This is a genomic window from Sporosarcina obsidiansis, from assembly GCF_009651005.1.
Classification (GTDB): Bacteria; Bacillota; Bacilli; order Bacillales_A; family Planococcaceae; genus Sporosarcina; species Sporosarcina obsidiansis.
The window spans coordinates 1-90,217 of the sequence record NZ_WHVW01000013.1 but is presented as its reverse complement, the minus strand read 5'-3'; the positions used below and the strand labels follow the sequence as shown (position 1 = coordinate 90,217).

At 40.8% G+C, this 90,217-nt stretch carries 109 protein-coding genes; 80 read left to right on the top strand and 29 right to left on the bottom strand.

Annotation, left to right across the window (positions count from 1 at the left end):
* The 37 genes from GD002_RS17800 to GD002_RS18055 form a co-directional block, all read left to right on the top strand.
* Nucleotides 1–523 (top strand): hypothetical protein (locus GD002_RS17800; protein WP_194841579.1); only part of this gene is annotated, 523 nt, incomplete at its 5' end.
* A 154-nt stretch (nt 524–677) separates the two neighbouring features.
* On the top strand, nt 678–1,079 hold the full coding sequence (locus GD002_RS11725) for a hypothetical protein (protein ID WP_153732552.1): 402 nt from the start codon (nt 678–680) through the stop codon (nt 1,077–1,079).
* A 99-nt stretch (nt 1,080–1,178) separates the two neighbouring features.
* Nucleotides 1,179–1,370, top strand: coding sequence for a hypothetical protein (locus tag GD002_RS11720; RefSeq protein WP_153732551.1), 192 nt, complete (start codon nt 1,179–1,181; stop codon nt 1,368–1,370).
* A 14-nt stretch (nt 1,371–1,384) separates the two neighbouring features.
* Nucleotides 1,385–1,885: a sigma-70 family RNA polymerase sigma factor gene (locus tag GD002_RS11715; protein ID WP_153732550.1), complete on the top strand. Its 501-nt coding sequence runs from the start codon at nt 1,385–1,387 to the stop codon at nt 1,883–1,885.
* A gap of 159 nt (nt 1,886–2,044) precedes the next feature.
* Nucleotides 2,045–2,443 (top strand): hypothetical protein, encoded by a 399-nt coding sequence (locus GD002_RS11710; RefSeq protein WP_153732549.1) that lies wholly within the window; start codon nt 2,045–2,047, stop codon nt 2,441–2,443.
* Between the two features lie 162 nt (nt 2,444–2,605).
* Nucleotides 2,606–3,259, top strand: a complete 654-nt coding sequence (locus tag GD002_RS11705) for a DUF4760 domain-containing protein (protein WP_153732548.1) — start codon at nt 2,606–2,608, stop codon at nt 3,257–3,259.
* 20 nt (nt 3,260–3,279) lie between these two features.
* Complete coding sequence (locus GD002_RS11700) at nt 3,280–3,432, top strand: hypothetical protein (RefSeq protein ID WP_153732547.1); 153 nt, start codon at nt 3,280–3,282, stop codon at nt 3,430–3,432.
* 117 nt (nt 3,433–3,549) lie between these two features.
* Nucleotides 3,550–3,987, top strand: coding sequence for a DUF3908 family protein (locus GD002_RS11695; protein ID WP_194841578.1), 438 nt, complete (start codon nt 3,550–3,552; stop codon nt 3,985–3,987).
* 178 nt (nt 3,988–4,165) lie between these two features.
* A complete protein-coding gene (locus tag GD002_RS11690) occupies nt 4,166–4,351 on the top strand; it encodes a hypothetical protein (protein WP_153732545.1) in 186 nt (61 codons plus the stop codon).
* A gap of 123 nt (nt 4,352–4,474) precedes the next feature.
* Nucleotides 4,475–4,723, top strand: coding sequence for a hypothetical protein (locus GD002_RS11685; protein ID WP_153732544.1), 249 nt, complete (start codon nt 4,475–4,477; stop codon nt 4,721–4,723).
* 62 nt (nt 4,724–4,785) lie between these two features.
* Nucleotides 4,786–5,577, top strand: coding sequence for a phage terminase small subunit (terS, locus tag GD002_RS11680; protein ID WP_153732543.1), 792 nt, complete (start codon nt 4,786–4,788; stop codon nt 5,575–5,577).
* A gap of 8 nt (nt 5,578–5,585) precedes the next feature.
* A complete protein-coding gene (locus GD002_RS11675; RefSeq protein ID WP_228548363.1) occupies nt 5,586–6,887 on the top strand; it encodes a PBSX family phage terminase large subunit in 1,302 nt (433 codons plus the stop codon).
* Nucleotides 6,888–6,890: 3 nt separating this feature from the next.
* Nucleotides 6,891–8,420, top strand: coding sequence for a phage portal protein (locus tag GD002_RS11670; RefSeq protein ID WP_153732541.1), 1,530 nt, complete (start codon nt 6,891–6,893; stop codon nt 8,418–8,420).
* On the top strand, nt 8,417–9,334 hold the full coding sequence (locus GD002_RS11665; RefSeq protein WP_153732540.1) for a phage minor head protein: 918 nt from the start codon (nt 8,417–8,419) through the stop codon (nt 9,332–9,334). Before GD002_RS11670 ends, GD002_RS11665 begins: the two co-directional genes overlap by 4 nt.
* A 128-nt stretch (nt 9,335–9,462) precedes the next feature.
* Entirely contained in the window at nt 9,463–10,584 is a 1,122-nt protein-coding gene (locus tag GD002_RS11660; RefSeq protein WP_153732539.1) for an XkdF-like putative serine protease domain-containing protein, read from the top strand.
* Between the two features lie 27 nt (nt 10,585–10,611).
* Nucleotides 10,612–11,562 carry a phage major capsid family protein gene (locus GD002_RS11655; protein WP_153732538.1) on the top strand — a complete coding sequence of 317 codons (951 nt, stop codon included), beginning with the start codon at nt 10,612–10,614 and terminating at the stop codon, nt 11,560–11,562.
* Nucleotides 11,563–11,578: 16 nt separating this feature from the next.
* Nucleotides 11,579–11,776: a hypothetical protein gene (locus GD002_RS11650; protein ID WP_153732537.1), complete on the top strand. Its 198-nt coding sequence runs from the start codon at nt 11,579–11,581 to the stop codon at nt 11,774–11,776.
* A 6-nt stretch (nt 11,777–11,782) separates the two neighbouring features.
* On the top strand, nt 11,783–12,160 hold the full coding sequence (gene yqbG / locus GD002_RS11645) for a protein YqbG (protein ID WP_153732536.1): 378 nt from the start codon (nt 11,783–11,785) through the stop codon (nt 12,158–12,160).
* Entirely contained in the window at nt 12,157–12,510 is a 354-nt protein-coding gene (locus tag GD002_RS11640) for a DUF3599 family protein (RefSeq protein ID WP_153732535.1), read from the top strand. The genes yqbG and GD002_RS11640 overlap by 4 nt, the downstream gene beginning before the upstream one ends.
* Nucleotides 12,507–13,007, top strand: a complete 501-nt coding sequence (locus tag GD002_RS11635; protein ID WP_153732534.1) for an HK97 gp10 family phage protein — start codon at nt 12,507–12,509, stop codon at nt 13,005–13,007. Before GD002_RS11640 ends, GD002_RS11635 begins: the two co-directional genes overlap by 4 nt.
* A gap of 35 nt (nt 13,008–13,042) precedes the next feature.
* A complete protein-coding gene (locus GD002_RS11630; protein WP_228548360.1) occupies nt 13,043–13,459 on the top strand; it encodes a phage portal protein in 417 nt (138 codons plus the stop codon).
* A complete protein-coding gene (locus tag GD002_RS11625) occupies nt 13,456–13,722 on the top strand; it encodes a hypothetical protein (RefSeq protein ID WP_153732532.1) in 267 nt (88 codons plus the stop codon). The genes GD002_RS11630 and GD002_RS11625 overlap by 4 nt, the downstream gene beginning before the upstream one ends.
* On the top strand, nt 13,719–15,113 hold the full coding sequence (locus tag GD002_RS11620; RefSeq protein WP_153732531.1) for a phage tail sheath family protein: 1,395 nt from the start codon (nt 13,719–13,721) through the stop codon (nt 15,111–15,113). The genes GD002_RS11625 and GD002_RS11620 overlap by 4 nt, the downstream gene beginning before the upstream one ends.
* Nucleotides 15,114–15,165: 52 nt before the next feature.
* Nucleotides 15,166–15,606, top strand: coding sequence for a phage tail tube protein (locus GD002_RS11615; RefSeq protein WP_153732557.1), 441 nt, complete (start codon nt 15,166–15,168; stop codon nt 15,604–15,606).
* A 57-nt stretch (nt 15,607–15,663) separates the two neighbouring features.
* Nucleotides 15,664–16,161, top strand: coding sequence for a phage tail assembly chaperone (locus GD002_RS11610; protein WP_153732530.1), 498 nt, complete (start codon nt 15,664–15,666; stop codon nt 16,159–16,161).
* A gap of 200 nt (nt 16,162–16,361) precedes the next feature.
* On the top strand, nt 16,362–20,021 hold the full coding sequence (locus tag GD002_RS11605; RefSeq protein WP_153732529.1) for a hypothetical protein: 3,660 nt from the start codon (nt 16,362–16,364) through the stop codon (nt 20,019–20,021).
* The gene (locus GD002_RS11600; protein ID WP_153732528.1) at nt 20,014–20,685 is read left to right on the top strand and encodes a LysM peptidoglycan-binding domain-containing protein; all 672 of its coding nucleotides are present in this window, start codon (nt 20,014–20,016) and stop codon (nt 20,683–20,685) included. The genes GD002_RS11605 and GD002_RS11600 overlap by 8 nt, the downstream gene beginning before the upstream one ends.
* Nucleotides 20,682–21,659: an XkdQ/YqbQ family protein gene (locus GD002_RS11595; RefSeq protein ID WP_153732527.1), complete on the top strand. Its 978-nt coding sequence runs from the start codon at nt 20,682–20,684 to the stop codon at nt 21,657–21,659. The genes GD002_RS11600 and GD002_RS11595 overlap by 4 nt, the downstream gene beginning before the upstream one ends.
* On the top strand, nt 21,660–22,094 hold the full coding sequence (locus GD002_RS11590; RefSeq protein ID WP_153732526.1) for a DUF2577 family protein: 435 nt from the start codon (nt 21,660–21,662) through the stop codon (nt 22,092–22,094). It abuts the gene before it with no gap.
* Between the two features lie 6 nt (nt 22,095–22,100).
* Nucleotides 22,101–22,526: a DUF2634 domain-containing protein gene (locus GD002_RS11585; protein WP_228548359.1), complete on the top strand. Its 426-nt coding sequence runs from the start codon at nt 22,101–22,103 to the stop codon at nt 22,524–22,526.
* Nucleotides 22,526–23,572, top strand: a complete 1,047-nt coding sequence (locus GD002_RS11580; RefSeq protein WP_153732524.1) for a baseplate J/gp47 family protein — start codon at nt 22,526–22,528, stop codon at nt 23,570–23,572. The genes GD002_RS11585 and GD002_RS11580 overlap by 1 nt, the downstream gene beginning before the upstream one ends.
* Entirely contained in the window at nt 23,565–24,221 is a 657-nt protein-coding gene (locus GD002_RS11575; RefSeq protein ID WP_153732523.1) for a putative phage tail protein, read from the top strand. Before GD002_RS11580 ends, GD002_RS11575 begins: the two co-directional genes overlap by 8 nt.
* Entirely contained in the window at nt 24,222–24,527 is a 306-nt protein-coding gene (locus GD002_RS11570) for a hypothetical protein (RefSeq protein WP_153732522.1), read from the top strand.
* On the top strand, nt 24,520–25,182 hold the full coding sequence (locus GD002_RS11565; protein ID WP_153732521.1) for a hypothetical protein: 663 nt from the start codon (nt 24,520–24,522) through the stop codon (nt 25,180–25,182). The genes GD002_RS11570 and GD002_RS11565 overlap by 8 nt, the downstream gene beginning before the upstream one ends.
* 168 nt (nt 25,183–25,350) lie before the next feature.
* A complete protein-coding gene (locus tag GD002_RS11560; RefSeq protein ID WP_153732520.1) occupies nt 25,351–26,673 on the top strand; it encodes a hypothetical protein in 1,323 nt (440 codons plus the stop codon).
* Nucleotides 26,670–26,858 (top strand): hypothetical protein, encoded by a 189-nt coding sequence (locus tag GD002_RS11555; RefSeq protein ID WP_153732519.1) that lies wholly within the window; start codon nt 26,670–26,672, stop codon nt 26,856–26,858. The genes GD002_RS11560 and GD002_RS11555 overlap by 4 nt, the downstream gene beginning before the upstream one ends.
* Nucleotides 26,858–26,992, top strand: coding sequence for a CD1375 family protein (locus tag GD002_RS18055; protein WP_255425161.1), 135 nt, complete (start codon nt 26,858–26,860; stop codon nt 26,990–26,992). The genes GD002_RS11555 and GD002_RS18055 overlap by 1 nt, the downstream gene beginning before the upstream one ends.
* Before the next feature lie 43 nt (nt 26,993–27,035).
* On the opposite strand, the gene GD002_RS11550 is transcribed toward GD002_RS18055, so the two are convergent.
* A complete protein-coding gene (locus GD002_RS11550; RefSeq protein WP_153732518.1) occupies nt 27,036–27,635 on the bottom strand; it encodes a hypothetical protein in 600 nt (199 codons plus the stop codon).
* Nucleotides 27,636–27,795: 160 nt separating this feature from the next.
* Between GD002_RS11550 and GD002_RS18180 the strand changes: the two genes are divergently transcribed.
* The 13 genes from GD002_RS18180 to GD002_RS11485 all read left to right on the top strand — a co-directional run bounded on the left by GD002_RS18180 (nt 27,796) and on the right by GD002_RS11485 (nt 38,131).
* Nucleotides 27,796–28,467: an SH3 domain-containing protein gene (locus GD002_RS18180; RefSeq protein ID WP_228548358.1), complete on the top strand. Its 672-nt coding sequence runs from the start codon at nt 27,796–27,798 to the stop codon at nt 28,465–28,467.
* 179 nt (nt 28,468–28,646) lie between these two features.
* Nucleotides 28,647–29,225, top strand: coding sequence for a hypothetical protein (locus GD002_RS11540; RefSeq protein ID WP_153732516.1), 579 nt, complete (start codon nt 28,647–28,649; stop codon nt 29,223–29,225).
* 85 nt (nt 29,226–29,310) lie between these two features.
* On the top strand, nt 29,311–29,664 hold the full coding sequence (locus GD002_RS11535; RefSeq protein WP_153732515.1) for a hypothetical protein: 354 nt from the start codon (nt 29,311–29,313) through the stop codon (nt 29,662–29,664).
* Between the two features lie 3 nt (nt 29,665–29,667).
* Nucleotides 29,668–29,934: a holin gene (locus tag GD002_RS11530; RefSeq protein ID WP_153732514.1), complete on the top strand. Its 267-nt coding sequence runs from the start codon at nt 29,668–29,670 to the stop codon at nt 29,932–29,934.
* A 1-nt stretch (nt 29,935) separates the two neighbouring features.
* The gene (locus GD002_RS11525) at nt 29,936–30,757 is read left to right on the top strand and encodes a peptidoglycan DD-metalloendopeptidase family protein (protein WP_194841577.1); all 822 of its coding nucleotides are present in this window, start codon (nt 29,936–29,938) and stop codon (nt 30,755–30,757) included.
* 262 nt (nt 30,758–31,019) lie between these two features.
* Nucleotides 31,020–33,362 carry a hypothetical protein gene (locus GD002_RS11520; protein WP_153732512.1) on the top strand — a complete coding sequence of 781 codons (2,343 nt, stop codon included), beginning with the start codon at nt 31,020–31,022 and terminating at the stop codon, nt 33,360–33,362.
* Nucleotides 33,363–34,089: 727 nt separating this feature from the next.
* Nucleotides 34,090–34,311 carry a transcriptional regulator gene (locus tag GD002_RS11515; RefSeq protein ID WP_153732511.1) on the top strand — a complete coding sequence of 74 codons (222 nt, stop codon included), beginning with the start codon at nt 34,090–34,092 and terminating at the stop codon, nt 34,309–34,311.
* Nucleotides 34,312–34,671 (top strand): hypothetical protein, encoded by a 360-nt coding sequence (locus tag GD002_RS11510; protein WP_153732510.1) that lies wholly within the window; start codon nt 34,312–34,314, stop codon nt 34,669–34,671. It abuts the gene before it with no gap.
* A 77-nt stretch (nt 34,672–34,748) separates the two neighbouring features.
* On the top strand, nt 34,749–34,937 hold the full coding sequence (locus GD002_RS11505; RefSeq protein WP_153732509.1) for a hypothetical protein: 189 nt from the start codon (nt 34,749–34,751) through the stop codon (nt 34,935–34,937).
* A 92-nt stretch (nt 34,938–35,029) separates the two neighbouring features.
* Nucleotides 35,030–36,094 carry an MBL fold metallo-hydrolase gene (locus tag GD002_RS18105; RefSeq protein WP_304625001.1) on the top strand — a complete coding sequence of 355 codons (1,065 nt, stop codon included), beginning with the start codon at nt 35,030–35,032 and terminating at the stop codon, nt 36,092–36,094.
* Nucleotides 36,091–36,327, top strand: coding sequence for a DUF3006 domain-containing protein (locus GD002_RS11495; protein WP_153732508.1), 237 nt, complete (start codon nt 36,091–36,093; stop codon nt 36,325–36,327). Before GD002_RS18105 ends, GD002_RS11495 begins: the two co-directional genes overlap by 4 nt.
* A 366-nt stretch (nt 36,328–36,693) precedes the next feature.
* Nucleotides 36,694–37,635 (top strand): thymidylate synthase, encoded by a 942-nt coding sequence (locus GD002_RS11490; protein WP_153732507.1) that lies wholly within the window; start codon nt 36,694–36,696, stop codon nt 37,633–37,635.
* Between the two features lie 13 nt (nt 37,636–37,648).
* On the top strand, nt 37,649–38,131 hold the full coding sequence (locus GD002_RS11485; protein ID WP_153732506.1) for a dihydrofolate reductase: 483 nt from the start codon (nt 37,649–37,651) through the stop codon (nt 38,129–38,131).
* A gap of 8 nt (nt 38,132–38,139) precedes the next feature.
* Here GD002_RS11485 and trhA read toward each other — a convergent pair whose 3' ends face one another.
* Entirely contained in the window at nt 38,140–38,775 is a 636-nt protein-coding gene (gene trhA, locus GD002_RS11480; protein WP_153732505.1) for a PAQR family membrane homeostasis protein TrhA, read from the bottom strand.
* 82 nt (nt 38,776–38,857) lie between these two features.
* Here trhA and GD002_RS11475 point away from each other — a divergent pair, with 82 nt between their 5' ends.
* From GD002_RS11475 to GD002_RS11430, 10 genes are all read left to right on the top strand, one after another.
* Nucleotides 38,858–39,709 (top strand): DegV family protein, encoded by an 852-nt coding sequence (locus tag GD002_RS11475; protein WP_153732504.1) that lies wholly within the window; start codon nt 38,858–38,860, stop codon nt 39,707–39,709.
* 17 nt (nt 39,710–39,726) lie between these two features.
* Nucleotides 39,727–40,530 carry an SGNH/GDSL hydrolase family protein gene (locus GD002_RS11470; RefSeq protein ID WP_153732503.1) on the top strand — a complete coding sequence of 268 codons (804 nt, stop codon included), beginning with the start codon at nt 39,727–39,729 and terminating at the stop codon, nt 40,528–40,530.
* Between the two features lie 13 nt (nt 40,531–40,543).
* Nucleotides 40,544–41,119, top strand: coding sequence for a YpmS family protein (locus tag GD002_RS11465; protein WP_153732502.1), 576 nt, complete (start codon nt 40,544–40,546; stop codon nt 41,117–41,119).
* Nucleotides 41,120–41,132: 13 nt separating this feature from the next.
* The gene (gene msrA / locus GD002_RS11460) at nt 41,133–41,672 is read left to right on the top strand and encodes a peptide-methionine (S)-S-oxide reductase MsrA (RefSeq protein WP_153732501.1); all 540 of its coding nucleotides are present in this window, start codon (nt 41,133–41,135) and stop codon (nt 41,670–41,672) included.
* On the top strand, nt 41,662–42,087 hold the full coding sequence (msrB, locus tag GD002_RS11455) for a peptide-methionine (R)-S-oxide reductase MsrB (protein ID WP_153732500.1): 426 nt from the start codon (nt 41,662–41,664) through the stop codon (nt 42,085–42,087). The genes msrA and msrB overlap by 11 nt, the downstream gene beginning before the upstream one ends.
* A gap of 15 nt (nt 42,088–42,102) precedes the next feature.
* Nucleotides 42,103–42,327, top strand: coding sequence for a YozE family protein (locus GD002_RS11450; protein WP_153732499.1), 225 nt, complete (start codon nt 42,103–42,105; stop codon nt 42,325–42,327).
* Nucleotides 42,328–42,405: 78 nt separating this feature from the next.
* Nucleotides 42,406–43,110, top strand: coding sequence for a purine-nucleoside phosphorylase (gene deoD / locus GD002_RS11445; RefSeq protein ID WP_153732498.1), 705 nt, complete (start codon nt 42,406–42,408; stop codon nt 43,108–43,110).
* Between the two features lie 128 nt (nt 43,111–43,238).
* Complete coding sequence (locus GD002_RS11440; RefSeq protein ID WP_153732497.1) at nt 43,239–44,738, top strand: lmo1851 family serine protease; 1,500 nt, start codon at nt 43,239–43,241, stop codon at nt 44,736–44,738.
* An 84-nt stretch (nt 44,739–44,822) separates the two neighbouring features.
* Nucleotides 44,823–45,725, top strand: a complete 903-nt coding sequence (locus tag GD002_RS11435) for a CobW family GTP-binding protein (protein WP_153732496.1) — start codon at nt 44,823–44,825, stop codon at nt 45,723–45,725.
* Nucleotides 45,726–45,904: 179 nt separating this feature from the next.
* The gene (locus GD002_RS11430; protein ID WP_153732495.1) at nt 45,905–46,792 is read left to right on the top strand and encodes a CAP domain-containing protein; all 888 of its coding nucleotides are present in this window, start codon (nt 45,905–45,907) and stop codon (nt 46,790–46,792) included.
* A 92-nt stretch (nt 46,793–46,884) separates the two neighbouring features.
* On the opposite strand, the gene GD002_RS11425 is transcribed toward GD002_RS11430, so the two are convergent.
* On the bottom strand, nt 46,885–48,252 hold the full coding sequence (locus GD002_RS11425; RefSeq protein ID WP_153732494.1) for an MATE family efflux transporter: 1,368 nt from the start codon (nt 48,250–48,252) through the stop codon (nt 46,885–46,887).
* A gap of 100 nt (nt 48,253–48,352) precedes the next feature.
* On the opposite strand from GD002_RS11425, the gene GD002_RS11420 reads away from it, so the two are divergent.
* The 4 genes from GD002_RS11420 (at nt 48,353) to GD002_RS11405 (ending at nt 54,023) form a co-directional block, all read left to right on the top strand.
* Entirely contained in the window at nt 48,353–49,429 is a 1,077-nt protein-coding gene (locus GD002_RS11420; protein ID WP_153732493.1) for an undecaprenyldiphospho-muramoylpentapeptide beta-N-acetylglucosaminyltransferase, read from the top strand.
* Nucleotides 49,430–49,611: 182 nt separating this feature from the next.
* Nucleotides 49,612–52,422, top strand: a complete 2,811-nt coding sequence (locus tag GD002_RS11415) for a 2-oxoglutarate dehydrogenase E1 component (protein ID WP_153732492.1) — start codon at nt 49,612–49,614, stop codon at nt 52,420–52,422.
* Between the two features lie 98 nt (nt 52,423–52,520).
* Nucleotides 52,521–53,747, top strand: coding sequence for a 2-oxoglutarate dehydrogenase complex dihydrolipoyllysine-residue succinyltransferase (odhB, locus tag GD002_RS11410; RefSeq protein WP_153732491.1), 1,227 nt, complete (start codon nt 52,521–52,523; stop codon nt 53,745–53,747).
* Between the two features lie 75 nt (nt 53,748–53,822).
* A complete protein-coding gene (locus GD002_RS11405; protein ID WP_153732490.1) occupies nt 53,823–54,023 on the top strand; it encodes a DUF6501 family protein in 201 nt (66 codons plus the stop codon).
* A 465-nt stretch (nt 54,024–54,488) separates the two neighbouring features.
* Here the strand turns inward: GD002_RS11405 and GD002_RS11400 are convergent, their stop codons facing one another.
* Both GD002_RS11400 and GD002_RS11395 read right to left on the bottom strand, forming a co-directional pair.
* Complete coding sequence (locus GD002_RS11400; protein ID WP_153732489.1) at nt 54,489–55,679, bottom strand: toxic anion resistance protein; 1,191 nt, start codon at nt 55,677–55,679, stop codon at nt 54,489–54,491.
* Nucleotides 55,669–56,328 (bottom strand): 5-bromo-4-chloroindolyl phosphate hydrolysis family protein, encoded by a 660-nt coding sequence (locus GD002_RS11395; protein WP_153732488.1) that lies wholly within the window; start codon nt 56,326–56,328, stop codon nt 55,669–55,671. Before GD002_RS11395 ends, GD002_RS11400 begins: the two co-directional genes overlap by 11 nt.
* A 254-nt stretch (nt 56,329–56,582) precedes the next feature.
* Here GD002_RS11395 and GD002_RS11390 point away from each other — a divergent pair, with 254 nt between their 5' ends.
* Nucleotides 56,583–56,876 carry a DUF1033 family protein gene (locus tag GD002_RS11390; RefSeq protein WP_153732487.1) on the top strand — a complete coding sequence of 98 codons (294 nt, stop codon included), beginning with the start codon at nt 56,583–56,585 and terminating at the stop codon, nt 56,874–56,876.
* A gap of 209 nt (nt 56,877–57,085) precedes the next feature.
* The gene (locus tag GD002_RS11385; protein WP_009496637.1) at nt 57,086–57,286 is read left to right on the top strand and encodes a cold-shock protein; all 201 of its coding nucleotides are present in this window, start codon (nt 57,086–57,088) and stop codon (nt 57,284–57,286) included.
* Nucleotides 57,287–57,385: 99 nt separating this feature from the next.
* On the opposite strand, the gene GD002_RS11380 is transcribed toward GD002_RS11385, so the two are convergent.
* Both GD002_RS11380 and GD002_RS11375 read right to left on the bottom strand, forming a co-directional pair.
* On the bottom strand, nt 57,386–58,057 hold the full coding sequence (locus GD002_RS11380) for a hypothetical protein (protein WP_153732486.1): 672 nt from the start codon (nt 58,055–58,057) through the stop codon (nt 57,386–57,388).
* A 102-nt stretch (nt 58,058–58,159) separates the two neighbouring features.
* A complete protein-coding gene (locus GD002_RS11375; RefSeq protein ID WP_153732485.1) occupies nt 58,160–59,758 on the bottom strand; it encodes an ABC-F family ATP-binding cassette domain-containing protein in 1,599 nt (532 codons plus the stop codon).
* 147 nt (nt 59,759–59,905) lie between these two features.
* On the opposite strand from GD002_RS11375, the gene GD002_RS11370 reads away from it, so the two are divergent.
* From GD002_RS11370 to GD002_RS11360, 3 genes are all read left to right on the top strand, one after another.
* Nucleotides 59,906–61,084, top strand: a complete 1,179-nt coding sequence (locus tag GD002_RS11370) for an MFS transporter (protein WP_153732484.1) — start codon at nt 59,906–59,908, stop codon at nt 61,082–61,084.
* Between the two features lie 76 nt (nt 61,085–61,160).
* Nucleotides 61,161–62,117 (top strand): LCP family protein, encoded by a 957-nt coding sequence (locus GD002_RS11365; protein ID WP_194841576.1) that lies wholly within the window; start codon nt 61,161–61,163, stop codon nt 62,115–62,117.
* A gap of 26 nt (nt 62,118–62,143) precedes the next feature.
* The gene (locus tag GD002_RS11360; RefSeq protein WP_153732483.1) at nt 62,144–63,373 is read left to right on the top strand and encodes an AI-2E family transporter; all 1,230 of its coding nucleotides are present in this window, start codon (nt 62,144–62,146) and stop codon (nt 63,371–63,373) included.
* Between the two features lie 30 nt (nt 63,374–63,403).
* Here the strand turns inward: GD002_RS11360 and GD002_RS11355 are convergent, their stop codons facing one another.
* Entirely contained in the window at nt 63,404–64,360 is a 957-nt protein-coding gene (locus GD002_RS11355; protein ID WP_153732482.1) for a substrate-binding domain-containing protein, read from the bottom strand.
* 157 nt (nt 64,361–64,517) lie between these two features.
* Here GD002_RS11355 and modA point away from each other — a divergent pair, with 157 nt between their 5' ends.
* From modA to GD002_RS11330, 5 genes are all read left to right on the top strand, one after another.
* On the top strand, nt 64,518–65,336 hold the full coding sequence (modA, locus tag GD002_RS11350) for a molybdate ABC transporter substrate-binding protein (protein ID WP_228548357.1): 819 nt from the start codon (nt 64,518–64,520) through the stop codon (nt 65,334–65,336).
* 29 nt (nt 65,337–65,365) lie between these two features.
* Complete coding sequence (gene modB, locus GD002_RS11345) at nt 65,366–66,040, top strand: molybdate ABC transporter permease subunit (RefSeq protein WP_194841580.1); 675 nt, start codon at nt 65,366–65,368, stop codon at nt 66,038–66,040.
* A gap of 18 nt (nt 66,041–66,058) precedes the next feature.
* Entirely contained in the window at nt 66,059–66,727 is a 669-nt protein-coding gene (locus tag GD002_RS11340; protein ID WP_153732480.1) for an ATP-binding cassette domain-containing protein, read from the top strand.
* A gap of 166 nt (nt 66,728–66,893) precedes the next feature.
* Nucleotides 66,894–67,928 carry a type 2 isopentenyl-diphosphate Delta-isomerase gene (gene fni, locus GD002_RS11335; RefSeq protein WP_153732479.1) on the top strand — a complete coding sequence of 345 codons (1,035 nt, stop codon included), beginning with the start codon at nt 66,894–66,896 and terminating at the stop codon, nt 67,926–67,928.
* Nucleotides 67,929–67,967: 39 nt separating this feature from the next.
* The gene (locus tag GD002_RS11330) at nt 67,968–68,342 is read left to right on the top strand and encodes an rRNA methyltransferase (protein ID WP_153732478.1); all 375 of its coding nucleotides are present in this window, start codon (nt 67,968–67,970) and stop codon (nt 68,340–68,342) included.
* A 572-nt stretch (nt 68,343–68,914) separates the two neighbouring features.
* On the opposite strand, the gene GD002_RS11325 is transcribed toward GD002_RS11330, so the two are convergent.
* The 8 genes from GD002_RS11325 to GD002_RS11295 all read right to left on the bottom strand — a co-directional run bounded on the left by GD002_RS11325 (nt 68,915) and on the right by GD002_RS11295 (nt 73,344).
* Nucleotides 68,915–69,133 carry a hypothetical protein gene (locus GD002_RS11325; RefSeq protein ID WP_153732477.1) on the bottom strand — a complete coding sequence of 73 codons (219 nt, stop codon included), beginning with the start codon at nt 69,131–69,133 and terminating at the stop codon, nt 68,915–68,917.
* Nucleotides 69,134–69,276: 143 nt separating this feature from the next.
* Complete coding sequence (locus GD002_RS11320; protein WP_255425160.1) at nt 69,277–69,519, bottom strand: DUF4181 domain-containing protein; 243 nt, start codon at nt 69,517–69,519, stop codon at nt 69,277–69,279.
* Nucleotides 69,520–69,924: 405 nt separating this feature from the next.
* Nucleotides 69,925–70,608, bottom strand: coding sequence for a M15 family metallopeptidase (locus GD002_RS11315; protein ID WP_153732476.1), 684 nt, complete (start codon nt 70,606–70,608; stop codon nt 69,925–69,927).
* Between the two features lie 343 nt (nt 70,609–70,951).
* Entirely contained in the window at nt 70,952–71,335 is a 384-nt protein-coding gene (locus GD002_RS11310; RefSeq protein ID WP_153732475.1) for a hypothetical protein, read from the bottom strand.
* Between the two features lie 21 nt (nt 71,336–71,356).
* Entirely contained in the window at nt 71,357–71,734 is a 378-nt protein-coding gene (locus tag GD002_RS11305; RefSeq protein ID WP_153732474.1) for a hypothetical protein, read from the bottom strand.
* A gap of 223 nt (nt 71,735–71,957) precedes the next feature.
* Entirely contained in the window at nt 71,958–72,080 is a 123-nt protein-coding gene (locus GD002_RS18050; RefSeq protein ID WP_255425159.1) for a hypothetical protein, read from the bottom strand.
* Between the two features lie 41 nt (nt 72,081–72,121).
* The gene (locus GD002_RS11300; protein WP_153732473.1) at nt 72,122–72,370 is read right to left on the bottom strand and encodes a DUF1450 domain-containing protein; all 249 of its coding nucleotides are present in this window, start codon (nt 72,368–72,370) and stop codon (nt 72,122–72,124) included.
* Nucleotides 72,370–73,344 carry a cupin domain-containing protein gene (locus tag GD002_RS11295; protein ID WP_153732472.1) on the bottom strand — a complete coding sequence of 325 codons (975 nt, stop codon included), beginning with the start codon at nt 73,342–73,344 and terminating at the stop codon, nt 72,370–72,372. The genes GD002_RS11300 and GD002_RS11295 overlap by 1 nt, the downstream gene beginning before the upstream one ends.
* A gap of 115 nt (nt 73,345–73,459) precedes the next feature.
* On the opposite strand from GD002_RS11295, the gene GD002_RS11290 reads away from it, so the two are divergent.
* A complete protein-coding gene (locus GD002_RS11290) occupies nt 73,460–74,335 on the top strand; it encodes a LysR family transcriptional regulator (RefSeq protein ID WP_153732471.1) in 876 nt (291 codons plus the stop codon).
* A gap of 726 nt (nt 74,336–75,061) precedes the next feature.
* Here the strand turns inward: GD002_RS11290 and parC are convergent.
* On the bottom strand, nt 75,062–77,488 hold the full coding sequence (gene parC, locus GD002_RS11285) for a DNA topoisomerase IV subunit A (RefSeq protein ID WP_153732470.1): 2,427 nt from the start codon (nt 77,486–77,488) through the stop codon (nt 75,062–75,064).
* A complete protein-coding gene (gene parE, locus GD002_RS11280; protein WP_228548356.1) occupies nt 77,485–79,500 on the bottom strand; it encodes a DNA topoisomerase IV subunit B in 2,016 nt (671 codons plus the stop codon). The genes parC and parE overlap by 4 nt, the downstream gene beginning before the upstream one ends.
* 226 nt (nt 79,501–79,726) lie before the next feature.
* Between parE and plsY the strand changes: the two genes are divergently transcribed.
* Together plsY and GD002_RS11270 are read left to right on the top strand one after the other, a co-directional pair.
* The gene (gene plsY, locus GD002_RS11275; RefSeq protein WP_153732468.1) at nt 79,727–80,329 is read left to right on the top strand and encodes a glycerol-3-phosphate 1-O-acyltransferase PlsY; all 603 of its coding nucleotides are present in this window, start codon (nt 79,727–79,729) and stop codon (nt 80,327–80,329) included.
* 35 nt (nt 80,330–80,364) lie between these two features.
* Nucleotides 80,365–80,664 (top strand): HesB/YadR/YfhF family protein, encoded by a 300-nt coding sequence (locus tag GD002_RS11270; protein ID WP_153732467.1) that lies wholly within the window; start codon nt 80,365–80,367, stop codon nt 80,662–80,664.
* A gap of 26 nt (nt 80,665–80,690) precedes the next feature.
* On the opposite strand, the gene GD002_RS11265 is transcribed toward GD002_RS11270, so the two are convergent.
* The 3 genes from GD002_RS11265 to acnA form a co-directional block, all read right to left on the bottom strand.
* On the bottom strand, nt 80,691–81,008 hold the full coding sequence (locus GD002_RS11265) for a hypothetical protein (protein ID WP_153732466.1): 318 nt from the start codon (nt 81,006–81,008) through the stop codon (nt 80,691–80,693).
* Nucleotides 81,008–81,433 carry an acyl-CoA thioesterase gene (locus GD002_RS11260; RefSeq protein WP_153732465.1) on the bottom strand — a complete coding sequence of 142 codons (426 nt, stop codon included), beginning with the start codon at nt 81,431–81,433 and terminating at the stop codon, nt 81,008–81,010. Before GD002_RS11260 ends, GD002_RS11265 begins: the two co-directional genes overlap by 1 nt.
* 114 nt (nt 81,434–81,547) lie before the next feature.
* Nucleotides 81,548–84,268, bottom strand: coding sequence for an aconitate hydratase AcnA (acnA, locus tag GD002_RS11255; RefSeq protein ID WP_153732464.1), 2,721 nt, complete (start codon nt 84,266–84,268; stop codon nt 81,548–81,550).
* Nucleotides 84,269–84,626: 358 nt separating this feature from the next.
* Between acnA and GD002_RS11250 the strand changes: the two genes are divergently transcribed.
* Both GD002_RS11250 and GD002_RS11245 read left to right on the top strand, forming a co-directional pair.
* Complete coding sequence (locus tag GD002_RS11250) at nt 84,627–85,175, top strand: cysteine hydrolase family protein (RefSeq protein WP_153732463.1); 549 nt, start codon at nt 84,627–84,629, stop codon at nt 85,173–85,175.
* Between the two features lie 141 nt (nt 85,176–85,316).
* A complete protein-coding gene (locus GD002_RS11245; protein ID WP_153732462.1) occupies nt 85,317–85,571 on the top strand; it encodes a GlsB/YeaQ/YmgE family stress response membrane protein in 255 nt (84 codons plus the stop codon).
* A gap of 50 nt (nt 85,572–85,621) precedes the next feature.
* On the opposite strand, the gene GD002_RS11240 is transcribed toward GD002_RS11245, so the two are convergent.
* The 5 genes from GD002_RS11240 to GD002_RS11220 form a co-directional block, all read right to left on the bottom strand.
* Entirely contained in the window at nt 85,622–86,296 is a 675-nt protein-coding gene (locus GD002_RS11240; protein WP_153732461.1) for a lytic transglycosylase domain-containing protein, read from the bottom strand.
* A 20-nt stretch (nt 86,297–86,316) separates the two neighbouring features.
* Nucleotides 86,317–86,901: an SCO family protein gene (locus GD002_RS11235; protein WP_153732460.1), complete on the bottom strand. Its 585-nt coding sequence runs from the start codon at nt 86,899–86,901 to the stop codon at nt 86,317–86,319.
* Between the two features lie 120 nt (nt 86,902–87,021).
* Nucleotides 87,022–87,150, bottom strand: coding sequence for a YvrJ family protein (locus GD002_RS11230; protein WP_078816612.1), 129 nt, complete (start codon nt 87,148–87,150; stop codon nt 87,022–87,024).
* A 75-nt stretch (nt 87,151–87,225) separates the two neighbouring features.
* The gene (locus GD002_RS11225) at nt 87,226–87,444 is read right to left on the bottom strand and encodes a DUF2922 domain-containing protein (RefSeq protein ID WP_153732459.1); all 219 of its coding nucleotides are present in this window, start codon (nt 87,442–87,444) and stop codon (nt 87,226–87,228) included.
* Nucleotides 87,445–87,466: 22 nt separating this feature from the next.
* The gene (locus GD002_RS11220) at nt 87,467–87,691 is read right to left on the bottom strand and encodes a DUF1659 domain-containing protein (protein WP_153732458.1); all 225 of its coding nucleotides are present in this window, start codon (nt 87,689–87,691) and stop codon (nt 87,467–87,469) included.
* Between the two features lie 132 nt (nt 87,692–87,823).
* Between GD002_RS11220 and GD002_RS11215 the strand changes: the two genes are divergently transcribed.
* A complete protein-coding gene (locus GD002_RS11215) occupies nt 87,824–88,234 on the top strand; it encodes a DUF2621 domain-containing protein (RefSeq protein WP_153732553.1) in 411 nt (136 codons plus the stop codon).
* A gap of 55 nt (nt 88,235–88,289) precedes the next feature.
* On the opposite strand, the gene GD002_RS11210 is transcribed toward GD002_RS11215, so the two are convergent.
* The 3 genes from GD002_RS11210 to GD002_RS11200 are packed head-to-tail and all read right to left on the bottom strand — an operon-like array spanning nt 88,290 to nt 89,871.
* Entirely contained in the window at nt 88,290–88,805 is a 516-nt protein-coding gene (locus tag GD002_RS11210; RefSeq protein WP_153732457.1) for a CcdC family protein, read from the bottom strand.
* Nucleotides 88,798–89,130: a thioredoxin family protein gene (locus GD002_RS11205; protein ID WP_153732456.1), complete on the bottom strand. Its 333-nt coding sequence runs from the start codon at nt 89,128–89,130 to the stop codon at nt 88,798–88,800. Before GD002_RS11205 ends, GD002_RS11210 begins: the two co-directional genes overlap by 8 nt.
* A 30-nt stretch (nt 89,131–89,160) precedes the next feature.
* A complete protein-coding gene (locus GD002_RS11200; protein ID WP_153732455.1) occupies nt 89,161–89,871 on the bottom strand; it encodes a cytochrome c biogenesis CcdA family protein in 711 nt (236 codons plus the stop codon).
* Nucleotides 89,872–90,217: the final 346 nt, after the last annotated feature.

Below are 90,217 nucleotides of genomic sequence, written 5' to 3'. Positions count from 1 at the left end.
GTATATAACGATGGAAAGGCAAAGGTTTGAAACGACATTTTTCAATTTAGTGAATTCACATTCGGAAATTAAAAAACAGATTACTATAGAGCGCAACGGAAAGGAGTTAGAGGGTTTTGACGCTCTAGACGACTTATATTTAAGAGTAAGGGATGATTTTAATAACTCAGTTGATTGTAGACCTGAATCTAAAGGCGGGCTTAAAGTTTTCAGGCCTGATGAACAGGATAGTCGCTTGATAAACTTTTCGAATTACTTTGTCGATAAATATAGTAATCAATTGTCCACTTATTTATCAAGCTTTAAATATATTTTAGATTATATCCAAGGTGCTGAAAATGAAGAGACTTATAAGAAATTATTATTCAGCCAAACATCCAAGTCGGAAATGATAATATTGTTTTATATAAGTTTTTCAGATGTGCTATTGAAAAAAATACTAGAGCAAAATGATTGGCTTAACCTTAGACCTGAAAATTTGATTGCTAACAAACATTTTAAATTGTTAACTGAAAACCAATAATAGTCCCCCTGGCTAACCAGAGGACAACGATTGATTGCAGCATTGCGTTGAATCATTTGTTGTCTTTTTTTGTAGTGAAAAACTTTAATGGAAAATTATAGAGTGATATAATAAATCTAGATAATAAATATTATGATAATATCGGAGGGGAAGTATGTTGAATGACCTGAAATTGTTGGAGAAGAAAATAGATGGAATGTTAAGAGGATCTAAGTATTTCAAAAGTAAAAGGGTTTCGGAAAAATCGATTTTTGAAATTCAGTTATTACGAGCAAAAATAGTTTCAAAAAGTGAAAGCTCAAAAGCAATTCAAGTTGGTTTGTTATTCTTAGGAATATTCTTAACGATTAATATAAATATTATTCTAAGAGCTGGTATTGACAAAAATTATATGGCTTTATACTTGGCAATTCTTTTATTTATTGCATTTGGTACGTATTTAATTATAGATAGAATTTTTCGCAAATCTGTAGAGAAAAATACATATTGTATAGAATTAATGGATTTGTTGATTGAAAAAAAAGAAGAGAATTGCAATACGATTCAAAACGAATAACCAGTCCCCCTGGCCAACCAGAGGACAACATTTGATGGCAGCATTACGCTGTGTCAATTGTTGTCCTCTTTTTTTATTTCAAAAAAAGGGAGTGAGGCAATGAGAACTTTGCAAGAACAGCTAACTGAAAAAGGGCTCGTGCAGCCTGTTAAACAAGTGTTAGAGCAAAAGGGCACTAGGACAAGGAAGAAGCGAAACGAGCGATTGAGTGAGCGGGATTTACTGGATTTGATGGGGACTAACAGACCGACGTACGGACGAAAAAAAGGCGGAGCATACAGACAACGATAAGAGGGGGATTTCACATGTTGGATTGGGCGAATGACTTGATTGAAGAATATACGGTGGGGCAACTAGAGTTAATAAAGCGCGCAGATCTATTGGACAGGAAGAACCCTGACGCTATGGACGATTTGACACAGATCAACAGTATGATTGAAAGCATGGCCTTCTCTATCGACTGGATGGCTACCGGGCGACAACCTGGAACTTATCGAGGGGCTGAAAAACGCGCGATCTATCAAATACAATATATTGATAACATGGAGACAATTCCAGATATCGTAGAGCAGCTGGAAGAAGATCATAAGCATCTATTTATCAGCAAAGAAGAACGGTTAATTCTAGCAGATATATTCGCATCTATGTCACATCGGGAAAGACAATGTTACGTGTTGCATGAGGGACAAGGTATGAGCATGGGTAAAATTGCTGATGAAGTTGGATTGAAGAAGCGGACTGTACAGCAATATATCGAACGCGCTCGGCAAAAAGTGAAGGAACGCGTCGAGAAAAATGTTTCATGACGTACGAAAGACGTACGAAGTCTATATATATGAGGGGAACCATTAAAGGAGGGGTGCGTTCGAGCGATTGAATGACTCCTGCAAGCCCCATACATAACGAGCGAAAATAGAGGTTATTCACCTTCTTTGACGAATATTGTCAGAGGGAGGTGATTTGGAATGCCAATCAGTAAATTTGAATACTCGCAGGCTTTCGGCCGTTTCGCTCCGAGGCTGAAAGCGATATCGGTAGAATATCAAGAAGCTTCGAAGCGAGCTTTAAAAGAAGCAAAAGACGTTGAATTATTAAAGAAGGATTGGGCGGAATGTGTGAAAAAGTTCCGCGGCTTACAAAAAGACCTTGAAAATCTTGAAGTTCCTAAAGGTTATGAAGAAGATGGAGAAAAGATGGTTAGATTATTCACGGAATATATCGATGCTATCGAAGAAAAAAGCGAGAAGTTTGGCATCGCAACAATGAAAAGTGGCGAGTTGAATGATCTCGAGAAAAAGGAAACGCAAGCAAGTAAAAGTTTGAATAAATTCACTTATGAACTAACAAAGAAAATGTTTGATTGACAGGCACCCCTTAAGGTGCTTTTTTCTATGGCTAAAAATAAGGGGTGCGTTAGAGCAATTGAACGGCTCCTATCTGCCCCAAAATAGATAGATTATTTATTGGAGGATTATTTCATCTTTTGTCTAATATATACTTTATAGACAAAAGGGGGATGAAATGGAATGGACGTAAAGGAATGGTTTGAAATGATTTATTATATTTCCGGTATAGTTTTGGTTATTGGTGTCTTCATAGGTATAAAACAATTTAAAATAGCAAAAGATGAAATACAGTTGTTAAAGAAAGATTACGAAACAAGAAATAAAAGAGCATCTGTAGAAAAAAGCATCGAGTACTTAAATCTATTTGCTACTGAGTTCATTCCTAAAGCAAGTGAGGTTCAACTCAATATTAAACAAAATGTTACACAAATTTATAAGGGGCCCATCAATAATGATTTTAGGTTTGATGACAACTGTAATTTAAAGTCTAAATACATACAGGATTTATTAAGAAAATCAATCGAAAATGATGCCGTTGACGTATTGAATAGGTTTGAGTATTTCAGTGCAGCGTTTGTTAGTGGCTTAGCTGATGAAGAGTTAGCTTTTACTCCACTTTCTCGTATATATTGTGAATACATAGAAAGCATGTATGTAGTTTTGTGTTACCTGAGAAAAGACGAAGACCACAGTTCATTTGAGAATACAGTGAAATTATATAATTCTTGGAAAAAACGTTTAGAAAAGTCCGCTTTAGAGAAAAGAAGAAGTAAGCTTGACGATGAAATATCCCAAATTCAGACTGAGCGAATAAAACACATTGGACATGAATAATAATGTATTGAGGTGAAGACATGAAAGTTGTAGAGTTGGTTGATTATAAAAAAAAAATCAGACCCAGAGTCAATAAACAGGATGTTGTCTCAAACAAAAGTAAGAGTCACGCTGATTTATTGAAAGAGGCATTTAATGCTCTAGACAAATTAAATAAAGCTAGATATTCTTGAAGCATCTCCTCGGAGGTGCTTTTTTTATATTTTTATGAATGTCGTTATTTGTCGAACTATTCTTACAGGTATATACTCCTAATGTGGCGAATATTGTCAGTAGGAGGTGAAATAATTATGTACGAAATAACTTACCAAGAATTTTTAAAAGAGTTTCGTGGAATAGGCTTTATGAACACAAGCGTAGAAGATCAACAATATTCTCTGAGTGACTTAATAAACGAAGATGAAATACATTTGTTTTATCCAAAGAACTTTCTGTTCAAAGAAAAGTCATTAGAAGAAGCTAAGTTGCTATTCTTAATGAAGAATAAAATACGCATCGCCAGCTTCCTGGAGGAAGGATATATAAGCATTGAAGACAGAAGTCTTAAAAGTATAAAAAAGCTTATCATATCTCATAAGAACAGAATTTCTTCTGTACTTACAATATACTTTGATGATGGAGATACATTTGTTTTGGATAGCTTAAATGACAGTGAGCATCATAAGCATAAGTTACAAAAAAAAATAGAAGAAATTTATAAATATATTCAAGAAGTAATTGGAAACTGATTTAATATGTATCCGGCCGCATAATTGTGCGGCTTTTTCTATGTCTAAAAATAAAGGAGAGGTGCGTTCGAACAATGAATTGCATCCTGGCAGCTCCGTACATAACGGAAGATATTTGTGGAATTAAAAGGATTTATAGCCTTCCTCGGAGTATATTGACAGTGGGAGGTGAGATTCAATGATCGGTCTGACCGAAGAGGAGATCTTTTCGATATTGGATGAAACAAAGTTATCTGAAGAAGATAAGTATATTATTGCTGGTTTAATCAGTAAAAACAATCGAGCAATAGAGAATCAATTCGATTCTAAAGTTGTCGAGGCTATGAATAAAAAAACTCGAGATTACATGAGAACGAAATTCTGATTGAAGCATCTCTTACGAGGTGCTTTTCTATGCCTGAAATTAAATATGTCGGTATTTGTCGAATGGTTTGCACAGATATTGATTCCCGATATGACGAAGAATGTCGTAAGGGAGGTGATAAAATTGAAACACACCATATACAATACAACTTTGCATTTAGTGGAAATAGAGACGACGAGACCCATGGGTAATATGGGGTCTATGACAACGGTTTGGAAGTGGGAAATTACCTTGGCAGACAAGGGTGAAGTTTACAAAGGCAAAGCAATAGTTTTGGACAGGAAAGTAGAACTTCCCTGGACAGAACTACTCAGCAACCAACCTTTAACGGAAATGATTGATGCATGCAAAAGGTACATGGAACAGCAATAATAACGAGCATCCTTCGGGGTGCTTTTTTATGTCTTAAAATACAGGAGGCGGAAGTGATGTAGATGCCGAATTGGGAAGAGATTCAGATAGAGTGGGAAACAACAAAAATCACCTTCAAAGCACTGGCTGAAAAGCACGGTGTAAAAGAGGGTACCTTAAAGAGTCGCCGCAGCCGTGAAGGGTGGTCGAGGCATGCAACCGATGCAACCAAGAAAAGCAAGAGAGTTGCAACCGATCCAGACAGCGATTCAGGCTCTGATAGAAAAAGAACATCATCTAATGCCAATGAGAAGAAGCGGCGCAACCGGAGTGGCAACCCTAATCCGAAGAACCAATTCACAGAACGGAACACCGCTGCATTAAAGCACGGCCTATTTTCCCGGTACATTCCCCAGGAAACACTGGCAATCATGGGCGTGATGGACAAGGACAATCCCGCTGATCTACTATGGGACCAAATCATGATTCAGTACGCTGCCATCATTCGAGCGCAGCAGATCATGTTCGTCCAAAATCAAGATGACACGGCCAAAGAGCTGAAGAAGCTGAAAGTCGAGAATGTGATCTCCGCTGAAGGCATAGAAGTTCAGATGCCGGTTGAACAAGAATACGAAATACAGTTCGCCTGGGATCGTCATGCTACCTTCATGAATGCGCAGTCCCGGGCAATCGGCGAGCTACGTACATCCATTAAGCAATTTTGCGAAATGGCATACGATAATGATGAACGCTTGCTGAAGCTGGAAGGTATGCAAGTTGGCATAGACAAGACGCGTGCTGAAATCGACAAGCTCACTGGCGATGGTGACGATGGCCCGATCGAAATCATGATTACTCGAAAGGGTGGTCGCTGATGGTGGCTATCCAAAAAGAAGTTAATCCACACTTCGAGGATTTTTTGTTTGACTGGAAACAAAAGTTTCAGTTTCTGGTTGGTGGATATGGTTCATCGAAGAGTTATCATGTTGCTCTGAAAGTTATACTGAAACTGATAGAAGAGAAACGAACAGCTCTCGTAATTCGTGAGGTATATGACACGCACAGGGATTCCACATATTCATTATTAAGCGAAATCATTGAGGATATGGGCCTATCTCATAAAATCAGATGTGTAACGTCTCCTATGCAAATCCGATTTCCAAACGGTTCCAAGATTATCTTTAAAGGGATGGATAAGCCGGAGAAACTGAAATCAATTAATAACGTATCCCTGATCTGGTTGGAAGAGTGTTCCGAAATTAAGTATGCGGGCTTTAAAGAGCTGCTTGGTCGTTTGCGTCATCCATCGCTCAAGCTGCACATGATTCTGTCAACGAATCCAGTTGGTGAGAATAACTGGACGTATTTGCACTTCTTCCAGGACAGAAAGAACAAGCGCCTGGTATTGGATGACAAAGCCCTGTACAGAGAGCGAACCATGGTTGTTGGCGATACATACTATCACCATTCAACAGCGGATGACAATCTGTTCCTGCCTGACAGTTACGTTGAGCAGCTGGAGGAAATGAAAGATTATGATCCTGACCTTTACCGGATTGCCCGGAAAGGTCGTTTTGGCGTTAACGGAAAGCGGGTATTGCCGCAATTCCAAGTTATGCCGCATGAGCTAGTTATGAAATCTATTGAAGAAATTAGGAAGCCCATGTATAGAGTTGGCATGGACTTTGGATTTATTGAATCTTATAACGCGGTTCTTCGGATGGTAGTCGATACCGAGAAGCACTATCTGTATATCTACTGGGAATACTACAAACGAGGGATGACGGATGATAAAACTGTTGTTGAATTACAAGAGTTTGTAAAGACTGGCGAACGAATTATAGCGGATTCAGCTGAGCAAAAGACTATCCAGTATTTCAGACAGCAAGGTTTCAATATGTACGGCGCTCATAAATATCAAGGTTCTCGTTTGCAAAATACCAAGAAAATGAAGCGTTTTAAGAAAATCATTTGCTCGGATGCTTGCACGAACGCCGTTCATGAAATGGAGAACTTGGTCTATGCAACTGACAGAAACGGCAACATCATAGAAGACGAGTTCGACATCGATGCCCATACATTTGAAGCCGCGTGGTATGGGTTAGATGGGTATGAAGTTACTGATTTGAAGGAAGTAGTACAAGGGAGGCCGTCTTCGGCACGTCCAGCGGGAAGGAGGAGATAAACATTGTCAGAATCTAATGTAAGGGCAAGGGTAGTGAAGGCAACAGTTTCACCGACTACCAAGCAGATCCATAAAGATGATTTTAAAACGCTATACGGATCGGACATTTTGGAACCTCCGTATAACCTTACTGAGCTAAAGTTGATGGGCGAGTACTCTTCCATCTTGCAACAATGTATCGATGCATACAAAACGAACATAGTCGGTTTCGGCGTCGAATCGGAATACAAGCTAGATATCAACTCGGAAGAAATCGAGCAGGCTGTTAAAGAGCAGGCCGAAAAAGAGAATACACGGCTTGGTGAGTTCATTCGCTACTTGAATCTAGACGAGTCGCCGGAGTTAATTCTGGGTTATGTCATTGATGACAGGGAGAAGACGGGTAACGGCTATATCGAGATTATCCGGGATGGTACCAGGCTGCCGGTTGGCATCGAGTATGCGGATGCGCAGCATATGCGCGTCTGTAAGAAGACTGAACCCGAGGAAGTGGAGTACAAGATCCTCGAAAATGGTGTAGAAAAGAAAGTGAAGCGTTGGAAGCGGTTCAGACGGTACGTCCAGATGATCGATCAGGAGAAAGTGTACTTCAAAGAGTACGGCGATCCACGGATTATGAACAGTGCTACCGGAAAGTTTGATGAAAGCACACCGGAAAACTTGCGAGCTACGGAAATCTATCATTTCAAGATTGGTAGTGGAACGTATGGGAAGCCGCGCTGGCTCGGGAACCTGATTAGTCTGTATGGCGCTAGGAAAGCGGAAGAGTTGAATCTGATGTATTTCACAAATGGACGTCACATCCCGGCAGCAATCACTGTTAGTAACGGGCAACTGGATGACACGTCTTATAATAACTTGCAAACGTATATGAACGATCTTTCCGGTACAGACAACGCACACAAGTTTTTGTTGTTGGAAGTGCAAGGTATCGCTGAGGAAAAAATGACGAATGGCGATGAAAAAATTACTCCTGCGAAAGTGGAAATCAAATCATTGGCCGAAGTGCTGCAGCAGGATGCTTTATTTTTGGAATACGATGAGAACACGCGCCAAAAGATTCGCTCCTCTTTCCGTTTACCACCCCTCTATACAGGGGAGGCGCAGGAGTTCAGCAGGGCAACGGCAGATACGGCTCGAAAGGTGACAGAAGAGCAAGTGTTTCAACCGGAGCGCAAGACTTTGGCGCGAATTTTAAACGCCTTGTTTTTGGAGCCCCTTGAGTTCCAATACGTGAAGCTGTCAATCAAAGGTGCTGATTTTCATGATCCGATTGAGATTGCAAAGGTGCTCAGTCCGTTTATTCAAGCACACGCAGTTGCACCGAATGATTTGCGGCCACTGCTTGGACAGGTGCTCGGTAAGAAAGTAGAATTCTTGCCGGAAGAGTACGACTTGCCGATGACGCCGATGCAAAATCAGTCCGGTGTATCCGATGGACTTCGCGACATCATGAAATCAGACTATCAACAGGAGAGTTTAATTGACCTCCTGAAAGATATGCGGGATGTCCTGGAGTCGATGCAGTCATGAATCAGGTAGACAAACTACTCGCTAATATCAACACGTTCATCCAGAAGGCAGAAGAAAGTGCGGAAGATATCACCGAGATATTGCCTGACGATATTCCTGAACTGCAAGATCTGCCTGGATTAGTCGAAGAATTTGAGAAGTTAACTGCGAAGTTTTTGCGTCAACAGCGTAAGTTTTACCTCGATGCGTTTAAGGCATTTATTTCAAAAGATGACGAATTGACACTAGAGACTATGCTCAACTATTTTCAAAGTAATCTATTCGCAGCTGATGAATTTGTAGCACTTTATGGTGTTGAAGCGGCTGCCTTTTTGACGTTAACGACAAAGGGACTTGCTAAAGTCATCATGGAGTCGATTGACAAGGATGTGCCGTTCCAAACGCTATCTAAGAAGACGACCGATTGGATCACGTCTTGGTCTGATGAATTAGCTGAGATTATGCAACTTAACACGCATAAGGCCATTGAATTTGAACTGATCGAAGCCATACAGAACGGCGAATCCATCCAGCAGGCAGAGCTACGACTCAAAGAACTGCCGGAATTTGACCGCAAGCGAGCCAGGGCAACTGCTCGAACGGAAATACTCACTGCATCTAGTCAAGCCAATTGGGAGTCATTCATGCAATCCCCTGCTGTTGAGGGGAAGAAATGGAAACATAGCGGCTCTAAAAAAAGCGTGCCGCGTCCCACACACGTCGCAATGGATGGAGAAGTGGTAGGAGTGGATGAATTGTTCTTGGTAGATGGCGAATTCGGTATGTACCCGCGAGATACGACATTCAGTGCGAAGAATCGTGTTAATTGTGGTTGCGTGATTGGTCCGGTTGTTAATCAAGACATTATCCGATTGAGCCCGGAAGAAAAAGAAGAGATTCGACAGCAGGTGCTTGTTGAGTTGAATGAGGAGTGAATGAATTGGAATTAAGTGTTGATCTGTCTGTTATTTCAAGGTCTGAAACCCATCTTACTCTAGTATTCAGCTTGGGAAAACGAATTTCATCAATTCTTGCAGTGAGTTTGAAAGGGGGTGAATGATAAATGGCAAGAGAATTAATCAACGCGAATATCACACACGTCTCTTATGTGGACAAAGGCGCCAATAAGAAGCAGTTCTTTCTAACAAAGTCCGCTGATGAGCCTACTTTTCAAAAAGAAGTGAAGGTATTCGTCAATAAAGAAGACGAAGCACAGAAACTGGTTTACGGCGTCGTTTACGAACCTGACGTGGAAGACTCTCACGGTGACTTTATGACGGCTGATGAAATCGAGAAGGCGGCACATGGGTTTGTAAAAGATGCTCGGAATATCGATAAGCAGCATGACTTTGAAGCAGGTGTCGGAGAAGTAGTTGAATCCTATATCGCTCCTGTCGACATGACCATCGGCGAAGAACAGATTACTAAAGGTTCGTGGGTACTCGTCACAAAAGCGTCTGAAGAAATATGGGAAGCGATTCAAAAAGGTGAATTCACCGGATATTCGCTTGCCGGAACAGCCGAAACAATTGAAAAGCAGGGCAATGAGAAGCCTGTTTCCAAGTCAGAAGATGACACGGAAATGAAAGGCTTTTTTAATTTGCTGAAAAGCTTTTTTACGGGCGAAAAGATTGAAAAAGGCGCCGTTAAAGATCAATTCGACAAGCGGAAGAAAGGCAACAACTTTTGGGTAGCCATTGATTCATTCGAAACTGCATTGCGCCAGTACAATTGGCAATCAGACGAATACGAATTCGAAGAGGATGAATCGAAAATACGAGAAGCGATCCAAGATTTGTCGGATATCCTGATTGATTTGCTTGCTACAGAAAACATAGCAAAATCAATTGGGAAACCGACCGATCGAATTCAGAAGGAGGAAGATGAGATGAAAGCTGAAGACATTAAAAAAGCGCTTGGTGAAGCGTTATTGCCAATCAATGAACGATTGGAGGCAATCGAGAAAGAGGTTAGCCCAGCTGAACCTAATCAAACAAAGCAAGAAGATGGGGGCGACGATCAACTAGAGCAACTAAAAGCTGTTATGAAAGAAGCGCTCGCTCCAATCAATGAACGATTGGAAACGGTGGAGAAAGCGCGAGGCACTTCCAAGCAAGCAGATCCAGAGGGCGCTAGTCATATCGAGAAATCAGATGGCCCATTATATATGCGCCATTTTGGTTAATAGACAAGAAGAGAGAGGATGGAACCAATGAAAACTAATCAAACAATCCTGTCGAAAGAATCGACGGTAGCAAGTATTAAAAAGAATTTAGATATCCCTATGGCTGTGAGCGACGCCGAAGCATTCTTGGTGGATACAATCAACACTGCATCTACTCTGCCTAAGCTCAACCCACTTTATCGCGACGTGGCAGCAGGCAATATTGATGCCCTTTCCGTAGGTCGACGCAAAATTCGTCAAGCTGGAAGAGAAGACCTTCCGACAGGTACGGATTCAATCAGCCACCGTCAAATTCCGTATGCAGTACGTAAAGTTAAGTGGGATGAATGGTTGCAGAATGATGATGTATTCTACTCTATTTCTGCACGCGGCGACAATGCCGAGCAGAAGGTCATTAGCATGATTCAGCAACAATTTGGAGTTGACTTGCAAGACCTGATCTTTAACGGAGATACGGAAGCGAAAGTGAGCGACGATCCGGATGCAGCTGCAGATCCATTTTTGTCTATCCTAGATGGCTTCATCAAAAAAATGAAGAAATCTACCAACAAAACGGACTTGGCAACTAACGAACCAACAATCTTGGATTTCGTGAACCACATTCAATTGTTGCCTGAGCGTTATAAGAGCAATCCGGATATTTCTTGGTTCATCACTCAGAAAACGAATGATAAGCTCGTGGCGTTAGTGTCTCAACGTCAGACAGGCTTCGGTGATGCGGTTCTTCAAGATGGTAAAATCACACGTCTTGCTGGCTACCCGGTGGAAGTTGTTGCTGAAATGCAGAGCGGTTTTGCCGCTTTAACTCCTCGTAGCAACCTTAAGCCGGTTTTCACTCGTCAATTACGCTACATTCGTACAGCTGATGGGGCTACCGCAGCCGCAAAAGATGCGACATATCATGTGTTGTACGCATACTTAGATGCAGTTGTTCGCGAAGTTCCGGCAGTCGCTTGGATGTCCGGTGAAAAACTCTAAGAAAGGGTGAACGAACATGGCGAAACTGCAATATAAGAAAGAATCAGGCGCCTTGCACATCGGCGGAGGGCGTTTTTTCTATGCGCAAAAACCTGTGGAAGTGACTGCTAAAGAACGTGATGAACTTTTGAAATTGTATCCGGACCTCGAAGAAGTGAGTGATTCCAAGGAAGAAGTGCAGAAAGAGTCAAAAACTAAGAAAACGAAGGAGTGATCGGCGATGTTTATTACTCCTACCGAACTGAAAGAATACAGCGCGTTTGAGAGTGTGAAAGAGCGTGCTGATTCATTATTAAGGTTTGATATTCTGGAAGCGGAGGCGAACGTTCAGAAGCAGATTCAGTTGCCGCTAAAAGATTATATTCCATTACCCGCCGAAATTCGATTGGCGTTGCTGAAAGTCGCGCAATACTTTGCCTTGATTAATAGTGATGAGTCCATTTCTAAAGGCTATAAGTCTGAAAAGATTGGCGACTACAGCTACACGATGGGGGATGGCACAAGTATGATCCTTCCTGACGTGTCGGATTTGCTCGAGAACTTCGCAAAAGTCGGAGAATCAAAGACCGGCTTCTTCATGAGGGTACGGCCGCTATGAGTTATGCCAAAATATTGACGTATCGCTGTAATATTTATCATCTGCAAAGAAAAAAGGAGGCAGGCGGCTTTGGTATCCCGGGTACTGATTTAGATGAATCTTATTCGTATGGCGATGTCCCTGATCATACAGATGTTCGATGTTATTTTACTGAGCGCAATCAATCTATCGTCCAGGGCGAGCCTAATCCGACGGTGATTCAGTCGTTTCTCGTCCATTTCATGCCGAATGTTGATGTCAGAGTCAACGATAAGGTTATTTGGAATGACACGGAATTCAAGCTGCAGATCCCCAGGAATATCAAGAATCATCACATTGAAGTGGTGGCAGTCAGGAGTGGGAATCTATGAAATTTGAAATTGAAGGGCTAGATGCATTCGCGAAAGCACTCGATAACGCATCAAATGGCGGTCTGAAAGACGAAATGACGCTATGGTTGGATGCAATGGGGCTTGAATTTTTAGATATTATCCAAGACGAGATTATCAGAACTGGCACCGTTGACACTGGTCGTTTGCTCAACTCATTTGGGAGAGGTGACGGGAATAGCGTATGGGAAATGCATGAGGGAGGGCTGTCATTACTCATTGGTACAAATGTAAAATATGCCGCTTATGTAAATGACGGTCACTGGACAAATAAACAAGGTGTTACTGTGCGGTGGGTCCCTGGTTATTGGAATGGAGACCGCTTTGTATACGATCCCGCGTCAGAATTCGGTATGGGCTTAAAACAGCAATGGGTACCAGGCACGCATTACTGGGATTTTGCCTTTGCAATCTTTGAAAAAATGTTCGGCAAAAACTTGGATAAGAAACTGCAACAGTGGATTGATGATAATTTTTAGGGGGTGGGCGGTTGAATCCTGAAGTCGGCTCTATCATGTCATACTTTTATCAATTGTTTCCTTGCAAAGTGTACACGAAAGAAGTACCGCAGAACTTTGTGGTCCCGTCTATGTATTTTCCTATTCCACAGTCATTCGATGGGAATGACTCAACTTCGACGTTCATGAACACGTACACTCTGCCTGTTAAGCTATTTCACAAGGATGCACAGCAGGCTTATGCTGAGGCGGAACGTATTGCCGATACTGTCAGACGGAAACGCGGGCAAATCCCTCTGATCAATCCAGACGGCAGTTCTGCGGGGGGCTTTGTGCGAATCAACCGGATTGGTGTAAGGGAAACAGAAGGCTCGGTCACATTGTTAGCGAACTGGGACAGCCGTTATCACTATGACCGCCCCGAACATGTACCGCTTGAATATTTCAAATTAAGTAATGGGGTGAAAAGATGACGAAAGAAAAAAAAGAAAAAGAAGTGATTGAAGAGGTTCCTGTCGCTGTTCAAGGCGAGTCAGAGGAGTCTCTTTTTTATATTCATCAGCTGCGGGAACATAGCCGGGAGTTATTCGGCGTGAAGCCTGAAGTGTTGGATGGCGTATTTAGAAATTACCCATCTAACCAGGTATCGAAAACAGAAGCCAAAAAGAGAATTGAAGAATTTTTGAAGAAAAAGGTTGGCGGTAAAAAGTCAGTTGAAAAGGAGGGTGAACAATGAACGGTGGAACTTTTGAAGAAGGTGTAGAAAAGATTTTAGCGGGTATTTATTTTCGTTTTAAATCAGCTGCAAGGAAGCGGGCGCAGGTCGGAGAGCGTGGTACTGCCGCTCTGCCGTTTGTGCTGAACTGGGGGAAACCGAAAAGCTTCATTGCCATTAATGAAGACAAGGACACAGTGAAGTATCTAGGGGCAGAAATCGATGACCCTGAACTGTTACTAGTGAAAGAGGCGAAAAAGGAAGCGAAGACCGTCCTTGTTTATCGCTTGAATGAAGGTACTAAGGCGACTGTTGAAGTAGGTACAGGTGTTACTGCGACAGCGAAGTACGGTGGTACGCTCGGTAATAAATTGCAGATCAGTATTGCCGAAAACGTGCTTGATCCATTAAAAAAAGATATCACTGTTTTTCTTGGGTTGCGCAGGGTTGTAAGACAAACAATTGAAAACATTTCGGATTTAAAACCGAATGACTATGTCGAACTTGAAGGAACAGGAGAATTGACACCTACAGCCGGTAAATTCCTTACAGGCGGAGCGAATGGAGACGTAACCAATGAGGATTTTCTGGACTTCATGGACGCTGCAGAAGTAGAGTTTTTCGATACGATCGGGCTGCCGGTTGATGACGATGAAGAACTGAAAGCGGTATTTGCATCATTCGTGAAGCGACTGCGAGATGAAACAGGCGTCAAGGTAGGCGGCGTAATGGCGAATTATGCCGCTGATTTCGAAGGGATTACTAACGTCACGAATTCAGTAACAATTGCAGTGCCAGGAGCAGTTAAGGGGCAATTCGTAGAGCGTAAACTAACAACCGCGGAAGCCGTGGCATGGGCAACAGGAGCAAGTGCAGGAGCTTCGTCGTTGAAATCACTGACATTCGCTCCATATGAGGGTGCTATAGATGTTTCTGAGCGAATGGATACTTATGCAAAGGAAGATGCTATTCGAAACGGAGAGTTTATCTTCTCATACGATCCGCGGGATAAAGAAGTTACGGTGGAAATGGATATCAACTCGTTTACATCATTTACGGACGAGAAGGACAAGCAATTCTCGGACAACAAGATTATGCGTGTATTGGATGGCATTAATAATGATGTTACGCGAGAGCTTAAACATGCGATTAAGACGCGGAATAAGGCTAACCGCAGTATTGGTGCAGATCCGGATGGCGCTCAATACGTCCGAACGTTGATCACCGTGTATATGAACGAGCTTCAGAAGGAAGGGGCTATCAAGAACTTTGATTCCACCACGGATATTGATGTTCGTGTAACAGAAGAGGGCAATGGATTCTACATTGGTATTCATGCGCAACCGGTTTACGCAGCAGTTAAGTATTACGTTGAAACTACTATTTCACAAGAGAGTGCGATTGCAGCCTAATCGCCTCTCTTTTTTGGTGTTTAAAAAAGGAGGGAAATGACACATGTCTAAAATGAGATCGTTTCACACGATTAGTGGTAAAGAAGGGCGTTTGTTTCTTGACGGTGAAGAATTAGCCTATATCAAGGAGTTCGAAGCAACCGTCGAAAAAAATAAAACAGAAGTTCCGATCATGGGGCGTCGTATGCAAGGTCATAAAACAATTGGTGCTAGTGGTACAGGAACGGCCACTTTTTATAAGGTCACATCTAAATTCGTTCGGATTATGATGGACTATGTGAAAGGTGGAGCGGATCCTTATTTCACGTTCCAGTCTGTACTTGATGATGCGGGTTCTGGTCGGGGGGTAGAGCGAGTTACCTTGTACGATGTGAACTTTGACAGTACGAAAGTAGCCAGCCTTAATGCAGAAGGTGAACCAGTTGAAGAGGAAATTCCCTTTACGTTTGAGGATATCGATATGCCTGAGGAACTGGAAGAGAATTTTAACTAAGTAAAGAGCGGATTATTTCGCTCTTTTTTACATACCAAAACAAAAGGAGAGATTGATATGACAGAAAACACACATTCAATTGAACAAAACGAAGAGGTAGAGAACGAGGAACTATCTGAAGTGGTAAATGACCTTTCGTTCTTTATGCCGGGAAATGTGGAGGAAGTGGAAGAAATTTCACGCCCGGTTTCCAAGCGTTTTAAAGATAAAAAAGGTAAGGTAGTGCCTTTTCGTTTCAAGCCAATTCCGACGACAAGAATTGATGAATTAGAGAAGTTGCACACGATACCTGTCTACAGTGGGACTCGTAAGCGCAAAACAGGAGAACGAGTAGACCAAGCTCGCTTCATGGCACATATGGCTGTTGAGACAACCGTTTATCCGAACTTCAAATCCTCCGAACTTCGAAAGGCTTATAAAGAGCAAGACCCCATTGAAGTAGCTAAGAAAATGCTGCATATCGGCGGAGAATACAGCGAATGGTTACAAATTGTGAATGAGATTAACGGTTTTGACGATTCACTAGAAGATTTGGAAGAAGCAGCAAAAAACTAATTGCGGACGGGGATAAGGAAGCTGTCTATTTTTATTTTCTGATGATTGAGCAAAAGTATTCTCCGTCTGATCTAAAAGAATGGTACGAAGCTCCGCGGCAATTTAAAGCACTTATGAACGCTTGCGTCGGCTATAAGTTAGAGCTAAATGAAAAAGAAGCGAAGGAAGCTGAAAAGAAATAATAGAAAGGAGGTTTATCCATGGCTAAACTTACTGCGCGCTTCGATATTCAGGACAAAATATCCAAGAAACTTAGGGCTATTCGCGGCGAAATAGATTCACTTCAAAGGGCTCGGGATCGTGTGAATAAACCAATCACCATGAGTATGAGAGTGAAAGACATGGCGACGAAGATTCTAAAAAGAACACAGATGTTTGTGCTTAAAGACCTTGCAAAGACTCACGCTATCGTCCTTGAAGCGAAAGACAAAGCTACGAAGACGATGACAGCCGTTTCTAACTTCATGAAACGCAGAATGCCAAGAACTCATGCGGTGTTTGTGTCCGCTAAAGACAAAGCATCTCCTATTCTTCAGAAGGTCGGAAAATTTGTTCGGAAAAATATTGCTCGAACGCAAATCATGACCATCCTGGCAACCGATAGGGCAATGCCGATAATACGTCGGGTTGGGAGCCTGGCACGGTCTACGTTATCCAAAGGCTATAACTTTACGGTGCGAGGCGTCGATATGGCCAGTCGTGTCATTGGGCGCGTTTCTTCTTACGCTATGACTGCTATTCCGAAAGTACGAACTTTTACCATTCGTGCGATTAACGCTGCGAGTAGCGTTATTGGAACCGTAAAGAGGGCTTTATTTTCGATTCCCACCCTTATAACAGTAACCCTAGCCGCAGTCGGGGTTGGCAAATTGTCGGAATCAACCGTAGGGGCAGCAATGACCTTCGAAGGCTATGAAGTTTCAATGGATCATTGGCTTAAAGGTAATAAAAAGAAATCCCAAGAACTGATTACTTGGATGGGGCAATTGGCTGACAAAACCCCTTTCAGCTCCCCGGATCTTTTTCCTGCATTAACTCGGGGAATCGGCCTTTCAAATGGCGATATTAATATGGCGAAAAAGATGCTCAGAATTTCAGCTGATATGGCCGCTTTAACACCAGGTTCAACTGTATCAGATGCAATGGAAGCGTTGGGCGATGCTCAGATGGGCGAATTTGAGCGGATGAAAGCCTTTAATATGAAAGTTACTAAGAAGGACTATCAATCAATGGGTGGATGGTCTGGTTTCCTTAATGAAGTGGAAAATTCCTTCGGTGGAGGTTCCGCCAAGTTATCACAAACTGCTGATGGAATTATTTCTACACTACAAGGATATAGGAGTTCTATCATGCGGTCGTTCGGTTCCGGATTTTTAGAGCCGATGAAACCAAGGTTAAGTGCTATCTCAGTTTGGTTGGACAATAATCAGGATAAATGGCAGCGATGGAAGAGCACTGTCATGAAAGCCGGTTCCGACGTTTCAGAATGGCTTTTCAGCAAATTGGAGACTGGTTTTTCTCATATAAAAACAAACTACCTTGAAAACAGCAACTTCAACAATTTGGATTTCGAAGGTAAAATCAAATTCATTTCTGAAGATATTGAAGCGTGGTGGTCTTCTAAAGGTAAGCCGGCACTGAATAATTGGTGGGAATCATCGGGTAAACCTTGGGCAGAAAAAATAGGTTTATTTGTAGGTAAATCAATATTCGAAGGAATCGTTACAGGTATTAAAGAAGGCGGAAAAGCGCTTGGTGGTATGTGGAAAGACGCCTTCAAAGATCCAAGTTTAGGCGCATTCGGCGGTGCAGGAGTAGCGACATTACTTGCGAGTATGCTGGCTAGTCTAGTATTAAGTCCATTAATTACGGCGATTAGTGTACTCGGAAAAGGCGTCAAGGGTGCTGGAAAGATTGCCGGATGGCTTAGCAAAGGTAAAACGTCAAAAGCGACTGTCGCGCCAACCGGAAGTGGGAGTAAATCCGCTCGTACTCCTAAGGTTAAACAGGAGTATAGAATGCCTTGGACGAATCAAGGGGCTAAACCTGTACTTAACGTCCCTAACGCTAAAGAAAAAGGATTCAAACTGCCGAAAGGACTTTCTAAAGGGCTATCGGGTTTAGGGAGTTTTGTCAAGAGAATGCCAGTGCTTGGAACGGCGCTTGGTGCTTTGACTATAGCTACGTCCAGTAAGGAAGATAGGCCAGGTACAGTTGGAGCGGTTGGTGGTGGTCTTGCAGGAGCGGCAACGGGCGCCGCATTAGGTTCCGCTGTCCCGGTCATCGGTACAGCTATTGGAGGGCTTATTGGCGGTGTCATAGGGTCACTTGGCGGACAAGCGGTCGGTGATTGGTTAAGCGACAATTGGTCATCTATAAAAGCTGGAGCGTCTGATGCCGGCGCGTGGATTGCCCAAAAATTCAGTGAGTCTTTTCATTGGGTAAGCAAAACGTGGAGCGGTTTTACTGATTGGTTTTCTAGTTCTGTTTGGATACCCGTTTCGGAAGGCGCGGGCGCAGCTGTTGATTGGGTAAAAGAAAAGTGGAGTGCAGCAATTGGATGGTTTAACGAAAGTGTGTGGAATCCATTAACAGAAGGATTTGACACAACCCTCAGTTTTATCGTTGGTTTATATGACATCGCAGAACAATTAATCAAAATCGCCTGGGGATTTGTCTCTTCTTGGTTTGAAGAAACAGTGTGGACCCCGCTAAAAACAGCGGCTGGTATTGCGTGGGATTGGATATCCGCAAAAATTTCTACTGTTTGGATCGGTATTCAGGTTCTTTGGGGTATGGCGGTTTCTTGGTTTGATTCAACAGTCTGGACCCCTCTGAGCATGGCTGCGTCAATTGCGTGGGAATGGATAACTACTTCCGTTTCAAATGCTTGGCTTGCAGTTCAAACACTATGGGGGTTAGCTGTATCTTGGTTTCAGGAAACAATTTGGACTCCACTTGTAATGGCTGCGAATATCGCTTGGTTCGCGATCACCACAGCTGTCACTTACGCCTGGTCTGTAGTCACGACAATCTGGGGATTAGCAGTATCTTGGTTTGAGGAAAGTGTGTGGATGCCAATTAGAGAAGGCGCTCAACTTTTAGCTACGTGGATTGGAGAGAAATTTGCAGAAGGCTGGAGCTTTGTTACCGGTATATGGGGGGCGGCAAGTGCCTATTTTCAAGAAAATATTTGGTCTCCTATTTCAAATGGTGCTGTTGCGGTAAAAGATGCTATTGTGAGCGCCTTCGGACAAGCTTGGGACTATGTATCAGGCATTTTTACGAAGCTTGGAGATACATGGGACAAGATCAAGCAGTGGGGTGGAAAAGCGGCCGATTTAGGTTCGCGAGCCACCGATTATGTCATTGAGCGGGGTAAGAAAAGACGCGGTCAAAATCAAGAACCTGGATATGCCCTAGGCACAAACTTTCATCCCGGTGGTCCAGCAATCGTCGGTGATGGAGGAGGGCCGGAGTTAATCCGTTATCCAAACGGCAAGATGACTCTTTCACCTAGTACAGATACAATGATGAATCTGCCTCGTGGAACAGAGGTCTTGTCACATAGAAAAACAGCCAAATACTTGAACCAAGTTCCTGCTTACGCTGATGGTATCGGCTTCGAAAAAACGTTCTTACCAGAAGAGCAAGTTCAAGCGGCAACTTCCACATCCAGAGGTGAAAACTCCGGATCGTCAGGCAACGGTCCACGAGAAATCAATATCAACTTTAACGGAAATAATCATTATTCCAACGATATGGACGCTGAAAAAGTCGGGAAAATCGCATACGACTATATCAGACAGGCTTTGCTAAACGAAGAATTCGAGGGAGGGGAGATGGTGGTAGATGTCTAAAAGTAAATACGAAATGTGGCTGACGTTTGGTAACGGGAAAGAGAAATTACGCTTTCCCGTTATGCCAGGCGTTTTAAATGTGAGTAACGGTTCTAATAATGAAAATGTAATGATTTCTAGGCTTGGCGAAGTGACAATCATACAAGATCCTGTCGCTAAGATATTTCAATTTAGTTCCTTCTTTCCGCGTGAAGAATCCCCTCTCGTTGAGTATTCAGGCATTCTTTATCCGTGGGATTATATCAAGATGATCGAACGTTGGAAAAACAGCAGAAAACCCGCTCGTTTTATTATTACTGGTACGCCTATCAATTTTGCCGTATCAATCGAAGACTTTTCTTATCGTGAAGGTGAAAAAGATGTGGGTGACTATGATTTTAACCTTGTACTAAAAGAATATAAGTTTATCGAGGTCAGAAAGATGCCACGAACCAAGACGCAACCGAAGAAAGAAAGGCCGAATACAAAAGCTGTTCCCAAATCACATGTTGTGAAAAAGGGAGATACACTGATAGCTCTTGCTCGTAAGTATTACAACGATAGCAAGCGTTGGGAAGATATTTGGAAGCTGAATAAAGATGCAATCATCAAACGTGATAAGCGCAACTTAAAAAAGCCTGGTCACTATATCCATATTGGTGCAAATCTGAGGTTGCCAAAATGATAGAATTATTTTTAGTCAAACCAGACGAAGTCACTGAAATCCCAACAGAGTCAATTACATGGTCCGGCAAAAGATATAGCGCCGCCCGGAAGATCGAAGCGAGAATTTTAATTGCCCCTGGCACCGGACGAAAAGTTGTACGTGTCGAAGAAGGTGACACAGTGCTTTTCAAGTGGTTTAAAGAGGAGTTGTTCCGCGGTATTGTTTTTGGCAAGAACCGAACAAAAGGCGGCATGATGACTGTGATTGCTTATGATATTATGCAATATTTGCTGATTAATAAAACAGTCAGGGTCTTTACGAAAAAGAGAGTGGATCAAATTGCTACCGCCTTGATGAAAGAGTTCGAAATACCGATTGGATCGATTGTGAATACTGGTCACGTGATGAAAGTACGTACCTACAAAAATGAAACGAGCCTGTACGACATCATATTGGACGGCATGATTGAAACGCTAAAATCTACAAGCAAACGATTCCGAATGTATTCGCAAAAAGGAAAGTTTATGCTTCGGCCTCTTGCTTTGCCGGATGATATTTGGGTGTTAGAAACTGGCGTGAATATTGAAGATTATTCATATTCTACGAGCATCGAGGAAACAGCAACGCAAGTAACGATGGTTGCCGGTGAAGAGAAAAAACAGATTTCCGTAACAGTCAAAGATGAAGAAGGCAAGAAGAAGTTTGGAGTTCTGCAGTATTACGAGAAAGTCACTGACAAGGTCAATAAGGCGCAGTTGAAAAACCGTGCTGATCAGGCTTTGAAACGCAAGAAAGGCATTCAGAAGGAATTGTCCATCGAGGCTAGAGGGAATGCTGGACTAGTAAGCGGCGAGCCAGTACGAGTGATTGAAAAGGACCTTGATATCAATAAGATTTTCTACGTAGATAACGATACTCATAACTTCTTCGGCAACAGACACACGATGTCTTTAAAATTGATCGAAAACAACGATATCGCGGAGGTGTCTTAGATGCTTGATATCATGAAAAGAGCCGCATTAAAGGGAATGTTAGCATCCGGTCCGGTAGAACTCATGGAAGCAGTTGTTACACAAGCGCCTCCTGACCTGAAAATCGTATTAAAAAGTGATTCGAAACTGCCAATTCCAAAGGAGATTATTATCGTTGCTGAACATCTAACCAGGCACACTAGGATAGTGTCCTTGAATTACGAGTATCCAAAATCATGGGAAAAGATTTCCGATATTGGCGATGAAGCAAAAGAAACTATTTCTTCTCGCACTAATATCGGGTCTGCTCCATCGGTGCCTTATGAGCAATATGAAATGAAGTATGCACGAATAACTTTTGAGGACGTACTAAAAGAGGGTGATGAAGTACTTGTTACATCACTTCAAGGTGGGCAAATTTATTATATTGCGGACCGTGTGACTCGATATGAATAGAAGGGAGTGATTCAATTGAGTATTTCACCGGAAGTGGATGTAGACGTCTTTAACTTTGATGATGATACTCCAAGAGAGACATCGGCAACGTTCCGTTTTGATTTTGAAACCAATCGGATCACCAATGAAATCATAGATGGATTGCCTGCAATAGAGCAATTCATATACCTAACATTAAGAACCAGACGCTTTATTCATCCGATTTTCCCAGATGACACCGGCGAAGAGGTACACGATTGCGTAGAGAATCCTGAAAATACGCTTGCTTATAAGAAATCTGAGATACCACGCTTGATTGAAGAGGCGCTAATTTACGATGATCGGATTGAACGTGTATACGGATTTGTTATTACGGAGGTAGAAGATTCCTTGTATGTGAGTTTTGAAGTCGACACAGTAGAGGGTTATCTGTCGATACAGGAGGTGTACTGATGTTTGAGCACAAAACATTTGAGCACTTGATGGAGAAATCCCTACCTGAGATTCCGTTGCACCTGGACAAGCGGACCAGCAGCATCATTTATGCAGCTGTTGCCGTCAATAATATGGAAATGGCAGAGATGTATATTTTGCTGGATCGCATATTTAAATTGGCTTTTGCCCAGGATTCAAGCGGCGAATGGTTGGATAAAAGGGCGCATGAAGCGGGTGTCGATAGAAATCCGGCGGTAAAAGCAAAACGAAGGGCAACCTTCAACATTTCTGTAGAGAATGGAGAGCGTTTTTTTGTTGATGATTTGTTCTACCGCGTTATTGAAAATGGCGTGGTGGAATGTGAGGAAGAAGGAACGATTGGCAACCGGCCGCCGAATGACTCGGAACTCTTACCTGTTAGCAATATTCCTCACCTGGAAACTGCAGTTCTTGGAGAAGTCATTATTCCAGGTGAGGAAGAAGAGTCAGATATATCCCTGCTTGAACGTTTTTTAATTGAACGAAGGCGGAAAGCTACAAGTGCTAACAAGGCCCATTATAAAAAGTGGGCCGAAGAGGTGGAAGGTGTAGGTAAGGCAAAAGTATTTCCACTATGGGCTGGAGAAGGCACCGTCAAAATCATAATAGTCAATTCTGAGATGAAGCCTGCTTCACCGGAATTGGTTCAGGCGGTAAATGATTATATTGATCCCGTACCAGGCATGGGAGAAGGCGAGGCACCGATTGGAGCGACCTTGACAGTTGAAAGTGCGCAAAATAAGGAGATTACAGTCCGCGCCAAAGTTTCTTTACGTGGAAATACGGTTGAAGGCGTTTCCGAAGAAGTTGCAGAAGAACTCAGGGGCATGTTTAAAAGCCTTTCTTTTACCGACACACCAAATAACGAAAAGCCGGCTATAAAGGTAGCCGCAATCAGTAATATCCTTTATCAAAATAAGTGGATCAGCGATTACTTAAACGTGTTAATCAACGGTTCCCCTGAGAATCTGGAGCTGGAGGATGTAGAGATCCCGTATCTATTGGCGGTGGATTTATATGAATAGACTAGAGCGCATGAAGTCATATCTTCCTGAACATTTTGCCGAATCACCAGAAATCATTGCGATTTTAGAGGATGGCGATCGACGCTTTGAAGAGTTGAATTTAGCGATGGACGATGTGTTCAATCAGTTCTTTGTAGAAACGGCGACGTGGGGGCTGGATAAGTGGGAGTATGAGCTTGAAATATTTCCTTCTACCACAGAATTTCAAGAGCGACGAAATCAAATTCTCAGCAAGTTAATCAACCAGACGCCAACGAATTATAAGGCGCTTGAAAATGAAATCAACCGTTTCTTGAGTAGTCCAACATCTAAGGTTAGGTTAATAAAAGGCCGTTATGCAATGGAAATCACAATTCCTCTAGGTGATATCAAAGAATGGTTGTCAGCTGAACTAACGAATACAATTGAAGAAATGAAGCCAGCTCATTTGGCAGCTCTATTTATCGGTATTGTAGATGGTATATTGGGAATAATCACCGCAAAACAATACACCTTCCCGGTCCCGTACCCGACCACCGGCACGTTCTATACTGCACCAATTAACGGCGTGGCATCGAAAGCAACAGTCGAAGCAGAATCAAAATCATACAACTACCAAGTCCCGTATCCGATTACAGGGACTTTTTATTGTTCGGAAGGGGGCTATTAAATGATTTCATTACTAGAAGACGAAACACTTAAATTTTGGGATCGCTTGATGGTTGGTGCAAAGGTGACCATTGACGGAACAGAGCGGGACTATCCCATCCATCCGTCATCATATATAGAAGGCAACACTCTAAAGAAATTCGTGTACCTCAGTACTGAATCTGGCCATGTCACACATGCGTATATACATGACCAGCATGGCAGACGGATTCGTGAGAAAACAATGGATATAAAAAAAGATGGGAACGGACTAATGGTCACGTTCTTTCTTTCATTGGAGATAAAGGAGGGAATTACGAGTGGCTGAACCATATGTATATGTGCCGTTTAAATGGCTGAATCAAATTATCGAACAAGATGAATTGGGCAATACGATTTACGAAAAGGACCAAAACGGCAACATCGTTTTCTGGAAGGACGATTTAGGCAATACAATCATTGATCCGATTACCAAACAGCCTATTCCTAAACCGAAGTTACTGCAGGTAGGAACGAAGCATTCCGCTGAACGTGAAAACCACCAAGAGCAGGGCATAGCGAAGTCACATGAACGGCTAGACCAGCATGATAATGACATTCTTCGCCTGAAGATTCAGCAGGAACTCGACGGCAAAGCCCCAGGCAATAGCGGGACATTCGCAGACACATTCGACAGCGAGCCAAATAAGCTGGTACGGCAAACAGCCTGCGCAGTTCTAACAGCTCCACGATCGGCAGGCACAACGGTCTTGAACGTAGACAATACAGACGGATTCCGACCGTTCACAGAAGTGACGATCTACGACGCAACCAATCACGAGGATGTGCTTATCACGGATGTCACAGAGTCCACAATCACCGTCCAGCCGCTGCAGCATGATTATGTTAAAGGTGCGGTCATTGCTCGGAGTAATGCGGCTATTGCGGATGGCCGGATTGGTGCAGGTAGTTGGGGTACTTATTCTATGATAGAGGTGGTTTAATTGGCTCAGATTTCATTAAAGACAACCGAGAGCACAAGCAGAACACAGACTCAAACGTTTACTATCCCTGACCTAACAAAATTAAACGGGGTGACCGTTAACACAGGTACGGTCGAGATAGTAAGTATAGATGCTGATAAAGTCACAGTTAGAACTACAGGTGGAGCGGTGACAAGGACAATACAAACGGGTGGTAGTTATACGCCTGCTGACAGCAAAACAGCTACCGGTAGCAGAACCTATGAAGATACAGGAAAAAAAGATGTAGGCGACTCCTCTGTAGTAAGTTTGGGAGGATCATTTCCGGGGAGTATTAGTTATAACAGTGGCGGTTATAGTGGAACACTATACCCAACTAGTGGATCGTCATGCGGTAGTTGGGTACACAGTTCGGGTATATATTATTACAGGAACTGTACTAAAAATTATTCAGGGACTGTCACAAAACCTGCGTCTGATACTCGGACTTATGCGTATTATTATCAATACAATGTGACGTTTAACTACGAGACAAATGTGGCACCAACTATCTCAGTAAACACACCAAACAACGCTACCCTCTACGAAAATGACACATTTCTGGTAGACGGTTCGGCGAAGGACACTGACGCGGGAAACGTAGTAATCGTACGTTACCAAATCAATAATGGCACAGCTGTAGCCATCGAGACTAAGGTCAGCGATGGCACAACATCTATTCCATTCAGCCGGCAGTTTACGTTTAAGGGCGGAAAGCTCCATTACAACGGCTCGGCAATAACAGAGGCACTCGACGAGGGTACAGCCCACACACTCAAAGTTTGGGCGGAGGACGATCAAGGCGGAAAATCGGAGGTCATCGAGCGCACTTTTTACGTCGTTCCCAACCGTCCACCAAAACTAACGATCAATCCGTTTGAGACTCTATCAGATCTAATCAATGCCGATAAGGTGACATTCACCGGCTCTACATCTGATCCGGACGGTAATGATATCATCGTTTCGTACAAGCTAAACGGTGGACTGGCTACAGAGGTATATCGCGGCAAGGATGGGGATTGGTCGTTTGATCTCCTCTTATCGGCTTTAAAAGACGGTGAGAATACAATAGTTGTCGAAACAGTAGATTCCTATAATTTCAAAACGTCTCTGACACGCAAACTGAATAAGCAAGCCAACCTAACGCCTTTAGCCAATTCCGTGCAGCGGTACACCATCGTACCCCCTGCTGGATCAGCACAAGGCGTTTTAATGTGGTTGGAACGTGATGAAAGCCAATATGTCAAAGCGGAAATCAGCATGACAAATGGAACTGAACCAGAGAATTTCGTTCCGATGATTTGGAATGACGAGGATATAAAGGACGATCCGCAACCGGGACCAATTTCACCAGGAGTAGTCGAGGACTTTCTAAAATTCCGTGCTGATTCTCCTGCAGAGAAAATTGCTATTAAGCTGTCCTGGACAGGCGACAAACCAATCTTTAAAGTATCGGGGGCGTTATTGCAATGAGTGTACCTTTGGTGAGACGTAGACTTCCGGATGGATCGTTAGGACCGCTAGAACCGGCATTTCCGGAAATGACTGTACAGATGGATCCTGCGATGCTCATTTTGTACGAAGCTGTGGCTGGGCTGCAAGAGCAAGTGGTTATGCAACAAGAAGAAATTGAGCGATTGAAAGGGGGTGCTGAATAATGGTTTATCAATACATGGTGCCAGTGTACGGGTTGCTTGTTAAGGCAGGCGTACGTGAGATTGAGAGTTTGCCGAAGCAGTATCAAGTGCCGGTTGCGGAGTATTTGTCGGCTGAGGTGGAGAAAGAGAAGTAAGAAGTTACCGAGAGTATAGATAAAGCCCTAAAAATTCAGGGCTCTATTCTTTACAATAGTTAATGAAGTTAATACCTAACTGTGTGATAGTAAGTGTTTTTACTGTTGTACCACCGAGGAATGACATATAACTACCTTCTAAGAATCCATACATTTCTAATCTACCTGAGGCCTGTGCAATTCTTGCTTTCTCTGTAACGTCTTCTGTATCTGTCTGCTTGTATTCTGAATAGACTAAGAGAACCTCAAATTCTAGGACGGTTAAATTTGCTAAGGCATCGAGAAAAATTCTTCTTTCATCGTAATTGCTATCAAGTGTTGGCTTTCGAAGTATGTTAATAAAAAAGTTTTTGAAGTACTCTCTTTTCTTAGTTGAAGATTCTCTTTCAATTTCATCATTTATCCGTTCTATTAGAGCTATTAGGCTTTCTTTGTCATGAACATCGGCAGAGGGTAGGTGTGATTCTGTACCTGAGATCTGTTCGGACAATTCTTTATAAAAAGTTTCTAGTCGTTTGAATCGCTTTTCTTGTTTTACAGAAAAATAGGAAGTAGCTAAAGCTCCACCGACATACGGAACTAATTGCAAACCTGTTTGTATAGTAATGTCCCATTTTTCTCTACTAGTAAGTTTTTCATCCATATTGATCATCTCGCTTTCTAAGTTCATTCTCACATAGAAATGGGAAGTTGAGTAGAGGGATTAATCAACAAAGTCGAAAGAGAAGGGAAATAGTCGTAGGTTAATAGAAGGATAACAATCCCTCTCTGTCGAATATTGGATGGCAAGGGGGGTGAATATAATGATTCTGAGAATACTGTTTAGATGGTATTTAGTAATGACCTTATTTTTATGTGTATTTTTGGTTTATGATTTTGAAGTGATAGCAGCTGGGAAAACGGAGAGTGCTACTGTAACTACGGACATTTTGAATGTAAGAGAAAAGCCTAGTACCTCATCTAAAAAAGTTGGTACATTAAAAAAAGGCAATAAAGTTACTGTGTATTCAAAAACAAAAGATGGTTGGACTCAGATCCAATATAAGAAAAAGAAAGCTTATGTTTCTACTAAGTATTTAAAATTCAGCTCCAGTAGTAACAGTGCGAAGAAATGGGCAGGAAATTATGAATACATCGGATCCGGAACAGGTGGGGGAACTGAACTTACTATTAAAAATGTAACTAACAGTTCTTTTCAATTCATATTAACCGAATACTGGAGAGAAGATCCGAAAGGTTATGGAGATTATGTATACTATGAAAATGAATTAAAAGGAAAGGCCTCCTTAAAGAATGGTTCTGGCTACTATAATCATAAAGACTGTAGGGTCGTATTTGATTATGTATCGAAAGAAAATATTCTCGGTAAAAATGCAGTTATTACAAATGTCAGCGGCCCATGCAGTGTTGGTTATAATGGCATTAACTTTAAAAAATTTCCTGAAACTGAAGAATTTATGTATATCAGAAGATAGTTTCATGATTATGATTGAAGAGTAAATTAAAAGTTGAACGTCCAAATACGGGCGTTCTTTTTGTTTCTGTTTGTGGAGTATTTAGCTGCAGAGGTTGAGGTGGAGAAAAAGTCTTAGGTAAATAGAAGGGTTCCTCTCCTCTTTTGTCGAAACACGAATGAAAGGGGAGGGAGCCATTTGTGAAGCACTTATTAAAAATTGAATTTATTATAATTGGGGTCTTTGGGTTTTTATTAATTCCTGTTTTGGTTAACTTATTGTTTCTGAGTTGGGGAACTACTATCACTAATGGCGAAACCAATTCATGGATAGGTTTTTTTGGGAGTTATATCGGTTCTACGATAGGTGGTTTATTAACATTAGTTGGTGTGATTATGACTTTAAATTCTCGAAAGAAAGATTCTGAAAAAGAGCAGAAGACTGAATTAAAAAAGTTGATTTTGTTAATGAAAGAAGAAATCTCGGAGAATTTAAAGTTGATAAAAAAGCTAGATAATTTCCCTTGGTCAGAAAGTAGAGAAAAAAATGTGTTTTTGGGAAAAGAAAACATTTTAGATATTTTAATGTGGAGACAAATGAAGTCCGACTCCCTATTATTATTAGATATTGATATTCTTAAATGTTTGGCAAAGACTTATGATTTAATTGATAAGTATAATGAAAATGCAGGGAAAGATAAAGACGAAGTTCAAAACTTAAGGGAGACTTTAGAGCGAATGAAGTTGAAATTGGAAGAAGAATTAAAAAAATTAGGCTGATTTTAATACGAGCGGATTCAGAACGTCCACCCGGGCGTTCTTTTTTGTATCCATTTATAAAGAGAAAAGTGTGGTGGGGTGAGATATGACACAGCAAGAAGTGGAGGAAAAAACCATGGAAAGCATTGTACAAGATCATGAGAAACGGATCCTTGAACTAGAAAAGAGTTATGGCGAGGTTAAGAAAGAAATCACGGTTGTGCAGACTTCCCAGAGCAAGATTGAAAGTATGCTGTACGATCAAAATACCGAGCAAAAAAAGTTGATCAATGAACATCAAGCAGAACAAAAAGAGCTGATGGGTACGTTGCTTCATCACACACTCGGTATCAAAAAGGACAATAACAAGCAACGAAAAGATATCCTCATTGCTTTATTCGGCGGTGGGGGTATTTTGTTTTTGCTGATCGAATCACTACAAAAATGGATAGGGGGATAAATCATGACAGAAGTATTAATCTTTGCAACGGTGCTGGCGCCAATCATTTTGGCATTAGTCCAGTTGGTAAAAAAGACTGTTAACATTAAAAATAATCTAGTATCGCTCATCGCATTTACGGTGGGCCTTTTTGTTGGGGTAGTAGCTGCTCCGTTTACAGATTTAGATATTGTATTGCGATTATGGTCCGGTGGATTGGCTGGACTGGCTGCTACTGGATTGTTTGAGTTGATGGATAACCAGGATGGCGAAAGTAAGGAGGGTAAATAATATGTCTTACTACAAAAAACCTGCTCATGGTTTTATCACATCATTCTTCAGTAATGCCCGGAAAAACCCTGTACTTGGTATGATTCGTCCACATCAAGGTATCGATATTTCAAACGCCGATGACAATACAATTATGGCCGCTGCGGCAGGTAAAGTGCGCGTCACTGGACATACCAAATCTGCAGGCAACTATATTATCATTACTCATCCTAATGGCCAGGAAACGAATTACAGTCACTTATCTAAAATAGATGTGCGTAATGGTCAATCTGTAAAGCAGGGTGAGAAGATAGGCGTTAAAGGCACCACCGGCAACAGCACTGGCATCCATCTGCACTTTGAAATCTCTAAAGGCCGATGGACAGGAAACTTTGCTGATAAGTTAGATCCGGTTCTGCATTTTGTGGATCCGGTGACTAAGGAATTTCAGGGTTGGTTAAAAGATTTAGGATATGACGTGGTTGCTGATGGTTATTATGGAGAAAGCACAATTACTGCAGTAGCGTTGTATCAAAAGCGTAACGGTCTTACTGTGGACGGCTACGCAGGCCGTGGTACGTATGCACATATTAAAGCGGCGGCTACACAGACGGTAGCTGCAGTAGATAAAAAAGAGGAGGCGAATCGTGTGTGGGTTGAATTTTCAAGTCCGACATTAAAAAATGAATTCGTGAAGTTTATGGAATCTAAAGGTCAACAGGACATTGCTGTGAAGCAAGGTGTAGCTCAAGGCTTTAGCAAGTCGTGGGAAACAAACGAAAAAGCAACTCCTGGCGATAAAGCGGCGCTCGGATTGCTAGGCATGATTCGCGAAAAGAAATAAATAAGAAGCATATGGCCATAATGAAAACGTTGATACAACGCGTTTTGTAAAATGGCCATATCATAGTTAAAGCGACTCTATCCATTATCGGACGGAGTCGCTTTTTTTATTTGTCTATAACGACCGGATGAGCAGTCGTGGAAAAGCACCCTGTCAAGTTGTATGGGGTGCTGTTATTTTTAGTAATTAGGGAGTGAAAATTATGCTATAATATATGAAATACATGGTAAAATTAGTGATAATAAATATTATGGAGGTTAAAATGCTAAATAATACTCTCATTCCATTCAACGAAAACCTTGCAACTAAGTTTTATTTTGGAAAATCAATTACTGAGGTTATATTTAAACAATTAGAAAATGAGTTTTTCATAGAAGGGAATGAGAGAATAGATTTTCAAAAAAATTTGTTTGGCCATTCCTTTAAATTAAAGATTATTAATAATGTTGAACGGAAGACGATTGAAATTTCTACCACAGCTATCTCTTTTTTTCCACAACTTAAAGAAGAATCGGAGATTGAAGATATTAGAAAACGAATCTTCAAACACGTAGCAAGAAAGGACGATGTTTATCGGATAACATCTGAACAAAATTTAACATCCTCCATTGCTTCAATGTTGAAAAACGATCTCCGTGGCTGCGCTAGCATGCTATATTACTCATTACATAAGTATACAAACTCGCTACTATATAGTTTCTTCAATAATGTTATATCGATAGAAGATCATGAAATAATATTTGACGAAATTGAGCATTATACTAGTAATATGTTCAGAAAGTTCACGGAAACATTTAAGGTAGAAGATATAAAAGAAATTGAAGATCCTAATGAACTAATAAATTATTTATCACATAATTCCAGTGCTAGTAAAACCACAAAGTCTAAAATAGATCCTTTTATGCTGCTTATGTATACTTGGAATAGCGAATGGGATTGTGAATTGTTTCTGAATCCAAACGTAAATTTTATATCTAACAACCTGTTTGGAATAGAATATAAAGGAAGTTCACTGGACAGTTACAGAGAAATATACACCGAGTTGGGTAAATTGGGTAGAAACCATGAAAATAACGTAAAACAGGCCATTGCTTATTCTTTAATTAAATCACTTGAAGATAGCGAGCGTAAAAATGTATGGCTATTTTTTATTATCACATTAAGACTTTATTGGTTAAGACAAACTGCTGATTACGAATTTGACTTTGATGTAAAAACCTCGGTCAAGGAAATGTCTAAATTGGTTCATACCATAAAAAGTTTGATCGATTTAATTAATTTAAATGAAACTAAAAGTATATCGAAAGAGAGCGCCCCTTATAATCAAACTATAAAGGAAGAAGAAAAGAAGGAAACAATCTTATGTCCATTATATAGTATTGATTATGACTTTCCCAAGAATTTAATTAATGAGGATAGAGAAAAGAAAGTTTCCTTATTCATGTCAGTAATTCATTTAGATTCTAAATTTAATTATGAAAAAATATTATCCGCATTAAATTTCACACCACATATTACCAATCAGAAAGATTGTTTTATTTACGAGATTTCTAATAAAGACTTTTCGATATATCTTTATGTAAACCTGAGCAGTGAAGGAAGATGGGTGTTTTGGTTCGAAAACAATAGTGAGCTTTTTAATTCACATTCAGAAAAAGATTTAAAAGACAGTTTCCAGGATTTTTTCACAACACTATCCGAGAGTTACTTAGATTACCACGGAGAAAGATTAGACACTAATCTAGTTGGCACTAATCCACTTTTTTTAAATGAAACAACTTCTTATATCAGTATTAAAGGTATGAATAATTTAGAGTTTGAATTATTAAAGAGGAGGATACAACTTGAATCTGAGTTGGTTCGAGCATTTGAAATAATGCTAGGAGAAGAGGAAAGGCTTATAAATCTTCTTAATATAGAAATCGATGTACATTTTTGGTTAAGTTTTCAACTTGAAGCAGAGCAAGCAATGAAAATTATTGAAGATAATTATTCTAGGTTAAATTTTGGCTTCATAATTTTAGATGAGCCCCATGAAATACTACACTCCATGGTGGAGACACTAAATTCGCGTGTTGGAATGTTTAAATATTTTATTTTAATTAGCACATCAGAACTGCAAGAATTCTTAAATGCCGGGAAATCTGAAAACATCCTTTATGAAGTGTTAATGCGAATCAATAATCAGTGTTATAACATTATTGATGAAAATGGCAGTGGTGTTGAACATGTTGAGGAAATTTTAAATAATTGTATTAAACTCAATTCTGAACTTTCGGTTATCTATGCAACAAAAGGTTACTGGTATTTGAAGAGAGAAAAGGATTTTGAAAAAGGGAAAGAATGGTATGAGAAATCGATAGAAATGGATAAGAAATATAACAATGGGAAATTTGCATCGGAGCTAGAACAAAAGTATCATTTAGAGTTAGCGAAATATTATCTTGAGAATGATAATAATAAAGAAGCTGCTTCAAGGTATATAGAAGTTGGGATGCCCAAGGATGCGCGTTTTTTAAATGATTTTGAAGAACTCATAAAAGAATATGATATGTATATCCCACCACCAGTGGTTGATCTAGTTGCTGTATCTGCTGAAGATTGAAGGAGAAAGTAAAAATAAAGTAAAGACTTAATGTCTTTACTTCAGCTTGTAGACAAACTAATCTTATTCAAAAAATGTAGGCTTTCTGTTTTTTTTTAAGATAGATAAGCTACTTACTAAAATCAATGAAATACGCTAGTTGATCGTAGTGGAAGGCGGCGACTCCTGCGGGAATAGCATGAGCTGAAGACCCCGCAGGAGCGTAGCGACGAGGAGGCTGAAGCCATGCCCGCGGAACGCGTCCGCCTGGAATGTAGATCAACGGTATTCTTCCCACTTACTTTGCTTTTGTCTACAGTCTGAAGTAAAGACTTAATGTCTTTACTTTATTTTTATTTCAACAAAATTAAGATTTTTTGTCTGGTGGTTATTTTTTTTAAATAGTCTCTCTGTTAATTGGATTGGTTTTAATGAAGAGTGAGAATTTTTTTGAGTATTCATTGAGCTCAACTCCTAATTGATTATGTAATAACGCTAATTATAGCAAACACTATACTAAAAGTATAGCGGATTATTGCTCCATTAAAATCTTTCCCCCTCGTTAGAAGTATTAAACATGTAAGCAACGTTCGACAGTAGAAATGGAGTTTCCACTTGGTTCCGATCGTTTCAATCGGAAGTATGTAGCCTTCGGAATGAAAGAATGGCGCTATCACTTTACAAAGTTAAACGCTTCTTTACAAACGAACAAACATTCCTTATAATCGATTCAAGGAGGGGAACGCATGTGCTTAAGACATTAGAAAGAGCGGTAAAGTATGGCGAAACATTAGAAGTAATGTACATGGCCAAAGATGGCTCAATCAGCAAGCGGCGAGTGAAGGTGCTGCATATGCATAAAGAATCCTTTGTGGCATACTGCTTCCTGCGTAAAGCCAAGCGGACCTTTATCATCGACAATGTCTTAGCAGCGGTTCCCATAACACATAAAGAAAGTCTGGTGATCTGATTGCGTTTGATTCCGGACGAAGCAATACCATATTTTGAAAACATGATCTACCTGCCAATGATCATGACCATACTATCCAAAGATCGTTCGCGCTTTGAAAATCTACCTCTTAAATTTAATGGTCCTTATATAGCGTTTATTGATGATACTATGGCTGCGGTTCAATTAGATCTGAAACAGACGCACGATTATCTACGGCAGAATCAAATGAAGCTTATTAAAGGTAAACAAGAAGGCATCTTCACCGAATATATTTTTATACATAACGGCTATGAAGACTCACGCAATTACCTAAGTTTCCGGCTGCGCAATAGAACGGAAGAACTGATGAATAAATACTTTTCAAAAGAAAAAAATTGATTTACATATTATTTAGATAATTTGAAGGATATTGAACCCCTATGTCGAATTGACTATTAAAATGGGGGTGATTATCAGTGAAAAAGTACACAGTTTCTTTAAATTTAAAGAATGGAACAAATTTTAGTTTTGAGACAGACATGGATGTTAAAACGATTCAACCGATTTACATTAATGGTGCGCAAATGGTGGTAACTGAAACTGCAAGTTACAATGTTTTGCAAGTGAACAACATAGAAGTTGTAGAAAACCAACTACTTCAATAATGCTTTCTTAGGTTATATTGGAAAATTATGTAGACAACTAGATACATACATACTATGATAGTCCTTAATATAGCCTATAAGGGGGAGAAAATTTGAAGAAGATTACAACGTTATTAATGGCTATTGTATTAACAATTAGTCTGTTACCTGTGTCTACGGATGCAGCGGCAGCAAAAGACATGAAAGTACACTTTATCGACGTAGGACAAGGAGATGCCATCCTGGTACAAGCTCCAAACGGCAAAAACATGTTAGTTGACGGCGGTCCTAAAGCGGCAGGCAGCAAAGTAGTCTCGTTTCTAAAGTCAAAAGGTGTTAAGCGTCTTGATTATGTAGTAGCAACTCATCCAGATGCGGACCATATCGGTGGCTTGGAAGCGGTTCTAAATGCGTTTCCTGTGACAAACTTTATCGACTCTGGACATCCACACACAACACAAACCTACTATAATATGTTGGCGTTAATCGACAAAAAGAATATTAAGTTTACAATTGCTAAAGAATTGGACAAGTTAGCATTAGATCCACAATTAATCACTCGCGTGTTGTACGCAGATGAAAGTGCTAAAGACAGCAATGCGGCATCGATTGTCTTAAAGATTACGTATAACAAGGTATCGTTCCTATTAATGGGCGATGCGGATATTACAACTGAAAACTATCTCAAGTCTAAGTATGATGTCAAAGCGACTGTCCTCAAAAACGGCCACCATGGATCTGATACAAGCAGTTCGGCGGCGTTTATTAGTGCTGTGAAGCCGAGCGTTGCAATCTTATCATATGGCAAAAATAACAGCTACGGTCATCCTAATTTAGCTGTAGAGGCACGACTTAAAAACGTAGGTGCAAAAACTTACAAAACACCGATACATTGTAATATCACAGTCACTACAAACGGCACTAAGCACTCCGTTTCAAATAGTTGCGGCAATGTATCTGTAGCCAAACCAGCGCCATCTAAGCCGGTAGCAAAGCCTGCACCGTCTAAGCCGACTCAAAAGCCTGTAGCAAAACCGAAACCGACACCACCTAAAGTACAGACTGGTTTCAAAAACTGTACAGAGTTGCGAAAAGTATATCCGAGCGGAGTAGCAAAAGGACATCCGGCATATCAATCTAAGATGGATCGAGATAAAGATGGGTGGGCATGCGAATGAGTAAAAAATATACATTAGATCGCATTGAAGAGGGTCAGTATGTATTTCTAGACTACCCCGACGAAATTAATCAAGTATTAATTTCAGTTTCTGATGTTACCGAGTCGATTAAAGAAGGCGACATTGTTGAAATTCACTCTGATGGTAAAATTATCGTGTTGAAAGAAGAAACAGAAATCACGCACGAGAAAGTTAATGCGTTACTTGAAAAGCTGAAAAATAAAAATCGATAATCAAACATCCACCAACTCAGTCGAGAAGGTGGATGTTTTACTAGATATGACAAATTCATTTAAATCATTTTAATTTTTAGCTGTACCCCAAGTGTACCCCAGAAGGATACTTTAAAATATGTTAAATTACGAAAGGTAAAAGAATACGGTACGTTTGAAACATTATACATATCAACATTGTAATTATAAATTACCCAATAATATAATTGCCATCGAATACTGGAGTAAAAACACACCTCCAAAATGGCTTTCGTAACCAGCCATTTTGCGGTGTGTTTTTTTGTCGCGATATTGCGGGTTATGTTTCTTTTTGTCACGACTGAAATAATGCTATACTGTATGTAATTTAGAAGAGGGAGTCTGAAAATGAAGCAATATTTAAATCTATGTGAACATATTCTAGAAACAGGGACGACAAAAGGAGATCGCACGGGTACGGGTACGTATAGTGTGTTCGGTTATCAAATGCGGTTTGATTTAGCGCAAGGTTTTCCGTTATTGACAACTAAACGAATGGCGTTTCGTTTAATCGTTTCGGAGTTACTGTGGTTTTTGAAAGGGGATACAAACATTCGTACCCTTATTCAAGAACGGAATGGTATTTGGGATGAATGGGCGTTTGAACGATATGTCAAAAGTGACGCCTATACGGGGCCAGATATGACGAATTTCGGTCATCGTGTGTTAGAAGATGAACAGTTCGCTGAAGTCTACAAAGCGGAGTTGGCTACATTTAAAGAACGTGTGCTAGCGGATGAAGACTTTGCGGCCACTTATGGAGATTTAGGTCCTGTTTATGGAAAACAGTGGAGAGCATGGGATACGGATCATGGCGTCATTGATCAACTGGCACAGGTTATTGAAAGCATCAAAACGAATCCAAATTCGCGCCGCCATATCGTTACGGCTTGGAATCCAGCTGAAGTCGATGACATGGCGTTACCCCCTTGTCATTTACTGTTCCAATTTTATGTTTCGGACGGAAAGTTATCGTGCCAATTATATCAACGCAGTGCGGATGTCTTCTTAGGCGTACCATTTAATATCGCTTCGTATGCGTTATTGATTCATTTGATCGCACATGAATGTGGACTCGAAGTGGGCGAATTTGTCCATACACTAGGAGACGCGCATATTTATCAAAATCACTTGACACAAGTGCAAGAACAATTATCGAGAGAACCGAAAAACCTACCAACGTTGAAGATCAATTATGCAGGACGATCTATTTTCGAATTAAACGTAGAGGATATTACTGTGGAAGATTATGATCCACACCCAAAAATCACTGCACCGATTGCTGTATAAGGAGGAAGTTCATTTGATTTCACTACTAGTAGCTCATGATCTACATCGTGTGATCGGGGTAGACAACCAAATGCCATGGCATATCCCCGAAGAACTGGCTTATTTTAAAAAGATGACGATGGGAAAAGCCGTCGTAATGGGACGTAAAACATTCGAATCGATTGGGCGCCCGTTACCTGGACGCTTAAACATTATTATTACACGCAACCCCTCTTATGAAGCAGCAGGTGTTACGGTTGTGCATGATCTACAAAGAGCCATACAGATCGCTGAAGAATATGCAGAAGAAGTGATGATTATTGGCGGTGCTCAGATTTTCGAGATGTCACTGGATGTTGCCGATCGACTGTATATTACGGTGATTGAAAAATCCTATCCTGGCGATACCTTTTTTCCGGAATATGGAGAGGGTTGGAAGTTAACGAGCGAGTCCGACACACACTATGCGCAAGACGGCACACCGTATGTTTATCAAATTTGGGACAAAAAAGAATAGCGTCCTTCTCATACATACAGAAGGACGCTAAAATACATGGCTGCGCTGCCGGCGATGACAAACAAGTGCCAAATCGCATGATTGTACGGCAAGCGCCGCCACATATAAAAAATTGAGCCGAACGTGTAAAAGACTCCACCTAGCACGAGTAACCAAAAACCGGCTTGTGGAAGTTGTTCATACAACGGCTTAATCGCAATAACGATTAGCCAGCCCATGACGATATAGAGAGCCAGAGACACTTTTTCAAAACGGTGTATAAAAAAGATTTTAAACAAAATCCCTAGTATGGTAAGGCCCCAAATGATACCAAATAATGTCCAACCGAGAGCTCCCTTTAACGTTACAAGCAAAAAAGGTGTGTAGGTGCCCGCAATTAGGACATAGATGGCGGAGTGGTCCAAAATAGAGAAAAACTCTTTTACTTTAATGGGCATACTATGTAATAACGTACTCATTAAAAAAAGCAGTAGCATAGAAACTCCAAAAATCGTAAAGCTAACGACCGCTATTGCTGTGCCATGTTCTACACCTGCTAAGATCAAGTAAACGAGCGCAGGTATACTTAGCAGGAAGCCAATGGCATGGGTGATCGCGTTCCAGCGTTCTTCGGACAGATTCTTAAAATCAAATGCATCGAACATATGAGAACACCTCCTCAACCACTACTATAGCAATAAATGAACAAAAAATCGCATTTCACAGCACGCGAAGGAGACCATACCCATGAAAAAAATACACATTGTCACGGATTCAACAGCAGATCTTACACAAGAATTGATCGAACAATATAAAATCCATGTCGTTCCACTCACTATTCAAATTAATGAAAAATCCTATGTAGATGGAGTAGACCTCCACCCTGAACAATTTCTCGATCTCATGCGGGAATCAAAAGAACTGCCGAAAAGTTCACAGCCCGCTGTTGGGGTCTTTCAAAAATTATATGATGAATTAGGAGCAGATGGTTCATCCGTTCTATCGATCCATATGACAGGCGGAATGAGTGGCACGGTGAAATCCGCACAAACAGCAGCACAGGCGTCCTCTTCTGATGTGACAGTAGTTGATTCCATGTACATTTCCCATGCACTGACGTTTCAAGTGCTAGAAGCTTGTCGTCTAGTGGAAGAAGGAAAGTCTGTACAAGAAATTGTCAGTGAGCTAGATAGTGTTCGTAAACGTTCTTCACTATATGTAGTGGTCGACGTACTGGATAATCTAGTAAAAGGTGGACGCATCGGCAAGGGGAAGGCGATGTTCGGTTCCTTGATGAATATTAAACCCATTGCTACCTTAAAAGATGGCGTCTATACACCTGTCGCAAAAGTACGTAGTCATAAGCAAGTCGTTACCTATCTATTGAACGAGTTTAAAAAAGAGACAGCAGGGAAAGTAATTCGTAGTGTGGGGATTGCGCATGCCAATGGACTGGCAATGGCAGAACCTTTAAAAGCACGGATTGAAGAAATGGGCATACAAGTAAAATTAACGTTTACGACGCCAATCGTCAGTACGCATACAGGGGAAGGCGCGATTGGTTTTATGTTTTACACAGATGAAAACTACCAAAATTAAAGGGGAAGGTAGAGTTTATGAGAAGAATGGTTTTGCTGTTGTTCGTCTTCTCATTGTTCTTATCAGGATGCCAAACACCATTTAGCCTAAAAGACACGACATTGTCCGAACGGGAACCTGTTCTCTTTGAACCTTTTTCAATTCCCGAATACTTTGTTCCTAAGCGTGTAAATGTAGTAGGACTAGGGGATTCATTGACACAAGGGGTAGGAGATGAACGGAAAGAAGGCGGGTACTTCGGACGCTTGACGACGGACATGGAACAATGGAAAGGCATTCGGGAAGTAGATGCCGTGAATTTGGCAAAACGAGGACGGCGAAGTGATCAATTACTCGATCAGCTAGAGGATGCCGAAGTACAAGAAGCCATTGTGCAAGCTGATTATATTGTGCTAACAATTGGCGGCAACGATTTAATGAAGGTGGTCAAAGGAAACTTTTTGAAGATGAAACTTTCCGATTTTTATAAGGAACTGGGCAAATTTGAAAACAGAATGGACGAATTGTTCCAGTTAGTTCGATTGCTCAATCCGAACGCGCCAATCGTTGTCGCAGGCTTATACAATCCCTTTTCAGTCGTCACGGACGAAGTGGAGGAATTTGAAGTCATTGTGAATGATTGGAACGCTTCACTGGAAGAACAAGTCGAAAAAGACGGCATGGCTTGTTTTGTACCTGTAAAAGATTTATTTAATTCGAATACAAATATGGTTTATCACACAGACTTTTTTCATCCAAACAGCAAAGGCTATGATTGGATGGCGAAACGATTTGTAGATGAAATGAAAAGTTGTTCTGCTATTGAGCTGGAAGTGGAGTGAGAGGAGAGTACCCATGAATTATTGGAAAATCGCATTTTTCAGCCTTGCGGGATTACTTGCCGCATCGCTAGTCGGCCTTATTTTGTTGATCGGCAGCACGACGTCTTCACCTCCTCTTCCTAAATCAAACCCTTCCACAAAAGAGACCTATTCACTTGCGTTGAATACGACGAAGGAAAATTTTGAAGGGATCGCGAATACGTACATACGAAAAGCGATGAAAGGCAATGCGTTACCTGTCGAGTTAGAAATGCGGGAGGATGTAGTCCTTACTTCTGAACTCACCGTGTTTTCCTACACGTTGCCATTTGAAATGCATTTCGATCCGATTGTGCAGGAAGATGGAAACTTAATCCTGAAACAATCGTCTATGGAATTAGGGCAATTAAATATTCCACCTTCTACTGTGTTAAAGTTGTTAAAAAACTCAGTGGAGTTTCCTTCATGGATGATTGTGCGACCAAAAGAGGAAGAGATTTTCATTGATCTACAGGATTTGCCGGTATCCGGTGATATCCAAGTGAAAGCAAAGAACATAAATTTGGCTAAAGACGAGATTATATTGGAAGTATTAATTCCGAAAAATTAAGGAGGCAGGAAGTATGGCAAAACAATTTGCAACATTCGCAGGTGGGTGTTTTTGGTGTATGGTCAAACCGTTTGATCTCTATGAAGGTGTCCATTCTGTGACATCAGGTTACACAGGTGGAACAAAAGTGAATCCGACGTATGAAGAAGTGTGTTCGAACACGACGGGTCATCGCGAAGCAGTACAAATCGAATTTGATGACGAAATCATTTCTTATAAGGAATTACTGAATATTTTCTGGCAAGTGATTGATCCTACAGATGCAGGTGGGCAGTTCCATGATCGTGGAGAGTCTTATAAGTCCGCGATTTATACTCATTCGCCAGAACAGCAAATAGAAGCACAAGAATCGAAAGGTAACCTACAAGCAAGCGGAAAGTTTGATAAGCCGATCGTCACGGACATTTTACCAGCACATCCATTCTATCCAGCAGAAGAATATCACCAGCAATACTACGAAAAGAATCCAGGCCACTACGAACGCTACACCGTAGGATCGGGTCGGGCTGGATTTATAGAGCGGAATTGGGGGGTCAATCCTTATGAAAAATGACTTGAAAAACCGCTTGACGGACATGCAGTATTACGTCACGCAGGAAAGTGGTACCGAACCACCGTTTCAAAATGAGTTTGATGCGCATTTTGAAGACGGGCTTTATGTCGATATCGTATCAGGGAAACCTCTATTCAGTTCCCGTGATAAATTCAACGCGGGTTGTGGATGGCCAAGCTTTACGAAACCGATTGAATCTGAGGAAGTGACAGAGCATTTTGATACAAGTCACGGCATGCGTCGTACAGAAGTCCGCAGCAAAACGGCCGACTCGCATTTAGGACATGTGTTCCCGGATGGACCAGCTGATCAAGGTGGCTTGCGTTATTGTATCAATTCTGCGGCATTACGTTTTATTCCAGTCTCTGATCTTGAGAAAGAAGGATACGGTGAATATGTCGGTTTATTCGAATAAAGGAAGGTGATGACGATGGATCGATCCTTTTATCATTTTGCACTACGGTATCGTGGCGGCAGTAAAGACGATAAGAAAGCACTATTTGCAGAAAAAATGTTTCGCGATCCGAGTTTTCCAAAGAATGAAGAAGAATTCGATACGTTGTCACGTTATGTGGAAGATCAAGCAGATGACGATTTGGGTTCCATCACATTTGATGAACTGTATGCGATCTATGAAGATGTATGCAGTAGATAAGGAGCGAGGTCTTCATTGCATCTCGCCCGTATTCGCTGTATGATAAAACTAAAATAGTGAAGTGAGGCTGACGTACACATGAGTATACATATTAACGCAAAAAAGGGCGATATTGCAGACACGATTCTTCTACCTGGAGATCCATTGCGCGCAAAGTTCATCGCAGAAACATTTTTAGAAGACGTAGTTCAGTACAATGAAGTCCGTAATATGTTTGGGTTTACAGGGACCTATAAAGGAAAACGGATTTCAGTCCAAGGAACGGGGATGGGTGTACCTTCGATTTCCATTTACACCACTGAATTGATGCAAGAATTTGACGTAAAAAAATTGATTCGTGTCGGGACTTGTGGCGCGATTCAAAAAGACGTTAAAGTACGTGACGTCATCTTAGCTCAGAGCGCAACGACAAATTCTTCATTAAACGACACGGTGTTCGGACCAATTCGTTTTGCGCCAACTGCCGATTTTGACTTATTATTAAAAGCATATAATGCAGGGAAGGAAAAAGGTCTACATTTGCAAGTCGGGAATGTCTACACAGAAGATTTCTTCTATAATGAAGACGGACAACATGAGAAATTAGCTCGTCATGGCGTATTGGCAGTTGAAATGGAAGCGGCAGCTCTCTACACATTGGCTGCACGATTTGGCTGTCAAGCACTCGCTGTCCTAACTGTTAGTGATCATATCCTGACTGGAGAAATCACAACGCCTGAGGAACGTCAAACGACATTCCATGATATGATCGAAGTAGCACTTGAAGCAGCGATTGCTGAGTAAGCAGTAAACCGAATTCAGTACCTATGACACACTTCGATCAGTGGTATAGGTGTATATTGAGAACCTTTGAACGAAGACCGCTCTTGGTAGCGGTTCTTTTCATGGGAGTTTAGAAAGTAGGGAAGACGATGGACGAAAAAGATGCTCATGAAAACGGGGAGTTAGAACCAGAAAAAAAGCCGGAACCGAGTCGATATATCCGCATCAAGCCGTTTTCGTTGATCATGCTCATCTTTGCCCTTGTGCTGGCGACAGCAGCGGTCACATTCTTCACACTAACAGTCGGTGATGAAAAAGTCGTAGAAGTTGTTAAACCTCAGCAAGTGGGAATAGAACGGAAAGAATTCAATAAACTTTTCGATGCATATGATCAACTAAAACAAAGTTATTTTGATGAAGTGGACGACCAAGTTGTCATAGATGGTGCCATCAATGGTATGGTCGACGCGCTCGGTGATCCGTATTCGGACTATTTAAATGAGAAAGAAGCAAAACAACTCAATGAAAGTATTTCGTCAAGTTTTGAAGGAATCGGTGCGGAAATTCAAGAGTCCAATGGCTATATAAGTGTCGTATCTCCTATTAAAAATTCACCTGCTGAAAAAGTAGGGCTCTTACCGAATGACACGATTTTAGCTGTAGATGGAAAAAGCATCCATGGTATGTCTTCCTCGGAAGCGGTCCTGTTAATTCGGGGAGAAAAAGGCTCAACGGTCACGTTATCGATTCGACGAGGGACACGTGAAGAACCGTTCGATGTCAAAATTGTACGTGACGTCATACCAATCCATACCGTGTATGCCGAAATGTTGGATGATAAAATCGCGCATATTAATATTACCTCCTTCTCAGAAAATACGTATACGGAATTACTGGACGCTTTAAATGAAATGACAGAAAAAGGGATGAAAGGTGTCCTAATTGATGTACGCCAAAATCCAGGAGGCATCCTGAGTGGTGCCATCGATATTTCTGATCTATTTGTAGAAGAAGGAAAAGCGTTATTTCAAACGCAAGAAAAAGGCCGTCCAGCTGAAGTGTATCCAGCATCGAATGGTCAGAAAGTAAATGTGCCAGTTGCGTTGATCGTGGACGATGGCAGTGCATCTGCCTCAGAAATTTTAGCAGGCGCTCTCAAAGAGTCAGCAAAAATTCCGATTGTCGGAGTCAAAACCTTTGGAAAAGGAACCGTACAAACACCTACGCAACTGCAGGATGGTTCCAATCTGAAATTGACTACCGCTAAGTGGTTGACGCCAAACGGCAACTGGATCCATAAAAAAGGAATTGAGCCAGACGTCAAAGTGCCATATCCTTCCTATGCAACGCTTCCGTTTTTGGATTCATCAGAAGAAATGAAGGAAGGAATGGTATCTCCAACTGTACAAGCTGCTGAAGAGATGTTAGAGGCGGTAGGATACGATCCAGGAGAAGCGGATGGGCTGTATGACAAAAATACGGCACAAGCCGTCAAAACGTTACAGAAAGATTTGTCACTCGAACAAACCGGTGTGTTGTCTGGAGATACAACGATCGGCTTAATGCAAAAATTACGTGATAAAATGAAAAAAGATGATCCGCAATTGTTGAAAGCGAAAGAGGTCGTCTTAAAAGAAATCAACTCATAACTAGTTCCGTTCGATACGGACAAGAAGACGCGTCCAGCACAGTGAGCTTGGACGCGTTTCTTCTATAAGAAAGGATAGAGATGTATGATCGATGTATATTTAGTAAGCGGTTTTCTCGGAAGTGGGAAAACTTCCTTACTCGTCCAATTAATTGACCAAGTAAATAAATCAGGTAGACAACCAGCTGTTCTAATGAACGAATTTGGTGAACTCAATATAGATAGCCAACTAGTAGAAGAAGCTGGCGACGTGCCGTTAAAAGAGTTATTGAATGGCTGCATCTGTTGCACAGGTGCTGAATCAACGGAAGCGCAACTACAAAGCTTATTAGCAGACTATCCGCACATCGATGTCCTATTTATCGAAACGACTGGGGCCGCGCATCCTGTAGAAGCATTAGACGCGGTCTATTCCCCTTTATTCGCAGATCAATTAACCGTGAAAGGGATCGTCACTGTCGTAGATGCCAAGCGTTGGATAGACCGAGACAAGCTCTCACCTCGGATGCTTGCACTTTTCTTAGAACAAGTTCGACATGCCCATTTTATGCTGTTGAACAAAGTAGATTTATTAACAGCTGACCAATTGGCATTCGTCACGATGCAAGTGACGCAATTCAATAGCTTTGCGCCTCTTGTACAGACAACGAATGCGAAAATGGATTTTAGCTATCTAGAGAAGATGGTCGATGCAGCTTCTGCTCCTACACAAGCTGTGAGTACGGGTAGGGGGTTACCACTGGCTTCGAAGGTACTAACATTTGATCAGCCGATAAATCAAGATCATTTTGAGGAGTGGGTGCGTTCACTACCTGACACCGTGTATCGGATGAAAGGATATATTCAATTAGAAGGTTCCAGATACTCACATCTTTTTCAATATGCCTATGGGATGGTCAATTGGATTCCTGAATATATGCAAATCCCTTCGAAAGTAGTCATCATAGGAGAGCAAATTTCAAACATCGAATATCCCTCTCCACAGTAGTTGTCAATACCTTTTCACTACCAATAGTCTTCATGGAAGGGGAATATTGCTAAATGAAAGGAAGCTGACCCTCTAATCTGATAGGTTTGTAGATTGGATTGGATAGACTGGTAATTTTCGTCACATTTTCTCCTTTTCTAAAACGTTATGATTGGATGCGTAGAAGAGGAGGTACAGAGATGAAAAAACCATTATCAATCATCTTATTAAGCTCAGCTATTTTATTGCCCAACCATTCGGCGGAGGCAAGCACGATCGACACGACGCAAACTAGCCATACGTATAAGTGGAATGTACTCCACAACCAAAACCCGGATCTATTCAATTATATCTGGAAAAAATACAGTTTCATTCTGGAAAACCTACCAAACAAGCCGGTTGAAAAGCCTGAACAGCCGAACAAGCCAGAAGAAAAGCCAGAACAACCGAGTAAGCCGGTAGAAAAACCTGAACAACCGAACAAGCCAGAGGAAAAGCCACAACAACCTAGTAAGCCAGAAGAAAAACCTGAACAACCGAACAAGCCAGAGGAAAAGCCACAACAACCTAGTAAGCCAGAAGAAAAACCTGAACAGCCGAGCAAGCCAGAGGAAAAGCCACAACAACCAAGCACGCCAACTGAAGAACCACAACAGCCTACTACACCGCCAACAGCTGAAAAACCACAACAGCCAGCAACCGATGCAAATGTATCTGCAGTAGAGCAAGCGGTATTAGACTTAACAAATGCAGAACGTGCAAAAGCAGGCTTGAAGCCATTGCAATTTGACACAGCTCTACAAAAATCTGCAAAACAAAAGTCAGCAGACATGGCGAAAAATAATTATTTTTCACACACAAGCCCTACGTATGGTTCACCATTTGATCAAATGAAGATGAATGGCATTACATACCGTGCAGCGGCTGAAAACATTGCGATGGGTCAGCGGACTGCTCAAGAAGTAGTGACCGCTTGGATGAACTCTGAAGGCCACAGAAAAAATATCCTGACTCCAGGATTCACGCATATCGGTATCGGATATGATGCAAACGGTAATTACTGGACACAACAATTTATTCAAAAATAACATGTAGAAGCCGTCCTGAAAGTCATAAGAAATGACTTTCTAGGACGGCTTCTTTTTTTGATAGTAGAACCAAGCATAACACTACTCTTACATTAGAATGATTCCGCTCGTGATTGTTCCTGCCTCTTTTGAATCGTACGTAGGCGGAAGGAAAGAATGATGGCTCCTATCGTTAAACCCGTGATAAGTCCAACCCAATATCCATACGCTTCTAAACTAGTATAGCGAGCCAGCAAGAAACCTGTTGGCAAACCGATCAACCAAAACGAAATCACGCCCACTATAAACGTCATCGTTACATCTTTATAGCCACGTAATGCACCTTGAATGGGCGCCTGCACGGCATCAGATAACTGAAAGAAGGCCGCATAGATAAAAAACTGCATAGCTAGCGTAACAATAGCGGAATCTGGTGTATACATCGAAGCGATCGACTCACGGAATGATAGCAGGATGAATATGGATAGAAAACTAAACAAAACAGCAAATCCAATTCCGAGATATGTATAATCTCTAGCGTCTTTCGGACGGTTCCCGCCAATCGACTGACCAACTAATATCGTCGTTCCCATTGATACGCTTAGTGGCACCATATATAGTAACGATGTAAAATTTAAAGCGATTTGATGTGCGGAAATGACTTGAGCGGTATAACTGCTCATGAGTAAGGTGACGACCGAAAATATACTCATCTCGACAAAGATCGAAAGACCGATCGGCACCCCAACAACCAGAATCCCTTTCCATCTACTAAAGGACACACGCTGCCAACCGCTGAATAACATAAAATCTTTGAAGTGATTAGATGACCACGCAATTAAAGCGGCTATCAAAAATACCAACCAATAGGTAATACCTGAGGCATAGCCTGCTCCGGCACCACCTAGTTCAGGAAATCCGAAACGTCCAAAAATCAATAGATAGTTCAAACAGATATTAATAGGGGCGGATAATAAAATGATGAACATTGACACACGTGTCGCACCAAGCGCATCGAAAAACGAACGTAAGACCGTATAAGCCATCAACGGGACTAGACCGATACTCATCCCAGTCAAATATTCAGTCGCGACTTGAACTACTTGATCATCCAGAGGCATTTTGGCAATCGCCGGCAACACGCCCCACTTTATGAGCATAAAAATGATTGCCGAAAGAGTAAGAGAAACGTATAATGCTTGCTGGACAGTAGGTCGTATCTCTCTTTTGTTCTTTGCACCGATCTGCTGTGCGATAATAGGAGTGAGTCCCATTAAAATACCTGCAAGCCCTGTATAGACGGGCGTCCAAAAGGAGGTTCCGATTGTGACACCCGCTAGATGATACGTATCATAGCGACCTGTCATGAGAATATCAAAGAAAGACATCAAATACAGTGCGACTTGGGTAATTAATATAGGGATCATAATCTTAATGAATAGCAAAATTTTTTGTTTAACTGTTTTCGTTGAAGTAGACATGGTTTTCATTTCCTCTATATCTTGATTTATCAATACACATTGTACCATGAAAGACGGAATGAACATCATCTTACATAATCGACAGGAAAGGATGGGAAGAATGAAGCGACCGGTAATCGTATTAACAGGTGGCGGTACTGCAGGGCATGTATCCGTCAATCAAGCTTTAATCCCAGAATTTTTGGGTAAAGGATATGAAGTGCATTATATTGGTTCCCACGATGGAATTGAAAGTGAATTAATTGGTAAGGGACATCCTGAAGTTGTCTACCACTCCATACAGAGCGGGAAGTTGCGGCGTTATTTTTCAATGAAAAACTTTACCGATCCATTTCGGGTAGGGGCAGGCACTCTACAAGCCTTGTCCATTATTCGAAAGCTGAAACCAGAAATCATCTTTTCGAAAGGAGGGTTTGTTTCAGTTCCCGTCGTAATGGCAGCTAAACTTGCGAAGGTGCCTGTCGTGATTCATGAGTCTGATGTGACGCCTGGTTTAGCGAATAAATTGGCACTACCGTTTTCTTCGCAGATCTTCACGGTATTTGAACAAACATTGCAATATGTTCCGTCTGGGAAATCCACTTGCACTGGCCCTATTATTCGGCCTGAACTTTTCAATGGCAGTCGAGAAGAGGGTTTGCGTCTAGCAAGATTGACGTCTGAGCGTCCTATTTTTATTGTCATGGGGGGAAGTCAGGGCTCTGCTGTATTGAATGATGCGATACGCAATGCGTTACCGGAACTTTTGAAAAAGTACCAGATCATTCATTTGTGCGGGAAAGGAAACGAAGATGGCCAATTGAAAGAGTTACCTGGTTATGTACAGTATGAATATGTAACGACGGAGTTACCTCATTTGCTGGCGGCTGCTGATTATGCTATTTCACGAGCTGGGTCTAACGCGATTTTTGAACTGTTAGCCATTCATAAGCCTATGTTGCTAGTTCCGTTAGCTGCTTCAAAGAGTAGGGGGGATCAAATACTAAATGCATCGTATTTTGCTTCAAAAGGGTTAGCATTACAAGTAGAGGAAGAACATCTCGCTGACATTCCAATGGAAAAACATTTCAGAAATCTGGAGAAAGAAAAAGCTCGATTATTGTCAAATATTGAAAATACAACCGAACCAAAAACGCCCGGAAAAATGGCTGAAATGATTTTGTCTTTTCAGAAATAAAAAACAATAGATATACCTTTGTCAAAAGGTTTTTCGCTATTTTCCACTGTTTTTCATTGGCTTTACAGAAAAGTTCACAACTTTGTATTAATCCCTTTCAGTTCTAAGATTTGCGTGCTATTATTGTATAGAAGTATATAAAATAAACACAAGCCAACAGGCAAATGTGGAGGTCATATTACATGTCGAACAATGTGGATTCCCATCGTTCCCCGTATGCAGCTTTTTCGGGTCCAAACCTTGGGTATGTAATGGAAATGTATGATCTGTTTAAAACAGATCCGGACGCGGTAGATCCTGAGTTAGCAGAGCTATTCAGGAATTTTGGTGCGCCTCCAATTGAGGAGACGGAAGAGGGAGTAGTCGTAGCGCAAGGATCGCAGACAGATTTGCGCAAAGTACTTGCGGTCTACTCTTTATTAGAAGCCATTCGCTCTTACGGGCATCTTGCAGCCGACATTTATCCATTAAACGATCGACCAAAGGATACATCACGTCTTGAACTTTCATATCATGGATTGACAGAGAGCGATTTAGTTGGATTGCCAGCTTCCTTGTTCTTAAAAAATGTGCCTACAACAGTGCACAACGGACTGGACGCAATGAATTATTTGAAGTCCTTATATACGGGTCCGATTGCATATGAATTTGCTCACTTGATCGATGAAACAGAGCGTACTTGGATTCAATCAAAAATTGAAAATGGTGAAATACAGTCAAACATGCAAGGAGAAGAGAAAAAACAACTTCTTGAGCGATTGACAAAGATTGAAGGATTTGAGAAATTTATCCACCGTACGTTTGTTGGTGCGAAACGTTTCTCTATTGAAGGAGTAGACACGCTCGTCGTATTGATCGATGAATTAGTTCGCCGTTCCGAAGAAGCAAAAGTACAAAAGATGTTGATTGGAATGGCTCACCGTGGACGCTTGAATGTGTTAACACATAATCTAAATAAACCATATGAAATGATGTTTGCTGAATTTGCAGGCGTGCCCGCTTCACCGTTCTTGCCTAAAGATGGATCATTGGAAGTTACACGTGGCTGGTTTGGCGATGTGAAATATCATATGGGTGCTCTTTATAAAGGCGAATCTGGACTAAACCGTTTCTTGGCTTACAACCCTTCTCACTTAGAAGTAGTAAACCCTGTTATTACTGGACAGACAAGAGCTGCACAAGAGAACACAGATGCTCCTGGAATCCCGAAACAAGATACAAATGCAGCGTATGCAGTACTTGTACATGGAGACGCAGCATTCCCAGGACAAGGTATTGTACCAGAATCATTTAACTACAGCCGTGTACGTGGATTCCAAACTGGTGGATCGATTCATGTAATTGCCAATAATACGATTGGTTTTACAACAGAATTTTATGATTCTCGTTCGACACACTATGCATCTGATCCAGCAAAAGGCTTCGAGGTTCCTGTCTTCCACGTGAATGCAGATCATCCTGAAGAAGTGCTAGCTGTAGCGAAATTAGCGTTTGAATATCGCCAAAAATTTGGCAAAGATGTATTGATCGACTTGATCGGGTACCGTCGTTACGGACATAATGAAATGGATGAGCCACTAGTTACAAATCCGGTGATGTACCATGAAATCCACAAGCATCCAACAGTCCGTCAATTATACGGACAGCGTCTAGTAGAGCAGAAGATCATGACAGATGAAGAAGTCAAACAAATGGATCAATCCGTTATCGCAATGATGCAGGCAGCATACGACCGTGTGAAAGAAGAATCGGTGGATGCACCAAAAACTTCTAACGCAACACCAGAAGCAGTGCTTGCTGGACTGCCACGCGATCTGGAAACAGGCGTCTCAGAAGAACGTCTTCGTAAAATGAATGAAGAGCTATTGACCTATCCATCTGACTTTACTGTATTCAGTAAATTAGATAAAATTTTGAAGCGACGTCAAGAACCATTTAACGGAAAAGGTAAAATCGATTGGGCTCATGCGGAGCAACTAGCATTCGGTTCTATTTTACAAGATGGTAAGCCAATTCGTATGTCAGGTCAGGATATCCAACGTGGTACATTTGCTCAACGTCATTTGGTGCTACATGATGAAAAAACAGGTGAAGAATTCGTTCCGTTGCATCATATCGGCGGCTCTAATGCTTCATTCGTAGCTTACAACAGCCCATTGACAGAAGCTGGTATCGTTGGATATGAATTCGGCTATAACTTAGAAGAAGACAAAACAATGTCCATCTGGGAAGCGCAATATGGCGATTTCTCTAACATGGCACAAGTAATGTTCGACCAGTTTGTTTCATCTAGCTATTCAAAATGGGGTCAACAATCAGGTCTAGTTTTATTATTACCACATGCATTTGAAGGACAAGGACCAGAGCACTCTAGCTCTCGTATTGAACGATACTTGCAATTATGTGCTGAAAATAACTGGACAGTTGCGAATATCTCAAGTGCGGCAAACTACTTCCACGTCTTGCGTCGTCAATCATTGATTCTAGGTAGCGAAGCAGAACGTCCTTTGGTTATCGCAACACCTAAATCTTTATTGCGTCATCCATTAGTTGGAGCAGACGTTAATGATTTAATCGAAGGTCACTTCAAAACCGTTTTAGAACAACCAGGTACTGGAACGAAACCTGAAAAGGTCAAGAAGATCTTGTTTGCGAGTGGTAAAATGGCAATTGATCTTGCAGAAAAGATTAAAGACGGAGAAGGATTCGATTACCTACATGTTATTCGTGTGGAACAGTTGTATCCATTCCCATCCGAAAAAATCCAAGAAATCTTGGCTCGCTTCCCGAAAGTGAAAGATTTAGTATGGGTACAAGAAGAACCTAAGAATATGGGTACTTGGTCGTTTGCACGACCATATCTTCAAGAAATAGCTGACGGTAAAGACATTTCTTATGTTGGCCGTATTCATCGCTCAAGCCCATCTGAAGGCGACGGTGCTTCTCATAAGAAAGAACAAAATAGAATTATTGAAGAAGCTTTGAAAAAGTGATATAACAAGTAAGGAAGCTTTACATTACCAGTTAAAAACTACTTTTATAAAAGTAGCTAATCCGTGAAAAACGGTATACCTACGAGGAGGAATTTATTGTGGCAGAGATCAGAGTACCTGAACTAGCAGAATCGATTACAGAAGGTACAATTGCAAAATGGTTGAAACAACCTGGTGACAACGTGGATAAAGGTGAATTCATCGTTGAATTGGAAACAGACAAAGTGAACGTCGAAGTCATTTCAGAAGAAGCAGGTGTCCTGTCTGAACTACTGGCTGCGGAAGGCGACACAGTTGAAGTTGGCCAAGTTATCGCGATTGTAGGCGAAGGTTCAGGTGCACCGGCACAGCAAGCTCCACAAGCAACAGAAGAAGCAGCGCCTGCAGCACCAGCTCAAAAAGAACAAGCAGCTCCAGTTGCAGCAGCTGAGGAAACTACTTCTTCAGACCGTACGATTGCAAGCCCTGCGGCACGCAAATTAGCTCGCGAAAAAGGTATTAACTTAGCAGATGTTTCACCTGTAGATCCTATGGGCCGTGTACGCGCACAAGACGTAGCAGCGCACACGAATGCTCCTAAAGCACAGCCACAAGCAGCTCCAGCTGTAACGAGTTCAAAGGACGACGGACGCATTACAAGAGAAAAAATGACTCGTCGCCGTCAAACAATCGCGAAGCGTTTGCTTGAAGTGAAACAGTCTACAGCGATGCTAACAACATTCAACGAAATTGATATGACTAACGTGATGGCACTTCGTTCACGTAAAAAAGATCAATTCTTTGAACAAAATGATGTGCGTCTAGGCTTCATGTCATTCTTCACGAAAGCAGTAGTAGCTGCATTGAAGAAATATCCTTATGTGAACGCTGAAATTGATGGCGATGAAATCCTGTTGAAAAACTACTTTGACATCGGTATCGCAGTTTCGACTGAAGGTGGATTAGTCGTACCGAACGTAGTAGATGCAGACCGTAAAAACTTTGCTGAAATCGAAGCTTCTATCGGGGAACTTGCGAAAAAAGCACGCGATAACAAATTGACAATTGCCGATATGACAGGCGGTTCGTTTACCATCACAAATGGTGGAGTATTCGGTTCACTATTGTCTACTCCGATCCTAAACGGTACGCAAGTAGGAATCTTGGGTATGCATACAATCCAAAAACGTCCAGTAGCTGTTGGAGACAACATCGAAATTCGTCCAATGATGTATGTTGCACTTTCTTACGACCACCGTGTTATTGATGGGAAAGATTCAGTAGGATTCTTGAAAATGGTCAAGGAATTGATCGAAAACCCAGAAGATCTACTATTAGGTTCTTAATCGTCTAACCAAAAGAAGCGACCCGTGAGTGAACGGGTCGCTTTCCTATATAAACTTGAAAGGAGCACATTGCCAATGTCCTATCTAAATTGGGTAGAAGCACCCACTCTTAAAACCGTTACTTGCCTACACACCGATGCAGAAAAATACGTAGTAAACCATATGTTAACAGCAGGGAAGACGTATGAAGTGAAGAATGAAACAGATGAATTCCTCTTTATCGTCGACAATTCAGGAAAAGTAGGCGGCTATTACAAAACGTACTTTTCGAATTAATAAATTATTCTAAAGAAAAATTAGAAAAGTGCATAGGTACCGTTGATCTACGTTCCAGGCGGACGCGTTCTGCGGGGTCTCACCTGTCGAGTTTATCCCGTAGGAGTCGTCGCCTTTCACTACGGTCTACTAGCGTATTTTGCTGGCTTAAGCGAATTGCTTTCCATATACAGAGACTTCTGACTACAATAAATAATATTTTCTAAGTTTACTATATAGGGAATGGAGCGGAAGACGGGCGAAGGGCAAATTATGTACCTCCAACGCTTCTCTTATACTCGCAAAAGCCGTTCTTCGTGACAGCTTTTCCTGTGGGATTAGCGTGATATGTGAGACCCTTGACTGAGCGAATCAAGGGAAGCCGACTCACCGAAAACGTACGCCTGAAACGAAAATCCCAGACCGCTCACTAAGTACGTTTTTAAGCACATATTTTGGGAGCAGCCTTTTAAAAAAAACCGTCCTTTACGAAGGACGGTTTTTTGACTCTTCATATACAGATAATAATCGGTTTTTGAGATCTTCTTCCATTCGAGCGATCTCTGTTTCGGCTGCTTTTCGTTTAGCACGTCCGTCCGCTTGAATGACAAGTGTCTCTTCAATGGTTTGAATCAAGTTCTCTTGAGTCTTCTTCAACGTGTCAATTTCGATTAATCCTTTTTCGTTTTCTTTAGCCGTTTCAATCGTATTCGTTTTCAACATCTCTGAATTACGTAACAATAGATCATTCGTAGTCTTCGTTACGAGTTTCTGAGATTCTACCGCTTTTTGTTGACGATTCAACGTTAAGGCAATGGCGATCTGATTTTTCCATAATGGAATAGCTGTCATAATAGACGCTTGAATTTTTTCAGCTAGTGTTTGGTTTGTCTGCTGAATCATTCGGATTTGGGGTGCACTCTGGATCGTAATCTGACGAGAAAGCTGTAAATCATAGAGACGTTTCTCTAAACGATCCACAAACTGAGCCATATCATTTACTTCCTGAACCATCATTTGATCATTCGCTAACTCCGCTTTTCTGTGTAGCTCAGGAATGATCGTATTGTTGATTTCATCTACTTTTAATTCTGCAGCTGCAATATAGACATTGAGAGCTTGAAAATAGGTTTTATTTTGTTCATATAGATTATCAAGCATCCGCACATCTTCCATTAAACCACGCTTGGAATGTTCTAGTTGCACACCAATTTTATCAATTTGTGTACCAAGTTTTTGATATCTCGTCATCACTTCTTGAACAGAACGTGTCGCTTTACTAAATAGGCGACTCAAGCCCGATTTCTTCTTCTCTGATAAATCATCAGGATCAATCTCGGATAATTTATTCATCAGTTCATTCAACACATCACCAACCGGACCAATATCTTTACTTTGAACATGATCCAGCATTTTATGGGAAAAACGAGATAATTCATTTTGTGCATTGGCGCCATACGTTATGATCGCTTCATAATTACCTACAGGAATTTGTGAAGCCAACTGTTTCGCCTTGTCTTGTTCTTCCTTTGAAAGTCGATCAACAAGCTTAGTAGGAGCGGAGCTTTCTGCAAGTGTGGATTCCATTTCTTGTGGCAATAAGCTCGCATCCATATCAAATGGATTGCCAAGTAAGTCATCAACTGTTGTTTCTGCTTCAAAATTTTTATCTGTCATTAGAGTGTTCCCCTTTCGATTCAAGCAACGGTTTATCTTTATTAATCGTGACGCCTACAAAATCTATTTCCATTTGTAGCTGTTCTAAGTCTGTAGCCACAGCATTTCGTAAATCCTTTTCTAGCTCTTGATTCAGATCGGTCAATGTCTCACGTGTATGTTGAAGAGCTACTTTGATTTCTTGATCTTTTAACGGTTGATTTACCAGAAGACCATATTTAGACGTCAGTTCTACTGCTGAATCCAAATGAGCATAGAAAAACGTTTCCACTTGATAAAACTTCCGTGGATTGGATTGAACAATCTTAATAATCCTTCTAGCCATCGTCGTCATATCATATACTTGTCTAAATGCTTGGATGGAGCGAACTTGTCCATACATGTTGGCTAATCGTTTCAATTTTTTCTTAGATTCTGTAAGTTGATATTGAATATGTTTATATTCAGAGCGCGACATACCAAGTTGTTTTAAATTGGAACGTAATTGTATTTCTTTGACGGCAACAATTCCACCTGCATACAAAGAAACTCCAATTGCGGAACAAACAATAAAATTCAGACCCGTACCAGCCAACAGTCCAAACCAAGCCAGGAAACTTGTCGGAGCCATGATCATATGTCTCGTAAAGAAATTTTTCACTTTATTCATAATGGTTCAGGCCACCTTCCATCTTTCTATACATTACTTACGGATAAACAGCAAAAAAGTTTCATTAGTCTAAACAGGGAAGGGCATCATGCTTCACTGTACTTCTTACGATATTTGTTCCTATAGTAATTATAGCCGAAAGTAGACAAAAACTCATATATTTCGCCGTGACAATCTTTTTACTTTGCTAGTGCGAAATGATTTGCTAGAATTAATGTCATTCATGCATAGAGAGGCTAAAGGGGTGCATAGTAGTGTATGAAGTGATTTATATGAAAGCAGATTTTGAACCATGGTGGATGTTCGAGGAATGGAAAGATTATATACTCTCTACAAAAACGTTTCCTAACCAAACGGAAATGGAACAATACGTAAATGAATTAATACTACAAATGCAACAACAATTTGAGTACTATGAGACACGTAAAGGTTGTTTTCACTCATTTTGGTCGACTTCTGAGAAACAATATTGCGAAGGATGCGAAGGGGACCTGCAAATATATCATGGCATTATTATTTTACAGCATGGTCAACCTAATATATCGTAAAAACATTCTGTAAGTTTGTATGTTTTTTATTGACATCCAACCCATTTATGTTATAGTTATTATAAGTAAACTTATCGAACGACCGTATGCTACTTGATTCACCTATTACAAAAGTGATCGGCAACGTCGGTACTTTTTGTAATATGTGAATTTTTTTATGTGGAAGTTCATATATTAACAAGTACTTATTTATTTTTGGAGGTTATCGAATGAAACAAGGTACAGTAAAGTGGTTTAACTCTGAAAAAGGCTTCGGTTTTATCGAAGTTGATGGAGAAGACGATATTTTCGTACACTTCTCTGCAATCCAAGGCGATGGATTCAAATCACTTGACGAAGGTCAACAAGTGGAATTTGAAGTCGTTGAAGGAAACCGTGGTTTACAAGCAGCTAACGTTGTGAAATTATAATCCACTAATGAGAAGGCGCCTTATAATAGGTGCCTTTTTATGTGGAAAGAAGGCCTCCCTAAATTCAATTAAATGAGTTTAGGGGGGCCTCTTCATTTGTTAATCTTGTTTTGTAACAGTCTCTAATAGCGAGGTCACAACAAGCTTCTCGTCTGTCGTCATGATGGATTCTCTTTTTACTTCGCCAAATCCTTTTACTAAATAGATTCGATTAATGAAATCATCGCCCTTTTGTTCCATGACCACAGCATCATCAAATTTTTGATAAGGGGTATCAACAGAAATATTCGTTTCTACAATAGTCCAATCATCAAAAGTTGTGCCTTTCTCTATAGGTCCCTTTAAATAGATACGGATGGGTGTTAATGCCTTCAATTCTTCTTTTGACGGTATTTGTCCATCAATTTGAATCGGTTCCTCCTGAAGGACTTGTATTTCGTCTCCTTCTAGTTTGTACACTTTTTGAATAAATGAACCGCCATTATTTTCATGGACGACTACATAATCTTCAGCTGGAGAATTGACAGAGATATCTAATTCAGCGTATTCATTTCCTTCTCCTTTATAATGTGCATTAGATCCATCCGGAAGAAAGTAGTCCAGTAAGGATAGATCTGTCTTTTCTCCATGTTCCTGTTCGATCTTCCCATTATCAGCTGGTGGATGTTCTTTCGAGCTGCTATTACCATCTAATGACGTAGCAGGCTTAGAAGAGCAACCGCTCATTATCAACAACATCACAAATAAAAGAATGAATCCATTACGTTTCATGTAAAAACCTCCTTTATTTTGTGGTATTCCCTTAGTGATCTTAAGTATTCATAGAGTTATCAAAAAAACCGCTTTCTCTTTAGAGAAAACGGCAGTAAAATTTTATGCTTTTTGATTTTTCCATTCCAAATACTCATCGTATGACATCATTTTATCGAAGATCGTTCCATCGTCATTGATTTCAATAATACGATTGGCAATCGTCTGAATGAATTGGTGGTCATGAGATGTAAAGAGCATCGCGCCTTTAAATGCGATTAAGCCATTGTTCAAGGCTTGAATAGATTCCAAGTCCAAGTGGTTGGTCGGCTCATCTAATAATAAAACGTTCGCACTTGTCAACATCATTTTGGACAACATACAGCGAACTTTTTCTCCACCAGACAATACGCTAGGCTTTTTCTTTACTTCTTCACCCGAGAATAACATACGACCCAAGAATCCGCGTAAGAATGTTTCCGTTTCATCTTCTGGAGAGTATTGACGTAACCATTCCACTAACGTCTGCTCTGATCCTTCAAAGAATTCGGAGTTATCGATAGGGAAGTATGCACGTGTAGTTGTGACACCCCATTTGATGGAACCTTCATCTGGCTCGGTAACTTCAGCTAGCATATCAAGTAATGCAGACTTAGCAAGTGGATTACCAAGTAACACGACTTTATCTTCTTTGCCTAGTGTAAATGTGGCATTTTTAATATACGTTTTACCATCTACAGATTTTGTAACATCTTTAATCGTTAAGACGTCATTTCCAATTTCACGACCCATTGTGAAGTTCACAAAAGGGTAGCGACGTGAAGAAGGTTTAATGTCATCTAACTCAATTTTTTCAAGTGTCTTTTTACGAGAAGTCGCTTGTTTGGATTTCGAAGCATTCGCGCTGAAACGAGCGATAAATGCTTGTAATTCCTTCACTTTTTCTTCTTTTTTCTTATTTTGCTCTTGAGATAGCTTTAACGCAAGTTGGCTAGACTCATACCAGAAGTCATAGTTACCTGCGTAGATTTGAATTTTACTAAAGTCCAAATCCGCAATATGTGTACATACTTTATTCAAGAAATGACGGTCGTGGGAAACCACAACGACAGTATTTTCAAAGTTGATCAAGAATTCTTCTAACCACTGGATAGCTTTTAAGTCCAAATGGTTCGTCGGCTCATCGAGAAGTAAGACGTCTGGTTTTCCAAACAATGCTTGGGCAAGTAATACTTTTACTTTATCCGATCCTGTTAACTCGGACATTTTCACATGATGCAAACTTTCTGGAACGCCTAGACCTTGAAGGAGAACAGAAGCTTCAGATTCTGCTTCCCATCCGTTTAGCTCGGCAAATTCACCTTCTAATTCCGCTGCACGCATGCCATCTTCATCCGAAAAATCTTCCTTCATGTAGATCGCATCTTTTTCTTTCATCACGTCATAAAGGCGTTTGTGACCCATGATGACCGTTTCCATTACTTCATGTTCTTCATATTCGAAGTGATTTTGCTTCAATACAGCTAAACGCTCATCTTTACCCAAGATCACGTTACCCGTTTGCGGCTCAAGCTCACCTGAAACGATTTTGATGAAAGTAGACTTACCCGCACCATTTGCTCCAATTAATCCATAGCAATTGCCTGGATTGAATTGTATATTGACGTCTTCGAACAGTTTACGATCGCCGAAACGAAGACTTACATTACTGACTGCTAACATAATTAAATCCTCCTAAATTCACAATGCTCCTATTATACATGAAAAAACGTTGGAATGGAATGTTTGGACTGGTACTGATTGCATTTTCGGTTTACGATAAGAGGCGAGAGAAATAATCGCTGGATTTACGGAAAAGGAGTTCTTTCATTGCGCTCAAAAACATCACAATTCATTTTGCTTCTCGCTATATTTATCGTAGCGCTGAATTTACGTCCGGCGATAACGTCTATAGGACCCATGCTGGATATTGTTCGGGAAGATTTAGCCTTGTCCAACACGCAAGTCAGTTTGTTAACTGTTATCCCTGTCATTTGTATGGGAGTGTTCGCTATGCTGGCCCCAATTCTAAATCAATCTATCGGTCTGCACAAAACGATGTACTTGATGCTGCTCGTACTGGCGATCGCAACGGGACTTCGATTCGTAGTCTCATCGTTTACTTACCTTTTACTTACAGCGCTAGGCGTCGGGATTGCGATTGCAGTAATTGGACCGTTACTTTCCGCATTGATTAAACAATATTTCCCGCATCACGTGGCTGTGGTTGTAGGAATCTATTCTTTTGGTATGGGCATGGGAGCTACATTGAGTACCGGATTAACTGCTGTGTTTTATGAAGCTTCGGATTCATCGTATGCATTTGCATTAGCCATTTGGTCCGTACTTGCCATTGTGGGAATCATTGCTTGGAAAATTACTGCATCTCATCCACTAGAAGTGAAACAAGCGACCGAACTAGCAATAAAAAAAGGGGAGAACCCATGGCGAAGCAGAACTGCCTGGAGTTTTCTATTATTTTTTGGTTTGCAATCGGCATTGTTCTTTTCTATTTTAACTTGGCTCGTGCCAATCGCTGTTACAAACGGCATGACACTCTTACATGCGGGGACATTACTCAGTATGATGACAATCGTTCAAATCGTTATGAATATTGGCTTTCCGATACTCTTACAGCGCTTCGCTTCTAGAACACCTGCACTAGTAGGAATCTTACTCATCGGTATGTTGTCAATTGCTTTTATGTGGACAGCACAGCCTATTCTGTTTGCTGTTGGCGTTTTATTAATGGGTTTTCCTTTAGGAGGGCTATTTCCGATCGCGTTACTAATGCCGATGGATGCCACCGACACAGCAGAAGAAACCAATACATGGACCGCGATGATGCAGACAGGCGGGTTTATTATGGGTGGAATTCTCCCTTTGTTCATTGCGATGCTATATGATTACACAGCAAATCATCAAGTTACCTTATTCGTATTTCTCCTTTTATTTGTGGCTATGCTAGTACTAGCCTTACGAATCGGAAAATCTACTCGTAAAGCGTAAATACGAGACGCAACCCGTAGTAGACAAAAACGTCTTTATTACAGAACTAATGGGATAATGGAGGAATGAAAGCCAAATGGATGAACACTTGGAAGAACAGCTGCCGCGTCGCAGAAGAAAGAAGCGCAAACTCCGGATCGGCAGGGTTATTTTTGCGTTCCTATTGCTATTCTTCATTGCAATTTCGGGGTATTCTTATGTGCAATACAAGCAAGGAAAAGCAATGACAGCTGGCAACGTAATTGACCCTGGAGACTTTCAAGGTGATCTACTAGATCCTCAAGATCCCACAACAGAGAATTATTTGCTGCTTGGAATTGATAATGATGGATCTGGAAAATACCGAACCGATACGATGATGGTGCTTTCTTGGGATCAAACTGCGGGAACTGCGCGTCTGATCTCGTTTATGAGAGATATATATGCCCAAATTCCGGGGTATCAATCATACAAATTGAATACTGCTTACTATCTGGGAGGCGTGCAAACCGCTAAAGAAACTATTACAGGAATGTTCAATATCCCGATTCATCATTATGCAGTAGTGGATTTTGACAATTTCGAGTCTATTATGGATATCACGTTCCCTAAAGGATTAGAAATAGACGTAAAGAAAGAAATGTCTGAAAAGATAGGCGTAACGTTAACACCCGGAACTCAGCGACTGAACGGCAAAGAACTGTTGGGATATGCAAGATTCCGCGCAGATACTGAAGGAGACTTTGGTCGAGTAGCTAGACAGCAGGAAGTGATACAAGCCGTAAAGAACGAACTTTTTAGTTTGCCTACTATTTTGCAAGCTCCAAAAGTGGCTGGTGCACTCCAGAACTTTGTACAAACGGATCTAACCTCAAAAGACGAGTTGACAAAAGTCTTGACGGTTATGGCAAAGCGAAAGCTGGATCTTGAGACGTTGAGAATCCCTGTAGAGGATAGTTATTCATTCACTTCTTATCGACATGCAGGGTCCGTTATTGAAGTGGACTTAGAGAAAAATAGGGAAGCGATTCGTTCCTTTTTAGCATCTCAATGACGTACTGATTGGAGGGAAATGAGATTTTGAGACAGCCACCAAAAAAGAATTCTTTAAAGGATTTTTGGTCTATTCGTTCAGCATCACCGATCGTCGGATTTCTTGGTGGTCAATCTACACTGTTTGTACTTCTTTGCCTATTGCTTATTGGATTGATCATCTTCATTTTCACTCAAGTTTCATTCATTTTTTATCCAATTCGAGTGTTTTTCTCTACCGTTGTGTTGCCGGTTGTTCTGGCAACGATTTTATACTATTTAATGAGACCTATACTTCGTTTTTTGGAAGTTCGTGTACGCATTCCGCGTGTGTATGGAATTTTAGTGTTATTTTTAGCAGCCGCCGGATTACTAACATTAGTTATTTTCTTAGTGTTACCCTTCTTGCGTGTACAGACAATCAATTTATTCGATGAATTTCCATCCTATTTCAAACAACTTATTTTGGATATGGATCAATTTTTGAGAAATTCCGTATTTTCCCCCGTATATGAAGGATTTAATTTCAATGTCAATACGTTCTTGGATTCGGGTTTTGAAAGTATTGGAAAGTTTTTCACAGAAACACTCGGGGGAATTGCTTCTGGTGTCACCTCGTTCATTTCTGCATTAACAGGGATCATTTTAAGCTTGATTACGGTACCACTCATTTTGTTTTATTTACTGAAAGACGGCGAAAAGCTACCACAAATGATTTTGCGTATGCTACCGCCTCGTTTGCGTGACGATGCTATGATTATTTTCAGGGATGCGGACAGACAGATTAGTGCGTATATCCAAGGGCAAATTTTAGTAGCCATCGCAATCGGCATCATGGTATCAATAGGATTTCTTATTATAGACATGAAATACGCATTGTTGCTCGGTGTGCTGGCGATGTTTACTAGCATTGTGCCTTATCTAGGACCTGTCATCGCGATCACACCCGCAGTCATTATCGCGATTGTGACTTCTCCTTTCATGCTTGTGAAGCTAGCAATTGTCTGGACGATTGTTCAAGTGATAGAAGGAAAATTCATATCTCCGCAAATCATGGGGAAATCACTACATATTCATCCGATCACGATTATCTTTGTGTTGCTAACTGCCGGCTCATTATTCGGTGTAGCTGGTGTGATTTTAGGGATACCTTCATACGCATTGCTGAAAGTCGTCGCCACGCATGTCTTTTATCTATTTACTCTTCGCTACAACCGTTTTGAAACGGAGGAAGAGATGTATTATGAAACTACGGAAGATGTAAATCACATAGAATAACCCGCCGACATTGTCAGCGGGTTTTCTATTTCATGGAGTTTCGTATATAATTGTGCCAGTTTTAGATAAATCATAGCCACCAATTGCACGGATTTTGTCCTGAAAACTTATGGAATTCAACGTTTCAAGGATCATATCCCGAAGATTTTCATTGTCATCAGTTTTCAAAAGCACCACATCGTACTGTTCTTGAATTAATGGAATAAAATCGACATTCATGAGATGTGCCGTTTTTTCTATTCCCACTCCTACGTCCGCTTGTCCTGAAGCAATACGTGCAGCTACTGCCATATGATTTAACTCCTCGTCCTCGTAACCTTCTATTGACGGAGCGACAATATTAGCTAGCCTCAACTGCTCATCTAGCAAAACACGCGCGCCTGAACCTTTCTCACGGTTGATCAAGCGGATGCCTGATTGTTTCAAATCCGACCAGGTACTTATCTGTTTCGGATTGCCTTTTTGTACATATAATCCAGCCATTCTACCTAATAAATTAACGACTAGATACGAACGACCTGTTAGCAAACGCGTAACATACGGTAAATTATACTGTCCCGTTTCTCCATCAAACAGATGTGTACTGACGATATCGGCCTCTCCTTGATACATTTTGACCAAGCTATTGAGACTGCCTGCAAAAGAACGCAGGGGACGATAGCCAATCTGTGCGTCCTCAATATAACTTGCTAAAATATCTAAACTCAAATCTTGCCCACTTATAATGACCGTTGATTTTTTTGTTAGATTAGAAGGTAGATCGGGATTGACGTTCTCTATAGGTTGTGGATGTGGAAAGTCACCACCGCTTTTCAGGCGTTCTTTATAAGCCGTCAAATCCACTGCATCCACTCGCATTTGGCGTCCTACACGATACGCGCGTATTTCTCCTTTTTTAATGAGATCGTAGACCGTCAGTTTTGAAACTTTCAGTAATTGGGCAATTTCTTCAGTCGTATACGATACACTACTTTCTGGATTGCTCATTTATTTAACCCCCCATACACTTACATCTATCTTCCGTCATTCCTATAAAAAATGCAAAATTGACAAGTTTCTAAAAGCATATTATGATAATTCTACATATAACTAAACATAACTAGTTATATGTAGTTATATCTAAACAAATTAGGAGGAAATATATTTGAAGCGTTTTTACTTATTAGCTTTATTCGTCATGCTTTCTGTCCTTTTGGTAGGTTGTGCAGATGAGGAGCCTGAAAAGGTAGATTCGACTGTAAAAAATTCACCTGCAACTGACAAACAACCAGCAAAAGAAGTAGAGTTATTGATTTCTGCAGCAGCCAGTTTAACGGACGCGTTAGAAGATATGAAAGCTACATACGAGGAACAACATGAAGGCGTTACACTGACATATAATTTCGGCAGCTCTGGTAAATTGTCAACGAACATCGAGAATGGAGCACCATCTGATGTCTTCTTATCGGCAAGTTCCAAAGATATGAACGACATGGAAGACAAAGGACTTATTGTGGAAGGTTCTAGAGCAGATTTCACGTCAAATGTACTCGTGCTGATCGCAAATAAAGAGTCAGATAGTACGATTACTTCATTCGAAGAGATCGATCCGTCTACTATCGACTATTTCGCAGTAGGGGAGCCAGAAACAGTTCCAGTAGGGCGCTACACAAAAGAAATGTTTGAACACTTGAATTTATGGGAGTCTTTGCAAGATAAGCTTGTGCGTGGTTCAGATGTACGTCAAGTGTTGACACATGTAGAGATGGGCAATGCGGATTACGGTGTCGTGTACTCTAGTGATGCCTTTATTTCGAATGACGTAAAAGTATTGGCTGAATCGAATCCTGATTGGCATGCACCGATCGTCTATCCTGGAGCAGTTGTTGAAGCTTCTGAACACAAGGAAGCCGCACAGCAGTTTTTGGATTATTTAACGAGTGACGTAGGAAAAGAAGCCTTACAGCAATTCGGATTTAAGTAAGTAGAAGAGGAGGAGAAGGCTTGCTCGAAATGGATTATTCACCTTTGTTATTATCGCTGAAAGTGGCAGCCATCTCCACCTTCATTGTATTCCTAGCAGGCGTGTTCATAGCGTATTTGCTAGCAAAACGAGATTTTTTTGGTAAGAGTATACTGGAAGCTTTATTTTTATTGCCACTTGTCTTACCACCAACCGTCGTAGGATTCGGTCTTCTTATTTTATTTGGTAAAAAAGGATGGATTGGTAGTTGGCTGTTGGAATGGTTCGACTTACAAATTGTCTTTACATGGATTGGCGCAGTAATCGCCTCAATCGTGGTATCATTTCCTCTTATGTACCAAAGCGCTGCAGCTGCATTTGAAGGTTTGGATGAACGTCTATCGAATGCAGCACGGACGATGGGCGCTTCGGAATGGAGAGTATTTTGGTCGGTGGTTTTTCCACTTGCATGGCCAGGTTTAGTGGCCGGCTTAGTTTTGTCATTTGCCAGAGGTCTTGGTGAGTTTGGAGCGACATTAATGATAGCAGGTTATATACCAGGCAAAACCGACACGATTCCAATGGCGATTTATTTTGCTGTAGAATCAGGTCAGATGGAAAAAGCGACGTTTTGGGTCATCATCATTATAACATTCGGTTTCAGTTTGATATTGTGGGTGAACTGGTGGAGCAAGCGCAACATTCGTCGATTTACTAGAACTTGATGATGGGGAGGTAAAAAGATGCTAAACGTACAATTCCTTAAACAGCTTGCACATTATGAGATGGACATTCAATTTGAGATGAAAGCGGAAATCCTCGTATTAGTTGGTCCATCTGGTTCAGGGAAAACGACAATTTTGAATACCGTTGCCGGACTTGTTCATCCGGATAGCGGGACAATTGTTTCCAAGGATCGGGTGTTTTTCCAAAGTGACGAAAAGCCTTTACCGGCAAGAGATCGCCAAATCGGATATTTATTTCAAGATTATGCGCTGTTCCCTCATATGACAGTTGAAAAAAATATTTGGTATGGTGTTAAAAAGAAGCAACAGAAGGAGAGCGTCGCAACAATCCAGCAACTCCTACACGTCTTAGGTATTGAACACTTACTGCAAAAATTTCCTCACCAAATCTCAGGTGGAGAAAAACAACGTGTCGGGTTAGCTAGAGCACTTGCTGCACAGCCATCTGTTTTATTGTTAGATGAGCCTTTGTCAGCACTTGATAAAGAGACACGACAACAATGCCAGGATGAGTTACTACGCTTACATGAAATTTGGCAAATTCCTTTTATCATCGTTACCCATGATCTAGACGAAGCAGAAAGACTTGGTGACCGAATTATTTATTTGGACAAAGGTCATATTGTACGTGAAGAGCGGAAAAAATATTTGGTATCAGCGTACTAGCATAATGTGGAAATCTACTTAGCTCCGATTTAATGAATCAGAGCTTTTTAATTTTTACTGATATTGATTGAGACAGTTCCAACTTACCTTAGACATCGCTTGTATTTACAAAAGAATATCGCCATACTAGAAGGAACCACTAATTCATTGAAGAGGGGCTAGTACTGTGAGCAAGCAATTGAACAAGCGAAAAGCAGAACATATCCAGATTGTCCTGGAAGAACACGTCACAGGAAATGAAATCACCACCGGCCTGGAACAGTTTCATTTTATACATAACGCATTACCTGAATTAGCGTTTTCTGATATACAAATAGATCAAACATTTTTCTCGAAAGAATGTAAGGCTCCATTTTTAATTAGTTCAATGACAGGTGGCGCTAACTTCGCCGAAACCATCAACCGAAACTTAGCAACTGCTGCAGAGCAAAGAGGCTGGGCACTTGCTCTCGGATCGACACGTGCGTTAATCGAAAGTGAGGCCTACAGGCAATCTTTTGATCTCAGAAAGTATGCGCCTACGATCCCAATTATTGCGAACTTGGGCGCGGTTCAGTTGAATTACGGCTTTTCTGTAACGGAATGCCGTCAGATTATCGAGTATACAGATGCAGATGCACTGGTACTACATCTGAATAGCCTCCAGGAAGTTATTCAGCCTGAAGGCAATACGAATTTTAGCAGTTTACTACCAAAAATCGAGAATCTATGTGCGGCTTTATGCATTCCAGTCGGTATTAAAGAAGTTGGATGGGGAATTGATCCGTCGATAGCTAGACAACTGCTCGATGTCGGTATTTCGTTTATTGATGTCGCAGGTGCAGGGGGTACGTCCTGGAGCCAAGTGGAAAAATTCCGCACGGATCCAATCAAACAAAGAGCAGCAGCCGCTTTCAGTGAATGGGGTATTCCAACAGCTAGGTCCGTTGAAGATATTGCACCTATTGCCGATGAAAAACTACTGATAGCAAGCGGAGGTCTACATACCGGAGTAGATGCAGCAAAGTGTATCGCTTTAGGCGCAGATTTCGCAGGATTCGGAAGATCCATTTTAAAGGAAGCAACTTTTTCAGTGGAAAGTATTATACAAACAATGGAAGTTAGAGAACTTGAATTACGAATGGCCATGTTTGCAGTGGGTGTTCAGAATCCAAATGAATTGCAACAAACAAATCGACTTCAAAAAATTACTCGTGACTAACTGGTCACGAGTTTGTTGAGTAACTAAGGAGGAATTCAAATGTGGAAATTGGTGAATTGCAAGATGATACAGACAACGGATGAAACTCGGGTAAAATTCCGTACAAATATTAGTCAAGAGATTTTACAGCAATTAGAGAACTTATCCGAAGAATACGATACATATAGCAATTATTTATTAGAAAACGGTTTACGAAATGTATTAACACAAGAAATCATCTCATACGATAAAAATTTGCGCCCAAAAGATCGAGTTCAATATAAAACGACCTATGATAAAGAACTACTGGAATCCGTTAAGCAGCTAGCAAAGGAACAGAAGTTGTTTATTAATGACATCATTGAATATAGTGTAGATCATATAGATTTCAGTGATGTGAAAACAAAGGACCATAAAAATCGCTTGGAAGAGTAGCGTGAAAGGTCAATGAGGGACATAGAAAATATATAGATCATACAACGCCCCGAACATAATATAAATTATAGGAAGTTGTGTTTCGTTTTTAAGTATACTTGAGACAGTGAGACAAAAGCGTATTTTTTGTAATAAGACAACAAGATCCTCATGTTTATTTCATATTAATATTTTTGTGAAGATAAAATATCCGTTTTAATTTCCACTGCTCCTTTACTTTACGCAACTTTTACACATTCTATCTTCTATAAAATCAAGAGACCGATATCGCTTAATATAATATTTATAATCCACTTTTCACCTATATGGCTTCTAAGACGAAATCTTAGAACTGTTTTTCTATCGCTTTTGATAAAGTTTGATCAAAGCAGATTCTTTCCTTTTCTGCCAATGAATCGAACCCTCATTCAGAATTGTGCCCTGTTACCTATCTGTCCGAATGACTAATCTCACTATAAAATAATATGTTACACCCCCACATAAAACACGTTTCATTTAATATCCGAATGAAACGTGTTTTATCATACAGAGTCACCAGACACTGATTTTTAAATAACGCAATATTATATTTTTCACTCAACAGCTTCGGATATTTCAACCGTCCCTTTAATATTTTCCAATGATTTACCCTCATAGTTACCAACGAACAAATAATATGTGCCAGCTAAATGGCTTGGTACTACCATAGGATGAGGAAATTCCGTATTTAATGCGTTACCAGTTAATCCTGTTTCCCCTATATACCCATCATGCTCAGTATATTCGTTCGTTTTCATGAAGTTGATAGTCAAATTTCCGTTTCCTTCTGACTTAAGGTTATAAGTGATGAAATCCCCCTCTTTAAGCGTATACTGCCCTAGATTCACGCCCTCACCACTAGCTATATACTCACCAAGGAAAGCACCGTTAGTTCAAACGAAACGGTCTTTACTTATTACAGTCCAAAGAAATCAGTCCCTAACAAGATGAAAAACAGCATAAGAGTGAATACTATTCTGCCTACTGTTAATTTGTAAGTATTATGAACCTCATGATATTTTCTTTCCATAACTGCTCTAAATACTTCAATAACAAATAGAAAAACAAGCAAAATCAACCACGGTTGTTGTAGAAACCATATCTGAATGATCGGGTTCTCCGAGCTGCTTAAAACATATCCTAACAAGATGCTTATCACTGCTATAATTCTGAATGTCCGATCAATTTTTTTATGTTTCTTTATGAGAAAGGTTTGTTTCTCTTAACCTTTAATAAATAACCCATTATTAAATCAAACAGAAACATGGATAATAAAACAATAGTCAACAATAGAAAACTCCCTACATCAAGCATAATTCAATCTCCGTCTCCTATTAAAATCGTCACTATCTTGATTCCTTCCACGATAAATTATCTCTTCAAAGTGTGTAGGTTTAAAATAAACAATGTTCTTCATCAACTGACTCCTATTTCGGTAAAGCAGTGTATAAACTATCTGACCCTTTTCTGGTCTAACGTTGTACGATTAAAGTACCCGTTTAGAAATGGCTCAAGAAGAAATAATTCCTTGTACTGGTCTTACCACTTTACTCTTAGATATGATTTATGCCTCTTGTAATAGATTCAATAAATCCTGTTCTGAAACAGGATCATAAAGTGATTGATTCACGTCAGTCATAACAGCCCAGTATCTATCACCGTATGACCAGTGCCACCACTCTGTAAAGTAATTAACAAAACCAACAGACTGGAGAGCATGTGCGAGAACTTGACGATTATAAATTGCTTGTTCCGTGATATTTGTTGCATCAAAAAAAGTTGCATTATCAGTTTCATGTGGTATAGCATCAAAAATCGTACCGAGATCTAATTCATTATTATTTGAATCAATTAAGGTTATATCGATAGCACCACCTGTTGGATGAGGAGCTACATTTGGAGGGGCAACATACTTAGATGCCTCAGCAATTAGATGATCTAAATCCTGATTCGAGGAATTTTCTCTTACGCGTTGAATAGATCGCTCGAAAGCTAGTTTTTGGATATGTAAAGGTCTATATCCTTCCTTTATTAAAAATCGAATATCTTTCGGAAGATATTTTTTAGCAAAAACAAGCTTTTTAGCTATCGAAAGGCGGACAAAGGAAAAGTAAGGAGTCCTGCTATAAAGAGATGGATCCACAACAATTTCTGAATCAAAGTTAACAAGATCGACAAATGGTTCTTTAGAAAATGGAACACTTATAGCGGAAACTCTTGGATCACTCATTAAGATATTTTTTGACATTTTATGATCTCCCTTCTTATAATGATTTAGTTATGTTTATAATGCTTGCTTTCCTCTAGTTTAGTACACTTTACTCAATTAAATGGCTCGATTCCTGCATAATTTTGTTCAATAATTGTGCCCGTAAACGTACAAAGGAACCTATTCGACAGTTAAAGAAAAAGCATAACTAGCAGTACCTTGTTTCCGGTGTGCTAGCACTTGGTAAATTACTTTTCCTTTTATCAGAAAGAAGAACTTTATCTGTTGGTAGCATCCAGTTTTTTCAACATCGTAAGTATTTTTGAATTATTTTGATACCCGACTAAGTTTCCATACTTGAAATCATTTGTTGTTCTTGCACCTATCTCAGCAATCCAATCCCTTTTACCTTCACTGGTAGCTGATGATGATACATGCTAAAATCAGGCGAAACGCTTCTTCCTGCTGCGTGCATCAAGTAGTTTGTGGCCCTGTCACGATCAAATGTTAGGACGGCAAGTTCACCAAAAGAAATTTCTCCTGACTGATATAATTCTTTAGCTATTTCAGTCATCTCGCCAAAAGTAGCATTTCGTACATTATATTTATTCGAAAGTTCTTCATATACTGAGGAGGAATTTCTTTGCTCAATAGCTACTGAGTCCGATATAGTAAACACTGTGTCTCTAGTTTCTGCAATTTTCATAGCATTACTTTTTGAATATAAAGGGTGTGATTGAGAAGACATTACGGTATTTATTGTCATACGTTAATCTCTCCTTCTATCCTAGATACTAGTTATATATTTGGAAATTCCGTTTTCTTTTTCCCAAGCTGCCTGTTTCTTTTGCTGCATAGGATTCGATAACTGTTCGAGCTGTTTCATCAGCATTGCATGAGCTGTGTCGATTAGAACGCTTGCTTCATCAGACTTTATGCCTTCCTGAGCTTCTGTTTGTTTCGTCTCCATCAAAAGAATTTTATCTCCATTTGCTTTTATTATATAGTTACGTATATATCCCCCTTCATTTCTAACCACGAATTTTGGCTTGTTATTCTTTTTATCATCCTCATTCAAGAACAAATTTGAAATATTTTGCTCCTGTCCTTCTTGGTTTTTCAACGTGTTAAAATATCCCATTGCAGTAGAAGATTGAACTTTCATTTCAAGATACACCTTTCTCTATTTGCTCAGTCAGTTTTAGTATCGGATTTTAAATCGTATATTAAAGCCTAACACTTCGTATGTTATCAAGAACCTATCTTGGTGAGTCGCCTTTATTTCTACAAATTAATAAAAAGGATCGCAAACTCATCGTTTGCGATCCTTTTTATTATTTAGTTTCTTTTTTATCGTAGCAACATGAACAATCTTTCCATCTTTCGCTTCATCCACGAGCGAACTTTCTAGATTGTCGATTCATATTCTTCATTGACATCTGATCAACTTCAACTTTCTGATTTTTTGTCGTCAATAATTTAAACTGTTCGTCGTCTTTCATTACGTTCATTAATTATTTCTTTCAACTTATAAAGTAAGCATTCATAATTATTAATCAACCAGATACGATTTCTCGTTCACATATTGAAGGACCTTTTCCACCAATGCCTCCGCATCCTCCGCTTCAATAGTTTGCAATTGAATCTGGCAAAACGGTTTGATTCTACAGCGAAGACAGCGTCTGAAGCATCCCGTTTCATAGACCTTCACAAGTTCTGAATAATCCTTTTCAAGAGTTTTCTTAGCCTGGTCAGATGCGGTTCTGCGAAGGTTGTTTTCACAAAACTTAACAGCGCGCATTAGGCTTCATCATAATGCGTGAATTGAATATCGAGTGTGCGCAAATAGGTTTGCAAGCCGGCATCTTGAATGGGTATAATATAAGCCGCTTCGCTCGATTCATTATGATGAGAATGCCAAAGCCCTGGCGGTGTAACGAATGCTTTGCCTGTCACCCAGTCGATGCGAATTGGATCAATGATTTCATTGGTCTCCGGATCGATTTGATCGCCAACTAATGTATATGTGCCAGGTGCCGCATACGCGACAAAATCGAGCGCAACCGATTTATGGCTATGGGGAGCCTGATTGGATCCAACCGGTACAATGCCGAGCATGGCCCACAACACATGGGTAATCGTTAAGGTTTGATCGAACTTTTCATTGTTCAACAAAATGGAGATACGATTTTTTAAATGCGCATCCGGGGCATTCACCACTTCTTCCAAATGTTTTTTCGCCATTTCCGCAGTGTATAACGTCGGTTTGAAACGGGCCTCTGTCGCCTTTACGCCTAAATAGTCAAGAAGTGGCGTGTCTACAATATAATAAATCGTTGCATCCTCCACCGCCGTATGAATACTGGTCGATCCGGATGGCAATGTGATAAAATCCCCTTGTTTCCAGTCGATGTTTTCCCCATTTACTTCCGTGCGCCCGGCACCTGAAATAATATAGTAAAGTTCACTCGTGGCATTCGGTTCCGTTTGAATGGAATCACTCGCATTAATGCGTATAAATTGTGCAAGTAGCGAAGGACTTGTCGCCAAGTAATCTGTTTTTAATTCCTCACTTAGGTCTAATGTGACGATTCTCGTTTCACCAGATTGATAAAGATCCGGACTAAATTCTTTGGCAGGTATCCGACTGATAATTCCGCTTCCAATCGGATCTGCCGCATTGGTATACTCCAAAAATTGCGCGTCACCCGTCCAATTTTCCACAGCTTCCCCAACAGAAAATTTTCCCGCGTGTGCATTTGTTGACAATGACATCTCCTCCATTCGATTGATATCTATAAGTTTAGCTTGCTAGTCATCATTCGTGAAGTATATAATTCATATAACAACGATACGTTTTTCGAATTATTAGAAATTTGGTGGCGCAACAATGGAATTAAGACAGCTCCGCTATTTTATAGCCGTGGCAGAAGAATTAAATTTTAGTCGCGCGGCAAAACGTTTACATATTACACAACCGCCATTAAGTATGCAAATTCAAAACTTGGAAAAAGAAGCAGGGGTTCTACTATTTCATCGAACAAACCGGAGTGTTGAATTAACGGAGGCAGGACAACAATTCTATCAGGATATCGTCAAAATTATCGATTACCTAGAAAGTTCTGTCGAAAATGCAAAACGGATTCATCTTGGAAAACTTGGATGTTTGCGCGTAGGATTCGTTGGTTCCGCAACCTATGATATTCTCCCCGCCGTTTTACGGGAATTCCGACAACAATTTCCCGACGTCCAAGTTCACCTTTCTGAATTATCTACGCCTGCTCAACTCGAAGCGTTACGACAGAACGAAATCGACGTCGGCATCCTAAGACCGCCAGTCCGCGATGACACACTGAACACCGAAATCGTCTCTATTGATCCTTGCGTACTCGCGGTCCCAAAACAACATCCCTTACTCGAATTAAGTAAAGTTACTTTGGTCGACTTAAAACCATACCCGTTCGTATTATTATCACCAAGAACATGGCCCGGCCTCTACACCGAAATTCTAGGTCTATGCCACCCTGTCATCCAACAAGAAGCGCTCGAATTTCAAACAGTCATTGGTTTAGTTGCCGCGGGGATCGGCATCGCCATTGTCCCTCAATCGACCATGAACCTTCATACACAAGAAGTCGTCTACATTGAGTCCATTCCACAGTTACCGCTTGTCTCGATGGGAATTACGTATCGGAGAAGTGACCAATCCATTCTTGTTAAAACTTTTTGTGAGATAGCAGATCGCGTTGCTCGGAGTGTTGTGTAGTTTTTTGGAGTTAGTGGGGATTTCACTGAGGAAAAAAGGACTTTCTCTCCCCATTTAGTAAAAGCCTACATTTCATACTTACTAACTTCGATTCAATTGTTTTATTGTAAAAAAAACACAAAATAGCTAAGTTATATGCCGAATCGACCGGGGAATCTTTAGCATAACAGGTATGCTTTATAACGAATAAAAAAGCAACCTACCTGTATGGATTAAAATAACAGGGGTTGCTTTAAATTAATTTTGTCAGTTAAAATACTTCATATTAAATCGAAATCATGGACTCTTGTTTGAGGTTGTAACCGATTCTTCAAAGTGAAACGAGCGAAATCCTCTGTGTAGCTTGTAAAACATGTAGTTTTCAAATTAGAATCAATGAATAAATGCTCGGCTATCGGATTAACAAGTTCATATTCTATTACTATTGGAACTAACTCATCCTCGCTAAAATTGAACTCATGTTCCATTTCTTTTTTAAATCCAATCATGGTTTCCGTATAACGTTTAGCCATCTCCAAATCCGGTGCTAGATAAAATCCATGCCGAATACTGTCATGACTTCCCCCTTTATATTCTCACGCCAACAGTTTTATACAAGCTTCCCACCGTACTTTTCATCTTAAGATAAAGTATAACACCATAAAGAAAGTAGAACGAATATTCTCATTTCAAATCATAGTAAAATGGATCACAAACCTATGAAGCCCGCGATCCATTTTTATATTTCTATTTACTTTCCTTCTTCATCGTAGCCACTTGAACAATCTTTCCATCCTTCACATCATCCACAATAGAACTTCCATTAGATTGACGATTTGTATTCTTTAACGTCATCGGATCAATTTCAACTTTTTGATCTTTCGTCGTCAGCAATATAAATTGTTCATCGTCTTTCACAGTCTTCATATCCACAATTCGATGCGGATTGGATTTTAATTCTTTAAGCACAGTTACACCTCTAAGTGCTCTTGAACTGACTTCAAACTCTGAAATATTCATTCTCTTTACTGATCCACGCTGCGTCACAATGAAAATATTCTTCGTTTGCTCCGTAATCACTTCAAACGCTGCAAGTTCATCTTCTGGCTTCAAATGAATCCCTCTGACACCACTCGTTCGGATACCTGTAATCGTTAATTCCGTTAATGGAAAACGCAGTGAATACGCTTGTTTACTCACTAATAACATGTCTTCATCGCCTGTTACCACCTGAGCGCCTACGAGTGTGTCACCCTTTTTCACATTCATTGCTTTAAATGAGCGATTATAGCGTTGCACTTGGAAATCTGTCAGCTTGGATAATTTCACATTGCCGTTTGATGCAGCCGTCAAAATACTCAAGTTTTCGTCAAAGCTTTCGATGCCGATTACGTCTACCAGCTCTTCCTGTGGCTCCAGTCCGACTATACTTGATAGATGCTGCCCTAAATCACGCCAACGAATGTCAGGAAGCTCATGGACAGGCTGATAGATATAATTGCCGAGTGATGTGAACAGCAAGAGATGATGCTGCGTATTCATCGCACATTCCAATAAATTATAATCGGATTCCTTCATTTCTTGACCTGTACCGTTAGAAGCTGAATAAGAACGCATACTGGTACGCTTAATATAGCCGCCTTTTGTGACGGATACCATGACTTCTTCACTCGGTACCAAAATATCCAAATCCACTTTCAATTCTTCAATTTTCTCTTCAATTACTGAACGACGTGGCTCAGAAAACTGTTTGCGAATCGCTTTAATCTCTTTTACAAGAACAGCTACAAGCTTTGACTCACTTGCTAAGATCTCCTCTAAGACTCCAATCAATGCACGTAGCTCTTCTTCTTCTTTTTGCAGTTCTGTTATATCTGTGTTTGTTAAACGATATAACTGCAAAGATACAATCGCTTCTGCTTGAACTTCCGTAAACTCATACGCATTAACCAAGTTTTGTTTTGCATCTTTTTTATCTTTTGATGCCCGAATCGTCTTAATGACTTCATCCAGTATAGATAAAGCCTTCATTAAGCCATCCACGATATGTAATCGATCTTTTGCTTTTCTAATATCATACGTTGAGCGTCTCGTGATGACTTCTTTTTGATGATCGATATACGCATCGAGTAGCATCGGAAGCGACATGAGCATCGGTCGTCTGCCTGCAATCGCAATCATATTGAAGTTATACGTAATCTGCAAATCCGTATGCTTCAATAAATATTGCATGATCGCATTGCCGTCCATGTCTTTTTTCAATTCCACCACAATTCGCAAACCTGTCCGGTCGGATTCATCCCGAATTTCCGCAATCCCGTCAAGCTTCCGATCATGACGCAATTCATCCATTTTCTTCACTAAGTTTGCTTTGTTCACATCGTAAGGAATTTCAGAAATCACAATTTGTGTTTTCCCAGCTTTTAATTGCTCTATTTCCCACGTGGCTCGGATAATGAAACGTCCCTTACCTGTCTTATAAGCATTTCGAATGCCGTCTGTTCCTTGAATAATGGCACCCGTCGGAAAATCTGGCCCCGGAATGACCGTCATTAACTCTTCGACGCTCACATCCGGATTTTTCAGCCGCATCAATACCGCATCAATTACCTCATGCAAGGCGTGAGGCGGGATATCCGTTGCATATCCTGCTGAAATACCGGTCGAACCATTGACCAACAAGTTCGGAAAGCGCCCTGGCAATACAGTCGGCTCTAGCTCCGTATCGTCAAAGTTTGGTGCGAAATCTACTGTCTCTTTGCGGATATCACGCAGCATTTCACTAGCAATTGCGGATAAACGAGCTTCCGTATAACGCATCGCAGCAGCTGAATCGCCGTCAACCGACCCGTTATTTCCGTGCATATCAATCATTTCATGCCGAAGCTTCCAATCCTGACTCATTCGAACCATCGCATCATACACGGATGTATCCCCGTGAGGATGGTAGTTACCAATGACGTTACCCACTGTTTTGGCCGACTTACGGAACGCTTTATCATGCGTATTCCCTTCATGGAACATCGCATATAAAATTCGCCGTTGAACAGGCTTTAACCCATCTCGGGCATCTGGGATAGCACGGTCTTGAATGATATATTTACTATAACGCCCAAATCGGTCGCCAATCACTTCTTCTAAGGGCAGATCTTGAAAAGTTTCTGAATGGGTCATTCCATATCCCCCTCAACATGTATAAATGCATTATCTAAAATATTATGTTCTTCAATTAAGCCAAAATCGACATTTTCTTCAATCCATTTTCGACGAGGTTCTACTTTATCCCCCATTAATGTCGTCACGCGTCGTTCTGACTTCGCACCGTCTTCGATTGTCACGCGGATCAGCGTGCGCGTCTCTGGATTCATGGTAGTTTCCCATAATTGGTCCGCGTTCATTTCTCCAAGACCTTTATAGCGCTGCAACATATAGCCTTTACCGATTTTCTTCATCGCTTCTTCCAGATCATCTTCAGTCCAAGCATATTCCAACTTTTCACTCTTGCCTGATCCTTTGAACACTTTGAATAATGGAGGTAGGGCGATATATACCTTTCCAGCTTCGATCAAAGGCTTCATATAACGATAAAAGAATGTCAATAATAGTACTTGAATATGAGCACCGTCAGTATCGGCATCCGTCATGATAATAATTTTATCGTATGCCGCATTCTCGATTTGGAAATCTGCTCCGACGCCTGCACCAATTGCATGGATGATCGTATTGATCTCTTCATTTTTCATGATGTCTTCGAGCTTCGCCTTTTCCGTGTTGATGACTTTACCACGTAGTGGCAAAATCGCTTGGAACGTACGGTCACGGCCTTGCTTCGCTGATCCACCTGCAGAGTCACCTTCCACTAGGTACAATTCATTTTTAGCAGCGTTTCTGGATTGTGCAGGTGTCAGTTTTCCTGACAATAACGTATCTGATTTTTTTCGCTTTTTTCCGGACCGCGCATCTTCTCTTGCTTTTCTGGCTGCTTCACGCGCTTGGTGCGCTCGTATCGCTTTACGAACAAGATTCGCACTCAATTCTGCGTTTTCTTCCAGGAAGTACAACAGTTTTTGAGACACTACTGCGTCTGTTGCAGTCCGGGCTTCACTTGTCCCTAACTTTCCTTTTGTCTGGCCTTCAAACTGAAGAATTTCTTCCGGTATACGAACAGAAACGATCGCTGCGATCCCTTCTCGGATATCTGCGCCATCTAAGTTTTTATCTTTTTCCTTTAATAATCCTGCTTTTCGAGCATACTCATTCACCACACGAGTCATTGCGGCCTTGGCACCTGTTTCGTGCGTCCCACCATCTTTTGTGCGAACATTATTGACAAAAGAAAGAATCGTTTCTGCATAGCCATCGCTAAATTGAAAAGCGAATTCTACTTCTATCCCTTCGACTTCCCCTTCTAAGTACGCTACGTCATGCAAGACATCCTTCTCTTCATTCAGATACTGAATAAATGCTTCAATTCCAGACTCATAATGAAACACATCATGTTTATCGGTACCTTCTTCTTGCAGAGTGATCTTTAGTCCTTTCAATAAAAAGGCCGACTCACGTAATCTCTCAGCTAGTGTGTCATATTGATACTTACTTGTTGAGAAAATAGTCCGATCCGGTTTAAATTGAATGTTCGTACCTGTTTCTTTCGTTGTGCCGATCTGTTCTAGCGTCGTAACCGGTTGTCCACCGTTTTCGAAGCGCTGTCGAAACTTCTTGCCATCTCGATATATCGTTACTTCCAGCCATTCAGATAAGGCATTGACGACAGATGCACCTACACCATGTAAGCCACCACTTGTCTTATAGCCACCTTGTCCAAATTTCCCCCCTGCGTGCAACACAGTTAAAATGACTTCGGCAGTGGGCTTCCCTGACTGGTGTTTGCCTGTCGGCATGCCTCGTCCATAATCTCGAACGCTGACACTTCCGTCTGAATGAATCGTCACGTCAATTTCCGTACCATAGCCTGCTAATGCCTCATCTACCGCATTGTCGACTATTTCGTAAACTAAGTGATGAAGCCCTCGGGTATCCGTGGAACCAATATACATTCCCGGTCTTTTACGGACAGCTTCTAATCCTTCTAAAATTTGAATGGAACTATCATCATACGTATTTTGTATTTTCTGTTTCCCCAAAATGAAACCCCCGTCAAACAAATGTTCTCTTAATTTGATCATACATCTTCTGATAAACCTTGTCAAATCAACGTTTTGTTTCAGCTCAACCTATTGTATAGAAGAAATGTGAGGATTGCAATGCGGAAACCATGACAACCTCATGAACGACATACTCCGACATTTCTTTTATAGGAGGCTAAAATACCTATGTAAATCTGTTATTGTCCAGAACTACCTCTTCTGCTAAACTTAATGCAAACAATCAATCATGCAAAAGGGGTTCATTATGGAAAATACGATAATTATTCTGGCAGCCTACCTGCTTGGTTCGATCCCTTCTGCGTTATGGATCGGGAAAATTTTTTATCAAACGGACGTGAGACAGCACGGTAGCGGAAATATGGGTGCCACCAATACATTTCGAGTGCTTGGGAAAAAAGCAGGAATTGTCGTTACGTTGCTAGATATCTTAAAAGGGACGGCTGCCGTTTTATTGCCTTTGCTACCTTATTTTCATGAGACAACGATTCACCCATTGCTTCTGGGTGTAGCAGCCGTGATCGGACATATATTCCCGCTATTTGCTAATTTGAGAGGCGGGAAGGCAGTTGCTACGTCCGGAGGCGTCCTACTAGGGTATAATTGGCCAATTTTTCTCTTAGTCGTTGTGACGTTCTTGATCGCATTAAAGCTAACAAAAATGGTATCATTAACTTCTATCATTGTGTCAATTCTCGGTCCAATTTACTGTTTGATTTATTACTTAATGACTGGAGATCTTTACTTGTTCTTAGTCGTTACGTTAATGGGCTTTTTCATATTCTATCGCCATCGAGCTAATATTAGCCGAATCAAAGAAGGAACTGAACCTAAAATTAAGTGGTTATAAAGATGTTCATACACAAAGAAAGGACGGATTGTATCATGAATATCAACGTGTCTGAAAATGCAGTTCATTGGTTCAAGCATGAAATGGATGCCACTTCAGGCGATTATGTAAGGTTTTTTGCGCGCTATGGAGGTTCTAGTCCTTTGCACGATGGGTTTTCATTGGGCATCACGAAAGAGAATCCCGACGAAATCGCAATAGAAACCGTAATAGATGGGATCCATTATTATGTAGAAGAACGTGATCTTTGGTTTTTTGATAAGCATAATTTACATGTCGATACAGATCCTACTAACAAAGAACTAGCTTTTCACTACAATCAATTAGTTGAATGACGACTGATGGATGGTACGCATCACTCTTACGATGAGTGATGCGTACCATTTTTAAATCGTGTTAATTGCTCCAATCGTTGTTCCTGTTTCAGTATCTCTACTTGTCGTGCTCCCATTAGATCAAAATGGGGATAACGGTCTCTTTTATGAATCCACTCTTGACGCAAGTCGTACTTTTTCCCCCAGTCGACCAGCTTATCCATATCATGACACCCCACCTTGGTAACCGTATTGACAGCTGGAAATCGTTCATCGAGCCAATAATGCGTTAAAAAAGCAATTTCTCCCCGCTCTACTGCTCTTTTCCACGCCTGCAATTCCTGACGAGTAATACCAAATGCCATCAACTTTCTCCTCGCTGAATTTCTGTATACTTCGCGTCCCATTCCGGATGAATTTTCCGTAATGAAACGGGTCGAAAACTGTCTTTTTTTACGACAACATGCTCTGAAGTAGCGGTAGCCGCGATGGTACCATCTGCATGCAAAATCTCATAGCCATAGACCGTACGCAACTTACCATGTGACTCTACCCATGTGCGTACTGTAACGGTTTCTCCATATGTAATCGATGTCTTATACTTCACAGATAGCTCTGTAACCGGCGATAGATAGCCGTCCCGCTCTAGCTGAGCATATTGGAAACCTAGGTCTTGAATGAGCGTTGTACGCCCGATTTCCATCCAAACGAGGTAGTTGGCATGATACACCACACCCATTTGATCCGTTTCCGCGTAGCGGACTTCTATTTCCTTTTCACTGTTGAACATACATCATCACCTCACCCTTTAGTATAGCGAACGAAAAATGACATTGCTTGCGATAACATCCTGAAATAAAGAAAAAAGGGCGCCCAACATGGTCGGACACCCTTTTATGTTCAATTATTTTACTTTTGCTGCCAATTTGTTACGAAGAACCATTTGAAGGATTCCGCCGTGACGGTAGTAGTCTACTTCAACTTCAGAGTCGAAACGAGCTAATACTTCAAATTCAGTTTCTTTACCGTCTGGAGCTTTCGCAATAACTTTCAGGATAGAACGTGGCTTCACGCCTTCAGCGATATTAACACAAATTTCTTCTTCACCAGTTAGGCCTAGAGATTCAACATTTTCACCATTGATGAATTGAAGTGGAAGTACACCCATCATCACAAGGTTCGAACGGTGGATACGCTCAAAGCTTTCTACGATAACTGTTTTAATTCCTAGCAAGTTCGTACCTTTTGCTGCCCAGTCACGTGAAGATCCCATTCCGTAGTCTTTACCACCTAGGATTGCAAGACCAGTACCATCTTGCTGATACTTCATAGCCGCATCATAGATTGGCATAACTTCTTTGTTTGGCCAGTATGTTGTGAAACCACCTTCTGTGCCTGCAGCGATTTGGTTACGAATACGGATATTCGCAAACGTTCCGCGCATCATGACTTCGTGGTTACCACGACGTGAACCGTAAGAGTTGAAGTTACGTGGCTCTACGCCATTTTCACGCAAGTAGATTCCCGCAGGTGTGTTTAGACCAATTGCTCCGGCTGGTGAAATGTGGTCAGTTGTGATGGAATCACCGAACTTACCGATTACACGCAAGCCTTCAAGTGGTTGGATATCAGTCGGTTCTTTCGAAAGGTTTTCGAAGAACGGTGGATTTTGGATATAAGTAGAAGACTCATCGAAATCATAAAGAGAATCGTCAGTCGTTTCGATTGCATTCCATGCTTCATTTTCCGTGAATACACGAGCATATTCTTTACGGAACAATTCAGGAGTAACCGTTGCGTTCAATACATCGTTAACTTCTTGAGTAGAAGGCCAGATGTCTTTGAAGAATACATCGTTACCGTCTTTATCTTGTCCAATTGGATCTTTAGCGAAGTCGATATTCACTGTTCCAGCTAGTGCATAAGCAACAACTAATGGAGGGGAAGCCAAGTAGTTCGCTTTAACGAATGGGTGTACGCGGCCTTCAAAGTTACGGTTACCTGAGAGGACAGACGTTACTAGAAGATCTTCGTCACCGATTGTTTTTTCGATTTCAGGAAGCAATGGACCCGAGTTACCGATACATGTAGTACATCCGTAACCTACTGTGTTGAATCCGATTTTATCCATATATTCATTTAGACCAGACGCGTTCAAATAGCCAGTAACGACTTTTGAACCTGGTGCCAATGAAGTTTTTACGTATGCAGGAACTTCAAGTCCTTTTTCAACAGCCTTCTTTGCAACCAAGCCAGCCGCTAACATTACGTAAGGGTTTGAAGTGTTGGTACAAGAAGTGATGGCTGCGATTGCAACGTCACCAGTTTTCAGTTCTACTTTACGTCCGTCTTCGAACTTGATCGTACCTTTTTTCTCAAGCTCTTTTGGTGTTAACCCAAAGCCTTGTGTTCCTTCTGGAGCTACAACTGCGTCTTTGAAAGACTGTTGCATTTCAGTCAATGGAATCAAGTCTTGCGGGCGTTTAGGACCTGAAAGGTTTGCAGCGATATCGCTAAGATTGATTTCTACCACTTTAGTGAATGTCGGCTCTTCTTTTTCAGGAGTGAAGAACATATCGTTTTCGATCAAGTATTGCTTTGTAACTGCGATATGATCTTCATCGCGGCCTGTTAAGCGCATGTAGTTCAATGCTTCTTCGTCCACCGGGAAGAATCCACAAGTAGCACCGTATTCAGGCGCCATGTTTGCAATTGTCGCACGGTCAGCAAGTGGCAATTTAGAAACGCCAGGGCCAAAGAATTCAACAAATTTACCTACAACACCTTGTGCACGAAGGATTTGAGTTACTTTAAGTGCCAAGTCAGTCGCAGTTGTTCCGTCTGGAAGATCTCCAACCAATTTCACACCGATAACTTCAGGAATTGGGAAGTATGAAGGCTGTCCAAGCATTCCTGCTTCCGCTTCGATACCACCAACGCCCCATCCAAGTACGCCGATCCCGTTGATCATTGTTGTATGGGAGTCAGTTCCTACCAATGTATCCGGGTATGTTTCGAATGATCCTTCATCGTTTTCAACAGCGTGAACAACGTTAGCAAGATATTCTAAGTTTACTTGGTGAACAATACCTGTTGCAGGTGGTACTGCGCGGTAGTTGTTATATGCTTTTTGTGCCCAGCTTAAGAACTGGTAACGCTCAGCATTACGTTCGAATTCAAGCTCCATGTTCATTTGAAGAGCTTGTGGTGTACCATAGCTATCAACTTGTACAGAGTGGTCAATTACTAGATCAACTGGAATTTCAGGGTTGATCTCGTTTGGATCTCCGCCTAGTTCATTCATTGCAGAACGTAAAGATGCAAGGTCAACAACTACAGGTACTCCTGTGAAGTCTTGGAGAATTACGCGAGAAGGTTTGAATGGAACTTCAGCATCTGCATTCACTACAGATCCCCATTTCGCCAAGTCTTCTACGTGCTCATCTTTAATAACATATCCATCGTGCTGACGAAGGACAGATTCTAGTAATACTCTCACTGAATAAGGAAGTTTAGTTACGTTTGTAAGACCTGCTTCTTCTAAAGCTTTTAAACGGTAGTAGTTATACGTCTTTCCATTTACTTCGAAAGACTGGCGGCTATTGTGTAGATTGCTTTTTGCCATAATTTGTTTTCCTCCTTTATGTACTGAAAGATTATAAATACACATCTTTCCTCTACTCCATCATAGTATAGCAAAGAAGAATAGTAAAATACATAATATTTATAGGATGACATAAGAAAAAGTAATGACTAAATCAAATATCATTAAGAATTCTCAATTAGTATTTCTCATTCTCAAATAGCATGCAATTTTCTAATAAAATTACAATTATCAATAGATATTAACCATATTATCCCTTTAAATAGAAATGTAATTTTCTACAAAATAATTATAAAACCTGTTTCGCTGATCTGTCTTGACATATGTCTAGATATTCAAATGTATTTATGACAAAATAGGTGGAAAGGAGATGGTTCAAATGAAAAAAGTATTGCTCGTCATTGATTATACCGTTGATTTTGTAGCTATAGAAGGAGCTTTAACTTGTGGAGAACCCGGCATCGCTTTGGAAGATTATATAGCAGGTGTAACAGAGCATTTTCTCGAACAACATCAACCTGTTTTTGTCATTAATGATCTTCATGAAATAAACGATCCCTATCATCCCGAAAGTGCCTTGTTCCCCGCTCATAATATCCGCGGAACTACAGGTAGGAGTTTATATGGTAAGATGCATGACCTATATACAGCACATCGCGATGAGATCATTTGGATGGACAAAACGAGATACAGCGCATTTGCGGGGACGGACTTAGACATTCAATTACGTTCTAGAGGAATCACAGAAATTCACTTGACCGGTGTTTGCACAGATATTTGCATTTTACATACCGCAGTGGATGCTTACAATTTGGGTTACAACATCTTCGTCCATCAAGGCGGCGTAGCTAGTTTCAATCCAGCAGGACACGACTGGGCTTTATCTCATTTTCAAAATACGTTAGGTGCAACAATCATCGCTCATTAATTTCCTAAAAGTTCTGCAGGAAAAATCCTGTATGAACTTTTTTATTTGGCCAATTAAAATAAAAATGTTTCACGTATTAAAAAGATGGTAATACAAATAATAAGCACGTACTATATACACATTTTAAAGGAGATGAAAGACATGAGTTTTATTTGGTTTTTAATTATTGGAGGGATTATCGGTTGGTTAGCTGGCCTTATTGTAGGTAGAGACATTCCAGGCGGTATTATCGGTAATATTATTGCAGGTATCGTTGGTGCATGGATCGGTGGTGCACTCTTAGGTGAATGGGGTCCACAAATCTCTAGTTTCTACTTCGTCCCAGCATTAATCGGTGCCATTGTTCTTGTATTTATTGTAAGCCTAATTATGAAAAGTATGCGCAGAGCATCTTAAATTAGACAATAAAAAACGTGGAGAGTTCCCAAGCCGGGTCTCTCCACGTTTTATTTTTTTGCTTGTTGTCCCGATTGCTTTCGCTGCTCTTCAAATTCATTAAAATACCAGAGAACATCTTCTACATAGGTTTCACTGTGATTGTAATGAAAGATTGCCTTTTCTATATCACCGTCTGCCGCACCGCTTTTAGATAGATAATTGGCTGCGCTAAAAATCGCATCTTCAATATCAAACGGATCAGCAATTCCATCACCGTTCGCATCCACACCGTATCCCCCGTATTTCTTTATGATGTCGGGGTTCGTTTTATCTTTATCCGGTATATCCCCTTTACCGAGATCTTTGCAACCAGGATAACCCCATCCAACAAATGTACAAGGCATGAACTGCATCGGCCCTTCTGCTCCAGCGGGAGAAACATCCGTAGACATTGTAGAGAAGCGAGTCTCAATTCGATGATGAGCCGCAAGAAGTGTCCAAGGGATCCCATATTCTTCTCCTGCTGCTATATAGATCGGGATAAACTCTTCAGGTATGACGGTTCCTGTCTGCCGGTCCTGAATGCTCAGCAACGTAGAAGCAGACTTCCGAATGACATCACTTTTCTCAATGCTTGTCCAAAGAATGGCCGCAATCGTGAAGACGGTGACGGCAACGGGAATTAATAAGATCAAGAAGGCGACTTTTATACGGACAGACCGACTGACCTTCTTTTTCTTCATTGCCTCACCTCTTCCCGCGTTTATTTGCCTTCTTTAATCAACGCTTTCATGTCTTTTACGATTGTATCATAAGGAACATCATTCAGCCCGTCATATAGTTTGACCACTTCACCATTTTGATTGACTAGACCAAAGGAAATTCCGTGAAGAACATCATTCGGGACTTTCTTGACGATTTGTTTAAATGAAGACGCACCTAGCTTTTCAATCGTCTCCATATCATAACCTGTAAGCATTTCCCACTTACTTTCATCTGGAGCACCAAACGCCTCTAGATATGTCTTTAGCGCCTCCGGTGTATCTACTTCTGGATCAACGCTAAAGGAGACGATTTTATAGTCTTCTATACCTTTTTCCCCCAATTTCTCTTGCAGTTCCACCATGTTACTCATCATCGGAGGGCAAGCACTTGTACATTTTGTGAAAACAAACTGCGCTAACCAAACAGATCCTTTCAAATCTTCATTCGAGACAGTCTCATGATTTTGATTGGTAAATTCAAATGGTTCTACTTTATACTTGTGGTCTGGTTTGAATCCACCGCCACACGCACTCAACAGGAGTACCATAATGATTGTTAGCGGCATAAAAAACTTTTTATACATAGTTAATTCCTCCACCTTATAATAGTCACTTTATCATAACGAAAGTTTGTAACCCACACAAGGCGAAGGGCAATTTCTCTTTGGCTAAACATTGACGGTTTCATGAAGTTCTGATGAAGTTCAGCGATTTTTAATATCGGAGAGAACTTCATGGATTGCTTCTAGCTTTACTTCCAAACGGTGTAACAGGTAAAACGATACAAAAACCGGAAACCCGATATCCTGGATGAGTTGTAGCCATTGCTCCATGGTCCATCCCTCCTTTCTATCATGTGAAAAAACCGGCTTCCAGTAGAACACTGAAATGCCGGTCTTCTTGCCATATTAACGAGTCAATAGCGCGCGAACATCCCGCTCGACAATCCGTGCACTCTTGATATGAGCAAGCGGTGATTCCTCTACCACAAATACACCGCTATCGATCACTTGTTGCATGACCGACTCTACTTGTTCCGCTGTGATATCTTCCCGCGGTTCATCAACTGTCAACTTTACAGGTGTTTCAGTTGCTGTAAGGAAATTCAATTCCAATAATTTGGCCATGTGCTAACTCCTCCTTTTTTCATTAGTCATTTTGAATATCCTCAGTTACGACTTTCTCTGCCTTAATCATCAAGTAGCTAGATAGAGATGCTAGTTGCGTAAAAGCTACATGCAAATTAGCTGCAGACGATTGTCTTGTGATGTTTTGATACGTCTTGACTTTACGAATGATATTGCCTTTTTCATTCGTCCCTGCGTTGAAGTGAATTTTACCTGCTGCCTGATTGAATTCCAATGAAGCTGCCATATGAATCACCTCCTTTCATCCCGTATATAGAATGAAAGAACGAAAAGGATACTTTGTTAGTGAAATTTTTTAGAAATGCTTTTATAATAGAGCATAGAATGGAAGAGGTGAATAATAGTGCAAGACCTATTTATGTGGTTTATCCTGTTTTGGGGCGTTGTACTAATTGGTCTATTTGCAATCGGTGGATTCTTTATGTTTCGAAAGTTCCTGAAAGTATTTCCAAAAGAAGACGGCAAGTCTACGCTAGATTGGGAAGAACATTATGTCAACGAATCTCTGCATTTATGGAATCATGAAGCCAAAGGGTTATTGAATGAACTAGTTACACCAGTCCCTGAACTATTCCGTGATGTGGCAAAACAAAAAATCGCTTCTAAAATCGGGCAAATTGCTTTAGAAGACCAAGCAAAGACAATTGAATTTGACCATATTATTAAAGGGTATATTTTAGCGACACCAAAGCGGGATCATAACTTCCTCCGCAAAAAGCTAACTGAAATGGAAGTTGATATGCAGCCGTATGAACACTTATTTGTCTAACACGAAAAAAGCAATCCGTCCTTTGATCAATTTCGATGATCTGGACGGATTGCTTTTATTTCGAACTCTTTTCAAGCTGTTTATATTTTACGAGCATCCCGATTCTCCACGGCAAAATCATTGAGAATGCAAGTATAAAAAACATGCCTCCCAGCTCTCCTACATCAATTGTATTGCTGAGCACAATTTTTCCGATCATTCGTAGGATCAACAAACTGAACAGAATGACTAAGAACGCTTTAGATTTCTTTAAATAAATCCCATCTTCCTTCCTTTCGAACTTCGTCGTTTTAATTAGAAAGATAGAGAACACTAGCCCTACCAGACTGGCTTCCACTACTTGCGCCCACGGAACTTGAAATTCAGTAAACAAAAACATCAACATTCCTGTAGACATGAATAGCGGTGGTAGAATGATTTTTTTTACTTGAATCGGCTTATTTGAAGCCTTTGCCCGCATCGTATAGACAAATGTCGTCATGACAATGAAAATCACGGTAGAGCCGATAATCAAATAAATCGGTGGGATACTTGTGAAAATATAATCGACAAACTCTTGTAACTTAAGCATCTTCTACGTTCCCCCACTCAACCAATTCATCCATCCGTCTCGTTAGATCACCCATCGGTACGATACGAGCAAAACGAGCCCATTCTTTCTTCTGATGGATTAGCAGGACAACAGGGGCCGTAAATAGCTCTAGCTGTCCAGCCAGTTCAGGAACTTCTGTTGCGTTTACCCGATAAAAAGGAAAAGGATAACGACTTTCGAGCGCCGCCACTTGAGGGTAAAGGCCCTCGCAAACCGAACAATGATTAGTTTTCACAAACAATAAAAATCGCTTCGTTTCATTTAGTACGCGTTGCCACTCATCAAAAGAATGAATCTCCTGCATAGTACACCCCTTTCTGCTCAATACCCACCATTAAAAGCCTTGGAAATCACCGAAAATCGGGCTAAGCAGGCTAGTTAAATATACCATCCCATTAAAGAACAGCAAAATGCCGAATGCAATCATCATGTATCCGCCAACTTTAGTGATCTTCATGCTGTGTCTGCGGATCCAGCCGATTCTTGTTATAAAGAAGGATAAGAAGAAGAAGGGAATCGCAAACCCAAGAACATACAACATCATATACAGCATACTAGACGCCGGATTTGAAGCCGCTAGATAAATGATCGCACCGATAATCGGGCCCATACAAGGCTGCCATCCTGCCGAGAACGCCAATCCAATAAGCGCGGTACCCAGGTAACCGGCTGGGCGATTCTTGAATTGCAGTTTTTTCTCCTTCATTAGAAATTCAGGTTTAAATAATCCGACGGTCATTAAGCCGAAGATGACAATGAAAATAGCGCCAAGTTGACGGATCAAATCTTGATACTGCAAGAATATCGATCCGATAAACGATGTACTGAATCCCAAGATGATGAAGACGACCGAGAATCCAAGTAAAAAGAATAGCGTATGTAAAATACCGGCACGGCTCATTCCTTTTGATTTATCACCTAGGTCATCGAGTGACATTCCGGTAATATACGATATAAAGGCCGGGTATAGTGGTAAAACGCACGGAGAAATAAAACTTAAAAAACCAGCTCCGAACGCGAAAAATATGTTTACATCCGTCCCCAACATAATTCCTCCTTTATGATAAGGAATAGTAGAAAGATGAGGGTCTATAGTTGTTCCCGCCAACTTTCCCACTCTATCGTACCAAACCCGCGTATAGATTACGCGCCATTTGTTTGTGAAATCTTTTTGACAACCGGTCAGCTCATCGCCTGCGCACCGTTAGCTACTTGTTCAGAAGAAAAGGTTGTTAACTAGAGAGAGATGATCAGGGGGAAACACCGATTATTACTATAAGAAACTATAGGAAAACGACTATGGAATATTTAGATACGCTCGCTTATAATTTACATAAGCAGAAGGACTTTTAATTTAACTGTAACTATTTCAGTTTGGCATAATCATACAG

Excerpts from the sequence above, each read along its gene's own strand:
- GD002_RS18050 (WP_255425159.1), bottom strand. The coding sequence starts at position 72,080 with ATGAACGTAATGAAAGACGACGAACAGTTTAAATTATTGACGACAAAA.
- GD002_RS11315 (WP_153732476.1), bottom strand. The coding sequence starts at position 70,608 with ATGTCAAAAAATATCTTAATGAGTGATCCAAGAGTTTCCGCTATAAGT.
- GD002_RS11420 (WP_153732493.1), top strand. The coding sequence starts at position 48,353 with ATGAAGCGACCGGTAATCGTATTAACAGGTGGCGGTACTGCAGGGCAT.
- GD002_RS11655 (WP_153732538.1), top strand. The coding sequence starts at position 10,612 with ATGAAAACTAATCAAACAATCCTGTCGAAAGAATCGACGGTAGCAAGT.
- GD002_RS11715 (WP_153732550.1), top strand. The coding sequence starts at position 1,385 with ATGTTGGATTGGGCGAATGACTTGATTGAAGAATATACGGTGGGGCAA.
- GD002_RS11705 (WP_153732548.1), top strand. The coding sequence starts at position 2,606 with ATGGACGTAAAGGAATGGTTTGAAATGATTTATTATATTTCCGGTATA.
- GD002_RS11575 (WP_153732523.1), top strand. The coding sequence starts at position 23,565 with ATGAATAGACTAGAGCGCATGAAGTCATATCTTCCTGAACATTTTGCC.
- GD002_RS11205 (WP_153732456.1), bottom strand. The coding sequence starts at position 89,130 with ATGCAGGAGATTCATTCTTTTGATGAGTGGCAACGCGTACTAAATGAA.
- terS (WP_153732543.1), top strand. The coding sequence starts at position 4,786 with ATGCCGAATTGGGAAGAGATTCAGATAGAGTGGGAAACAACAAAAATC.
- GD002_RS11620 (WP_153732531.1), top strand. The coding sequence starts at position 13,719 with ATGAACGGTGGAACTTTTGAAGAAGGTGTAGAAAAGATTTTAGCGGGT.
- GD002_RS11250 (WP_153732463.1), top strand. The coding sequence starts at position 84,627 with ATGAAAAAAGTATTGCTCGTCATTGATTATACCGTTGATTTTGTAGCT.
- GD002_RS11605 (WP_153732529.1), top strand. The coding sequence starts at position 16,362 with ATGGCTAAACTTACTGCGCGCTTCGATATTCAGGACAAAATATCCAAG.
- GD002_RS11245 (WP_153732462.1), top strand. The coding sequence starts at position 85,317 with ATGAGTTTTATTTGGTTTTTAATTATTGGAGGGATTATCGGTTGGTTA.
- GD002_RS11210 (WP_153732457.1), bottom strand. The coding sequence starts at position 88,805 with ATGCTTAAGTTACAAGAGTTTGTCGATTATATTTTCACAAGTATCCCA.
- GD002_RS11415 (WP_153732492.1), top strand. The coding sequence starts at position 49,612 with ATGTCGAACAATGTGGATTCCCATCGTTCCCCGTATGCAGCTTTTTCG.
- GD002_RS11630 (WP_228548360.1), top strand. The coding sequence starts at position 13,043 with ATGTCATACTTTTATCAATTGTTTCCTTGCAAAGTGTACACGAAAGAA.
- GD002_RS11525 (WP_194841577.1), top strand. The coding sequence starts at position 29,936 with ATGTCTTACTACAAAAAACCTGCTCATGGTTTTATCACATCATTCTTC.
- GD002_RS11535 (WP_153732515.1), top strand. The coding sequence starts at position 29,311 with ATGACACAGCAAGAAGTGGAGGAAAAAACCATGGAAAGCATTGTACAA.
- GD002_RS11475 (WP_153732504.1), top strand. The coding sequence starts at position 38,858 with ATGAAAAAAATACACATTGTCACGGATTCAACAGCAGATCTTACACAA.
- GD002_RS11710 (WP_153732549.1), top strand. The coding sequence starts at position 2,045 with ATGCCAATCAGTAAATTTGAATACTCGCAGGCTTTCGGCCGTTTCGCT.
- GD002_RS11365 (WP_194841576.1), top strand. The coding sequence starts at position 61,161 with ATGGATGAACACTTGGAAGAACAGCTGCCGCGTCGCAGAAGAAAGAAG.
- trhA (WP_153732505.1), bottom strand. The coding sequence starts at position 38,775 with ATGTTCGATGCATTTGATTTTAAGAATCTGTCCGAAGAACGCTGGAAC.
- acnA (WP_153732464.1), bottom strand. The coding sequence starts at position 84,268 with ATGGCAAAAAGCAATCTACACAATAGCCGCCAGTCTTTCGAAGTAAAT.
- GD002_RS11310 (WP_153732475.1), bottom strand. The coding sequence starts at position 71,335 with ATGACAATAAATACCGTAATGTCTTCTCAATCACACCCTTTATATTCA.
- GD002_RS11590 (WP_153732526.1), top strand. The coding sequence starts at position 21,660 with ATGCTTGATATCATGAAAAGAGCCGCATTAAAGGGAATGTTAGCATCC.
- GD002_RS11695 (WP_194841578.1), top strand. The coding sequence starts at position 3,550 with ATGTACGAAATAACTTACCAAGAATTTTTAAAAGAGTTTCGTGGAATA.
- GD002_RS11640 (WP_153732535.1), top strand. The coding sequence starts at position 12,157 with ATGAGTTATGCCAAAATATTGACGTATCGCTGTAATATTTATCATCTG.
- GD002_RS11400 (WP_153732489.1), bottom strand. The coding sequence starts at position 55,679 with ATGACAGATAAAAATTTTGAAGCAGAAACAACAGTTGATGACTTACTT.
- GD002_RS11625 (WP_153732532.1), top strand. The coding sequence starts at position 13,456 with ATGACGAAAGAAAAAAAAGAAAAAGAAGTGATTGAAGAGGTTCCTGTC.
- GD002_RS11295 (WP_153732472.1), bottom strand. The coding sequence starts at position 73,344 with ATGTCATTGTCAACAAATGCACACGCGGGAAAATTTTCTGTTGGGGAA.
- GD002_RS11555 (WP_153732519.1), top strand. The coding sequence starts at position 26,670 with ATGAGTGTACCTTTGGTGAGACGTAGACTTCCGGATGGATCGTTAGGA.
- GD002_RS11405 (WP_153732490.1), top strand. The coding sequence starts at position 53,823 with ATGTCCTATCTAAATTGGGTAGAAGCACCCACTCTTAAAACCGTTACT.
- GD002_RS11395 (WP_153732488.1), bottom strand. The coding sequence starts at position 56,328 with ATGAATAAAGTGAAAAATTTCTTTACGAGACATATGATCATGGCTCCG.
- yqbG (WP_153732536.1), top strand. The coding sequence starts at position 11,783 with ATGTTTATTACTCCTACCGAACTGAAAGAATACAGCGCGTTTGAGAGT.
- GD002_RS11330 (WP_153732478.1), top strand. The coding sequence starts at position 67,968 with ATGTGGAAATTGGTGAATTGCAAGATGATACAGACAACGGATGAAACT.
- GD002_RS11720 (WP_153732551.1), top strand. The coding sequence starts at position 1,179 with ATGAGAACTTTGCAAGAACAGCTAACTGAAAAAGGGCTCGTGCAGCCT.
- GD002_RS11435 (WP_153732496.1), top strand. The coding sequence starts at position 44,823 with ATGATCGATGTATATTTAGTAAGCGGTTTTCTCGGAAGTGGGAAAACT.
- GD002_RS11635 (WP_153732534.1), top strand. The coding sequence starts at position 12,507 with ATGAAATTTGAAATTGAAGGGCTAGATGCATTCGCGAAAGCACTCGAT.
- GD002_RS11385 (WP_009496637.1), top strand. The coding sequence starts at position 57,086 with ATGAAACAAGGTACAGTAAAGTGGTTTAACTCTGAAAAAGGCTTCGGT.
- plsY (WP_153732468.1), top strand. The coding sequence starts at position 79,727 with ATGGAAAATACGATAATTATTCTGGCAGCCTACCTGCTTGGTTCGATC.
- GD002_RS11375 (WP_153732485.1), bottom strand. The coding sequence starts at position 59,758 with ATGTTAGCAGTCAGTAATGTAAGTCTTCGTTTCGGCGATCGTAAACTG.
- msrB (WP_153732500.1), top strand. The coding sequence starts at position 41,662 with ATGAAAAATGACTTGAAAAACCGCTTGACGGACATGCAGTATTACGTC.
- GD002_RS11380 (WP_153732486.1), bottom strand. The coding sequence starts at position 58,057 with ATGAAACGTAATGGATTCATTCTTTTATTTGTGATGTTGTTGATAATG.
- GD002_RS11425 (WP_153732494.1), bottom strand. The coding sequence starts at position 48,252 with ATGTCTACTTCAACGAAAACAGTTAAACAAAAAATTTTGCTATTCATT.
- GD002_RS11235 (WP_153732460.1), bottom strand. The coding sequence starts at position 86,901 with ATGTATAAAAAGTTTTTTATGCCGCTAACAATCATTATGGTACTCCTG.
- GD002_RS11660 (WP_153732539.1), top strand. The coding sequence starts at position 9,463 with ATGGCAAGAGAATTAATCAACGCGAATATCACACACGTCTCTTATGTG.
- GD002_RS11470 (WP_153732503.1), top strand. The coding sequence starts at position 39,727 with ATGAGAAGAATGGTTTTGCTGTTGTTCGTCTTCTCATTGTTCTTATCA.
- parC (WP_153732470.1), bottom strand. The coding sequence starts at position 77,488 with ATGACCCATTCAGAAACTTTTCAAGATCTGCCCTTAGAAGAAGTGATT.
- GD002_RS11495 (WP_153732508.1), top strand. The coding sequence starts at position 36,091 with ATGAGTAAAAAATATACATTAGATCGCATTGAAGAGGGTCAGTATGTA.
- GD002_RS11260 (WP_153732465.1), bottom strand. The coding sequence starts at position 81,433 with ATGTTCAACAGTGAAAAGGAAATAGAAGTCCGCTACGCGGAAACGGAT.
- GD002_RS11430 (WP_153732495.1), top strand. The coding sequence starts at position 45,905 with ATGAAAAAACCATTATCAATCATCTTATTAAGCTCAGCTATTTTATTG.
- GD002_RS11490 (WP_153732507.1), top strand. The coding sequence starts at position 36,694 with ATGAAGCAATATTTAAATCTATGTGAACATATTCTAGAAACAGGGACG.
- GD002_RS11610 (WP_153732530.1), top strand. The coding sequence starts at position 15,664 with ATGACAGAAAACACACATTCAATTGAACAAAACGAAGAGGTAGAGAAC.
- GD002_RS11690 (WP_153732545.1), top strand. The coding sequence starts at position 4,166 with ATGATCGGTCTGACCGAAGAGGAGATCTTTTCGATATTGGATGAAACA.
- GD002_RS18180 (WP_228548358.1), top strand. The coding sequence starts at position 27,796 with ATGATTCTGAGAATACTGTTTAGATGGTATTTAGTAATGACCTTATTT.
- GD002_RS11600 (WP_153732528.1), top strand. The coding sequence starts at position 20,014 with ATGTCTAAAAGTAAATACGAAATGTGGCTGACGTTTGGTAACGGGAAA.
- GD002_RS11550 (WP_153732518.1), bottom strand. The coding sequence starts at position 27,635 with ATGGATGAAAAACTTACTAGTAGAGAAAAATGGGACATTACTATACAA.
- GD002_RS11465 (WP_153732502.1), top strand. The coding sequence starts at position 40,544 with ATGAATTATTGGAAAATCGCATTTTTCAGCCTTGCGGGATTACTTGCC.
- GD002_RS11530 (WP_153732514.1), top strand. The coding sequence starts at position 29,668 with ATGACAGAAGTATTAATCTTTGCAACGGTGCTGGCGCCAATCATTTTG.
- GD002_RS11225 (WP_153732459.1), bottom strand. The coding sequence starts at position 87,444 with ATGGCCAAATTATTGGAATTGAATTTCCTTACAGCAACTGAAACACCT.
- GD002_RS11595 (WP_153732527.1), top strand. The coding sequence starts at position 20,682 with ATGATAGAATTATTTTTAGTCAAACCAGACGAAGTCACTGAAATCCCA.
- GD002_RS11580 (WP_153732524.1), top strand. The coding sequence starts at position 22,526 with ATGTTTGAGCACAAAACATTTGAGCACTTGATGGAGAAATCCCTACCT.
- GD002_RS11270 (WP_153732467.1), top strand. The coding sequence starts at position 80,365 with ATGAATATCAACGTGTCTGAAAATGCAGTTCATTGGTTCAAGCATGAA.
- GD002_RS11215 (WP_153732553.1), top strand. The coding sequence starts at position 87,824 with ATGTGGTTTATCCTGTTTTGGGGCGTTGTACTAATTGGTCTATTTGCA.
- GD002_RS11615 (WP_153732557.1), top strand. The coding sequence starts at position 15,166 with ATGAGATCGTTTCACACGATTAGTGGTAAAGAAGGGCGTTTGTTTCTT.
- modB (WP_194841580.1), top strand. The coding sequence starts at position 65,366 with ATGGATTATTCACCTTTGTTATTATCGCTGAAAGTGGCAGCCATCTCC.
- GD002_RS11700 (WP_153732547.1), top strand. The coding sequence starts at position 3,280 with ATGAAAGTTGTAGAGTTGGTTGATTATAAAAAAAAAATCAGACCCAGA.
- msrA (WP_153732501.1), top strand. The coding sequence starts at position 41,133 with ATGGCAAAACAATTTGCAACATTCGCAGGTGGGTGTTTTTGGTGTATG.
- parE (WP_228548356.1), bottom strand. The coding sequence starts at position 79,500 with ATGATCAAATTAAGAGAACATTTGTTTGACGGGGGTTTCATTTTGGGG.
- GD002_RS11290 (WP_153732471.1), top strand. The coding sequence starts at position 73,460 with ATGGAATTAAGACAGCTCCGCTATTTTATAGCCGTGGCAGAAGAATTA.
- GD002_RS18055 (WP_255425161.1), top strand. The coding sequence starts at position 26,858 with ATGGTTTATCAATACATGGTGCCAGTGTACGGGTTGCTTGTTAAGGCA.
- GD002_RS11265 (WP_153732466.1), bottom strand. The coding sequence starts at position 81,008 with ATGGCATTTGGTATTACTCGTCAGGAATTGCAGGCGTGGAAAAGAGCA.
- GD002_RS11305 (WP_153732474.1), bottom strand. The coding sequence starts at position 71,734 with ATGAAAGTTCAATCTTCTACTGCAATGGGATATTTTAACACGTTGAAA.
- GD002_RS11300 (WP_153732473.1), bottom strand. The coding sequence starts at position 72,370 with ATGCGCGCTGTTAAGTTTTGTGAAAACAACCTTCGCAGAACCGCATCT.
- GD002_RS11725 (WP_153732552.1), top strand. The coding sequence starts at position 678 with ATGTTGAATGACCTGAAATTGTTGGAGAAGAAAATAGATGGAATGTTA.
- GD002_RS11665 (WP_153732540.1), top strand. The coding sequence starts at position 8,417 with ATGAATCAGGTAGACAAACTACTCGCTAATATCAACACGTTCATCCAG.
- deoD (WP_153732498.1), top strand. The coding sequence starts at position 42,406 with ATGAGTATACATATTAACGCAAAAAAGGGCGATATTGCAGACACGATT.
- GD002_RS11340 (WP_153732480.1), top strand. The coding sequence starts at position 66,059 with ATGCTAAACGTACAATTCCTTAAACAGCTTGCACATTATGAGATGGAC.
- GD002_RS11520 (WP_153732512.1), top strand. The coding sequence starts at position 31,020 with ATGCTAAATAATACTCTCATTCCATTCAACGAAAACCTTGCAACTAAG.
- GD002_RS11450 (WP_153732499.1), top strand. The coding sequence starts at position 42,103 with ATGGATCGATCCTTTTATCATTTTGCACTACGGTATCGTGGCGGCAGT.
- GD002_RS11230 (WP_078816612.1), bottom strand. The coding sequence starts at position 87,150 with ATGGAGCAATGGCTACAACTCATCCAGGATATCGGGTTTCCGGTTTTT.
- GD002_RS11440 (WP_153732497.1), top strand. The coding sequence starts at position 43,239 with ATGGACGAAAAAGATGCTCATGAAAACGGGGAGTTAGAACCAGAAAAA.
- GD002_RS11570 (WP_153732522.1), top strand. The coding sequence starts at position 24,222 with ATGATTTCATTACTAGAAGACGAAACACTTAAATTTTGGGATCGCTTG.
- GD002_RS11355 (WP_153732482.1), bottom strand. The coding sequence starts at position 64,360 with ATGAGCAATCCAGAAAGTAGTGTATCGTATACGACTGAAGAAATTGCC.
- GD002_RS11220 (WP_153732458.1), bottom strand. The coding sequence starts at position 87,691 with ATGGCAGCTTCATTGGAATTCAATCAGGCAGCAGGTAAAATTCACTTC.
- GD002_RS11240 (WP_153732461.1), bottom strand. The coding sequence starts at position 86,296 with ATGAAGAAAAAGAAGGTCAGTCGGTCTGTCCGTATAAAAGTCGCCTTC.
- GD002_RS11650 (WP_153732537.1), top strand. The coding sequence starts at position 11,579 with ATGGCGAAACTGCAATATAAGAAAGAATCAGGCGCCTTGCACATCGGC.